The 115,343-nt window shown below is 68.1% G+C and carries 70 protein-coding genes and 1 pseudogene (2 of these 71 cut by a window edge); 46 read left to right on the top strand and 25 right to left on the bottom strand.

Going from position 1 to position 115,343, the window contains the following annotated elements:
* From EV192_RS36485 to EV192_RS36440, 10 genes are all read left to right on the top strand, one after another.
* On the top strand, positions 1–604 hold the 3' portion of the coding sequence (locus EV192_RS36485; protein ID WP_132123188.1) for a TauD/TfdA dioxygenase family protein. Its footprint begins 314 nt before the window's first position; 604 of the gene's 918 nt are visible here — the last part of the coding sequence; its start codon lies beyond the left edge, outside the window; it ends in the stop codon at positions 602–604.
* 467 nt (positions 605–1,071) lie between these two features.
* Positions 1,072–2,745: an ATP-binding protein gene (locus tag EV192_RS36480; RefSeq protein WP_132123187.1), complete on the top strand. Its 1,674-nt coding sequence runs from the start codon at positions 1,072–1,074 to the stop codon at positions 2,743–2,745.
* Between the two features lie 153 nt (positions 2,746–2,898).
* On the top strand, positions 2,899–4,257 hold the full coding sequence (locus EV192_RS36475) for a serine hydrolase domain-containing protein (protein ID WP_132123186.1): 1,359 nt from the start codon (positions 2,899–2,901) through the stop codon (positions 4,255–4,257).
* Positions 4,250–16,588 carry a non-ribosomal peptide synthase/polyketide synthase gene (locus EV192_RS36470; protein WP_481730151.1) on the top strand — a complete coding sequence of 4,113 codons (12,339 nt, stop codon included), beginning with the start codon at positions 4,250–4,252 and terminating at the stop codon, positions 16,586–16,588. Before EV192_RS36475 ends, EV192_RS36470 begins: the two co-directional genes overlap by 8 nt.
* Before the next feature lie 10 nt (positions 16,589–16,598).
* Positions 16,599–36,254, top strand: a complete 19,656-nt coding sequence (locus EV192_RS36465) for a non-ribosomal peptide synthase/polyketide synthase (protein ID WP_132123184.1) — start codon at positions 16,599–16,601, stop codon at positions 36,252–36,254.
* Positions 36,251–37,501 carry an MFS transporter gene (locus EV192_RS36460; RefSeq protein ID WP_132123183.1) on the top strand — a complete coding sequence of 417 codons (1,251 nt, stop codon included), beginning with the start codon at positions 36,251–36,253 and terminating at the stop codon, positions 37,499–37,501. Before EV192_RS36465 ends, EV192_RS36460 begins: the two co-directional genes overlap by 4 nt.
* On the top strand, positions 37,494–37,697 hold the full coding sequence (locus tag EV192_RS36455; RefSeq protein WP_132123182.1) for an MbtH family protein: 204 nt from the start codon (positions 37,494–37,496) through the stop codon (positions 37,695–37,697). The genes EV192_RS36460 and EV192_RS36455 overlap by 8 nt, the downstream gene beginning before the upstream one ends.
* A gap of 15 nt (positions 37,698–37,712) precedes the next feature.
* On the top strand, positions 37,713–38,741 hold the full coding sequence (gntD, locus tag EV192_RS36450; protein WP_132123181.1) for a guanitoxin biosynthesis L-enduracididine beta-hydroxylase GntD: 1,029 nt from the start codon (positions 37,713–37,715) through the stop codon (positions 38,739–38,741).
* A gap of 57 nt (positions 38,742–38,798) precedes the next feature.
* Positions 38,799–39,827 carry a hypothetical protein gene (locus EV192_RS36445; RefSeq protein WP_132123180.1) on the top strand — a complete coding sequence of 343 codons (1,029 nt, stop codon included), beginning with the start codon at positions 38,799–38,801 and terminating at the stop codon, positions 39,825–39,827.
* 97 nt (positions 39,828–39,924) lie between these two features.
* A complete protein-coding gene (locus EV192_RS36440; RefSeq protein WP_132123179.1) occupies positions 39,925–41,769 on the top strand; it encodes a primary-amine oxidase in 1,845 nt (614 codons plus the stop codon).
* A gap of 1 nt (position 41,770) precedes the next feature.
* Here the strand turns inward: EV192_RS36440 and EV192_RS36435 are convergent, their stop codons facing one another.
* A complete protein-coding gene (locus EV192_RS36435) occupies positions 41,771–42,946 on the bottom strand; it encodes a hypothetical protein (protein WP_132123178.1) in 1,176 nt (391 codons plus the stop codon).
* Positions 42,947–43,077: 131 nt separating this feature from the next.
* On the opposite strand from EV192_RS36435, the gene EV192_RS36430 reads away from it, so the two are divergent.
* Together EV192_RS36430 and EV192_RS36425 are read left to right on the top strand one after the other, a co-directional pair.
* Complete coding sequence (locus EV192_RS36430; protein ID WP_207926441.1) at positions 43,078–44,118, top strand: dipeptidase; 1,041 nt, start codon at positions 43,078–43,080, stop codon at positions 44,116–44,118.
* Between the two features lie 22 nt (positions 44,119–44,140).
* Positions 44,141–45,358 (top strand): PucR family transcriptional regulator, encoded by a 1,218-nt coding sequence (locus EV192_RS36425; RefSeq protein WP_132123177.1) that lies wholly within the window; start codon positions 44,141–44,143, stop codon positions 45,356–45,358.
* Here EV192_RS36425 and EV192_RS36420 read toward each other — a convergent pair.
* The gene (locus tag EV192_RS36420) at positions 45,345–47,411 is read right to left on the bottom strand and encodes a prolyl oligopeptidase family serine peptidase (protein WP_132123176.1); all 2,067 of its coding nucleotides are present in this window, start codon (positions 47,409–47,411) and stop codon (positions 45,345–45,347) included. The genes EV192_RS36425 and EV192_RS36420 overlap by 14 nt on opposite strands.
* A 154-nt stretch (positions 47,412–47,565) precedes the next feature.
* Here EV192_RS36420 and EV192_RS36415 point away from each other — a divergent pair, with 154 nt between their 5' ends.
* From EV192_RS36415 to EV192_RS36380, 8 genes are all read left to right on the top strand, one after another.
* Positions 47,566–49,053: an amidohydrolase family protein gene (locus EV192_RS36415; RefSeq protein WP_165960822.1), complete on the top strand. Its 1,488-nt coding sequence runs from the start codon at positions 47,566–47,568 to the stop codon at positions 49,051–49,053.
* Positions 49,050–51,029: a sensor histidine kinase gene (locus EV192_RS36410; RefSeq protein ID WP_132123174.1), complete on the top strand. Its 1,980-nt coding sequence runs from the start codon at positions 49,050–49,052 to the stop codon at positions 51,027–51,029. The genes EV192_RS36415 and EV192_RS36410 overlap by 4 nt, the downstream gene beginning before the upstream one ends.
* The gene (locus EV192_RS36405) at positions 51,005–51,649 is read left to right on the top strand and encodes a response regulator (RefSeq protein ID WP_132123173.1); all 645 of its coding nucleotides are present in this window, start codon (positions 51,005–51,007) and stop codon (positions 51,647–51,649) included. The genes EV192_RS36410 and EV192_RS36405 overlap by 25 nt, the downstream gene beginning before the upstream one ends.
* Positions 51,650–52,650: 1,001 nt before the next feature.
* On the top strand, positions 52,651–53,889 hold the full coding sequence (locus EV192_RS36400; protein ID WP_165960821.1) for an alpha/beta fold hydrolase: 1,239 nt from the start codon (positions 52,651–52,653) through the stop codon (positions 53,887–53,889).
* 63 nt (positions 53,890–53,952) lie between these two features.
* Positions 53,953–55,602 carry a CocE/NonD family hydrolase gene (locus EV192_RS36395; RefSeq protein WP_165960820.1) on the top strand — a complete coding sequence of 550 codons (1,650 nt, stop codon included), beginning with the start codon at positions 53,953–53,955 and terminating at the stop codon, positions 55,600–55,602.
* Positions 55,599–57,212, top strand: a complete 1,614-nt coding sequence (locus EV192_RS36390) for an ABC transporter substrate-binding protein (protein WP_165960819.1) — start codon at positions 55,599–55,601, stop codon at positions 57,210–57,212. The genes EV192_RS36395 and EV192_RS36390 overlap by 4 nt, the downstream gene beginning before the upstream one ends.
* A complete protein-coding gene (locus EV192_RS36385; RefSeq protein ID WP_132123169.1) occupies positions 57,209–59,347 on the top strand; it encodes a S9 family peptidase in 2,139 nt (712 codons plus the stop codon). Before EV192_RS36390 ends, EV192_RS36385 begins: the two co-directional genes overlap by 4 nt.
* Positions 59,320–60,612, top strand: coding sequence for an NAD(P)/FAD-dependent oxidoreductase (locus tag EV192_RS36380; RefSeq protein WP_132123168.1), 1,293 nt, complete (start codon positions 59,320–59,322; stop codon positions 60,610–60,612). The genes EV192_RS36385 and EV192_RS36380 overlap by 28 nt, the downstream gene beginning before the upstream one ends.
* Here the strand turns inward: EV192_RS36380 and EV192_RS36375 are convergent.
* From EV192_RS36375 to EV192_RS36365, 3 genes are read right to left on the bottom strand one after another with little or no spacing between them, the layout of a single operon-like run.
* Entirely contained in the window at positions 60,578–62,194 is a 1,617-nt protein-coding gene (locus EV192_RS36375; protein WP_132123167.1) for an ATP-binding cassette domain-containing protein, read from the bottom strand. The genes EV192_RS36380 and EV192_RS36375 overlap by 35 nt on opposite strands.
* Entirely contained in the window at positions 62,187–63,011 is an 825-nt protein-coding gene (locus EV192_RS36370; RefSeq protein ID WP_132123166.1) for an ABC transporter permease, read from the bottom strand. The genes EV192_RS36375 and EV192_RS36370 overlap by 8 nt, the downstream gene beginning before the upstream one ends.
* On the bottom strand, positions 63,008–63,961 hold the full coding sequence (locus tag EV192_RS36365; RefSeq protein ID WP_132123165.1) for an ABC transporter permease: 954 nt from the start codon (positions 63,959–63,961) through the stop codon (positions 63,008–63,010). Before EV192_RS36365 ends, EV192_RS36370 begins: the two co-directional genes overlap by 4 nt.
* 143 nt (positions 63,962–64,104) lie before the next feature.
* On the opposite strand from EV192_RS36365, the gene EV192_RS36360 reads away from it, so the two are divergent.
* A complete protein-coding gene (locus EV192_RS36360; RefSeq protein ID WP_132123164.1) occupies positions 64,105–65,298 on the top strand; it encodes a PucR family transcriptional regulator in 1,194 nt (397 codons plus the stop codon).
* A gap of 107 nt (positions 65,299–65,405) precedes the next feature.
* Here EV192_RS36360 and EV192_RS36355 read toward each other — a convergent pair whose 3' ends face one another.
* On the bottom strand, positions 65,406–66,119 hold the full coding sequence (locus EV192_RS36355) for a GntR family transcriptional regulator (protein ID WP_165960818.1): 714 nt from the start codon (positions 66,117–66,119) through the stop codon (positions 65,406–65,408).
* Between the two features lie 40 nt (positions 66,120–66,159).
* Between EV192_RS36355 and EV192_RS36350 the strand changes: the two genes are divergently transcribed.
* The 3 genes from EV192_RS36350 to EV192_RS36340 all read left to right on the top strand — a co-directional run bounded on the left by EV192_RS36350 (position 66,160) and on the right by EV192_RS36340 (position 71,093).
* Positions 66,160–67,785: a PucR family transcriptional regulator gene (locus EV192_RS36350; protein ID WP_132123162.1), complete on the top strand. Its 1,626-nt coding sequence runs from the start codon at positions 66,160–66,162 to the stop codon at positions 67,783–67,785.
* A gap of 115 nt (positions 67,786–67,900) precedes the next feature.
* Entirely contained in the window at positions 67,901–69,478 is a 1,578-nt protein-coding gene (locus EV192_RS36345; RefSeq protein ID WP_132123161.1) for an ABC transporter substrate-binding protein, read from the top strand.
* Between the two features lie 13 nt (positions 69,479–69,491).
* Positions 69,492–71,093, top strand: a complete 1,602-nt coding sequence (locus EV192_RS36340; RefSeq protein ID WP_132123160.1) for an N-acyl-D-amino-acid deacylase family protein — start codon at positions 69,492–69,494, stop codon at positions 71,091–71,093.
* A 46-nt stretch (positions 71,094–71,139) separates the two neighbouring features.
* Here EV192_RS36340 and EV192_RS36335 read toward each other — a convergent pair whose 3' ends face one another.
* Entirely contained in the window at positions 71,140–72,726 is a 1,587-nt protein-coding gene (locus EV192_RS36335; RefSeq protein WP_243727302.1) for a M1 family metallopeptidase, read from the bottom strand.
* Between EV192_RS36335 and EV192_RS36330 the strand changes: the two genes are divergently transcribed.
* Positions 72,669–75,161, top strand: a complete 2,493-nt coding sequence (locus EV192_RS36330) for a diaminopropionate ammonia-lyase (protein WP_165960817.1) — start codon at positions 72,669–72,671, stop codon at positions 75,159–75,161. The genes EV192_RS36335 and EV192_RS36330 overlap by 58 nt on opposite strands.
* The gene (locus EV192_RS36325; RefSeq protein ID WP_165960816.1) at positions 75,161–78,328 is read left to right on the top strand and encodes a serine hydrolase; all 3,168 of its coding nucleotides are present in this window, start codon (positions 75,161–75,163) and stop codon (positions 78,326–78,328) included. The genes EV192_RS36330 and EV192_RS36325 overlap by 1 nt, the downstream gene beginning before the upstream one ends.
* Before the next feature lie 8 nt (positions 78,329–78,336).
* Here EV192_RS36325 and EV192_RS36320 read toward each other — a convergent pair.
* The 9 genes and pseudogenes from EV192_RS36320 to EV192_RS36280 form a co-directional block, all read right to left on the bottom strand.
* Positions 78,337–79,053 (bottom strand): annotated as a pseudogene (locus tag EV192_RS36320) (ATP-binding cassette domain-containing protein); the annotation flags it as partial.
* A complete protein-coding gene (locus tag EV192_RS36315; protein ID WP_132123155.1) occupies positions 79,046–80,920 on the bottom strand; it encodes a dipeptide/oligopeptide/nickel ABC transporter permease/ATP-binding protein in 1,875 nt (624 codons plus the stop codon). The pseudogene EV192_RS36320 and the gene EV192_RS36315, both read right to left, overlap by 8 nt.
* Before the next feature lie 3 nt (positions 80,921–80,923).
* Positions 80,924–81,907, bottom strand: coding sequence for an ABC transporter permease (locus tag EV192_RS36310; protein WP_132123154.1), 984 nt, complete (start codon positions 81,905–81,907; stop codon positions 80,924–80,926).
* 107 nt (positions 81,908–82,014) lie between these two features.
* On the bottom strand, positions 82,015–82,992 hold the full coding sequence (locus EV192_RS36305; protein ID WP_132123153.1) for a methyltransferase domain-containing protein: 978 nt from the start codon (positions 82,990–82,992) through the stop codon (positions 82,015–82,017).
* A gap of 136 nt (positions 82,993–83,128) precedes the next feature.
* On the bottom strand, positions 83,129–84,385 hold the full coding sequence (locus EV192_RS36300) for an alpha/beta fold hydrolase (protein WP_132123152.1): 1,257 nt from the start codon (positions 84,383–84,385) through the stop codon (positions 83,129–83,131).
* A gap of 58 nt (positions 84,386–84,443) precedes the next feature.
* Positions 84,444–86,636: a M9 family metallopeptidase gene (locus EV192_RS36295; RefSeq protein ID WP_132123151.1), complete on the bottom strand. Its 2,193-nt coding sequence runs from the start codon at positions 86,634–86,636 to the stop codon at positions 84,444–84,446.
* Between the two features lie 135 nt (positions 86,637–86,771).
* Complete coding sequence (locus EV192_RS36290) at positions 86,772–87,722, bottom strand: LysR family transcriptional regulator (protein ID WP_132123150.1); 951 nt, start codon at positions 87,720–87,722, stop codon at positions 86,772–86,774.
* Positions 87,723–87,791: 69 nt separating this feature from the next.
* Complete coding sequence (ligA, locus tag EV192_RS36285) at positions 87,792–89,786, bottom strand: NAD-dependent DNA ligase LigA (RefSeq protein ID WP_132123149.1); 1,995 nt, start codon at positions 89,784–89,786, stop codon at positions 87,792–87,794.
* A 1,106-nt stretch (positions 89,787–90,892) separates the two neighbouring features.
* Complete coding sequence (locus tag EV192_RS36280) at positions 90,893–91,570, bottom strand: pentapeptide repeat-containing protein (protein ID WP_165960815.1); 678 nt, start codon at positions 91,568–91,570, stop codon at positions 90,893–90,895.
* Between the two features lie 264 nt (positions 91,571–91,834).
* Here EV192_RS36280 and EV192_RS36275 point away from each other — a divergent pair, with 264 nt between their 5' ends.
* From EV192_RS36275 to EV192_RS36230, 11 genes are all read left to right on the top strand, one after another.
* Positions 91,835–92,233, top strand: a complete 399-nt coding sequence (locus tag EV192_RS36275; RefSeq protein WP_132123147.1) for a phage terminase small subunit — start codon at positions 91,835–91,837, stop codon at positions 92,231–92,233.
* 392 nt (positions 92,234–92,625) lie between these two features.
* Positions 92,626–93,369, top strand: coding sequence for a hypothetical protein (locus EV192_RS36270; protein ID WP_132123146.1), 744 nt, complete (start codon positions 92,626–92,628; stop codon positions 93,367–93,369).
* Positions 93,342–93,854 carry a hypothetical protein gene (locus tag EV192_RS36265; RefSeq protein ID WP_132123145.1) on the top strand — a complete coding sequence of 171 codons (513 nt, stop codon included), beginning with the start codon at positions 93,342–93,344 and terminating at the stop codon, positions 93,852–93,854. The genes EV192_RS36270 and EV192_RS36265 overlap by 28 nt, the downstream gene beginning before the upstream one ends.
* Positions 93,855–93,864: 10 nt before the next feature.
* Positions 93,865–94,020: a hypothetical protein gene (locus tag EV192_RS54300; protein WP_165960814.1), complete on the top strand. Its 156-nt coding sequence runs from the start codon at positions 93,865–93,867 to the stop codon at positions 94,018–94,020.
* Positions 94,017–94,478, top strand: a complete 462-nt coding sequence (locus tag EV192_RS36260) for a hypothetical protein (RefSeq protein WP_132123144.1) — start codon at positions 94,017–94,019, stop codon at positions 94,476–94,478. Before EV192_RS54300 ends, EV192_RS36260 begins: the two co-directional genes overlap by 4 nt.
* The gene (locus EV192_RS36255; RefSeq protein WP_165960813.1) at positions 94,426–95,253 is read left to right on the top strand and encodes a phage portal protein; all 828 of its coding nucleotides are present in this window, start codon (positions 94,426–94,428) and stop codon (positions 95,251–95,253) included. Before EV192_RS36260 ends, EV192_RS36255 begins: the two co-directional genes overlap by 53 nt.
* On the top strand, positions 95,250–96,980 hold the full coding sequence (locus tag EV192_RS55065) for a phage major capsid protein (protein ID WP_207926439.1): 1,731 nt from the start codon (positions 95,250–95,252) through the stop codon (positions 96,978–96,980). Before EV192_RS36255 ends, EV192_RS55065 begins: the two co-directional genes overlap by 4 nt.
* Positions 96,911–97,240 (top strand): hypothetical protein, encoded by a 330-nt coding sequence (locus tag EV192_RS36245; RefSeq protein WP_207926437.1) that lies wholly within the window; start codon positions 96,911–96,913, stop codon positions 97,238–97,240. Before EV192_RS55065 ends, EV192_RS36245 begins: the two co-directional genes overlap by 70 nt.
* A gap of 878 nt (positions 97,241–98,118) precedes the next feature.
* Entirely contained in the window at positions 98,119–98,376 is a 258-nt protein-coding gene (locus EV192_RS36240) for a hypothetical protein (RefSeq protein ID WP_132123141.1), read from the top strand.
* Between the two features lie 2 nt (positions 98,377–98,378).
* On the top strand, positions 98,379–99,203 hold the full coding sequence (locus EV192_RS36235; protein WP_132123140.1) for a head-tail connector protein: 825 nt from the start codon (positions 98,379–98,381) through the stop codon (positions 99,201–99,203).
* Between the two features lies 1 nt (position 99,204).
* Positions 99,205–99,675 (top strand): hypothetical protein, encoded by a 471-nt coding sequence (locus tag EV192_RS36230; protein ID WP_132123139.1) that lies wholly within the window; start codon positions 99,205–99,207, stop codon positions 99,673–99,675.
* Here EV192_RS36230 and EV192_RS36225 read toward each other — a convergent pair.
* The gene (locus tag EV192_RS36225) at positions 99,672–100,580 is read right to left on the bottom strand and encodes a hypothetical protein (protein WP_132123138.1); all 909 of its coding nucleotides are present in this window, start codon (positions 100,578–100,580) and stop codon (positions 99,672–99,674) included. The genes EV192_RS36230 and EV192_RS36225 overlap by 4 nt on opposite strands.
* 267 nt (positions 100,581–100,847) lie before the next feature.
* On the opposite strand from EV192_RS36225, the gene EV192_RS36220 reads away from it, so the two are divergent.
* The 3 genes from EV192_RS36220 (at position 100,848) to EV192_RS36210 (ending at position 101,948) form a co-directional block, all read left to right on the top strand.
* Positions 100,848–101,060 (top strand): hypothetical protein, encoded by a 213-nt coding sequence (locus EV192_RS36220; protein ID WP_132123137.1) that lies wholly within the window; start codon positions 100,848–100,850, stop codon positions 101,058–101,060.
* Positions 101,061–101,157: 97 nt separating this feature from the next.
* Complete coding sequence (locus EV192_RS36215; RefSeq protein ID WP_132123136.1) at positions 101,158–101,367, top strand: hypothetical protein; 210 nt, start codon at positions 101,158–101,160, stop codon at positions 101,365–101,367.
* Positions 101,364–101,948: a phage tail tube protein gene (locus EV192_RS36210; protein ID WP_132123135.1), complete on the top strand. Its 585-nt coding sequence runs from the start codon at positions 101,364–101,366 to the stop codon at positions 101,946–101,948. The genes EV192_RS36215 and EV192_RS36210 overlap by 4 nt, the downstream gene beginning before the upstream one ends.
* Positions 101,949–101,986: 38 nt before the next feature.
* Here EV192_RS36210 and EV192_RS57520 read toward each other — a convergent pair whose 3' ends face one another.
* Positions 101,987–102,586, bottom strand: coding sequence for a GNAT family N-acetyltransferase (locus EV192_RS57520; RefSeq protein WP_424923419.1), 600 nt, complete (start codon positions 102,584–102,586; stop codon positions 101,987–101,989).
* Positions 102,587–102,785: 199 nt separating this feature from the next.
* On the opposite strand from EV192_RS57520, the gene EV192_RS36200 reads away from it, so the two are divergent.
* From EV192_RS36200 to EV192_RS36190, 3 genes are all read left to right on the top strand, one after another.
* Positions 102,786–103,205, top strand: a complete 420-nt coding sequence (locus EV192_RS36200) for a hypothetical protein (RefSeq protein WP_132123133.1) — start codon at positions 102,786–102,788, stop codon at positions 103,203–103,205.
* Between the two features lie 156 nt (positions 103,206–103,361).
* A complete protein-coding gene (locus EV192_RS36195; RefSeq protein WP_132123132.1) occupies positions 103,362–103,706 on the top strand; it encodes a hypothetical protein in 345 nt (114 codons plus the stop codon).
* A 156-nt stretch (positions 103,707–103,862) separates the two neighbouring features.
* Positions 103,863–104,576 (top strand): hypothetical protein, encoded by a 714-nt coding sequence (locus EV192_RS36190; RefSeq protein ID WP_132123131.1) that lies wholly within the window; start codon positions 103,863–103,865, stop codon positions 104,574–104,576.
* A gap of 771 nt (positions 104,577–105,347) precedes the next feature.
* Here EV192_RS36190 and EV192_RS36185 read toward each other — a convergent pair.
* On the bottom strand, positions 105,348–108,044 hold the full coding sequence (locus EV192_RS36185) for an AfsR/SARP family transcriptional regulator (protein ID WP_132123130.1): 2,697 nt from the start codon (positions 108,042–108,044) through the stop codon (positions 105,348–105,350).
* A gap of 119 nt (positions 108,045–108,163) precedes the next feature.
* On the opposite strand from EV192_RS36185, the gene EV192_RS36180 reads away from it, so the two are divergent.
* Together EV192_RS36180 and EV192_RS36175 are read left to right on the top strand one after the other, a co-directional pair.
* Positions 108,164–108,601: a gluzincin family metallopeptidase gene (locus tag EV192_RS36180; protein ID WP_132123129.1), complete on the top strand. Its 438-nt coding sequence runs from the start codon at positions 108,164–108,166 to the stop codon at positions 108,599–108,601.
* 77 nt (positions 108,602–108,678) lie between these two features.
* On the top strand, positions 108,679–109,644 hold the full coding sequence (locus tag EV192_RS36175) for a threonine ammonia-lyase (RefSeq protein ID WP_132123128.1): 966 nt from the start codon (positions 108,679–108,681) through the stop codon (positions 109,642–109,644).
* On the opposite strand, the gene EV192_RS36170 is transcribed toward EV192_RS36175, so the two are convergent.
* The gene (locus EV192_RS36170) at positions 109,631–110,215 is read right to left on the bottom strand and encodes a TetR/AcrR family transcriptional regulator (protein ID WP_132123127.1); all 585 of its coding nucleotides are present in this window, start codon (positions 110,213–110,215) and stop codon (positions 109,631–109,633) included. The two genes, EV192_RS36175 and EV192_RS36170, sit on opposite strands and share 14 nt — an antisense overlap.
* A 107-nt stretch (positions 110,216–110,322) precedes the next feature.
* Between EV192_RS36170 and EV192_RS36165 the strand changes: the two genes are divergently transcribed.
* Positions 110,323–111,534, top strand: coding sequence for an FAD-dependent monooxygenase (locus EV192_RS36165; RefSeq protein ID WP_132123126.1), 1,212 nt, complete (start codon positions 110,323–110,325; stop codon positions 111,532–111,534).
* Positions 111,535–111,545: 11 nt separating this feature from the next.
* On the opposite strand, the gene EV192_RS36160 is transcribed toward EV192_RS36165, so the two are convergent.
* The 5 genes from EV192_RS36160 to EV192_RS36140 all read right to left on the bottom strand — a co-directional run.
* Entirely contained in the window at positions 111,546–113,216 is a 1,671-nt protein-coding gene (locus tag EV192_RS36160; protein ID WP_132123125.1) for a DUF6461 domain-containing protein, read from the bottom strand.
* 64 nt (positions 113,217–113,280) lie between these two features.
* Positions 113,281–113,901, bottom strand: coding sequence for a dihydrofolate reductase family protein (locus EV192_RS36155; protein ID WP_132123124.1), 621 nt, complete (start codon positions 113,899–113,901; stop codon positions 113,281–113,283).
* Positions 113,901–114,377, bottom strand: coding sequence for an SRPBCC family protein (locus tag EV192_RS36150; RefSeq protein ID WP_132123123.1), 477 nt, complete (start codon positions 114,375–114,377; stop codon positions 113,901–113,903). The genes EV192_RS36155 and EV192_RS36150 overlap by 1 nt, the downstream gene beginning before the upstream one ends.
* A gap of 3 nt (positions 114,378–114,380) precedes the next feature.
* The gene (locus EV192_RS36145; protein ID WP_132123122.1) at positions 114,381–114,722 is read right to left on the bottom strand and encodes an ArsR/SmtB family transcription factor; all 342 of its coding nucleotides are present in this window, start codon (positions 114,720–114,722) and stop codon (positions 114,381–114,383) included.
* 102 nt (positions 114,723–114,824) lie between these two features.
* Positions 114,825–115,343, bottom strand: the 3' portion of a protein-coding gene (locus tag EV192_RS36140) for a response regulator transcription factor (RefSeq protein ID WP_207926435.1). It continues 84 nt past the right edge of the window; only the last 519 of its 603 coding nucleotides appear in the window; its start codon lies beyond the right edge, outside the window; the stop codon is at positions 114,825–114,827.

The raw sequence follows: 115,343 nt of genomic DNA, 5'->3' as shown, positions 1-115,343 counted from the left end.
GTTCGTCGACCGGGTGCCGGCGATCAGCATCCTGCGGGCCGTCGACCTGCCGCCCTACGGCGGAAACACCGTGTGGGCCAACACCGCGCTCGCGTACGACAACCTGCCCGAGGCGCTGAAAGCGCTGGTGGACCGGTTGTGGGCGGTGCACACCAACGTCTACGACTACGCCGGGCACGTCGACTCGACCCGGATCGGCGGGGTGGACGTGCAGGAGAAGGCCTACCGGGACGAGTTCGTGTCGCAGCGGTACGAGACCGAACACCCGCTGGTCCGCGTGCACCCGGAGACCGGTGAACGGGCATTGCTCCTGGGCCATTTCGTCAAGCGGATCGTCGGCCTGACTCCTACCGAGTCACACGCGATCTTCGAGCTGCTGCAGAACCGCGTGACGCGGCTGGAGAACACCGTGCGGTGGCAGTGGGCCGACGGCGACGTGGCCATCTGGGACAACCGGGCCACCCAGCACTACGGCGTCGCCGACTACGACGACGCCCACCGCCGCCTGCACCGGATCACCATCGCGGGTGACGTCCCGGTGAGTGTCGACGGCGTCGCCAGCACCACGGTCACCGGCGACGCGACCCACTTCTCCAGCGTCTGACCCGGTTGGCGGGAGAGCGGGCCGGTTGGCCAGTGCCGTCGTGGCCGGCCGGCTACCGCGCCGATGGCATGTGACCTGGGCCGTGCGAGATCATCAGTGTCATTGTGAGCCAACGATTTCCGGTTTGGAGGTGGTTGTCCGACGACAGTTGGTGTGTCCGTTTTCACCGAGCGAGGTAGGATGATCCTGGCCGGTGAGCCCGCGACAAATGAGGGGCGCGCTCCGCGGTGTTACGCCGGTCGGCCTAGTTGCTGTGTCGTCTGGAGGCTACGGTCCAGTATGTGGTTCGGTCGGGCCGAGTCTGGGTAAGTGTGGTGTCGTTGGTGGCGTTGTGTAACGACTTGCTTACCGGCATGAGCGGAGAGGAAGCTGATGTCAGGAGCGTGCCCGGCCAGGTGGTGTTCGTCCACAGTTGACAGTTCGGTTCGTTGTACGCGCGCTGGAGTCCAGGTGCGCAGGAGATAGGCATGAAGGCCCAGGAGCCTGGCACCCCCGTGCCGGATCCGTTGAACAGCAAAGGTGTCGTCGAGTTCGTCGGGCTGCTGAACCGGTTGCGGCTGTGGGCCGGGCAGCCGTCGCTGCGGCGGTTGAGGGCACTGGGTGGCCAGATCAGGGCCCCGAGCGGTTCGCTGGTGGACGTCCTGCCGTCGAGTACGACGTCCGCGGTGCTCAACGGTGAGGGCCTGCCACGGATGGAGTTCGTCGAAGCGTTCGTGGGGGCGTGCCTGAAGGCCGGCGGCAGGCCGGTCAGCGAGATCCACGACGAGGTCGAACGGTGGCGGGAGGCCTGGCGGCGGATCGCCATCGTGGCACGGCACGCTGAACCGGTTACCGTACCGCTGAGATCGCCGGACGGCCCGTGCGGTGTCGGCCGTAACGACCTGCCCAGTGACGTCGTGGACTTCACCGGCCGGGTGGAAGAACTGCAGTGGCTGTCGTCGGTGTTGTCGAACAACGACAATCACGGCGCCGCGGCAGTGGTCTTGACCATTGACGGGATGGCCGGGGTGGGCAAGACCGCGTTGGCGGTGCACCTCGCGCACCAGCTCGCCGCGCGGTATCCGGACGGCCAGCTGTTCATCGACCTGCACGCGCACACCGCCGGCCGGGAGCCGCTGCGGCCGGCGGCCGCGCTGGCGACGTTGTTGCGGGCGTGGGGTGTCGGGGCGGACCGGATCCCGGACGAGGTGGATCCGCAGGCCGCGTTGTGGCGTTCCCTGCTTGCCCGTCGCAGGATGCTGATCGTGCTGGACGACGCGGCTGACGCGAACCAGGTCCGGCACCTACTGCCAGGTACGGCAGGTTGTCTGACGGTGGTGACCAGTCGGCGGCGGCTGGTCGGCCTCGACGCCGCCTACACGTTGTCGCTGGATGTGTTGCCCCGCAACGACGCTGTCGCGTTGTTCGGCCGGGCTCTTGGCGACGACCGGGCCCGGCGTGATCCCGTCGCGGTGGCGGACGTCGTGCGAATGTGCGGACATTTGCCGTTGGCGGTCCGGTTGACGACTTCGCGGCTGCGTACCCGCCCGGTCTGGACGGTCGCCGATCTCGCCGACCGGATGCGGAACGGCCGGCGGCTGAGTGAGATGGCCGCTGAGGACCGTGGTGTCGCGGCCGCGTTCACCGTGTCATACCAGCATCTTTCGCCCGATCTGCGCAGGGTGTTCCGGCTCGTCGGCATGCTTCCCGGCGAGGAGTTCGGCGCCGACGTGGTCGCCGCGTTGGCCGGCTGCGGTCGGGACGAAGCCGAACGCTCCTTGGAGGAGTTGCTGGACGTGCACCTGCTGCGGCAGCCGACGGCCGGGAGATACCGGCTGCACGAGCTGCTGCGCCACCACGCCTACTTGTTGGCACACGAGACCGAGACGGCCGACGAACGGCGGGCCGCGGTGGCTCGGGTGTTTCAGTACTATCTGAAATCCGCGAAGAATACCGCCGACAGCACTGGTCCGGACACCATCGCGTCGAGCGACGAAGCCACAACCAGGCTGTGCGCCCTGGGCAAGCATATGCGGGGAATAGTCCAAGTGGACGGTATTGGCGACCGCTATCGGCAGGCGCCCGAAAATTTGATCAGAACGACGGACGGCTCGCTGCGTTGTGACCAGCGGATAGCGCCGGTCTGTCCTTTCTCCTCGTGACAAGAACTCCGGCACTTCAAGCGCGTCCAACGCTGTCCGGTGTCGTCCAGAACTGTCCACGGCATTGCGGGTGAAACGTTTCTGTGATGCTCTTGTTCTGCTGTCTGCGACTTGGATAGGCGATAAGTTGATCTCGCTCCACGGAGAGGCAGAATGGACGTCAGTCGTATTTTCGGGGGTCTGCGTCGTTTAGTGGACGAGTACCGAATCCCGGGTACCCAGCTCGCCATCTTCGCCGACGGGAAGCTGACCGCGGCCGAGTTCGGCGAAGAGGAGCGGGGCGCCGGCCGCGCCTTGACCCTGACCTCCAAGTTCCCTGTCGGTTCGATCACCAAGGCGTTCACCGCGACGGTGGCCATGGTCCTGGTCGCGGACGGGGAGCTCGACCTGGACAGCCCGGTGGTGGCGGACGTCCCCGAGTTACGGGGCCTGCCCGGTCATTTCCAGGCCGGGCTGACGTTGCGTCGCCTGCTCAGCCACACCGGCGGCCTGCCCGACGACGAGGTGCCGGCGGTGACGCCCCGCAGCTACGTGCTCGACTGCTGCCACGGCCTGTCGGAGGTGCAGCGGCCGGGTGCCGGCTTCTCGTACTCGAGTGTCGGCTACGTCCTGGTCGGCTACCTGATCGAGCGCGTGACCGGGATGACCTGGTGGGAGGCGGTCGACGCGGTTCTGTTGCGCCCGCTGGGTATTCCGGCCGCGTTCGTCGCGGGGCCGCGGCCGGCGGAGCCGATCGTCAGCGGACATTCGGTGAACCTGGTGCTCGACCGGACGCGGGCGGTGGAGCAGACCATGACGGCGGCCGAGGCGCCGGCCGGCGGCCTGGCGATGAGCGCGACGGACCTGGTGTCGTTCGGCCGGATGCACCTAGGCGGCGGGTCGTCGCCCACCTTGCCCGACCCGGCCGGGCTCGCCGAGATGCGGGCCGCGGTGCCGGAGGCCGAGCCGTTCGGCCTGGCCGACGGGTGGGGCCTGGGCCTGGCGTTGTTCCGTGGCGAGGGCGGCGACTGGTGGGGCCACGACGGCAATACCGAGGGCACGTCGAGCCACCTGCGCATTGACCCGGCCAATGCCACGGTGGTCGCGTTGACGACGAACGCGAATACGGGATTCGCCATGTGGCGGGATCTCGTCGCGGATTTGCGCGAGGCCGGCGTCGATGTCGGGGACTACGTCGCGACCGAGGACGTGCGGCCGTCGACGGCGCTCCCGATCGACTGTCTGGGCGATTATGTCAACGGGGACACCAACTACTCGATAATTGCTGGTAAAGACGACACGCTGCGCCTCGTCGTCGATGGTGAGCCATTCGCGGAGCTGACGCTTTACGACGATCTCCGTTTTGTCATGCGAGAGTTGGTCACCGGCGTCTCCGTTCATGTGGGACGGTTCCTGTGCGAGCCGGGTGGGGGACGGGTGGATCGAATTCAGGTCGGCGGTCGCTTGGCCTGGCGAACGGACGCGCATTACCCGGCATGGGGTCCTGAAAGGTCTGTGTCCAATGGTGTCTGACGGTGGGAACTCATTCGCGCCGAGCACGGCCGACACGGTCGCGGTGTTGTTCCGCGAACAGGCACGGCGAACGCCGGCGGCGCCGGCAGTGATCTCCGACGACGTGGTGCTGACGTACGCACAGCTGGAAGCGCAGGCCAACCAGGTGGCCCATCACCTGGTCCGGCTCGGTGTCCGTGCCGAGGACCGGGTGGGCGTGCTGATGGACCGGTCGACCGATGCCGTCGTGGCCGAGCTCGCCTGCCTCAAGGCGGGCGCGGCGTACGTTCCGCTCGACGTGCGCGCGCCCGCCGAGCGGATGTGGATGGTGCTGGCCGAGGCCGAAGTGGCGGTGCTGCTGACGGACCAGGCGTGGCGCACGGCGGCCGAGGCGATCCACGGCGGGGTGACGGTCACTGTGGACGGTGTGGCGCTTCCGCCCGAGCCGCCGGCGGCGCCGGACGTTCACACCTATCCAGACCAGTTGGCATACGTTATGTACACGTCGGGCTCGACTGGCATACCGAAAGGTGTCGCCGCCCGGCACAAGGACGTCGTGGCCCTGGTGTGCGACCGTCGATTCCGCAGCGGCGCGCACGAGCGGGTGTTGCTGCATTCTCCGTTGGCGTTCGACGCGTCGACCTACGAGCTGTGGGTTCCGCTGCTGAGCGGTGGCCAGGTCGTCATCGCCCCGCCCGGTCACCTGGGCGCCGACGTGCTGCGCCGGGTCATCCGCGACCACGGCGTGACAGCGGTTTTCCTGACCACAGGGCTGTTCCGGCTGATCGCCGAGGAGGCACCGGAGTCATTCGGTGGGGCGCACGAGTTATGGACCGGTGGTGAGGTCGTGCCCGCCGCCGCCGTCCGCCGGGTGATGAACGCCTGCCCGGGGCTGGTGGCGGTGGACGTGTACGGACCGACCGAGACCACTACGTTCGCGACCTGCCATCCCATGCCGTCGGTTGAGCAGGTGCCGGACGTGCTGCCGATCGGCAAGCCGCTGGACGGCACCCGGGCGTACGTCTTCGACCACGACCTGCGACCGGTGCCCACGGGTGCCGACGGTGAGCTGTACATCGCGGGCGCGGGCGTGGCCAGGGGATATCTGAACCGGCCGGGCATGACGGCCGAGCGGTTTCTGGCCGATCCGTCGGGGCCGCCGGGCTCTCGGATGTACCGCACCGGCGACCTGGTGCGGTGGACCGCGGACGGCGACCTGCAGTTCAGTGGCCGGGCGGACAACCAGGTGAAGATCCGGGGTTTCCGGGTCGAGCCGAGCGAGATCGAGGCGACGCTGGCGACGCATCCGAAGGTCACCCATGCCGCCGTCGTCGCCCGCGAGGACCCGAGTGGCCGCAAGCGGCTGGTGGCTTACGTGGTGCCGGCGGACGGCGACCCGATGCCGAAGCCCGGCGAGCTGCGGGCGCGGCTGGGCCAGTCGCTGCCGGACTACATGGTGCCGTCCGCGTTCGGTGAACTGGCCACGCTTCCCTTGGACCGTAACGGAAAGCTGGACCAGCGGGCGTTGCCCGAACCGGACTGGACGCAGCTGTCGAACGGGCATTCCGTGGCGCCACGCACCGAGTCCGAGCGGCTGGTCGCGCAGATCTGGGCCGACGTGCTCGGCGTCGACCGGGTCGGTGTGGCGGACGACTTCGTCGAACTGGGTGGCGACTCGATCGTCGGGATCCGGATCGTTTCACGGATCCGTGCGTTGTTCGGTACGGATCTGTCGGTGCGCGCGGTGTTCGACACTGGGACTGTGGCCGGGCTGGCTGCACTCCTACCGGAGCCGACCGGTGGGAACGCCGACCGGATCCCGGTTACCGCGCGGGGAAACGTCGTCCCGATGTCGTTCGCCCAGCGGCGACTGTGGTTCCTGGACGACTTCGCGCCCGGCGGGATCGAGTTCCACACCGGGGTGGGCATCCGGATGTCCGGGGAACTGAACCTGAGCGCACTGGGGACCGCACTGAACACCCTGGTCGCCCGGCACGAATCGCTGCGCACTACGTTCGAGTCGGTGGACGGCCAGGGAACGCAGGTGATCCACGCGACGGGCTCGCTGCCTCTCCGGGTGGTCGACGTCTCTCATCTGTCCGACAAGGATCGAGCTTTGGACGAGGCGGCACGTGCGGACGCGGCCACTCCGTTCGACCTCGAACACGGCCCGTTGGTCCGGGCGACCCTGGTCAGGCTGGCCGAGACCGAGCATGTCCTGGTGGTCAGCCAGCACCACATCATCACCGACGGCTGGTCGGTCCAGATACTGGTCGACGAGTTGATCACCCTGTACACGGCCGCACTGAGCGGCGAGGAACCACAGTTGCCGCTTCCACCTGTCCAGTATGCGGATTTCGCTTTGTGGGAGCGAAACCGTGCGGTGGGCGAACAACTGGAGTACTGGACTGAGTGCCTGGCGGGCCTGGTTCCGCTGGAAATGCCGACCGACCGGCCCCGGCCACCGGTACGTACCTCGTCGGGCGCCGTTCACCGCCGTCAGCTACCGTCCACAGTGGTCGCTGAGCTGGCGAAGGTGGGACAGGCCAACGGTGCTACTCCGTTCATGACGTTGACGGCCGCGGTGAAGCTACTGCTGTCCCGGTACGCCGACCAACGTGACATCGCGCTCGGCACAGTCACCTCCGGCCGCGGTCACCACGATCTGGAGTCTGTCGCCGGGTTCTTCGTCAACACCTTGGTCCTGCGGTCACAGGTGGACCCGGCGTTGCGCTTCCCGGATTTCCTCGCCCGGGTGCGGGAAACGGTCCTGGAGGCGTTCGCCAACGACGAGGTGCCGTTCGACCGGGTGGTCGACGCCCTGCGACTCGACCGCGACCCCAGCCGGGCACCGCTGGTCCAGGCCGTGGTGGTGATGCAGAACGCCCTGGTCGCTCCGCGTGTCGTCGAAGGACTGCGGATCGACGAGTACGACGTGCCTCGCCTGGCCGCGCGGTTCGACCTACTCGTGGAGTTCTGGCCGTACGACGACTCGTTCACCGTGTCGTTCGAGTACAACACCGACCTGTTCGAGCGGACCACGATCGAGCGGCTGGGGGAGCACCTGGAGGTGCTGCTGGCCAGCATCGCGGCGGATCCGGACCAGGTCGTGGGCGGGCTTCCGCTGTTGACCGAGCCGGAGCGGCGGCAGGTGCTGACGGAGTGGAACGGCACCGCGTCCAACGTGCCGGACAAGGCGCTGCCGGACTTGTTCACCGAGCAGGTGCGTCGGACACCGCGGGCGACGGCCGTGGTCTTCGGCGACTCGTCCATGAGTTACGCGGAGCTGGACGCCCGTACCAACAGCTTGGCCCAGCGACTGATCCAGGTCGGCGTCTGTACTGAGTGGACTGTCGGTGTTCTGATGGAACGGTCGGCCGACCTCGTCGTCGCGGAACTGGCTGTGGTGAAGGCGGGCGGGGCTTACGTCCCCCTGGATGTCCGGATGCCGCCCGAACGCCTCCGGATGCTGCTGGTGGATGCGGGCGTGTCGGTGCTGTTGACCGACCTCTCGCTCGAACCAATCGCCCGCATGGTCCACGGTGGTCATTGCGTTGTCGTGGATTCGACGACACAGGAGGAACCTGTCAGGCTTGGCGTGCGTCCGGACGCCCTCGCGTACGTCATGTTCACGTCGGGGTCGACCGGTGTGCCGAAGGCCGTGGCGGTCAGCCATCGCGATGTCGCCGCGTTGGCGTTGGATCCTGTCTTCCGTGACGGTGGGCACGAACGGGTGCTGTTCCACTCGCCGCAGGCGTTCGACGCGTCGACGTACGAGTTGTGGGTTCCGCTCCTGAACGGCGGCCAGGTGATCGTGGCTCCGCCTGGTGACGTGGACGCCGACGTGGTCCGGCGGATGGTCGTCGACCACGGCCTGACCGGATTGTGGTTGACCGCCGGGCTGTTCCGGATGATCGCGGGAGAATCGCCTGAGAGCCTGGCCGGGTTGCGCGAAATATGGACTGGCGGGGAGGCTGTGCCGGCCGGCGCGGTCCGGCGGGTGCTTGCGGCGTGCCCCGGCGTGGTCGTGGTCGACGGCTACGGCCCGACGGAGACCACCACGTTCGCCACCCGACACGCTATGTCCGCGCCCGCCGATGTACCCGATGTCGTCCCGATCGGACGTCCACTGAGCGGTGTGCGGGTCTATGTGGTGGACGGGTGCCTGCAGCCGGTCCCGGTGGGGGTGGCCGGCGAGTTGTTCATCGCGGGGGCTGGGGTGGCCCGTGGTTACCTGAACCGGCCTGGGTTGACCGCCGAACGGTTCGTGGCCGACCCGTTCGGGCCGGCCGGGGAACGGATGTACCGCACAGGTGACGTGGTGCGCTGGACCGCCGCGGGGGAGTTGGTCTTTGTCGGCCGGGCCGACGACCAGGTGAAGATCCGCGGCTTCCGGGTCGAACCCGGCGAGGTCGAAGCGACGCTGCTCCGGCACCACGACGTCACACAAGCCGTGGTGGTCGCTCGTGGAAGCGGTCTCGTGGCGTACATTCTACCATATACTGTAGACACAAGTGCATTGCATAACTTCGTCGCGCGGACGTTGCCCGACTACATGGTGCCTTCTCGGTTCGTCGCGGTCGACGCGTTGCCGTTGAGCCCCAACGGAAAGATCGACGTGAGCGCCTTGCCGGCGCCCGAGGTGAATACTGTCTACCATGTACCGGCCAGGACGGACCTCGAACGGACACTGGTCCGGATCTGGGGCGAGGTGCTCGATACCGAGGTTGGAATCGAGGACAACTTCTTCGCGCTGGGCGGGGACTCCATCGTCTGCCTGCAGATGGTGGCCAGAGCCCGCCGGGCCGGCCTGCACACGACGTCCAAGGACGTGTTCCTACACCAGACGATCGCGTCGCTCGCCCCGTATGTGACTGCGGCGCAGGCGACTGACCAGGGACCTGTCAGCGGTCCGGTGCCGTTGACCCCGATCCAGCACTGGTTCTTCGAGACCCAGACCGTGCGGCCCGAGCGGTTCACCCAGTCCATCGTCGTGGGCCTGGCCGACGGCGTCGACGAGACGACCCTGCTCGCTGCTCTGGCGGCCGTGGTCGAGCACCACGATGCCTTGCGGATGCGGTTCGAACATACTGAAGACGGTTGGCGACAGTACAACGACCCGGTAGACGCGGTACACGGCGACGGGTTGGGCCACGGGCCGTTGATCGAGGCGGTCCGGGATGGCCAACGCCTGCGGTTGTCCGTGCACCACCTGGTGGTCGACGGGGTGTCGTGGCGGATCCTGCTGGAAGATCTCGACCGGGCGTACCGGCAACTGACCCGAGGCGAGAGCAATGCTCTCGGTTCCAAGTCGACCTCGTTCCGGGACTGGGCCCGTCGGTTGGTCGACCATGCCCGGTCCGGCGGGTTCGACGACGAGCTCGACTACTGGACGACCAGGCCGGACGACCATTCGACGCTCCCCGAGGACAGCGCCGGCCCCAACACGGTGGCCTCAACGCGTTCGGTCACCGTCCAGCTCGGCCGCGACGAGACCACGGCACTGTTGCGGGACGTCCCCGGGGTCTACCGCACGCAGGTGAACGACGTGCTCCTGGCCGCACTGGGCCGGGCGCTCGGCCGAGTGCCGATCGACGTGGAAGGTCACGGCAGGGAAGAACTCCTTGACGGCGTGGACATCTCCCGCGCAGTCGGCTGGTTCACCGCGAAGTTCCCGGTCGTGCTGGACGTTCCGGACGGGGACTGGGACGTGGTGTTGAAGTCGGTCAAGGAACAGCTGCACGCGGTGCCGCGCAAAGGCGTCGGCTACGGCGCCCTGCGCTACCTGACGGGATCGACGCTCGCCGGCGAACCACCGGTTGCCTTCAACTATCTTGGGCAGTTCGACTGGCCGTCCGGCGACGGCCTGATCCAGGCGGTATCCGGCGGTTTGGAGTTGACCGCGGACCCCGAGGCGACGCGGCCACACCTGCTGGAAGTGGTCGGCCGGGTGGACGGCGACTGCCTGGAGTTCACGTGGTTCTACTCCGACCAGAGACACCGCCCGGACACCGTTCGACGACTGGCCGACGAGATGCTCGCGGCCCTGCACGCGATCATTCGACACTGCCGTCAGCCCGGCGTCGGTGGCCGTACTCCTTCGGACTTCCCGCTCGCCCGGCTTGACCAGACCACTGTGGACAGACTGGTGGGCGACGGCCGGTCGGTGGCGGACATCTATCCGCTCACGCCGATGCAGGCCGGGATGGTGTTCCACGGGCTGTCCCAAGGCGATCAGGGCGTGTACCTGGAGCAGGTCGCGTTCGTCCTGGACGGGGTCGCCGACCTCGCCGCGCTCGGCCGAGCCTGGCAGGAAGTGGTGGATCGGACACCCGTGCTGCGTAGCCAGGTGATCTGGGAAGGCGTTGACGAGCCGCTCCAGGTCGTATGCGAAAGCGTGCCGCTGCCGGTCGCGTACCTGGACTGGAGTGGGCTGTCCAGAGAGGACGAACTTCGGCAGTTGCTCGCCGCCGACCGGGCCCGGGGGATCGACCTCACCACCGCGCCGCTGTCACGGGTCACGCTGGCGCGGCTGTCCGGTGATGCCGTGCAGTTGCTGTGGACGTTCCACCACCTGCTGTTGGACGGGTGGAGTGTATTCCAGATCCTGGCCGATGTGTATGCTGTATACACGAGACAGGAGCCGCCGAACCGCCGTCCTTTCCGGGACTACGTCGAATGGCTGGCCGCACAGGACGACCAGGCAGCCGAGGAGTACTGGCGGGCGATGCTCGCCGACCTGGTTCCCACCCCGCTGCTCTACGACCGCGCGCCGACGCGGGCACACACGGCAAGCTCGTCCCAACGGATCGTAGTCGACCTGGAGGTCGAACAGCTCCGCACGTGGGCCAGGCAGAACGGCCTGACCACGAACACGGTTCTGCAAGGGGCTTGGGCCTTGCTGCTGTCGCGTTACAGCGGCCACCGGGATGTCTGTTTCGGCGTGACGGTGTCCGGTCGGCCCGCTGACTTGTCCGGAGTGGACGCCATCACCGGCGTGTTCATCAACACCGTACCGTTGCGGGTGTCCGTGGACGACGAGTCGACCATTGTGGACTGGTTGCGGCGGCTGCAAGCCGTCCAGTCGGACTCGCGGCGGTTCGAACACCTGCCGCTGGCCCGCCTTCAGGCGGGGACCGGGTTGTTCGACAGCATCCTGGTGTTCGAGAACTACCCCGTCGCTGTCGCGCGACAGCTGCCTGTCCGTGACCTGACCGCAGTGGAAACGACGAACTACCCGCTCGCCGTCGTGGCCAGCCCGGGACAGCGATTGTCGATTGAGTTCGGCTACGACCCGGCCCTGTTCGACACGTCCACTGTGGAGCGTATGGCCGGTCATCTGCGGACGCTGCTGGCCGGGATCGTCGCCCGTCCGGACCGAAGCCTGCGTGAGCTCGTGCCACTGAACGACCAGGAACGCGACCAGATTCTGGTCGCTTGGAACGACACCAAGCGCGAAACGCCGTCGGGCACCTTGCCGGAGTTGTTCGCCGAGCAGGCGCGCCGGACACCCGAAGCCACCGCCGTCGCGGCCGACGGGATGTCACTCAGCTACGCGGACCTGGACGGCCAGTCGAACCGCCTGGCCTGTCGGTTGACGCGGTTGGGCGTCCGGGCCGAGCAGCCGGTGGGGCTGCTGATGGACCGTTCGGTGGAGCTCGTCGTGGCCGAACTCGCCGTGGTCAAAGCCGGCGGGGCGTACGTTCCTGTGGACAGTCGCGCGCCGGCCGATCGGATGCGGCTGATTCTCGCCGGAACACAGGTGCTGGTCACGGATCGGGCCTGGGTGGACACGGCCTGCGAGATCCACAGTGGACCGATTGTGGTCGTGGACATCGACGAGCCACTGGATGAGGCGCCCGCTGTCGACGTCCATCCGGACAACCTGGCGTACGTGATGTACACGTCCGGGTCGACCGGGACGCCGAAGGGAGTCGCGGTCCGCCATCGTGACGTCGTCGCACTGGCCTTCGACCAGGGTTTCCGGTCGCACGAGCGCGTCCTGTTGCACTCTCCCTCGGCGTTCGACGCTTCGACGTACGAGATGTGGATGCCGCTGCTGACCGGCGGGCAGGTTGTCGTGGCCCCGCCAGGTGACGTGGACGCCGATGTCCTGCGCCGGATGATCCGCGAGTACGGCGTGACGGCCATGTTCCTGACAACAGGCCTGTTCCGGGCCATCGCCCAGGAAGCGCCCGATGCGTTCGCCGGTATGCGCGAGGTCTGGACCGGCGGGGAGATCGTTCCGGCGGCTGCGTTGCGGCAGGTGCTGCACGCGTGTCCAGGCCTGGTGGCGGTCGACGTCTACGGCCCCACGGAGACGACCACCTTCGCGACCAGGTACCCGATGGCCGACACGATTCCTGACGTGGTTCCCATCGGTCGACCGTTGGACAACATACGCGCTTACGTTGTCGACTCGGCGCTGCGGCCCGTGCCGGTCGGAGTGCCCGGGGAACTGTGCCTCGCGGGTGCCGGCCTGGCTCGGGGGTACCTGAACCGCCCGGGGTTGACCGCCGAGCGATTCCTGGCCGACCCGTTCGGGCCGCCCGGTGACCGGATGTACCGCACCGGGGACACCGTGCGGTGGCGCTCGGACGGGGTACTCGAGTTCGTGGGCCGGAGCGACGACCAAGTCAAGATCCGCGGCTTCCGGATCGAGCTGGGTGAGGTCGAATCCGTGGTGGCGACGCATCCTGACGTCGCCTCGGTCGTGGTGCAGGCCCGCACGGAACACTCCGGTTCGAAGCGGTTGGTGGCCTACGCGGTAGCAGTTCCGGGCCGGAGTTTGAGTCCCGCGGACGTGCACCGACACACCGCGGTGGTGCTGCCGGAGTACATGGTGCCGTCGGCCGTGGTCGTCCTGGACGAGCTGCCGCTGGACCCCAACGGCAAGGTGGACCGGCGGGCCTTGCCCGCACCGGCGGCCGAACCGACGTCGGGCCACGTGCCGCCACAGACGGCTACCGAACGCGTGCTGGCGGACATCTGGGCGGAAGTGCTTGGGGTGGACCGGATCGGTGTCGACGACGACTTCTTCGGGCTGGGTGGCGACTCGATCGTGGCGATCCGGGTGGCGTCCCGCGCTCGCCGGGCCGGTCTCGGGCTGATGCCCCGTGACCTGTTCCACCACTCGACCATCGCGTCGCTGGCGGCCACCGCCACCGCGACGGCGCCCACCGTGACCAGCGACGACATCGTCCTCGTCGATCAGACCATTGTGGACAGACTTTCCAGCGCAGAGGACGTCTACCCGCTGACGCCGATGCAGGCGGGCATGGTGTTCCACGCCTTGTCCCAAGGCGACCAGGGCGTGTACCACGAGCAGGTCACGTTCGTGCTGGACGGCGTGCCCGATCTCGGGACGTTCGGGGCGGCCTGGCAGTACGTGGTCGACCGGACACCAGTGCTCCGCAGCCGGGTGGTCTGGGAAAGCGCGCCGTTGCAGGCCGTGGAACGTCAAGCGACCTTGCCGATCCGCGAGCTGGACTGGACGGGCCTGGCCGAGTCGCGGCGCCGAGCGGAGTTGGACACGCTACTCGAGACCGACCGCGCGAACGCCCTGGACCTGACCACCGCGCCGCTGGCGCGACTCGTTCTGGCGCGGCTGTCGGCGAACGAAGTACGCGTGATCTGGACGTTCCACCACCTGTTGTTGGACGGGTGGAGCGTGTTCCAGGTCCTGTCCGACGTCTTCGCCGCGCACTCCGCGCTGGCCGCCGGCCGGCAGCCGGACCTGCCGGCTCGACGGCCGTTCCGGGACTACCTCGCGTGGCTCGCCGGGCGGGACGAGCGGGATGCTGAACAGTACTGGCGGTCCGTCCTCGCTGGCATGGACTCGCCCACACCTCTGCCTTACGACCGGCAACCGGAGCCGTCGCATGCCGCGCGCTCGGCCGCGTGGCTGACCGTGAAGGTGGCGTCCGACCGGCTGGACGAGGTCGCCCGGCGACACGGGCTCACCATGAACACGATTCTGCAGGGTGCGTGGGCGCTGGTGCTGTCCCTGCACAGCGGTCGGCGGGACGTCTGTTTCGGATCGACGGTCTCCGGCCGCCCGGTCGAACTGTCCGGTGTGGACGACATCACCGGCATCTTCATCAACACCCTGCCGGTCCGGACCGAAGTGGACAGTGCCGCGACGGTATCCGAATGGCTACGAGCGTTGCAGACCGCTCAGGCGGAGGCGCGACGGTACGACTTCCTGCCGCTGACGAAACTTCAGGCGTTGAGTGACGTGCCGGCGGGGGCGGGTTTGTTCGACAGCATCGTGGTCTTCGAGAAGTTCCCGATCGATGACGAGTCCGCCCGGACGTACGGTCTGACCCTCCGTGACCTCGCCGCGGCCGGCATGCCCAACTATCCGTTGAGCATCGCGGCGAGCCCAGGCGACCGGTTGTCCGTCGACATCGGCTACGACCCCACGCTGTTCGACGAGTCCACGATCCAGCAGCTCGTCGGACACCTCGTCCGCGCGCTCGACCTCATCGGCGAGCACCCGACTGTGCCACTGGCGCGGATCGACCTGGTGTCCGATGTGGAACTCCATCAAGTGCTGCGGGCGTGGAACGACACGGACACGGACCTCCCGCTTGGCACGGTTCCGGAGATGTTCGCCAGGCAGGTGCGGCGGACACCGGACGCCACCGCTGTCGTGTCCGACGAGGAGAAGCTGACCTACGCGGAGTTGGACGCGCGAGCGAACCAGTTGGCCCATCGGCTGGTCCGGCTCGGCGTGACCGTCGAACAGCCGGTCGGGATGCTGATGGACCGTTCGGTCGCCGTCGCGGTGGCCGAACTCGCGGTCGCCAAGTCCGGCGGGACTTACGTGCCGCTGGACGTGCGCGCCCCGCTGGAGCGGCTGCGGCAGCTGACGGCCGACGTGTCGGTCATACTCACGGACCAGGCGTGGCAGCGGATGGGGTCGCTGATCCACAGTGGCCCGATCGTGGTCGTCGACACAGATTCAACGGACAATGAGTCCGCCGAACCGCCGGGCATCACGGTACATCCCGACAACGTGGCCTATATCGTCTACACCTCCGGGTCGACCGGCGCCCCGAAGGGTGTCGCGGCGCGGCACCGGGACGTGGTCGCGCTGGCGTTCGACCGGTCGTTCCAGGCGCACGAGCGCGTGATGCTGCACTCGCCGCTGGCGTTCGACGCCTCGACGTACGAGTTGTGGATGCCGTTGTTGACCGGCGGTCAAGTTGTGGTGGCGCCACCCGGGGACGTGGACGCGGACCTGGTCCGGCGGATGATCCGGGAGCGCGGCGTGACCGCGATCTTCCTGACGACCGGTCTCTTCCGGGCCGTCGCCCAGGCCGCGCCGGACAGCTTCGCCGGCGCCCGAGAGGTCTGGACCGGCGGGGAGATGGTCCCCGCGGCGGCGTTGCGGCAGGTCCTGAGCGCGTGCCCGGGTCTGGTCGTGGTCGACGTCTACGGCCCCACGGAGACCACCACGTTCGCCACCACGTTCCCCATGGTCGACGCGGTGCCGGATGTAGTACCCATCGGCCGACCGTTGGACAACATGCGCACCTATGTGCTCGACGCGGCGCTGCGGCCGGTTCCGCGGGGAGTGACAGGGGAGCTGTTCATCGCCGGCGCCGGGCTGGCCCGTGGGTACGTCGGCAGTCCGGGACTGACCGCGGCACGGTTCGTCGCCAATCCGTTCGGGGAGGGGCGGATGTACCGCACCGGCGACCTGGTCAGATGGCGGTCCGACGGCGCGCTGGAGATCCTCGGCCGGATCGACGACCAGGTCAAGATCCGCGGCTTCCGGATCGAGCCGAGTGAGATCGAGGCGGTCCTGGAGGACCACACCGACGTCCGGGCCGCGTCGGTGCTGGCCAGGGAGGACAAACCGGGACACAAGCGCTTGGTGGCCTACGTCGTGCCAGTCGACAAGGCTCTCGTGGCTGACGAGTTGCGTGCCTGGGTCACGCGCTGGTTGCCGGACTACATGGTGCCGGCGGCGTTCGTGACCATCGACGAGGTGCCGTTGAACGCCAACGGGAAAGTGGACCGCAACGCGCTGCCGGATCCCGACGCCGGGTACGACGCCGAGTACGTCGCACCCCGGACGGACACCGAACGGGCGTTGGCGGGCATCTGGGCCGAGGTGCTCGAACTGGAGCAGGTCGGCGCCGAGGACAACTTCTTCGCGCTCGGCGGCGACTCGGTACGCAGCCTGCTGGTCGCGTCCCAGGCCAAGGCGGCCTTCGACGTCGTCATCTCGCCGCGGGAAGTGCTGACCCGGCAGACGGTCGCCGCGCTGGCGGATCTCGTCGAGCAGAAGGTCCTGCTGGAGATCGAGCAGGTCGCGTTCGGCGCCCAGGGCGAGCGGTGAGGAGACGGCGATGACCTTGTCAAACGAGAGCCGGATCTCAGCCCTGCCCGCCCATCTGCGGGAACAGGTACGCAAGCGGCTCGCCGGCCACGCCGTGCAATCGGACGTCATACCCGCTGCGCCGCGCGGCGGCCCGTCGCCGCTGTCGTTCCCACAGCAGCGGCTGTGGTTCCTCAACGAGCTGCACCCTGACTCGTCGGGGTACAACAGTGGCCTGTTCCTGCGGTTGTCCGGTGACCTCGATGTGCCGGCCCTCGGCAGGGCGCTGCGCGAGCTGGTGAACCGGCACGAGTCGCTGCGCACCACATTCGCAGAGGTGGACGGTAGCGGAGTCCAGATCGTTCGTTCGGCTGCGGATATACCGCTGCCGGTGGTCGACTGTATGCAGGATGCATTGGACGAGGCGTTGCTCGCCGAGTACTCGCGTCCGTTTGACCTCCGGGTCGGTCCGGTGTTCCGGGCTTTGCTGCTGCGACTCGGTGACCGGGAGCATGTGTTGTCGCTGACCGCGCATCACATGGTGATCGACGGCTGGTCCCTGGGCGTCCTGATCGACGACCTCGGGGTGCTTTACGGCTCGACCGAGGTTCTGCCACAACTTCCGTTGCGGTATACGGATTTCGCGGTGTGGCAGCGCGAGCGGCTGGCACCCGGGTCGATGGCCGGGCACTTGGACTACTGGCGGCGGCAGCTGTCCGACCTGACCCCGATGGACCTGCCCACCGACCGGCCCAGGCCGGTTCCGCGGACGTCCGCGGGCGCGGTGCACGAGTTCGCCGTGCCCGCGGACGTCGGCGCGAAGCTCCGGGAACTCGCCCGCGACGAGGGTGTCACGGTGTTCAGCGTCCTGGTCGCCGCGTGCCAGATCCTGCTCGCCCGCTGGTCCGGTCACGACGACGTGGTCGTGGGTACCCCGGTGTCCGGCCGCGACCGGCCGGAGGTGAACCGGCTCGTCGGGTTCTTCGTCAACACCCTGGTACTCAGGTCGACTGTAGACAGTTCCAGTACGTTCCGCGAGTTCGTGTCGTCAGTCAACGGCACGGTTCTGGACGCCCTCGACCACGGCGAGGTGCCGTTCGACCGGCTGGTCGAGTCACTGCGGACCGAACGGGACGCCAGCCGCAACCCGTTGTTCGACGTGATGGTCGTCCTGCAGAACGCGCACCGGAAACGCCCCCAGCTGGCCGGACTGCGGGTCGAGGAGGTCGAACTGATCCGGCGGGTCACCAACTTCGACATCACCCTGGAGGTCCGGGAGGGTGACGAAGGCTTGGCCGCGGCCCTGGAGTACAACACGGACCTGTTCGACGCGGACACGATCCGGCGGATGGCCACCCATCTGGTGACCCTGCTGAGCGGCGCGGTGGACACCCCGGACGTGCCGGTGGCGCGGCTGCCGATGCTCACCGACGCCGAACGCCACCAAGTGCTGGTGGAGTGGAACGGCACGGACCACTCGACCGTCTCCGTGACGCTGCCGGAGTTGTTCGAGGCGCAGGTGGCCCGTACGCCTGAGGCGACCGCGGTGACCTTCGGCGGCGAGCACTTGACATACGCCGAGCTGGACAAGCGAGCGAATCGCTTGGCACACAAGCTGATCGCCCAGGGCGCCGGGCCGGAACGGTTCGTGGCACTGGCTCTGCCGCGGTCGGCGGACCTCGTCGTCGCGATTCTCGCAGTACTCAAGACCGGCGCCGCGTACGTGCCGATCGACCCGGATTATCCACCGGAACGGATCGCCGGGATCCTCCAGGACGCCGATCCTATCCTGTTATTGCATACTGTAGACGCTGATGGGCCTGACATGCCGGTTGCCCGGACTGGGCTGTCCCCGGCCAGTCCCGCGTACGTGATCTACACGTCCGGCTCGACCGGCCGCCCGAAGGGTGTGGTCGTTCCGCACGCGAACGTGGTCCGGTTGTTCAGCGCCACCCGACAGTGGTTCAGTTTCGACTCGCGAGACGTGTGGACGTTGTTCCATTCGTACGCTTTCGACTTCTCCGTGTGGGAACTGTGGGGCGCGCTGCTGCACGGCGGCCGGCTTGTCGTTGTACCCCATGACGTCGCGCGGTCGCCCGAGGACTTCCGCCAGCTGCTGGCGACTGAGCGGGTGACCGTCCTGAATCAGACTCCGTCGGCGTTCTACCAGTTGACGGCCACTGGCCTCAGTGGACTGCGGTACGTGATCTTCGGCGGTGAGGCGCTGGACGTCCGGCGACTGGCCGACTGGTACACCCGGTCCGACGACGCGCCAACCTTGGTGAACATGTACGGGATCACCGAAACCACCGTACATGTCACCCATATCGCGCTCTCCCCGGATGTAGTCGCCAGAACCGCCGCGAGCGTGATCGGCGTCGCCATCCCGGACCTGCGGGCCTACGTGCTGGACGCGTCGCTGAACCCGGTGCCTCCCGGTGTGACGGGTGAGCTGTACATCGCGGGTGCGGGGTTGGCCCGTGGGTACTTGAATCTGCCTGGGCTCACCGCAGAGCGCTTCATGGCGTGTCCCTTCAGCGGGCCTGGTGAGCGGATGTACCGCACCGGTGACCTGGCCAGGTGGACCGTCCACGGGCAGTTGGAGTACCTGGGTCGAGCCGATCACCAGGTGAAGATCCGTGGGTTCCGGATCGAGCCCGGTGAGATCGAGGCGGCCCTGCTGCGGCATCCGTCGGTCGCCGAGACCGCGGTCGTCGCGCGGGACGACGATGGGCACAAGCGCTTGGTGGCCTACGTCGTGCCGGGTTCGGTCCCTCCGAGCCCGGCTGATCTTCGCGACGCGTTGCAGCGAAGCCTGCCGGACCATATGGTGCCGTCGGCGTTCGTGATGCTGGAGACGTTGCCGCTGACGCGCAACGGAAAGCTGGACCGTCGGGCATTGCCGGCGCCCCAGGCGGCGCCGCAGTCCGGTTACGTGCCACCACGAACTCCCACCGAGCGGACGCTGGCCAAAGTGTGGGCGGACGTGCTCGGCGTCTCCCAGGTCGGCACCGAGGACACGTTCTTCGGCCTGGGCGGCGACTCGATCCTGGCGATCCAGATGGTGTCCCGCGCCCGGCAAGCCGGCCTGCGACCGACCGCCGGGGACGTGTTCCAGCATCAGACGATCGCGCAACTCGCCGCCGTCGTCGACACACGAGCTGCGGCCGAGCCGGTCGCGGACGTGCCGGTCGTCGGGCCCGCACCGCTGAGTCCGATCCAGCACTGGTTCTTCGACCACTACGGCGAGCTTGGACACTTCACGATGTCCACGTTGCTGGAGCTGGCCGAGGACGTTGACGCGGACATGCTGCACCAGGCGTTCGACTCCGTTGTGCGGCACCACCCGGCGCTGTGCACGCGGTTCGTCCAGCGGATGCAGGAAGTGGCGACAGTCCCGGCTACTTTCTCAGTGGTAAATCCTGTTGAGATCGACTCTTCGGCGTTGGCCGCCCAGACCAGTCTGGATCCGGGCACCGGCCAGGTGATCAAGTGCCTGCTGGTCAACGGTTCGCCGCCGCTCATGTTTGTCACCGTCCACCATCTGGTGATGGATGGCGTGTCGTGGCGGATCCTGTTGGGCGACCTGGAGACCGCCTACCGTCAGATCCAGGCGGGTGAGCCGGTCCACTTGGAGCCCGTCGGAACCTCGTTCACGCAGTGGACTCACCGGTTGACTGAGTACACACGCTCAGGTGGTTTTGACGACGACCTCGCCTACTGGGCTCGGGCTACCGCGCCGGTCGATGTGCCACAGGACCGTGCGGGGTTGAACACCGAGGACAGCACACGTGTCGTCACCGTTCGACTGGACGCTGCGGACACTGATGCGTTGCTGCACAAGTTACCTGGCGTCTATCGCACGCGCGTCGATGATGTTCTGCTGAGTGCGCTGGGCCGGGTGTTGGCCTCGTGGACGGGGCGGGACCGTGTGCCGATCACCATGGAAGGGCACGGGCGTGAGGAGATCCTCGACGGTGTGGATCTCGCCCGGACAGTGGGCTGGTTCACCAGCCAGTTCCCGCTCACGTTGACGCTACCGTCCACTACGGACTGGGGAGAGGTCCTCAAGTCCGTCAAAGAACAAGTACGTGCCGTGCCCAGGCGGGGTCTCTCTTATGGGGCGTTGCGCCACCTTTCGGGAGCGTTGGCTGAAGGCGTGCTGCCGCAGGTCAGTTTCAACTACCACGGCCAGTGGGACGCGGCCACGGGTGCGCAGAGCCTCTACCGTGACAGGCGCCCTGGCATCGGCCAGGATCGTGCGCCCGGAAGCATCCGTCCGCACCTGTTGGACGTGGTCGGTGTGGTGGAGCACGGACAGCTGGTACTGAGCTGGCACTACTCGACGGCGATCCACCACTCGGATACGGTCAGGTGGCTGGCTGAACGGACTGTCGAGGCGCTGCGGGACATCGCGGCATATTGTATACAGCCTGGTGTCGGTGGATGTACACCGTCGGACTTCCCGCTGGCTCGGCTTGACCAGTCCAATGTGGATCGCATCGCGGGTGACGGTCGTTCGGTGGAGGATATCTACCCGTTGACCCCGCTGCAGGCTGGAATGTTGTTCCACAGTTTAGTGGATACGGGCACGACGGCGTACTTCGACCAGTTCAGGTTGCGTGTATACGGTGTACACAATCCTGCCGCCTTTGAGACGGCTTGGCAGCGCGTGGTGGACCGGACGCCAATCTTGCGTACCTCTGTGGTCTGGCAGAGCGTTGGCGAACCGTTGCAGATCGTACACAGGAACGTGGCTCTGCCCGTCGCTCATCACGACTGGCGTGGCATGTCCGATGTGGAGTCACGACTCCATCAGCTCCTGGACGACGACCGGGCCGCCGGTCTGGACCTGAGTACGCCTGGGATGATGCGGCTCGCGATCATCCAGTTGGCGGACGACGAGGTGTTGCTTGTCTGGACCACGCACCACGTGTTGCTTGACGGCTGGAGCACCGCGCGAGTGTTCGCCGAGGTGTGTGAGCAGTACGCGGCGATCGTTGAGAACCGTCCGGCGGCACTCGTGTCCCGGCGTCCGTTCCGTGACTACTTGCGGTGGTTGCGTGAGCAGGACGAGGACTCAGCTGCGACGCACTGGCGGCGGGTGCTCGCCGGCGTGACTGGGCCGACACCACTGCCGTACGACCGACCGCCGACCGAGGCTCACCGCGCCGAGTCACGTTCAACTGTCCGCATCGAGTTCACCGCCGACGAGTCGCGTCGGCTGCAGGATGTCGCTCGGCACAACGGTTTGACTGTCAACACGGTCGTGCAGGGCGCCTGGGCGCTGCTCCTGTCCCGTTGCGGCGGTGAGTCCGATGTCGTCTTCGGCACCACGGTCTCAGGACGCCCGGCCGAGCTGGCGGGCGTGGAATCCATGGTAGGGATGTTCATCAACACGGTCCCCACCCGAATCACTGTGAACACAGCTCACAACCTCTTGCCCTGGTTACGCAGTATCCAAGCACACCAAGCGGAATCGCGGCAATTCGAGTTCGTCTCGTTGGCGCAGTTGCAGTCCTGGAGCGACCTGCCCGCCGGCACAAACCTGTTCGACAGCGTGGTGGTGTTCGAGAACTACCCCCTCGACAACGCCACAGCCACCGGAGGCCTGCGGATCACAGACGTCCAGGCCTTGGATACCACCAACTTCCCCCTAGCGCTTACCGCCTACCTGACCGACCGCTTCGGCTTCGAACTCGGCTACGACCCAAGACTCTTCGAGCAAGCAACCGCCCACCAACTCACCGACATACTGACCGTGCTGCTCAAAGCGGTGATCGCCAACCCGAACCGCCCACTGGCCCGCCTGCCATGGCTGTCGGACAACGAATACCACCGGATCGTGGTGGAGTGGAACGACACCAAAGCCGAATATCCCGTCCACCACAACATCCTCGAGCTGTTCGACAAACAAGTCCGCCGCCAACCGAACGCTGTCGCGGTAGTCCACAAAGAGACCCAACTCACTTTCGCCGAACTGGACGCCCGCGCGAACGGGTTGGCGGATCGTTTGGTGGACGCGGGTGTGAGGCGCGGATGTGTTGTGGGGTTGGCGGTGCCGCGGTCAGTGGACGTCGTAGTGGGAATGCTGGCGGTGTGGAAAGCCGGAGCCGGCTATGTGCCGACCGATCCGGGTCTGCCAACGGACCGGTTGGCGGCGATGGTGGCGGACTGCGGCGCTCGCTGGGTGGTGGCCGGCTCCGAAAAGCTGCCCGACATCGGCGCCACACTGATCCCACTGGACAACGAGCCCGCGGGTAACCCTGCGGCTGGGCAGGCCGCAGCGAGTGACATCCCGACCAGAACCGGGCTGGCCACGTCGGATGGCATAGGCGCCGCAGTCGGGCTGTCCGCCGTGAGTGATGTCGGGACCAGGGCTGGCCAGGCCGCCGTGGGAGATATCGCGACCAGAACCGCACCGACCACCGGCGTCAGCGCGCACTTGACCGAACAGCCGGCTGTGCCGGCGACCTCGGGCACGCCGCGAGTCGAAACCAATCCTGGTGATCTGGCGTACATCGCCTACACCTCGGGTTCTACCGGTATGCCCAAGGGTGTGATGATCGAGCATGGTCACCTGAGTTACATCGTGGCGGCGTGGGACGAACGGTATGGGTTGTCGGAGCGGCCGTTGCGGTTTGTTTGTGTGACTGGGTTAACCGTCGATTTGTTCACCGCAGATGTGCTTCGTTCGGTGTTCTTCGGTGGGGTGTTGATTGTCGCGCCGGCGGATGTGGTGACTGATCCGCCTCGGTTGTTGGATTTGATCGATGAAATGGGTGGGACGGGGATCGAGTTGGTGCCGCCGTTGGCGGCGGCCGTGGTGGGGGAGGCGGTGCGGCAGGGGAGGCGGTTGCCGGCGTTGCGGTCGATGTCGGTTGGGTCTGAGGGGTGGCGGGTTGGTGACTGTGTCGACTTGTTGGACAACGTTGATCCCGGGACGTTGGTGGTGAACGCGTACGGGTCGACCGAGGTGACAGTCGACTCGTGTCTCTATGTGCCTACAGCGGAAGCCTTGGCGAGTGGGGCTTTTGTGCCGGTGGGACGGCCGATTGCGAACACTCGGGTCTATGTGGTGGACGCCGACTTGAATCCTGTGCCGGTGGGTGTGGTGGGCGAGTTGTGTGTGGGTGGCGACGGGGTGGGACGTGGGTATGCCAACCGGCCTGGGTTGACGGCCGAGCGGTTTGTGGCTGACCCGTTCGGTCCGCCCGGTGGTCGGCTGTACCGGACCGGCGATCGAATGCGGTATCTGCCCGATGGCGTGCTGGAGTTTGTCGGCCGGGCCGACGACCAGGTGAAGATCCGGGGATTCCGGGTCGAGCCCGGCGAGGTCGAAAGTGTGCTGCTCGATCACCCGGCAGTGGCCGCGGCCGCGGTCGTCGCCCGGAACGACGATGACCGGACCCGGTTAGTTGGCTACATCGTGCCCAAGAACACAGCGATTCCAGACCTGCGGTCGTGGCTGGCCAGCTCCCTTCCGGACTACATGGTGCCGTCCGCGTTCGTCACACTCGACGAACTGCCCTTGACGGCCAACAAAAAAGTAGATCGGCGGGCTTTGCCGGCGCCGGACTGGGGCGAAGTGGGGCGTCGCCAGTACGTGGCGCCCCGCACCGGCGCCGAGCATACGATGGCGGAGATCTGGGCCGACGTGCTCGGTGTGCCGCAGGTGGGCGTGGAGGACAACTTCTTCGAGCTCGGCGGCGACTCCATCCAGAGTATTCGCCTGATTTCCCGCGTGCGGACGGTCTTCGGAACCGACCTCTCACCCCGCGCGGTGTTCACCACGCCAACGGTGGCCGGCCTCGCGGCGACGATGGTCACCAGTGCCGTCACGGAGATCCCGCCGGCACCCAGGGATCGTCCACTGCCGTTGTCGTTCGCGCAACAGCGACTGTGGTTCCTCGACCAGTTCGAGCCGAACAGCGCGGAGTACATCACACCCCTGGCGTTGCGACTGCGCGGGCCACTGGATCGAGAAGCGCTTGACCGTGCGCTGACCATGCTGGTCGCCCGGCACGAGTCCCTGCGTACAACGTTCGACGAGGTGGCCGGAAAGGCTATCCAGGTCGTACACCCTCCGACCGAAGTGCACGTCCCCGTCGTCGTGGCTGAACTGTCCACTGTGCTTTGGGAAGAGGTGACTCAGCCGTTCGACCTGCGCCACGGGCCGTTGGTCCGGGCACGACTGGTCCGACTGGCCGATGACGAACACGTGCTGACACTGATGATGCACCACATCATCACCGACGGTTGGTCAGGCGGGGTGATCGCCCGCGAGCTGGGTGCGCTGTACTCAGGGGCGGACCTTCGACCGCTTCCGTTGCAGTACGCGGACTTCGCCTCGTGGCAACGAGAGCAGCTCACCGAGGAGACCCTCCGCGAGCAGTTGGCCTACTGGCGCCAGCAGCTGGACGAAGTGCCGAGGGTGGAACTGCCGATCGACCACCCACGGCCGGCGGTACGCACCACCGAAGGTGCGGTCGTCGACTTCCTGATCCCAGCCGACGTGACCAGGCGCCTCAAAGAACAGCAGGACAGCACGTTGTTCATGGTGCTCGTGGCGGCCTGCCAGGTCATGCTGGCCAAATGGTCCGGTCAGGACGACATCGCGCTGGGTACGGTGACATCCGGCCGGGAGCGCCCGGAGCTGCGGGACATCGTCGGGTTCTTCGTGAACACCGTTGTACTGAGATCCACTGTGGACGGAGAAGCGACGTTCCGGGACTTCCTGAAGGACGTCAAGGAAGTCGTGCTGGACGGGTTCGAGCACCAGGACGTGCCGTTCGAACGGGTGGTGGACGACCTTCAGCCCACCCGGGACACCAGCCGCACCCCGCTGTTCGACGTCATGCTGGTGCTCCAGAACATCCCCGACGACCTGCCGGATCTCCCCGGCATCGAGGTCGACGAGCTGCGGCTGCCGGTGGTGACCGCGAACTTCGACCTCACCATCCAGTTCACCGAGCTGGACACCGGACTGCACTGCGCCCTCAACTACCACCGCGGCCTGTTCGAACCCGCGACCGTCGACCGCATGGCCACGCATGTCCAGACGCTGCTCAACCGCATCGCGGACGACCCTGACCAGCGCATCGCCTCGCTCTCGCCACTGTCCGAGACCGAGCGCGACCAGGTCCTTGCGAAGGGGAACGACACCGAACTTCCGGACGTGACAGTACCGGAGTTGTTCGCGGCCCAGGTGGCCCGCACACCCAATGCCGGAGCGGTCGACGAGTTGTCGTACGCGGAACTTGACACACGGGCGAACCGGTTGGCGCACAAGCTGATCGCCCTCGGTGCGGGGCCGGAACGGTACGTCATGGTCAGCATGCCTCGCTCGGCCGAACTGGTCGTGGCGATGCTGGCCGTGCTCAAGGCAGGTGCGGCGTACGTCCCGGTGGAACCGGGTCATCCAGCGGACCGGCTGTCGGACATGATCGACGACATCCGCCCGGTCGCGATCCTGACCGAGGTACTAGCCGACTACTACCCGGACACTCTGCCCGCAAGAACGTGGACGTCCGCGAGTCCGATGTACGTGATCTACACGTCCGGCTCCACCGGTCGTCCGAAAGGTGTAGTAGTCACACATCGCTCGGCCGTGAACTACCTGCTGTGGGCTGTGCGGGCATACCCCGGTCTCGGGGAATCCGCGGTTCTGCACTCGCCGGTGTCGTTCGATCTGACAGTGACCACACTGTTCGGGACACTGCTCGCAGGTGGACACATCCGGACCGCGGAACTCGGTCTGGAGCCGTGCGCGTTCCTCAAGGCCACCCCCAGCCACCTGGCGTTGCTGAACACCTTGCCGAACGGACCCGGCAGCGAGCTGGTCCTCGGTGGCGAGCAACTGCTGGGTGAAGCGATCGACCAGTGGCGGCGGACGCACCCCACCGCGACCGTGGTCAACGAGTACGGCCCGACCGAGGCCACCGTCGGGTGCATGGAGTACCGGATCGAACCCGGCGACGAGCTGCCCGCAGGGCCGGTCCCCATCGGTCGGCCGTCCTGGAACACCCGGCTGTACGTCCTGGACAGGTACCTGTGCCCGGTGCCGATCGGGGTACCCGGCGAGTTGTACATCGCCGGTGCTGGCCTAGCTCGCGGGTATGTCGACCCCGGGCTGACCGCGACCCGGTTTGTCGCCTGCCCGTTCGGCGAGCCCGGTGAGCGGATGTACCGCACAGGCGACCTGGTACGCCGACGCGTCGACGGTGACCTGGAGTTCCTCGGTCGCGTCGACGACCAGGTGAAGGTCCGTGGCCACCGGATCGAACCCGGTGAGGTGGAGGCGGCGATCCGCCGCCATCCCGACGTGGCCGAGGCCGCCGTGATCGCCCGTGCGGACACGCCCGGAGTAGTGCGACTTGTGGCGTACGTGGTGACCCAAACCGAGAGCACTGCTCTCGACCTAGCCGGGTTCCTGGCACCACTACTACCGGAGTACATGGTGCCGGCGGCGGTGGTCGTGCTGGACGCGCTGCCGTTGAGCCGGCACGGCAAGCTGGACCGCGACGCCCTCCCGGCGCCGGACTACCGTGCGAGTGCCGTCCACGTGGCGCCACGGACGAAGACCGAGCGCGTGCTCGTCGACGTCTGGGCCGATGTCCTTGGCCTGCGACGGGTCGGGGTGGAGGACAACTTCTTCGGTCTCGGCGGCGACTCGATCCTGAGCATCCAGGTGGTGGCCAAGGCTCGGCAGGCGGGGCTGCGGATCACTCCCAAGGACATCTTCCTGCACCAGACCATCGCCGAGCTGGCCATCGTCGCCGGCACTGGCCCGGAGCGGGCCCCGGCCGTGCCGATCGCCGGGCCGGCGCCGTTGACCCCGATCCAGCACTGGTTCCTGGACGGCCACACCGATCCCCACGACTTCACCATGTCGATGGACCTGGAACTGGCCGACGACCTCGACGAAGACGCGTTCATCAAGGCAGTGGACGGTGTCACCGCCCACCACGAGGCGCTGCGCACGCGTTTCGAGTACACCGGCGGCACCTGGCTGCAACACGTCGACGACGAATCGACCACAGTGGACTTCCGCATCCACGACTCGCATACAGTCGACAATATTCCGCTAGACATCGTCACCGGTCCGCTGGTCAGGTTCCTGCTGTTCCGGCGTGGCGGAGGGCATCGGCCACGGCTGGTCGTCGTCGCGCATCACCTGGTGATCGACGGCGTGTCCTGGCGAATCCTGCTCGGCGACCTGGAGCAGGCGTACGACCAAGCCCGTGCGGGCTCACCGGTGCGGTTGGCGCAGGTGGGAACGCCCTTTGCCCAATGGGCACACCAATTGCGGGACCATGTGCGCGGCGGCGGTCTCGACGACGCCATCGGATACTGGACCGCCTTACCCGAAGCCGCCAGCCTTCCCGTCGACCGGACAAGCGGGCCTGTCCGCGTGGTGTCGGTGAAGCTGAGTCGGGACGACACCGACGCGTTGCTCCGACAAGTCCCGGCTGCCTACCGCACGCAGGTCAACGACGTCCTGCTGAGCGCACTCGGCCGGACACTGGCCGACTGGACAGGCCAGTCCACCGTCACCGTCGCGATGGAAGGCCACGGCCGGCAGGACGTGCTCGACAACGTCGACCTGTCTCGGACGATCGGCTGGTTCACCACCCAGTTCCCGGTGGCGCTCACCATGCCCGCCGAAGACTGGGGTGTGGCGCTCAAGTCCGTCAAGGAGCAGTTGCGGGCTGTGCCGCACCAAGGCCTGAGCTACGAGGCGTTGCGCTACCTCGGCGACGCAGCCCTGCCCGAACTGCCCGAGATCAGCTTCAACTACCACGGCCGGTTCGACGTGGCCGGTGGCGACGGCCTGTACCGCGCCCAACACACGGATGCCGGATCCGACGGCCCACGGCCGCACGTGATCGAAGTCATCGGCGGTGTCACGAACGGTGAGCTGGAGCTGGCGTGGTCGTGCACGGACGAGACGACCATTCGGCGACTGGCCACGGACATGATCCACCATCTACGGAAGATCATCGAGCACTGCACCCAGCCTGGCGTAGGCGGCCGGACACCGTCGGACTTCCCGCTGGCCCAACTCAACCAGGCGCAGGTGGACCGCCTCGTCAATGGACAGTCCATAGAGGACATTTACCGGCTCACGCCGTTGCAGGCGGGGATGTTGTTCCACAGCCTCGTCGACGACGGATCGGGCGCCTACCTCAACCAGGTGTGGCTGACATTGTCCGGCGTGGCCAACCCGGTGGCCCTGGCGGAGGCGTGGCAGCGAGTCGTGGACCGAACACCGATCCTGCGCAGCAGTGTGGTGTGGGAGGATGTCGACGAACCGCTCCAGGTCGTGCACAGTCATGTCGAGATCCCCACTACTGTTCACGACTGGCGCCAACTGTCTGATGTGGACGCCGAGTGGACGCGAATCGTCACAGCCGATCGCGCCGCGCCGATGAACCTCGCCACCGCGCCACTGATGCGGCTGGTCATCGCCCGGCGGTCCGATGACGATGTGTTCCTGCTGTGGACAGGACATCACCTGATCCTCGACGGCTGGAGCACCACTCAAGTGTTCGCCGAGGTCCTCCGGGAATACAGTATCCAGTACGCGGCGACAAGTGGGGCGTCGCGCGCTGACTCCTCCCGGAATGCCGAGAACCGCGCGCCCACACCTGTATCCCGCCGCCCCTTCCGCGACTACCTGCAATGGTTGGCGGCACAGGACATTCGACAGGCCGAGAACCACTGGCGCCAGGTCCTTGCGGGCTTCGTCGCCCCGACTCCGTTGCCGTACGACCGCCCACCGCGAGAGGCGCACCGTGCTGAGTCCACCGAATCGGTCCTGTTCGGACTGTCGGCCGACGTGTCCGGCCGGTTGCGCGCGACGGCGAAGCGGGAAGGCCTGACCGTCAACACGATGGTGCAGGGCGCGTGGGCGCTGTTGCTGTCCTGGTTCAGCGGTGAACGCGACATCGTGTTCGGCACGACCGTTTCCGGCCGTCCGGCGGAGTTGGCCGGTGCGGAGTCAATGGTCGGGATGTTCATTAACACTGTTCCCGCTCGAGTGTGTGTGAACACAGCTCACAATGTGTTGGCCTGGTTGCGCTGTATCCAAGCTGATCAGGCGGAAACGCGGCAGTTCGAATTCGTCTCGTTGGCGCAGTTGCAGTCCTGGAGCGACGTGAACGCCGGCACGAACTTGTTCGACAGCGCGGTCGTGTTCGAGAACTACCCCGTCGACACCTCGGCCGACGAGCAGGGCATCCAGGTGCGTTCGGTGGAGGCATGGGACAGCACCACCTTCCCGCTCTTGCTCAGTGCGTACGTGACCGAACGGCTCAGCCTCGACCTCAGTTACGACCCGAGGCTGTTCGACGCCGACACCGCGCAGCGACTCGCGGGTCACCTCGAAGCGTTGCTGGACAAGATGTCCGCGTATTCGGACCTGACTCTCGCCCGGCTGATGGACCTGCCCACGGACGACTACCAGCGGGTTGTGGTCAAGTGGAACGACACCGCTGTCGAGTATCCCGTTCGACGGAACGTACTCCAGTTGTTCGACGAACAGGTGCGGCGAGCGCCGGACGCTGTCGCGGTGATCCACGAAGAAACCCGACTCACTTTCGCCGAACTGAACAGTCGGGCGAACCGGTTGGCACATCACCTGGCGAGCCTGGGTGTCGAGCGTGGGTCGGTCGTGGGGTTGGCGTTGCCGCGGTCCGCGGACGTGGTGGTCGGGATGATCGGAGTGTGGAAGGCAGGCGCGGCGTATGTGCCGATGGATCCAGGCCTGCCGGCGGACCGGTTGGCGTTCATGGTCGCCGACTCCGGCGCGCGATGGGTGCTGACCCCGCAGACCTTGCAGGACGTCGGCGCTGAAGCGCCGGCTTTGAAGGTGGATATCGAACCTGGCGACCTCGCGTATACAGCGTATACATCGGGTTCGACGGGCGTGCCCAAGGGCGTGATGATCGAGCACGGCCAGCTGAACTACATCGTCAAGGCGTGGGACGACCGGTACGGATTGTCCCGGCAACCGTTGCGGTTCGTGTGTGTGACCGGGTTGACCGTGGATCTGTTCACCGCCGACGCCCTTCGGTCGCTGTTCTTCGGTGGTGTGTTGATCATCGCTCCGGACGAGGTCGTGGTCGATCCGCCGCGGTTGCTTGACCTGATCGACGAGACGCGCGGGACGGCGATCGAGCTGGTGCCACCGTTGGCGGCGGCATTGACGCAGGAGGCGGCCCGGCGAGGGAGAACACTGGCGTTGCGGTTGATGTCAGTGGGCTCGGAAGGCTGGCGGGTCCGCGACTGCGCCGAGCTGTTGGCCAACGTCGATCCGGAAACGCTGGTGGTGAACGCGTATGGCGCCACCGAAGTCACTGTGGATTCGTGCCTGTACGAACCGTCTGTGGAAGCTCTGCGAGACCGGGCCTTTGTCCCGTTGGGACGGCCGATCGCGAATACCCGGGTCTATGTGCTGGATGCCGACCTGAACCCGGTGCCGATGGGCGTGGTGGGGGAGTTGTGCGTCGGCGGAGACGGCGTGGGACGCGGGTATTCGGGTCGGCCAGGGTTGACCGCTGACCGGTTCGTGGCCGACCCGTTCGGCCCGCCGGGAACTCGCCTGTATCGGACCGGTGACCGGGCCCGGTACCTGCCCGACGGCGTACTGGAGTTCATGGGCCGCGTCGACGACCAGGTGAAGATCCGGGGCTTCCGCGTCGAGCCCGGTGAGGTGGAGCGCGCACTGGCCGAGCACCCGAAGGTGACTGACGCGATCGTGGTAGCTCGCGAGTGGGACGGCCGTCCCCGGTTGGTCGGTTACGTTGTCCCCACGGTACCGGTCGCGGAACTGCGCTCGTGGTTGCAGCGGTCGCTACCGGACTACATGGTGCCATCGACGTTCGTCACCCAGCACGGACCACTCGACCGGCGGGCCCTGCCCGCTCCGGATTGGGACTACACCGACTACGTCGAGCCTCGGAACGAAGTCGAACGAACCGTCGCCACGATCTGGGCCGAAGTGCTCGGCGTGCCCAAAGTGGGCGCGGAGGACAACTTCTTCGAGCTCGGCGGCGACTCCATCCTCAGCATCAAGGTGACGTCCCGACTGCGGGCAGCGCTCGACACGGACGTCTCCCCGCGAGCCGTGTTCACCACACCGACCGTGGCCGGGCTCGCGGCGACGATGGCCACCGGCACCGTCGAGCGGATTCCGCCGGCGCCTCGGGACCGCCCACTGCCGTTGTCGTTCGCGCAGCAGCGACTGTGGTTCCTTGACCAGTTCGAACCGGACAGCAGCGTGTACCTGTCGCCGTTCGCGCTACGACTGCGTGGCGCGCTCGACGTGGACGCTTTGGCGGACGCACTGGCCGCGCTCGTGGCCAGGCACGAGTCACTGCGTACAACGTTCGACGAAGTGGACGGCAGTGGACGGCAGGTCATCCATCCGCCCAGTGAGATTCTGGTACCTGTCGCCGATCTGTCCACAGAGGATCTGGCGGCGGTACTGGCCGCTGAAGGTGAAGCCGGCTTCGATCTGCGACGCGGACCACTCGTGCGGGTACGATTGTTCCGGTTGGCACGGGAAGAACACATCCTGACAGTGGTGATGCATCACATCGTGACTGACGGATGGTCCACTGCGGTGATGCTCAGCGAACTCAGCGAGCTGTACCGGGCGATCCGACGCGACGAGGAGCCGAACCTGCCCGCGTTGCCCGTGCACTACGCCGACTACGCGGTCTGGCAACGGGAATGCCTCGCGGCCGGCGTGCTGGATGAGCAGGTGGCGTACTGGCGCGCTCGGCTCGCCGGGGTTCAGCCGCTGGAGCTACCAACCGACCGGCCCAGGCCTGCGGTCCGGACCACGAACGGCGCGGTGCTCAGCTTCGGCGTTCAGCGAGAGACGGTTAACAGCCTGAAAGCATTGGCGCACAAGCAGGATGGCACGTTGTTCATGACGCTGATCGCGTGCTGCCAGATCGTGCTTGCCAGGTGGTCCGGGCAGGATGACGTCACGGTCGGCACGGTTACCTCGGGACGTGACCATCCCGAGTTGGAGCGGCTGATCGGGTTCTTTGTCAACACTGTGGTGCTGCGTGGCGCGGTCCGGGAAGACCGGACGTTCCGTGAGTGCCTGGCCGACGTGAAGGACACGGTGCTGGGTGCGTTCGCCCACCAGGACGTCCCGTTCGAACGGATCGTGGACGACCTCGAACCCGTGCGTGACACCAGCCGCAGCCCGCTTTTCGACGTCATGGTGGTCCTGCAGAACGTCTTGGACGAGGCCACCGTTTTTCCCGGTCTGGACGTCACGGATGTGGAACTTCCGGTGGTGACCGCCGGGTTCGACCTCACGATCGAATTCCGGGAGCTGACCGAAGGCGGCTTGCACGGCACGGTGACGTACAACGCGGACCTGTTCGAGCCGGCCACAGTCGAGCGGCTGGCCAACTGCCTGACAATTCTGCTGGACGCCGTCGGCGCCGATCCGGACGGGCCGGTCGCGGCGATTCCGCTGTTGCCGGAGAGTCCTGAGTGGAACGACACGGATCACGCCGCGCCGGACGTGCCAGTACCGGACTTGTTCGAGGCTCAAGTGGCCCGCACCCCGAACGCGGTCGCGATCGTGGACCGCAATGGGTCGATGTCCTATGCCCAGCTCAACGCGCGGGCCAATCAGTTGGCGCACAAGCTGATCGCTGAGGGAGCCGGCCCGGAACGGTACGTCCTGGTTTCGTTGCCGCGTTCGGCCGACCTGCTAATCGCTCTACTGGCGGTCGTGAAGGCGGGAGCGGCATACGTGCCCGTCGAGCCCGGACATCCACGTGACCGCACAGCGTTCGTGGTGTCGGACGCGTCCCCAGTGGCGATACTGGACTCGCCGGAGGCGGCCGACGACTATCCGGACACCAACCCAACGCGGTCGCTGACCCTCACCCATCCGATGTACACCATCTACACCTCAGGTTCCACCGGCGTGCCGAAAGGTGTCGTGGTCACCCACCGGTCGGTGGTCAACTACCTGCGGTGGGCCGCGTGGGCGTATCCCGGCCTGGGCGAGTCGGCGGTGTTGCATTCGCCGGTGTCGTTCGACCTGACGGTGACCACGCTGTACGGTCCGTTGCTGACCGGCGGACGGATCGTGGTCGCGGACCTGACCGACGGGCCGATGGAGCCGTACTCGTTCCTCAAGGCCACGCCCAGCCATCTGGCGTTGCTGAACACGTTGCCCGACGAGTGTTCGCCGACCCGTCAACTCGTTGTCGGCGGCGAACAGCTGCAGAGTGAGCCGGTTGCCGAGTGGCGGCGCGCACATCCTGGCGTGACGGTCGTCAACGAGTACGGACCGACCGAGGCCACGGTCGGCTGTATGCAGTATCGGATCGAACCGGATGACCAGCTGGACGCGAGTACCGTCGCCATTGGACGGCCGGCCTGGAACACTCGGCTCTACGTACTAGACCGTCGACTACGTCCGGCACCGATCGGGGTGGTCGGCGAGCTGTACATCGCGGGTGCCGGACTGGCCAGGGGATATCTGAACCGACCCGGCTTGACCGCGGACCGCTTCACGGCTTGTCCCTTCGGCGGACCGGGCGAACGGATGTACGCCACCGGCGACCGGGTCCGCCGGCGCGCCGGCGGCACCCTGGACTACCTCGGCCGGACCGATGACCAGGTGAAGATCCGCGGTCACCGAGTCGAACTCGGCGAGATCGAGTCAGCGCTGCTGCGCCACCCGGACATCACCGAAGCCACGGTCACAACCCGGGCTCACCAACCACACCCCGACGAGTTGGGGCGTCTTCAAGACCCACCAACCCGGGGGTCGGAGCGTCTTCAAGACGCACTAACCCGGGGGTTGGAGGGTCTTCAAGACGCACCAACTGGGGGGCTGGAGGGTCTTGAAGACCTACCAACTCACAAGGGGGCCGGGCACAAGCGGTTGGTCGGCTACATCGTCACCGCGTCGGCGGCGCTGGGCGACGCGACCCTGCGGGAGTTCCTCAGCCAGTCGCTGCCGGACTACATGGTGCCGTCGGCGTTCGTTCGGCTGGACGCCTTACCGCTGACACCCAACGGCAAGGTCGATCGCAAAGCGTTGCCTGAGTCCATTGTGGAAATGGCGGTCGAGTATGTGGAACCCCGGACTTCCCTCGAACGGGCACTGGCGGACCTGTGGGCCGGAGTGCTGGGCCTGGACCGGGTCGGGGTCGAGGACAACTTCTTCGCGCTCGGCGGCGACTCGATCCTCACCATCCAGGTGGTGGCCCGAGGACGCAAAGCGGGGCTGAGCCTGACCACGAAAGACCTGTTCCTGCACCAAACCATCGCCTCCCTCGCCCCGAACGTCACCACGCTGAACACCGCCGACACCGGCCGCGAACCCGTGCCCGGGCCGGTTCCGCTCACGCCGATCCAACACTGGTTCTTCCAGACCCAACGCACCAACCACCACCACTTCAACCAGTCCGTCCTGGTGGAACTGACCGAAGACCTCAACGAACAAGCCCTCCAACAAGCGTTCGAAGCCGTCCTGGCCCATCACGACGCGCTGCGCATGCGATTCGAACATGTCAACGGCCAGTGGCGGCAGGACAACGCGCCCGGCACTCCAACCGGCTTGCCGATCCGGCACGATCTGTCCGATGTGGAGGATCAAGACACAGCCATGGTGACCATCGCCGACGAACTCCAGCGCGGGTTCGACCTCAGCGCAGGCTTGCTGCTGAACGCGGCATTGTTCGTGCGCGGGGCCGGGCAACGGCCGTGTCTGTTCGTCGTCGCCCATCACCTGGTAATCGACGGCGTGTCGTGGCGAATCCTGCTCGACGATATCGACTCCGCCTACTCCCAGGCCGTCCGGGGTGACCCCGTCGACCTCGGCCCGAAGACCACGTCCTTCCAGGCCTGGTCCCGGCGGCTGACCAAGCACGTCGCCGACGGGGGACTGGCCGACGAAACCAACTACTGGGCAGGGGTGCTCGACGCCTGCGACAACCCCGAACCGCGCTATTCCGCCACCGCTGCCCAGGTTGTTCCGGCGGTGCTCAGTGCCCGGGACACCGAGGCGTTGCTGCGCACGGCACCGACCATCTACCGCACGAGTATCAACGATGTCCTGCTGACCGCACTGGCCTGGGCGTTGGCCCGGTGGACCGGCCGTGACCGGGTGTGTGTCGATCTGGAGGGCCACGGCCGGGAGGACGTGCTCGACAAGGTCGACCTGTCCCGCACGGTCGGCTGGTTCACCACGATGTTCCCGGTCGTGCTGGACGTGACCGTCACCGACGACCCCGACTGGCGCGGCCTGATCAAGGCGACCCGCCGGCAGCTGCGGGCGATCCCCAACAAGGGATTCGGGTTCTCCGCCCTGCGCTACCTCGGGTCCGGGCTGCCCGTCGGTACGCCCGCGATCGCGTTCAACTACCTGGGGCAGTGGGACGCTCGGTCGACCGAAGAAGGCCAAGGGCTCTACCGGGGTGTCCTGCCGTCGATCGGCGCGGACCACGACCCCGCCAACCGTGATCCGTACCTGCTGGAGATCGTGGGCGCGGCCGAGGACGGACACCTCCGGTTCGCCTGGCTCCACCATCCCGACCTGCTCGAAGGACCCGCAGTGGCGTCCATGGCGCACGCGTTCGTCGACGCTCTGGAACGCATCGCCGGGCAGTGCCGGGCCGCTGAGGAGGCTCGATGACCATCCCGTTGTCCCGTAACCGCGAATACCGGCTGCTGTGGACCAGCCAGGCGTTGTCCGAGTTCGGCATCAACAGCGCCATGATCGCGTTCCCGTTGCTGGTGCTGACCGTGACGGGTTCCCCGGCCGCGTCCGGTCTGGTGCTCGGCGCGGTCGCCGCCGCACGGCTCGTCGCCGGGATCCCGGCGGGCGCGCTGGTCGACCGGTGGAACCGTAAGACGATCATGCTCGCGTGTGAGGTGGCGCAGGCGACCGCCGCCGCCAGCCTGGTCGCGGCGCTCTGGTGGAACGTGGCGACGATCGCCCACATGGTGGTGGTCGCCATCGTCCTGGGGATCTGCGGGGCGCTGTTCGAACCCGCCGAGGACTCGATCCTGCCGAACCTGGTGCCGGAGAAGCAGTTGTCCACGGCGGTGTCGCTGAACGCGGCTCGAAGTTACCTCGGCCAACTCTCCGGTACGGGCGCGGGTGGGTTCCTGTTCGCGATCGGCAGGTTCGTGCCGTTCGTCGTTGAGACCGTGGCCCACGCGATCGCGTTCGTGGAGCTGCTGTTCCTCCGTGTTCCGCCGCGGGAGGTGCGCCGGGAGCCGATGAGCCATCTCCGGCACGAGATGGTGGCCGGCCTGCGGTGGGTCTGGGAACAGCGCTATATCAGGGTTTTCGCGCTGTGTGCGATCAGCATCAACGCGTTTTTCACCGCGTACTACATCGTCGTCATCGTGCTGGCGCAGACCAGGGGGATACCGCCGGGGGAGATCGGTGTGATGGCGGCCATGCTCGGCGTCGGCGGGATCCTCGGCGCGACGATCGCGCCCTACCTGTACCGGAAGCTGAGCCCGCACGTGCTGATCGTCATGGTGTTCTGGGTCCTCACCGTGCTCACCCCGGTCGCGATCGTGATCAACAGCGGTTACCTGATGGGGGTGCTGTTCGCCGCGATGGCCCTCCTCACCCCGAGCGCCAACACCGCGATCACCACCCGGCAGCTGCTGTTGACACCGGACGGGATGCGCGGCCGGCTCGCCGGTGTGATGGCCGTGGCGACCGGTGTGGCCGCGGCCGTCGGGCCGGCGCTGGGCGGGATGTTGATGGAAGAGGTGTCCGGCACGGTGGCCGTGCTGATCTGCACCGCCGGGATGGCGGTGGTGTCGGTGCTGGTCACGATCAGCCCGACCCTGCGCGACTTCCCCGAACTCGTGAACGTCGGTTCGGACACTCCGAACGAGAAAGGACCGTCGGATGGATGACGACTCGCAGTACCAGGTGCTCATCAACGACGAGGAACAGTACTCGCTCTGGCCGGTGACCCACGACGTGCCGGCCGGCTGGCGGGCGGTGGGCAAGGAGGGGAGCAAGCAGGACTGTATGTCCTATGTGGATGAAGTGTGGACGGACATGCGTCCACGGAGCCTGCGCGAGCAGATGGACGCACCACGACAATAAGGGAGGAAGCGCGCAATGCACGAGCTGACGATGTCAGGGTCGGAGATCGGCATTGTCCAACGTCTGCTGGGCGATCTCAGCGGGGCATACCATTCGGTTGAGGACCCGGAGTTCCTGCGTGACCTGCCGGTCGCGGCGCAGGAACTGCCGCGCCGGATCCGGATGTTCTTCAACGATTTCAGACTGTCCGAACCGGACGGCGCGTGCCTGATCGCCGGCTACCCGGTGGACCAGGACGGGATCGGGCCGACACCGCGGCACTGGAAGAACCAGGACACGCCGTCACCGACGTTACCCGAAGAGATGTTCTTCATGCTCTGCGGATCGTTGCTGGGCGACGTCTTCGGCTGGGCCACCCAGCAGGACGGCCATCTGGTGCACGACGTGATCCCGATCAAGGAGCACGAACGCGAGCAGATCGCGTCCGGCAGCCAACAGCTGATCTGGTGGCACACCGAGGACGCGTTCCACCCGTTCAAGGGCGACTATGTGGCGCTGATGTGCCTGCGCAACCCGGACCGGGTCGAGACCACAGTGGCCAGCGCCGAGCGGATCCCCTGGGACGAGCAGGACCTGGACACCCTGTTCGAGGCGAACTACTACATCCGCCCGGACGAGTCGCACCTGCCGAAGAACCGCGGGTCGGAACGGCTGGACGACGGGACCGCCCGGCTGCTGGACGCCGCCTACCAGCGAATCGCCGACATGAACGCCAACCCGCGCAAACGGCCGATCCTGTCCGGCGACCGCGAGTCACCGTACCTGTGCCTCGACCCGTACTTCATGGACATCGACCAGATCGACGGGCCGGCCCGGCAGGCACTGGACAGGTTGAGCAAAGCGATCGACGCGACCCTGGAACCCCTGGTCCTCGAACCCGGCGACTGCTGCTTCATCGACAACTACAAGGCCGTGCACGGCAGGAACCCGTTCAAAGCCCGCTACGACGGCACCGACCGGTGGCTCAAACGCCTCAACATCACCCGCAACCTGCGTGACTCCCGCCCGGCCCGCCGCTCCAGCGCGACCCGCGTGGTCTTCTGAACCGACACCCACACCCTGCGCCGGACCGGCCCGCGCAGGGTGTGGGAGGGTGGGCGAATGGACGCGGCGCAGGCGATCTCGCTCGTGGTGGAGTGGGTCCGATCCCGGGGCCTGGACTATCCCGTCCAGGAGTTGACGGCGGATCGTTTCGAAGGCGGCTGGTGCGTGTACGCGCCGGTGATGATCGCCGACAACGACTCGGATGAACCGGTGCGGCGGTCGGTCTTCCTGGTGGGCGAGTCCGGGCGCGTCGAGGAGGTGTCGTCCGAGGATCCGGTCGCGGAGGCACGCGAATGGTTCGAGGAGTCGTGCATCTGGTTCACCGCGAGTGAGCCCGCCACCGGCCGGGCGTTCGCGCCTGACGTGCCGTCCCACCCCGATCTCGGCGGGGCGTCCCGACCTCGTCGCAGTGCCGTCTATGACCGCCAAGCCGTCGACGCCCTGGCCCAGGCCCTGACCCACGAACGCGACTTCGCCGGCTGGCTGGCCGGCCGGCTGCGTGAGCTGAGTGACCTGGTGGGCGGCAGCAGCCGGTTGACCGTCCGGCACCCGACGGCCTGGGCGGCCCGGCACGTGAGCGAACTCGCCGAGCCCGACGCCGACGGCCCCACCGAGGTGTGGCGGACCTGGCCGGCGGTCGACCCGGCGAGCCTGCCCGATATCGACACCGCCGAATGGCTGCTCGTTCCGTGTGTCGCGGCGGGTGAGTTTCTGGAGGGTCTGGAATCCGAGACGGACGCGGCGACCCGACTGGCCGACACCCTCGCCGACCGGGTCCAGGAGGCGCCACCGTGGCGTGCTTGCAACGTGGCCGAGCTCATGCCTCAGTTCGTCGCGCTGCGGCGCGGCCCGCAGATCGACGCCGACCTGGACACGATCCGTCGGCTCGTCCCCGACGAGCTGCTGCCGACGCCGTCGTCTGGCGACCCGGATGTGGAGGCGTTGCTTCGGATCGCCGTTGACGCCGAGCAGCAGCGGCGGGAGGTCGTCGACCTCGACGTCGCCGCTACCGCCGCTTACCGCCGTGTTCTCGACCGTCTCGACCTCACCTTCGAGAACTACGCGTTCGAAGCCATGTTCGAGTGACCGAACGGTTGGTCAACAGCGCATCTTTCTTGACAGCAGCCGCATGTCCGCCCGTCGGGCGTTTTGCCCGGCCGATCCTTGGCTGATACTTGACGGCATGGACGCACATCCGCTTGACCCGCTCACCGCCGCCGAACTGGTCGCTGGACGTGACGTGCTGGTCGCGGAGGGCTTGGTGGGCGAGACGACCCGCTTCCCGGCGGTGCTGCCCGAGGAACCGGCCAAATCCGCGGTCGCCGTCGACCGGCGGATCCGGTTCACGCTGCTGGACACCGCCACCGGACGCGCGGGCGACGCGGTCGTGTCGGTCACCAAGCGCGAGCTGGTGTCGTGGGAGGAACTGGGCGAGGGGCAGCCCGCGTTCATGTTCGAGGAATACGACCTCGCCCAGCAGATCACCAAGGCGTCCGAGGGCTGGCAGGCCGCGATGGCCAGGCGCGGCCTCACCGACCGGATCGAGCACGCGTTCTGCGCACCCTTGGCCCCTGGCTACTTCCCGAGGGACGACGAACACGGCCGGGTGATCCGTTCGCTCACCTTCCTGCGTGACGACGAGCACGACAGCCCGTGGGCGCGTCCGGTCGAGGGCCTGATCGTGCACATCGACCTCACCGAGCGGCGGGTGCTGCGGATCGAGGACGAAGGCGACGTGCCCGTCCCCGCCGAACACGGCCGTTACTGGGACGTCCCGGCCCGCACCACGCTCAAACCGATCGAGATCACCCAGCCCGAGGGGCCGAGCTTCACCGTCAACGGCGCCGAGGTCGTGTGGGAGGGCTGGCGGCTGCGGGTCGGCTTCAACGCCCGGGAAGGCCTGACCCTGCACGAGGTGAGCTTCCAGGACCGGTCGGTGCTGTACCGGGCGTCCGTGCCGGAGATGGTGGTGCCCTACGGCGACATCGCGCCGGGCCGCTTCTGGATCAGCTACTTCGACGCCGGTGAGTACCTGCTCGGCAAGAACGCCAACAACCTGCGGCTGGGCTGCGACTGTCTCGGTGTGATCCACTACTTCCCCGCGTTCCTCGCCGACGACCACGGGCGGCCGGTGGAGATCCCGCAGGCGATCTGCCTGCACGAGGAGGACCACGGCATCTTCTGGAAGCACACCGACCTGGCCGGGCACCCCGAGGTCCGCCGCTCGCGCCGGCTGGTGATCTCGTCGATCGTCACCGTCGGCAACTACGACTACGGCTTCTACTGGTACCTCTACCTCGACGGAACCATAGAGCTGGAAGCGAAAGCGACCGGGGTGGTGTTCGCCGGCGGCGGGATCCCCGGCGAGCAGCAGCCACACGCCACCGAGATCGCGCCGGGCCTGTTCGCACCCGTGCACCAGCACTTGTTCTGCGCGCGCCTGGATGTGGCGATCGACGGCGAGCGCAACTCCGTGCACGAGGTCGACGTCGTGGGCGTGCCGACCGGTCCGGACAACCCGCACGGCAACGCCTTCACGTGGCAGAACACCTTGCTGAGTAAGGAAAGCGAAGCCATTCGACTGGCGGACCCGGCCAAGGCCCGGGTGTGGGAGATCCGCAGCGCGGACCGGACCAACCGGCTGGGGATACCGACGGCGTACCAACTCGTGCCGCGGCCGTCCGCGACCCTGATGGCCCAGCCCGAGTCGTCCGTGCACGCGCGGGCCACCTTCGCCACCAAGCACCTGTGGGCGACTCCGTACCGGGCGGACGAACGGTACCCCGCAGGTGACCGGCCGAACGCGCATTCCGGCGGTGCGGGCCTGCCCGCGTGGACAGCCGCCGACCGTGACCTCACCGACACCGATGTGGTGCTGTGGCACGTCTTCGGCCTGACCCACGTGCCGCGACCCGAGGACTGGCCGGTGATGCCGGTCGACCGGGCCGGCTTCATGCTGCGGCCGTACGGGTTCAGCGACCGGAACCCCGCTCTCGACCTGCCTTCCGGTGGCCACTGCCACACCTGAGTCACTCCTGCTTTCCGAAGCGGGACAGGTAGAGCGCGCGTCCCGCGAGGCTCACTTCGAGGTGTTCGAGCACGGGTTCGAAGTACGTCTTGCGGTGCGCGGCGTCGGTGACGATGGTGGCGACGAAGTACAGCGCCGAGAACCCGGCGATGAACATGCACACCTGGACGAGTTCGTTCGGTGCCGGAACCTGGATGTTGAACAGCGTTCCGGGAGTGGGATCGTGGCCCACCCACGACTTGATGGCGTCGTGGGGCACGGCCAGGCGACCGAGGATCGCGAACACCGCGAAGACCAGCACCCCGAACACCAGGGCCTGCAACATCTGGGTGAGCAGCAGGATGAGGACCATGTTCGCGCGTTCCAGCCGGGTGAGCGCAGGTGCGGTGTCCGCCGGCTCGGCGCCGGTCATGAGCGCGCGGAACGGCTGCTCGGGCAGGGCGCTGACACGTTCCGGCCAGTGGGCCGCGGCCGTGAGGGTCCGCAGTTCCGAGACGAACACCGAACCCAGGAACAGTCCACCCAGGACGGCGAAGAAACTGATCACCAGCCACATCCGGCCGCGGGACACCAGGCCGGCGATCTGCCAGATCTCGGTGGTGAAGAACCCGAACGTGGTCACCAGGAGCAGCAGCGGCATGGCCCGGCTGGTCATCGCCCCGACCGCCCGCAGCTGGCGCAGCGCGGCCCGAAGCGCCCACCCGAAGATCGATCCCATCCCGACCGCGGTCAGTCCAAGAAGGACCACCGCGAAGGCCAGGTACTCCACGACGGTGGGCAACACCGCCGAGCCGTCCGCCATGTGATCGGCAACGGGCAGGACCAGCACGTAGGTGGCGATGACGACGATGGCGGACACGGATCCACGGTCGTGTAGGACGCGGTCACGGGCCCATCGCGCCGCCAGCCAGGCGCCGAGGACCGGTGCACCTATCGATGCGACCAACGTCACGGTGTAAATCACCTCGAAAGCTTCGCTTTCCAGCCGTGTCTCGAAGGCATCGTCTCCGTCGATAGCGGACAGCACGTCGTACAACACGTCGAACAAAGCGAGCCAGACCACCGCCGGCACGATCCGGACCAGGAGATTCTTCTCCAGTCCCCGGACCACAGCGGGAAGTCCCCGGCGGCGGAACCACTGCTCGACGCCGCGCCGGTCCATTTCGGACATAACCATGCCCGGATTATCACCCGGCCGTTACGCCGTCCGGCCCAGCGGGCGTTTGGCCGATCGAACCCATGGTCGCGGGGTTTGTTTGTCGGTTCCGCCAAGGTGGGTCGCCCGTCCGCCACGGGATGATGGCGGGCATGTCGATGAGCTGGCGGGACCTGCACAGTACCGCGGTCGTGGCGGATGCCCACAATGACCTGTTGTGCGCCGTTGTGGCGCGTCCCACGACCGAGTGGAGCGACTACTTCCGCCGGGAGTGGCTGCCGCAACTGCGGGCCGGCGGGGTGACCCTCCAGGTGCTGCCGGTGTTCATCGACGAGACGTTCCAGCCCGAAGGCGCCCTTCGGCAGACCATCCGCATGATCGAATGCGCCCGGCAGATCACCGCGGACAACGCCGACGACGTGACCCTCTGCCTGACCGCCACGGACATCGACGAGGCCCTGTCCGTCGGCCGGATCGCCCTCGTGTTGGCGCTGGAGAGCGCGCCCGGCGTGGGGGAGGACATCGAGCTGTTCCGGATATTGCATACACTCGGCGTGCGTATTGTATCCATCGCGCATTTCGGGCGTACCGCGCTCGCCGACGGCAGCGGCGAGGACGCGACAGGCAGCTCCCTCACGTCCGTGGGGGTGGAGGCGGTCGCGCTGCTCGAAGAGCTCGGTGTCCTCTTCGACGTGAGCCACCTCGGGGCCGCCGGGGTGTCGCACGTGCTCAACATCGCCACCCGCCCGCTGATCGCCACCCACTCGTCCGCCCGGGCCCTCCGGGACCACCACCGCAACCTGACGGACGAGCACATCCTGGGCATCGCCGGCACCGGCGGCGTGGTCTGTGTGAACTTCTTCGCCCCCTTCCTCGCGGCCGACGGAGCCACGCTCGACCACGTGGTCGACCACATCGAGCACATCGTCGCGCTGGCCGGCGTCCGGGCCGTCGGCCTGGGCCCCGACTTCGTCAAGCAGGTCCTCGCCGAGACCCAGCCGGCCTGGTGCGAACACGCCCCGGTCCGGTTGCTCGGAACGTCCCTGACGTATCTGGAGGGCCTTGAGGGGCCCGCGGGCCTGCCGCTGGTCACGGAACGGCTCGTGGCCAGAGGGTGGGCCGAGGACGACATCCGCGCGGTTCTCGGCGGGAACGTGCTTCGACTGTTCCGCGACCACTTCGGACCCGCGTAACCATCGGTCTACTGTCGGGTCCATGGCCTCTGAACTGCAGCGGCTCGTCGACAGCCTGGGGAGCAGGCTGAACCGGTCGGTCGCCATCGACGACCCGGCCATCCGGCTGCTCGCGTACAACGCGCACTCCGGCGACGTCGACGACGTCCGGATCGGCTCGATCATGCGCCGGTCCGTGCCGCGCGAGGTCGTGGACTACATCTACGGACTGGGGATCCGCGAGTCCCGGGACCTGTTCACCCTCCCCGCCCAGCCCGAGCTGGGGATGTCCGTCAGCCGGGTGGTGATGCCGATCCGGCACGAGGACGCGTTGCTCGGGTTCCTGTGGCTGATGCTGTCGGACGGCCCGGTCACCAGTGAGCACGCCGAGACTGTGCGGCAGGCGGCGACCAGCGCGGCGGTGATCCTGCAGCGCGAGTACCTGCTCGGTGAGTTGGCTCGCGGCCGGGAGCGCGAGCTGGTCCGTGACCTGCTGGCCGGTGACGAGGCGTTACGGGTGGACGCGGCGGCGCGGCTGGTCGAGGAGGATTTGATCGTCGCCGGACCGGCGATCGCGCTGGTGGTGACCGTCGAGCCGCACGATGAGCGGCCGGTGGGGGACAAGGACAGACTCGCGGTCGCGGTCGGGCTCGACCATGGGCGGCGCAGGCTGCCCGCGCGGCAGGCGATCCAGTTGCAACGGCCCGACCACGGGCTGCTGGTGGTGGCCGACCCGGGCCGGTCCGCCGTCCGTGACCTGATCACCCTCGGCAGCGCTATCCACCGGCGGGTGCTCGCGGAAGGCGGGTACATCCCCACGGAGTGCCAGGTCGGCATCGGCGAGCCGCGTGGGGTGCTCGCGGACGTCCACGACTCGTACCGCGAGGCGTGCAAGGCCGCCGCCGTCGCGCGGGTCACCCGCGTTCTCGGCTCCGTGGTCTGCAGCTCCGAACTGGGTGTGTACGGCCTGCTCGCGGATTTGCCGCCGCAGAGCCTGGAGCAGGGCCTGCATCCCGGGTTACGCCGCCTGCTCGCCCTGTCGAACGACGGCAACGACGCCCTGGTGGCGACGCTGGAGGCGTTCCTGGACAACGCGGGCGACGTCAAGCAGACCGCCGCGCAGCTGTGCCTGCACCGCGCGAGCCTGTACTACCGGCTGCGGCGGATCGAGACCGTCGCCGAGATCGACCTGGCCAACGGCGACGACCGGTTGGTGCTGCACCTGGGCCTCAAGGTCGCGCGGCTGGTCAACCTGCGCTAGGAATGAGGCCGAGGTGCAGCATGACGAACGCGAGCCACTCGGTGTACTCGGTGACCATGGTCAGCGCCGGGGTCGCCCAGCCGTGCCCGACGTCGTCCCAGATCCTGATCAGGACCGGCGCGTCGCCCGCCTGCGCCGCCTGCATCCGTGCGGCCCACTTGCGGGCGTGCCACGGTGGGCACCTCGGGTCGGTCGCGCCCGCATCGACGTACACCGCTGGGTATTCGGTGCCGTCGCGGACGAGGTGGTACGGCGAGAACCGGGACAGCCGCCGTACCTCGTCCGCGTCGGTGGGGTCGCCGAACTCCATCGTCACGACGCCTTCGCCGTACGGGTCGCGCAGCGCGCCGAGCACGTCGAGGAACGGCACGCGCGGCACGCCGACCCGCCAGAGGTCGGGCCGCTGGGTGATCGCGACGCCGGCCATCAGGCCGCCGTTGGAGCCGCCGGTGACACCAAGCAGGTCCGTGGTGGTCACCCCACGGGTGATCAGGTCTTCGGCGACTGCATACAGGTCGGCGTAGCAGTTCTCCTTGTTGGCCATCCGGCCCGCGTCCCACCAGTCCTTGCCGTACTCAGCGCCGCCCCGCAGATGCGCGTGCACGAAAAGCCCGCCGGCGGCCGCGAAGGACGCCATCGCGCCGGGGAACATCGGCAGCCAGGGCACGTTGAAGCCGCCGTAGGCGTAGAGAAGCGTCGGATGTGGCATACTGTATACGGTAGACTTAAGACGAAGGATATGGTATGGAATGGCCGTCCCGTCCGGTGAGGTGGCGAAGTAGTCCTCCACGATCGCGCCTGGGACTGTGACCTCGGCCGGGCGCAGCAGCTCGACTTCGTTGTCGGCCAACCGATGCCGGTAGATCGCCCACGACGACGCCAGGGTGGAGAAGCCGAACAGGAACTCGTCCGGGTGCGGCGGAGACAGCACACTCATCAACGCGAAAGGCAGCTCGTACAGCGCGCCCGACCCGGGCAACGCCACCGTACCCAGGTCCGCGCCGGTCCGGTCCACGATCCTGACCTTCGCGTACGTGTCGACGAACTCGGTCACGTACAGCACGTCGCCGATGGCCGTGATCGACCGAAGCACCGCGTCCGACGCGGCCACGAGGTCGACCCACGCCGAGGTGTCGTTCGCGTCGGCGGAATCCAAGGGAATAGCCACTATTCGGCCACGCGGAGCGTCCACATCGGTCAGTGCGATGTAGGTGTCGCCGAACACGTGGCCCGCGACGGTGCCGGACACGTCGGTGACGAACGGACGCCACTCCGGCGCCGGATCGTGCGTGTCCAACACCGCGACCGGGGACGGTGTGGCCAGGCCGTGTACCGCCACGATCCACCGGCCGTCCCGGGATACCTGGATCGCCGTGTAGTCCGGCCCGCCCGCCGGCACCGGGATCGGCTCGGGCGCGGTCGGCGGCTCCTTGTCCAGGTCGTGCCGGAACACCGCCAGGTCCAGTTCGCGGACCGGGCCGGTGAGCGCGTAGAAGTAGAACCCGCTGGAGTCCGGCAGCCATGCGACGCCACCGGTCCAGGAGTCGTACAACACCTGTTCGGGCACGTGGTCGTGGTGTTGTCGACTGTCTACATCGATCAGCCGGATGGTGTTCTGTTCGCTGCCGTCGGTGCAGATCCCGATCGCCAGGGTCCGGCCGTCCGGGGCGGGCGACTGCCACGACAGGTAGGTGTCGACTGTATGCAGGTCGGCGAGATCCACCACGACCTCGCCCGCGCCGAACGGCTCGTCGGCGACGACGACCCGGGGCGCGCGCCCCTTGACGGGGGTGTCGGCGCGAAACCACCGGCCGCCCGCGTAGCGGGGCATGTTGGGGAAACGGTCTACTGAATACCGGTGAACAAGTTCCCGCAAAGTGTCGTAGTGCGGCCATTCCTTGACGTGATCTTCGGCCAGTCGCGCCTGCTGACGTTGCCAGTGCGTGACCTCGTCGGTCTCCTCCTCCAACCACCGGTACGGGTCCGGCAGCCGCACACCGGCGATGTCCTCGTACGCGTCGACCGTACGGGTGGGCGGATACGGCGGGACCATGAGCACCTCCTGGACGTTGACCGACCGTAACCACCTAGAGTCGCCCGACGGCATCGACAGGCGTCGAGAACGGCCGCGGGGATCTCCGGCAAACGTCACATGCCTGCGGCCGGCCAGTAGGGGACTGTCGACCGGACGTGAAACGGAGGTCGCAATGACGGCACAGCGTCGCCGTCGGGAGCCCTGTGACGTGGTGTTCACCGGGGCGCGGGTGATCGACCCGGAGACGGGACTGGACGCGGTGCGTGACGTCGGTATCACCGGCGGCACGATCACTGAGGTCGGGCCGGGACCGATCACCGCCGCGCGGACCGTGGACGCGACAGGGCTGGTGCTGGCGCCCGGGTTCATCGACCTGCACAGCCACGCGCAGTCCAGGGCGGGCTTGCTGATGCAGGCCCTGGACGGCGTCACCACCGCGTTGGACCTGGAAATGGGTTCGGCCTCGGTGGCGGGCACTCTGGCCAGGGCTTCCGCGGCGGGCAGGCCGATCAACTTCGGGTTCTCGGCGTCGTGGCTGCTGACCAGGATGCGCCTGTTCGACGACGTCCCGGCCGGGGAGCCGTTCCGGACGTTCACCGAGTACCAGGACCGGCCGAACTGGTCGTTGCCGGCTGCTGACCGGGATGTCGACCGGGTCCTGGACGCGGTGGAGGCCGAGGTCGCGGCGGGCGGGATCGGGATCGGCGTGCTCGTCGGGTACGCGCCCAGGACCGGCGCGGGCGAGTACCGGGCGCTCGCGGCCCGCGCCGCCCACCTTGGCGTGCCGACGTTCACGCACGCGCGGTTCGCGTCCGTCCAGGAACCGGACAGTTCGCTGGACGGCGCGATGGAGGTGATCGACGCGGCGGCCGGCACCGGCGCGCACATGCACCTGTGCCACATCAACAGCACGTCCAACCGGATGATCGACGAGATCGCGGTCGCCGTGGCGAAGGCCCAGCGCGAGGGCCACCGGGTGACCACCGAGGTGTATCCCTACGCGTCCGCGATGACCGTGGTGGGCGCGGCGTTCCTTGACCCGGGCAAGCTCGGCCGGCTGGGCATCACGCCGGACAGCCTGTACTACATCGCCACAGGGGAGTGGATCCGGGACGAGCGGCGCCTGACCGAGCTCCGCGCCACCGACCCGGGCGGACTGGTGATCGTGCGGTGGGCGGACGAACAGGTCGAAGCCGACCGGTCGGTGTTGCTGCGGTCGGTGCTGCTGCCGGACACCGCGATCGCGTCCGACTCCGTCCCGGCTCTGCTGCCTGGCGGCTCGATGACCGACGAATGGCCGCCACCGGAGCAGGCGATGACCCACCCCCGCAGCACCGGCTGCTACGCCCGCACGATGGGCTGGCTCGTCCGTGAACTCGGGGTGCTGTCCCTGCCCGAGGCGATCCGCCGCTGCACCCTCCTGCCGGCGCAGTTCTTGGAGGCAGCCGTCCCCGCGATGCGCGCGAAGGGTCGTGTCCAGCCCGGAACGGACGCGGACATCGTCGTGTTCGACCCGGACACCATCGCCGAACGCGGCGACTACCGAACCCTGGCCACGTCAACCGGTGTCCAGTACCTCATGGTGGGCGGCCGGTTCGTCGTCGACCAGGGCCGCGTCGACCCGCACGCCGACGCGGGCCGCGCGATCCGAAGCGAATGACTTGGGCATGGGCGTTGCTTCCGGCCGTCGCGGTTTACGTCGCGGCTTTACGTTGCACCGCGCGTCCAGTCCTCATCGCGGTCGCTCTGGCGCTGCTCGGCGGTGTCGGCATGGCCGTCGTTTACGGCGTGACTGCCCGTGCCGCCGTCGGTGGGGGATTGGTGGCGGCGGGTGCCGTGGCCTTGGTGTGGTCGGCCGGTCGGTGGCGTAGACGTCGACGGGCCATCCGATCAGCCGCGATCCCACGTCAGGCCGTGCTGAAGCTGGCCGCTGACACGGCGCGTAACCGACTCGCCGCCGAGCTACACGATGTCGCGGCGCACCGACTGACCTCGATCGTGGTGTCGACCGGCGCGGCGGTCCACCTCGCCGACCCCACAATGGCCGCTCAAGCCGCCCAGCAAGCCTTGACCGCGGGCCGGATCGCCGTCGCCGAACTGGACCGTCTCACCACCGCCGGCCCACTCCCTGACACCCTGGCCGAGGTGGACTTTCTGGTGTCGGAGTTCCCAGGCGTCGACTACCGGCGGGAGGTCGGCACCGCGCCGGCGGAGGTTGTGGCGACGGTGTACCGGGTGGTTCGGGAGGCGTTGACGAACGCCACCCGGTACGCCTCCGGCGCCAGGATCCAGGTCCGGATCGACGGTAACCATGACGAGGTCACGGTGGCGGTGGTGGACGGTGGTGGTTGTCGGGCCGAGGTGGATGGCGGTTCGACGGTGGTGGACGGTGGTGGTTGTCCGGTCGAGCTGGGTGGCGGTTCCGGCGGTGGGTCGGGTTCGTCGGTCGGGTTGAGGCTCGGTTCCGGTTGGGGGCTTGCCGGGCTGCGGGCGGCGGTGGCCGCTGTCGGTGGCACGTTCACCGCCGGGCCGGAAGGCTCCGGCTGGGCCGTGCGCGCCTGCCTTCCCGTGTCCGGGCCTTCCCCACCTCGAGATCGGGGTGTGCCGCTCGATGGTGTGGCTCCGGCGCTGGCGGTGGCCACGTCCATCGGGTTCTCCCTGATGTCCGACGAGGCGCCCGATTCGTTCGCCTCGATCGTGCCCGCCGCGTCCTTGCTGCTTGTGCTCGGCCTACATGCGGTGTCGCTGGTGTCTCGGCGCCGTGCGCCCGGCCGGAGTCTGGCGCTCGCGTTGGTCGCTTTCCTTCTGTGGCTGGGGTTCGACTCGTTGGAGTGGACTTGGGCGCCGGCCAATGACGCGTTTCTGGTGCTGTGGTGGGTGGAGTTGGTGCTGGTGTACACGGCAGGGGTGGCGCGGGCGGGTTGGCACGCTCCGGCGGCTGTGGCGGTCATCGGTGGGGCCGTGCTGGCGAGTGGGCGTGGGATTGTCGGTGACCGGGTTGGGGCGGCCGGGGTGTTGGCGGTCATGGTGGCGGGCCCGACGTTCGCGGTGTGGGCGATCGGGTTGTGGGTCGGTGCCGTTCGGCGACGGCGACAGGCGGCGGCAGCGTGCTCACGCGCGGCCTTGGACCGCAGTACGGCCGACGCGGCCCGCGCGGAGCACCAACGGGTGTCGGCTGGGCTCCACCGGTCCGCGCGGCGGCACGCCGAGGCCGTGGTCCAGGCCGCCGACGCGGGAAAGCTCGCATTGGCGCGGGTCAGGGCACGTGCCGGGCTGGTCGCGCTCCGGCGGCTGCTGATGGACCTGCGGGACGATCCGGCGTCCGACGACATCCCGCCGACACTGGCCGGGATCCCGGTGCTGGCGCGGCGTCGCCAGGCGGCCCATCGCCAGATTGGCGAGCCCCGCGCGGTGTCGTCCGTCGTCGAAGTGTCGGCGTACCAGGCGGCCGAGACGCTGGTGACGGACGGATCGGTGATCACCGTGGCGCACCTGGGTTCCGGCATCGAACTGGCCGTCTCAGCGCCGACGCGCCCCGACCGGCGGTTGCGTGGCATGGTGGACGCCATCGGCGGCCGGGTCACCGACGACCGGGATGGCACGATACGGGTATGGCTGCCCGACCCCGCCCGGTGATCACGGTGCTCGTCGCCGACGACGAACCGGTTGTCCGCGTCGGCATCTCCGCGATCCTGGACGCCGAACCGGACATCGAAGTGGCCGGTCAGGCAGCGGACGGCCGTGCGGCGGTGGAAGCGGTCCTGGCGCTGCGGCCCACAGTGGCCATTGTGGACATCCGGATGCCCGGAACCGACGGCCTCGCGGCAACCGCCCACATCACCGCGGCGGCTCCCGCGACCAAAGTCATCGTGCTGACCACCTTCGGCCAGGACGACCACGTGTTCGCCGCGCTGCGAGCCGGCGCCGAAGGATTCCTCCTGAAGGACGCCCCACCCACCCGGATCATCGACGCGGTCCGGGCAGTGGCCCGCGGCGACGCGATGATCGACCCCGGCGTCACAAGGCTGCTGATCGACCGCCGCGCCGCGCGCCCACCCGGCCTCACCCCGCGCGAGATCGACGTGCTCACTCACGTCGCAAGTGGACTGTCTAATGTGGAGATAGCCGGCGTGCTCGGACTGAGCCCCGCCACGGTGAAGGACCACGTGGCCGCGTTACTGGGCAAACTGGGAGTCCGCAACCGGGTACAGGCTGCCGTCGCCGCGTACGACCTCGGCTTTGTGCGGCCCAGGTAGGAACAGAATGCGCTCGCCGGGCGGGCTGATCGACCAGGAGACAGGGGAAGGGACTGCGTCCTGTCTCCCGCCCGACCTGCCAAAGGCAACCACAGGCGTCAAGAGGCCGGTTCCCGCTCGGGGTTGCTCTCCGCTTTTAGCCTCTTGACACCTGTGGTTGGGCTGCGCCCAGGTCGGCCGGGAGACAGAACGAAGCACCGGTCTGGGGCGCGGGCACGCGCAAGAGGTGGCGGGTGAGTCGGCGGGCGGGTCGCCAACCTCGCTGCGTTACGTCATTCGGGCGAACGGCGAGAGTGGTGAGTGGGGTTTGTAGTGGCTAGCGGCCAATTGGAACGGTTCAAAGGGTCCTCAAGACCCGCCAACCTTGGTGGGCGTCCGCTTGGTGGGACTCGGAGGTCGTATCGTGGGAGTTGGACGCCCTGGCCGGCCATTGTGGACAGACGGCTGCTCAAGAAGCCGACCGGACGACCCAGCCAGCCGCACTCCAGCCCTCGGCCTCCGACCTGACCTCAGTCCTCAGCCGCCCAGCCCGGGTCCTTATGCTCGGCGGCCCCAGTCCGGTCCTTGTGCTCAGGCACCCCAGTCCGGCTCCTTGTCCTCAGCCATCCAGCCCGGCCGTTGTGGTTGACCGCCCCTGCCCAGCCCTTGTGCTCGGCGGCCCAGCCCGGCCCTCAGCCACCGACCGCAGTCCCCAGCTCGCCGACCCCAGCCCTCAGGCCCCAGCCCTCAGCCCTCAGCCCTCAGGCCACCCGGCCCTCCGCGAGCTGGCGTCCCTCACCTCTTGCGCGTGCCCGCGCCCCAGACCGGTGCTTCGTTCTGTCTCTCGGCCGACCTGGACGCGGCCCTTCCCCTGTCTTCTGGTCGATCAGCCGCGCGGCGAGTGCATTCTGTATACAGACGCCGTCGTTCCAAGACCGGCGCACCCCCGCCGTTCGGCGGGGGTGCTGGGTACCACCGTGGACGGACGCCCGATTCGGGCGGTCGTTCCTACGGTGTGGGCCGTGCTTCCTATTCTGTTTCGCCGCATGGCCGGGTCCGTGCTCCTGTTGCTGTCCGTCGTTCTGGCGATCGGTGGTGGTGTGCTCGCGTTTCTCGTTGCCGCGTCGCTTACTTCCTCGATCACTGTCATCATCCTTGCCAGCCTTGTGGTGATCGCGGGAGTCGCGTTCCTGCTTTCTCGGCTGGGTTTCGCACTGCTGAGGGTTCGTCGGTCGTTGTCCGTTTGGCTGAGCGCGGTGGTGACGGTTCTGGTGGGTGTTCTGGCCGCGGTCACCGTGTTCTCCCCGGGGCCGGTCACTCAGGCTGGGGCGGTCCCGCCGGGTGTTCGGTACTGGGACCTGCCGACCGGGTCCCGGATCGCCTACCAGCACGCGCCGGCCACTGGCACCGGGCGGTCCACGCCGGTGATCTTCCTGCACGGCGGGCCCGGCACGCCCGGTGAGGGCATTCCGGCCGCCGGGCAGGTGCTGGCCGCCGATGGTTACCCGGTGTACGTCTACGACCAGGTTGGTGCCGGGCGGTCCAGCCGGCTCGCCGACGTCACCCAGTACACGGTGGCCCGGCAGGTGGCCGACCTGGAGGCGATCCGGGTCGCGATCGGCGCGGACCAGATCGTCCTGATCGGACAGTCGTGGGGTGGTTCGCTCACCGCGCAGTACCTCGCCGCCCATCCGGACCGGGTCGCCCGCGCGGTGATCACGTCACCCGGGCCGATCTGGCGTGGTGACGTCACCGAGGCGAACGAGGGCGATCCGTGGACCGAGGAACCGGACGTGTCCCTGCGTGATCTGGCCATGTTCGCGTTGGTGGACGTCAATCCGCGGGCGGCGCACGCGCTCGTGCCCGACGCCGAGGCTGACTCCTGGATGCACAAGCTGGCGCTCACCGGCAGGGATTCCACCGGCTGCCCCGGTTCGCCGACGGCGCCGGCCCACGGCAACATGCAGGGCTTCTACGTCAACCAGGTCACCAACGCCGACTTCGCCGAGATCCCCGATCCGCGGCCGGCGCTGCGTAAGGTCACCGTGCCGACGCTCATCATGCGCGGCGAGTGCGACTTCATCAAATGGGGGATCACCCGCGACTATCGTCGTACCCTGCCTAACTCGACCCTGGTGTACGTGCGTGGCGCCGGCCATGCGATCGCGGGCAACCAGCCCGAGGTGTACCTCGGCCTGCTCCGGGACTTCCTTGCCGGTAGGCCTATGCCGGACTACTCCTCCGACACTCCGCCGAACTAGGCCATGAGTATCTCCGACAAATGTCGGAATCCCCGGGTCGCCCGCGTGGATACGGTCGCAGCCATGGTCATCACCTCGTCGCACTACGTCCTGATGCGCGACACCACGCGGATCGCGGTCACTGTGCACCGTCCTGATCGGACCGGGCCGGTGCCGGTCGTGGTGCGGGCGACCCGGTACTGGCGGCTGCCCCGGCCGGGTGAGGTCGAGGGGTTCACCGGCGCCGGGCTCGCGCTCGCGGTCGTCGACGTCCGAGGTACCGGCGCGTCCTACGGGACGTGGGCGGTGGGGTGGTCCCGGCGGGAGATCGCGGACATCGCCGAGGTCGTCGACTGGCTGGTCGCGCAGCCGTGGTGCACCGGCGCGGTCGGCGCGTGGGGCAAGTCCTACGACGCGAACACCGCACTGCTGTTGGCCGCCGAATGCCATCCGGCTGTGCGGGCGGTGGTGCCGTTGTTCCCCGACTACGACCCGTTCACCCAGATCCACCATCCCGGGGGAGTGCTGGCCACGGCCATGATCAGCGACTGGTCGCGGATGGTGGCCGCGCTCGACCGGGGCGATCCGTCGGTCATCACCGAGCTCGCCGGGCTCTACGCCGACATCGACGTGACCGCGTTGCGGGTCGACGAGGACACCGACGGGGCACTGCTCACCGGGGCCATCGCCGACCACGCCGGAAACCCGAACCTGCTGGAAACGCTGACTGCCCAGGCATACCGCGAGGACTCCGACAGTGGTCCGCGGGCCAGGCGCGGGGAGATCGAGCGGTCGGACACCGCGATCTGGCTGTGGGCGAGCTGGTACGACGCGGGAACCGGGGCGGGCGCGGTCGAGCACTTCCGCGGCACCGCCCGCCCTGACCGAGTCACCATCTTGTCGTCGACCCACGGAAACCTGCATGTCAGCCCGTATGTTGACGAAGAGCCACGGCCGGTGTTGCCCGACATGCTCGACGAGACCGTCCGATACCTCCGTGAGCGGCTGACCGGCGATCCCGTCGAACCAAAGCGAACCCTGGAGTACTGGACGATCGGTACCGAGACCCTCCATCGGACGAGCACCTGGCCGGTGACCACGCCTCTGCGTGTGTATCCGAACCAGGATGGCAGCCTCACCGGCGAGCCCGGCACCGGGACGGTCACCTACAAGGTTGACCCGACTACAACCACCGGGCCGACGAACAACCCGTGGTACCAGTTCAACGGCAGCGCGGATCGGCCGATGGTATTCACCGACCGGGCGACAGAGGACACCAAGCTGTTGTGCCACACCGGAAAACCACTGTCGGTGCCGCTGGAGCTGACGGGTGAGGTAGTAGTCGGTCTCACCCTCGAGTCCACCCGCCCCGACGGGGTCGTGTTCGCGTACCTGGAGACCGTGGCCCCGGACGGCCGGGTCCGGTGTCTGACCGAGGGCTGTCTACGGCTCAGCCATCGGCAGCGAGGCGAGGCACCATCTGGCGTACTAGAGCTCTACCACAGCCATCGCGCCGAGGACGCCCGGCCGATGACACCCGGCAGCCCTGAGACGGTGAGCTTCGCGCTGCTGCCGATCTCCGTTGTCATCCCGGCCGGCGAGCGTCTTCGGCTCGCGGTCGCCGGTGCCGACCATGGCACCTTCGCCTCGGCAGGCACCGATGCCGAGTGGACCATCCACCTGGGCACGTCATGGCTCGACCTGCCCCAGTGTTGCCCAGGACAGGTGCGATGAGAACGCAACGAAAGACCGGTGTGCCGACCCTGGTCGCCGCCGTGGTGTTGTCGCTGGCGGCGTGTTCCTCGGGATCGGGCGGATCGGCCGCGCCGATCGCCAGCGAGGGGACGAACGAGAACATCCCGGTCCTGAAATGGGCGTTGGCCGAGGGGCCGCGCAGCCTAGATCCCGCACACGCGTACGACGGGTCGTCCGCAGCGGTCTACACCGAACTGCTGGAACCGTTGGTCGGGCTGGACGCCGACGGCCGGATCCAACCCAGGCTCGCCCGCGCGTGGTCCCAGCCGGACCCGACCACGCTCGTGTTCGACCTGCGCACGGACGTGAAGTTCTGGGACGGCAAGTCGTTGACCGCCGAGGACGCCGTGTTCTCGCTGCGGCGCCACATCGATCCCCAGGTCGCCTCCGAACTGATGGGCGCGTTCGCGCACCTCGCCGACGTGACTGCGACCTCGCCGTCCCAGGTCACTGTCAAACTGTCCACACCGGACCCGTCGATGGCGTACTCGATCAGCAAGGCCGGCGTGATGGAGAAGGACTATGCCCTCGCGCACGCGTCGAACCTCGGTGACGCGACCGGGCTGATCATGGGAACCGGCCCGTACACGGTCAAGTCGTTCTCCCCGGCGACCGGCGCCACTCTCGCGAGGTACGAGGGTTACTACGGGTCGAAGCCCACGGTCGCCCAAGTGGAGTTCACGGTGATCCCAGACCCGGACACCCGGCGGCTGGCCATGCAGTCCGGTGAGGTGGACGGGACGTTCTCGGTGCCGCTGCAGACCGCCCGCCAGTGGGACACCACGTCGTCGATCCGCGTCCAGTACTCGCCCTCGTCCACTACCGCCATGGTCATGCTCGACAACTCGCAGGCACCGTTCACGGACCCGCACGTGCGGCGGGCCCTGTCGTACGCACTCGACCGGGACGGCATCGTCAAGTCGCTGGCCGGTGGGCACGGCCGCCGGGCGGCGAGCATCATCGACCCGACACTGTGGACGAACCTGGCGCCACCCGAGGAGGTCGACGCTTTCTACCGGACGTTGCCGCCGTACGACTTCGACATGGCGAAGGCCAAGGCCGAACTGGCGCAGTCGGCGTCCCCCAACGGGTTCACCGCCGAGGCCGAGTTCCCGAACTCGACGCCGGGGCTGGGCAACGTGTTGCAGTCGTTGGCGGCGAACGTCAAGCCGCTGGGCATCACGATCAACGTCAGTGAGGTCCCGGCCGCCCAGTGGCTGGCGAACATCTTCGGCAAGAAGGGGCCGGCGGTGAAGATCGCGTCGCTGTCCGCGGACTACCCGACGCCGATGGGCCTCGCCGACGTCCTGCTGGCCCCGCTGGACGAGCCCACGAGCCAGAACGTGGCCAACTACGCGCCGGCCGACGTGCTCCAGCAGATCGCGACGTTCCGCAAGGGGGACAAGGCCGCCCAGGTCAGCTCGATGAAGACCATCACCGGCCGGTTGTCCGAGGACGTGCCCTACATCCCGGTCTACTACTCGGACGTCACCATCGCGCTGGCCAGGAAGTACGCCTACACCGGCAAGTTCGGGCAGTGGACGTTCTTCGCCCAGGAGTGGGTGGGCAACGTCAAGGTGGCCGCGTGAACCTGTCCGAGTTCGCCGAGCGGTTCGCCGCCGTGGTCCGGGGCGGTTCGGTCCGTCCGGTGTTCCGGCCGGACGGCGTGCGGTTCTGCTTCACCGACGGCGATTCCGTGGTCTGGGACGTCGACCCGGCCGCCGGGACGATGAAACAGTTGTTCGACGCCGAACGGCTACAGTATACAGTCGGCACGTTCGAGTTCGTCGCCGACACCACGATCCGGTTCGAAGCCCGGGACGGGACGGTACTGGACCTGGATCTCACGAGCTACCAGGTACGGCGGCTGTCACCCGCCGAGGCACTGCGCCGCCGTCTGGCCGTACCGCGCAATGTCCGAAAAGGACTCATCGCGTCCGATCCCGGTCCGGACGAGGTGCCGTCGCCGGACGGCCGGCATCTGCTCACCGAGCAGGCCACCAACCTCGCCCTACGCGGGCTGCTGGACGATCGCGTGACCCCGCTCACCGCCACTGGCGAACCCGGTTTTGCATGGGAAATCGAGGGAGCGGCGTGGTCGCCTGACAGCGAGCGGATCGTGGCCAACCGGGTCGACCGCAGGCACGTCAGCACCCGGTTGCCGATCGTGCACTGGCTCGGCCCGAACGAGGACGCGCACTGGATTCCCGTCACCAGGGCCGGCGGCGCCCTGCACACGTACCATCCGGCGGTGATCGACGTGCGGTCCGGCCGGATCGTCCCGATCGACCTGCCCGGCGAGCCCGACCAGACCATCACGCCGCACGGTTTCACCCTGGACAGCAGCGCGGTGTACCTCACCGCGACCGACCGGCGTCAGCGTTACCTCCGGCTCTATCTCGCCGACGCGACAACGGGTTCGGCCCGGCTGGTGTGCGAGGAGACCCAGGACACGTTCATCGTCGGCGACCAGGAGGACTTCGTCCGGTTTGGGCCGGAACATCTCGTCGGCGAAGACAGGGTGCTGTTCTTCTCCGAACGCGACGGCTGGCGGCACCTGTACCTCTATGGCTTGGACGGCAAGGAGATCGGCCAAGTCACCTCGGGCGCGTTCGAGGTCGTGCGGATTCTCGGTGTGGCGGCTGACACCGTGTTCTTCACCGCACACAGCGATCCCGATCGGCCCTACGACGTCCACCTGTGCCGAACAGGCTTGGACGGCAACGGATTCCGGCAACTCACCACCCAGCCAGGCCGGCACGAGCCGGTGCCGACCTGTGATCTCAAGTACTTCATCGACACGCACTCGTCAGTGCACCGCCCGCCTTCGGTCGACCTCGTCACCGCCGAGGGCGCGGTGACGATGACGTTGGCTACCGCGGATGTAACCGGGCTAGACGAACTCGTCCCGGAACCGCCGGAACCGTTTACTGTCACCGCCGCGGATGGCGTGACAGCTCTACAGGGGGTACTCTACCGGCCGCCCGGATTCGACCCGGCGCGCAAGTACCCGGTGATCGAGTACATCTACGGCGGGCCACAGGAAGTCATTCACCAGGTCGGGTTCGGTGACCCGATCGGGGTCCTGGCGATGGGCATGGCTGCGCACGGGTTCGTTGTGTACAGTGTAGACGGACGGGGAACTCCGCAGCGGGGCAAGGCTTTCCAAGATGTCGGCTACGGTCGTTTCCAGGATTTCCACGTGCAGGACCACGCGCATGTCCTGCGGCGACTGCTCGACCGGCACCCGTTCATGGACGCCGACCGGATCGGTGTGACCGGAGGGTCGTACGGCGGTTACAACACCGTCCGCACGATGCTCTTCGCGCCCGACCTCTACCACGTCGGTGTCGCGGTCTGCCCGGCTTACTCGCTGGAAGACGTGCACGCGCAGGCGATCGAGCCGTACATGGGTCTGCCGGTCGACCACCCCGAAGCCTACGCGGCCGCCCGCAGCTACGACGAGGTCGACCGGCTCGCCGGCAAGCTGTTGATGATCCACGGCACCGCGGACGTCAACGCGCCGTTCTCCGCCACCATGAAGATGTGCGACGCGCTGGTCCGGGCGGACAAGCCCTATGACCTCGTCGTCATTCCTGAGGCGGACCACCATTTCGACAACGTCGGCGCGCATCACCTGCGCTATTGCCACAGTGCGACGATGAGGTACTTCGGCACACATCTGATGGGGGTGGCATGTCGGCAACCGCGGACGCGGTCGTGATCGGCGCCGGGGTGATCGGATCCTCGGCGGCGTACGAACTGGCGCGGCTCGGGTTCAGGGTCGTCGTGGTGGACAAGGCGGGTGGGGAAGGGCACGGTTCGACGAGCGCGTCCAGCGCGATCGTGCGCTTCAACTACTCGACCAGGGACGCCGTGGCGACCGCGTGGGAGTCGAAGCACTGCTGGGACCGATGGGCGGATCACCTTGGTGCGCCGGCGGAATCCGGGCTTGCCGCGTTCCGGCGCACCGGGATGGCCTTGCTCGACGTGGACATCGCCCCGGCCGAACGGGTGCTGCCGTTGTTCGACAGCGTCGGCGTGCCCTACGAGAGATGGGACGCGGCCACGCTCCGGACCCGGATCCCGGGAATCGACACGGGCCGGTACTGGCCGCCGAAATCCGTTGACGACCCGGCGTTCTTCGCCGACGCCACCGAGGATCTCGGCGCGGTGTACACACCTGACGCCGGTTTCATCGACGATCCGCAGCTCGCGGCGCGGAACCTGGCTGACGCCGCACGACGGCGCGGCGCGCTCTTTCTGTTCAACCGTGGCGTTGTCGCCGTGTCGCAGCACGGCGGCCGGGTGTACGGCGTTGCCCTGTCCGACGGGTCACGGATCGACGCTCCTGTACTGGTCAACGCCGCCGGTCCGTGGTCAGGGGCGATCAACCGGCTCGCGGGTGTGGGCACGGAGTTCACCATCGGCGTCCGGCCGATGCGCCAGGAGGTGCACCAGATCCCGGCCCCCGAGGGCTACGCGGGGCCGTGCATCGCGGACATGGACCTCGGCACGTACCTGCGTCCCGCCCCGGGTGGGCAGCTCCTGGTCGGCGGCACCGAACCGGAGTGCGACCCGTTCGAGTGGATCGACGACCCGGACCAGGCGAGCCCGTACCCGACGGCGGCCCGGTTCGAGGCCCAGGTCCTGCGCGCGGCCCGCCGGCTCACCGACGTCCGGGTCCCGAACGCGGCCAAGGGAATCGCCGGCGTGTACGACGTGGCCGACGACTGGACGCCCATCTACGACCGGACCGACCTGCCCGGCTTCTACGTCGCCATGGGCACCAGCGGCAACCAGTTCAAGAACGCGCCGCTGGCGGGCCGGTTCGTCGCCACGCTCGTCCAGCAGGTGGAGGCCGGGCACGACCACGACAACAACCCCGTTCGCTACGAGTGCGAGCACACCGGGCACGTGGTGAGTCTCGGCGCGTTCTCCCGGAAACGCCCGTTCAACAAGGATTCGTCGGGGACGGTGATGGGTTGAGCCAGTCGGCGGTGCCACTGGGCACCGCCGCCAGCAACCGCTGGGTGTAGTCGTGCCGCGGGTCGCCGAGCACCTTCTCGGTGGGCCCGCTTTCGACGACCTCGCCCCGGTACAGCACCACCAGTTCGTCCGTCATCTGCCGGACCACCGACAGGTCGTGGGTGATGAACAACAACGTCAGCCCCTGGTCCTGCAGATCTCGCAGCAGTTGCAGGACCTGCGCCTGCACCGACACGTCCAGCGCGGCCACCGGTTCGTCGCAGACCAGGATCTTCGGCCGCATCGCCAGGGCGCGGGCGATGGCGACCCGCTGGCGCTGCCCGCCGGACAGGGCGACCGGCCGGCGACGCGCGTAGTCGGCCGGGAGACCCACCGAGGCGAGCAGCCCGGCCACCTCGTCGGCCTCCCCGGGCGTCCCCCGGCGGCGGATCACCTCACCGAGCGTGAAACCGATGCTGTGCGCGGGATTCAGCGACGAGTACGGGTCCTGGAACACGCACTGGACCATGCCGCGGACGCGGCCCAGGTCGGCCGGGCTCAGCGGGGTTCCGTCGAGTTCGATGCTGCCCGAGGTCGGCGTCTCCAGGCCGAGCACGCAGCGGGCCAGAGTGGTCTTGCCCGACCCGGACTCGCCGACGACACCGACACTGCACCCAGCGATCACCTCCACATCGACACCTTTGAGCGCTTGGTGGCCGTCGAACCGCTTGACCAGGTCACGGACCCGCAGCAGCGGACGGCCTGGTGACGGGTTGACAACCCGGGCAGCGATCGGAGTGGTGGTCGCGGGCTGGATGCGGTCGAGCCGGCGGTCCAGCGGCAGGTCGGCCGCGAGGAGCCGCGCGGTGTACTCGGTGGCCGGGTGCGCGCGCAGCTGGTCCGGCGTGGCCTCCTCCAGGATGACGCCGGAGTGCATCACCAGCACCCGGTCGCACAGGGAGAACGCCACGTTCAGGTCATGGGTGATCAGCAACAGGCTCATGCCGCGGTCCCGCTGGATGTCGCGGAGCAGCCGGAGCACCTCGCGCTGGGTCGTGCTGTCCAGTGCGGTGGTCGGCTCGTCGGCGATGAGCAGGTCCGGGTTCTTGGCGATCGCCGCCGCCAGGCCCACTCGCTGCCGCATCCCCCCGGACAGTTCGACCGGGTACCGGGCCGTCGCCTGGCGGACGCCGACCTCGTCGAGCCGCCGGGCGACTTCCCGGCGCAGGTCGGCGCGGGAGAACCGGCCGGCCGAGCGGAGCGTCTCGCCGATGTGCGTTCCGGTGCGGATCAACGGGTTGAGCAACGTGAACGGGTCCTGCAACAGCATGCCGATGCCGCTGCCCCGGATCCGCCGCATCCGGCGTTCCGGCGCGGTGATCAGGTTGTCCGGCCCGAACATCGCGGTGCCTGACGCGCGGACACCTTGGGGGAGCAGGCCCATCAGCGCGCGGGCGGTCATCGACTTGCCGCTGCCCGACTCGCCCACGATCGCCACGGTCTCGCCGCGGGCGACGTCGAACCCTATGCCGTCGACGATCCGCGCGCCGCTGTCCACATCGGACACAACCAGGTCCCGGACGCTCACCAACGGGTCAGCCACGCCCGCGCTCCTTTCCAGTGAGCCGGGCGAACACCCAGTCACCGAGTACGGTCACCGACGACGCGGCGATGACGATGAGCAACGCCGGGGCCAGCGCGGCCCACGCGTTCTGTTCCAGCAGGCCACGGTTCTCCGTCAGCATCCGGCCCCAGTCGAACGACCCGGGCGGGCTGCCCATCCCCAGGAACGACAACGCGGACAACGCGACCAACCCGCCGACGAAGTCCAGCAACAACCCCGCCACCACGGTCGGCAGCACGTTCGGCAGTACGTGCACGAACATCAGCCGGCGATCGCTGAGGCCCACCACCCGGCCGGCCTCCACGTACGGCAGGGTTCGTTGGGCCAGGACCACTGAACGCACCATCCGCACCCCGCCGGGCGCGGACAGCAGGATCAGCACCCCGACCGCGCCCCAGTACCCGCTGCCGAGCAGACCCACCAGCACGACCACGACGAGGATGGACGGCAACGCGTACAGCAGATCCACCACCCGCATCACCACCGTGTCGAGCAGACCGCCGCGGAAACCGGCGAGCAGCCCGAACACCACCGCGACGATGCCGGCTCCGATCGCCACGACGACCGGCCCGACCAGCGCGGACTGCGTCCCGGCGAGCACCCGGGACAGCACGTCGCGGCCGAGTTGGTCGGTGCCCAGCGGGTGGCCGCCACCCGGCGGGGCCGCGGCGGCCAGGATGTCCTGTTTGGTGGGATCCATGGGCGCCAGCCATTGCCCGACAACCGCAGCCACGGCGAGCAGCGACGTCAGAACCATGGACAGCACCACGGTGATTCCAGGTCTGCGCCGGGTCATCCGAACACCGACTTTCGCACCCGGGGGTCGAGAACCGGGTACAGGAGGTCCGCGACCAGGTTGAGGACCAGTACGACCACGGCTGCCAGCAACGCCAGCGCCTGTACCACCGGAATGTCCTTGGTGGACACCGAGCCGACCAGGAGCTCGCCGATCCCGGGCAGCGCGAAGGTCTGTTCGACGATCACCGAGCCGGTGAGGAAGTACGCGAACACCATGCCCATCGAGGTGGCCACCGGCAACGAGCTGTTGCGCAGCGCGTACCGTCCCCAGATCAGGCGCCTGGGCAGCCCCCGTCCCCGCGCGAACGTGACGAAGTCCTCGTTGTAGACCGTCAGCGCCGCGGCTCTGGTCTGCCGGGACACCACCGCGATGACGCTCAGCGACAGGGTGATCGCGGGCAGCGTCAAGTGCCACAGTCGGTCGGTGAAGCCCGTTCCCGGGCCGTACACCGGGAACCAGCCGAGCGCCACGCCGAACACGTACAGCAGCAGGATGCCGACCGCGAACGCCGGCGCGCTCACCCCGAAGGTGCTGATCAGCGTCGCCGCTCGGTCGATCATGGTGCCGTTGCGGATCCCGGACACCAGCCCCAACGGGATCGCGATCACGGCGACGAGCAGGAAGGCGTACAGCGAGAGGAACAACGTGATCGGCAGCCGTTCGGCGAGTACGTCGGCCACCGGCTGGCCGGTCCGGATGGAACGGCCGAAGTCCAGGTGCAGCGCGCCGGTCAGCCAGCGCCAGTACTGCGCGAGAAACGACTCGTCCAGGTGGAAGTCGGCGCGGACCGCGGCCAGCGCCTGCGGCGAGGTCGGCCGGGCGCCCAGCAGGATCTGTTCCGGGCTGCCGGGGGTCAGTTGGAGCAGCCCGAACACCAGCACCGAGACGCCAACCAGCAGGACGGCGATCATCAGCAGCCGGCGCCCCAGCCACCGCGATACTTTCATCCGTGCTCTCCCGGGGGACGTCGTCGGCCGGCGGTCAGCAGTGAGTCTCGTGGACGGCTCGTTCGGGGCAGTACCGACGAGTGTCGAGTCCTTGTCCGTCTACTTCAGACATGTGTCGGACGGCCGGTCGATACGCTCGGAGCATGGCGTCCGAACTGCAACGGCTGGTCGACAGCGTGGGCAGCCGGCTGGGCCGGTCCGTGGCGATCGACGACGCCGGAATCCGGTTGCTGGCTTACAACGCGCACGTCCGTGAGGTGGACGAGGTACGTACGGGCTCGATCCTGCGGCGCGGCGTCCCGCGTGCGGTCGTCGACCACGTCCGCCGGCACTGCGGCGGGGCGGAGGGGCTGTTCACCGTGCCGGCGGACGCCGTCCTGGGGCTGCGGATCGACCGGATCGGGATGCCGGTGCGGCACAACGAGGACCTGCTGGGCTTCCTGTGGCTGTTGGCGTCGGACGGCCCGGTCACCGCCGAGGACGAAGCGGTCCTGCGGCGGACGGCGGAAACGGCCGCGTTGATCATGCACCGCGAGTACCTGATCGGCGAGCTGACCAGGGGCCGCGAGCGGGAACTCGCCCGGGATGTGGTGTCCGGCGACGAGGTGCTCAGGGACCAGGCAGCGGGCCAATTGGTCGAGGAAGGCCTGTTCGTCGTCGGCCCGGTTGCCGCGATGGTGGTCCGCCTCGCGCGTACCCCGGTGGCCGAACAGGACCGGCTCGCGCTCGCCGCCGGGTTGGAACTGGCCCGGCATCGCAGCCCGCAACGCCACTTGGTCCAGTTGGAACGCCCCGACCACGGGATTCTGCTGCTCGCCCGGCCCACCGGCGACGACCTGCGTCAATTGGGCACCATGATCCGTGACCGCGTGCTGCGTGAAGCCGTAGCCCCGGCGGCGTGCTGGGTCGGCATCGGCGGTCGGCGCGACGACCTGAGCACGGTGTATCAGTCCTATGTGGAAGCCCGCGCGGCCGCCGACATCGCCCGGGACGTCCGCGTGCTCGGTCCAGTGGTGTGCCACAGCGAACTCGGCGTGTACGGCATGCTGGCCGAACTACCGGCCGAACGCCTGGCCGGCAGCATCCCGGCCGGCCTGCGCACGTTGCTCACCAGCCACGCCGCCGCGGACGACGCGTTGATCACCACGATCGAGACGTTCCTGGACAACGCCGGCCACATCAAACGCACCGCCGAGCAACTCGGTCTGCACCGGACCAGCCTGTACTACCGGCTGCAACGGGTGGAGCAGGAGACCGGTCTCGACCTCCGCAGCGGCGACGACCGGCTGATCCTCCATTTGGGACTGAAGATCGCCCGGCTGATCGAGCCACGTTGAGCTGGGTCGACCGGCGGGCCGGCCAAGGTCATCCCTGGTGCCGATGCGCGATCACCTCGGGTCGTACTTGACTCGTCCGGGAAAGGGCACAGGAGGTGAACCGTATGTCAGGTGTTGTGCCGGCGGATCCGGTCCAGGCTGCGTTGCCAGTTCTCGGTGATCGCGCTCTCGGCCGCGCCCAGATCCCCCTTCGCCAACGCGGATATCGCGCGTTTGTGCTCGTGCACGGACTGGTTCGCGGTGGTGCCGCCGGCGAAGTACGCGACCTCAAGGCGACGCAGGTGCACCGTCAGGTCACCGACGATCGACGTCAACCATGTGTTGTCCGCGATGGCGATGATGACGTCATGGAAGTCGCTGTCGGCTTTGGCCGCCGCGGCGGCGTCGCCCGCGCGCACGGCCTTCGCGAGTCGCTTGTTGGCGGCCTTGAGTTCGGCGATCCGGTCGGCCGGCCACGGGCCGCCCAGGCTGATCGCGAGACCTTCCAGGGTCCAGCGGATCGGGTAGATCTGTTCGGCCGCGGCGACGTTCAACTCGGCCACCCGGGTCCACCTGCTCGCCTCGGTGGTGACCAGGCCTTCGTCCTCCAGCCGGCGGATCGCCTCACGCACCGGCGTCCTGCTCACCTCCAGCAGGTCGGCGATGTCCTTGTCGCGCATCCGGGTGCCCGGCGGCAGCCGGCCGTCGACGATCCACTCCAGGACGCGCGCGTAGACATGGTCTCGAAGCAGTCTGGAGCCTGAGGACGGCCTGGTGGGTGCGTCGCGTGCGGCAGCGGCCACCAGGAGTTGATAAGAGCTGTCCGGGGGCTCATGATCCATGAATACCAATATATCGGAATATCGCAGCCTGGAGGCGCAGATGTTGTCCGTCGCCACCCTGAGCAACCGCCCGAGACTGACCGTCACGAGAGTGCTGTCCAGCCAGCACGAGGCGTTGCTGACCATGGGGTACGGAGATCCCGACGCGCTGGTCGACGTCGGCGGGGTGGCCATCTACGACGGGGTGGACCAGCCCGACTGGTCACGCGGCGCGATCCTGCTGGGCGTCGGTCTGCGTGGCGCCGACCAGATCGCCCAGGCCCTGCATGACCTCGGCGTCCGAGGCGCCGCCGCGCTCGTCGTTCGCGACCCGGTACCACGCTGCTCCACCATCTCCGCGGCCGCCGCGAGTAGCGGTGTCGCGGTGCTCGTCCTGGCCGAAGGCAGATCGTGGTTGCAGGTCAACTCGATGCTCGAAGCGCTGGTTTCCGCCGACGAGAACAGCGAAACACTGTCCGGCATCCCCACCGGAGACCTCTTCACGCTGGCGAACGCGGTGGCGGCGTTGCTGGACGCGCCGATCACCATCGAAGACCGCGACGGCCGGGTGCTCGCCTTCTCCGACAGGCAGGACGAGGCGGACCCGTCCCGGGCGGCCGCCATCGTGGAACGCAGGGTGTCGGCCGAGAACCTGCGGGCACTCGAGTCACACGGCGTGTTCGACCGCCTTTACCGCACGGACGAGCCGGTCTACGTCAGCCCGCGCGGCATCCAGATCGACGGCTTGTCCGTTCCTCGGGTGGCCATCGCCGTCCGGGCCGGCAACGAGATCCTCGGCTCGTTGTGGGCGGCCGGGCCGGTCGACCTCGGCCCCGACCGGGTTCAGGCGTTTCGGGACGTAGCCAGGTTGGTCGCGCCGCACATGCTGAGCCAGCGGGCCGGCGCGGACATCCAACGCCGGCTGCGGGCGGAGCGGCTGGAGGCGGTGCTCGACGGCGGCCGCGACGCCGCCCACCGGCTGGGGCTGCTCGACCAGCCCGCGATAGTGCTCGCGCTCGCCGTTCCCGACTCGGCCAACGGCCTGGACGCCTCACGGACCGCCGAACGGCAGTTGCTCTCCGACGCGTTCGCCATGCACCTGACGGCCGCGCACCCCCGCGCCATCGTCGCGCTGATCGGCGACACGACCTACGGGATCCTGCCGGTCAAGGCCACGAACGGCGCGGCCCAGCAGCGAGCGACCCGGTTGTCGGCGAACTTCCTCGACCGGGCCGGCGGCAAGGTCCGGGCGTTCATCGGGATCGGATCGGTGGCGTCCGGGTCCGCTGGCCTCCCTGGCTCCCGGCTGTCGGCCGACCGTGCCCTGCGTGTGCTGCGGCTGTCGAACGGCCACGTTCGGGTGGCGAACATCAGTGAGGTGTACGTCGAGGCGCTGTTGCTGGAGTTACGGGAACAGATCGACGTCCGCGGCGACGTGGTGCGCGGTCCGGTGACCCGGCTCGCCGAATACGACCGCAAACACGGAACGTGTCTGGTGCGAACCCTCTCGGCGTGGCTCGACTGCTTCGGCGACGTCGCCGACGCGGCAGCCGCGGTCGGTGTGCACGCGAACACGTTCCGGTACCGGCTGCGTCGGCTGGCCGAGGTGGCCGGGATCGACCTGGGTGACGCCAACACCCGGTTCGCGGCCATGCTCGTGCTGCGCCTGATGGCCGACGATCTCTGACTGCCGCATTGTCGAGTGCGATCAATCCAGGCGCCGCATTTGGTCGGTTCGCTCATTGAGTCGCCAGGGTGTCGCGGCCGAAGCTGGCACGACGAAATCCCGCCTTGGAGGATGAATGAAGCGCACCACGTGGATCGCCACGGCAGTTACCGTGGGCCTGGTCGTGTCCGGGTGCACTTCGCCAGGCAACGGCGCCTCGGACGGCGGCAAGCTGGTCAACGGGGGCACGTTCACCCTGGCCGTCGACACCGACCTGGGCAACCTGAACCCGTTCACGACGACCCTGGGCGCCACCAACCAGTTCGACCAGTTCCTCTACCAGGGCCTGGTCGACCAGGACGCCGCGGGCAACGTCGTCGCCTCGCTGGCCGAGACCTTCGACGCCACCCTGACCACGGCACATTTCACGATCCGCAAGGGCATCACGTGTTCCGACGGCCAGCCGTTCAGCGCCGCCGACGCCGCCGCGACCATCAACTGGGTCGCGGACCCCGCCAACAAGGCCGCGATCCTGGGCCAGACCGTCCAGGTCGGGACCACGGCGACGGCGGACGAGGCAGCCGGGACCGTCACCGTGACCAGCGGCGAGCCGGACGCCTTCCTATTGCTCGATCTCGGCAGCGTCGCCATGGTCTGCCGGAACGCGCTGCGGGATCCGACCCTGCTCGCGGCCGGCAAGGGCGGCACCGGGTTGTTCACGCTCGCCGACAGCGTGCCCGGCGACCACTACACCGCGAAACGCCGCACCGACTACGCGTGGGGCCCCGGCGACTGGCAGAACAACCAACCCGGGCTGCCGGACCAGGTGGTCGCGAAGGTCGTGGAGAACCCGACCACGGCGGCCAACCTGCTGCTGTCCGGCCAGCTGAACTCCGCGGACATCACCGGACCGGACGAGCAGCGGCTGCGCTCAGCGAACTTGTTCCGGATCGACAGCTGGAGTGTCGAAGGGGAGATCTGGTTCAACGAACAGGCGGGACATCCCGGTGCGGACGAGTCGGTGCGGCGGGCCATCATCCAGGCCCTGACCCTGCCCGAGATCGGCAAGGTGCTCACCGGCGACGCCGGCAAACCCGCCGACCAGATGCTCGCGGGCACCACTCCGCAACCGTGTCCCGGCAACACGATCGACGGCAACCTGCCGCCAACCGACGTGTCCGCCGCGAAGACGGCGTTGGACGCCGCCGGCTGGTTGCCGGGAGCCGAAGGCTACCGGCACAAGGAGGGATCGCCGCTGACCTTCGTGCTGGCCCACTTCACGTCACCGGGCCGGCAGACCGAGGCGGTCGAACTCGTTCAGCAGCAACTGAAACAGGTCGGTGTCAAGGTCGAGGCCAAGGCGGGCGACGGCGTCTCGTTCAACAACGTGGTTGTCTCGGGGGCCTTCGACATGGCGTTGGTCGGTGTCGGCGAACACCTGCCGAGCCAGCTGGCCCCGCTGTTCTCCGGGCCGGGCTTCGCCGACGGCGGCAAGAACCTGGGCAGCGTCCACAATCCCACGTACGACGCCCTGGTGCGGAAGGCGTCCTCGATGTCGGGCAAGGACGGCTGTGCGACGTGGAACCAGGCCGAGTCGGAGCTGATCAAACGCGTCGACATCGTGCCGTTCTACCTGTTGCCCACACCCAACTTCGGTCGCGGAGCGACCTACAGCAGCGTTCAGTTCCCGTGGTCGATCCGGATGACGGCATAGGAGAGCAGGCGGAATGTCAGACACCACACTGATCCAGGGCGGCACGGTCTACGACGGTCTGGGTGGTCCCGGCCAGCGAGCGGACCTGTTGGTCGACGGCGACCGAATCGGCGCCGTCGTCCCGCCGACCGACGAGCCCGCAGCGGTCGACGTGCTCGACGCCACCGGATGCGCTGTCGCGCCAGGATTCATCAACATCCTCAGCCACGCCTACGGCACCCTCCAGCAGGACGGGCGAGGCCTGTCCGACCTGCGCCAGGGGGTCACCACCGAGGTCTTCGGCGAGGGCCTCTCGCTCGGCCCGCTCACCGAGGAGCTCGCCGAACTGGTCCTGGGCCAGCTGGTCGAGCACAGTGGCGTCCGGCACTGGTGGCCCCGGCTGGCCGACTTCCTCACCAGCCTGCAGTCCCGCGGGGTCGCGCCGAACGTCGCGAGCTTCGTCGGCGCGCACAACCTGCGGATGTCGCAGGCCGGAGCGGACAACCGTCCGTTGACCGGTCAGGAACTGGCGCGGGCCAAGGCTTTGCTGAACGAGGAGCTCGCCGACGGCGCGTTGGGGGTGGGCTCGGCACTGATCTACCCGCCGGGCAGCTACGCGTCCACTGAGGAACTTGTCGAGTACGCGCGGGTCATCGCCGAGCACGACGGTCTCTACATCTCGCACATTCGCAGCGAAGGTGACCGCCTGCTGGAAGGGGTACGGGAGGTCCTCACCATCGCCGAGCGGAGTGGGGTCAGGTCGGAGATCTATCACCTCAAAGCCGTCGGCAAGGCGAACTGGCCCCAGCTGTCGGACGCCATCCACGAGATCAACGAGGCGCGAGCCAAGGGACTGGCCGTCACGGCGGACGTGTACCCGTACACCGCGGGTATGACCGCGTTGCACGCGGTCATACCACCCGTGCTGCACGACGGCGGGGCCCCCGCGCTGCTGGGCCGGTTGCGTGACCACGGGTTCCGGGCCGAGGTCAAACGGCAGATCCGCACGCACGAGGGCGACTGGGAGAACCTGTACCAGGCCGCCGGCGGCGGCACCGGCATCCTGCTGCTGGCCGACCTCGCCGACGGCCGCCCGTACGGCGGTATGACGCTCACCCAGATCGCGGCGGCGCAGGGACAGGCGGACGAACTCGACACCCTGATCGACCTGGTCCTCGCCGAACCCGATCTGGAGGCCGCGTACTTCATGGGACACACCGACAACATTCGGATGGCGCTGCGGCAACCATGGGTGTCGGTCGGATCGGACTCCGAGGCGATCTCGGTCGAACTGGCCGAGCATGTCCCGGTGCACCCCAGGGCGTACGGCGCCTTCGCCCGCATTCTCGGCCGGTACGTGCGGGAGGAGGGCGTCCTCAGTCTGGCCGAGGCGATCCGCCGGATGACGTCCCTGCCGGCCGACGTCCTTCGGTTGCGTGGTCGCGGCCAGTTGACGGTCGGCTCGTACGCGGACGTGGTGGTGTTCGATCCGCAGACCATCAACGACCACGCGACTTACGCGCAGCCACACCAGTACGCCACGGGAGTACGCCACGTCGTCGTGAACGGAGTTGTGGCGTTGCGGGACGGCGAACCCACAGGCGCATTGCCAGGGCGTGCTCTTCGTCGCGGCTGACCAGGCCGCTGTCCCGGACTGCGGTGGTCCGGGACAGCGGTCCGCGTCACGGTTTCAGGTTCCCGGGCCAAAGGTACCGGTCGGCCGGAATCGTGGTGCTGTCCAGCCAGGCGCGGGTGAATGCGGACAGGTCCTGCGCGGAATAGCATTCCATTGACGCGATGAACTGTTGCAGCGTCGCATTCGAGTCGCGGTGCGCCTGCGGAAATGCTTTCAGTGCCGCGAAGAACGCACGGTCGCCGACCTGACGCCGTAACGCGTGCATGAACAGCGGGCCGCGATAGTAGACGGCGTTGGCCATCTCGCTGTCCGGGCCGCCGTCGTGGAGCTTCGCACTCCAGAACGTCGGGTTGGTCAGGTTCTTCGACACGGTCTCGCGGTAGTTGCGGTCCAGGTCCAGTCCTTCTTTCTGGGCGCTCCACAGGTCCTCTGTGTACGCCGCCACGCACTCCTTGAGACAGAGATCGGACCAGTTCCACAGCGAAACCGAATCGCCCCACCACTGATGGGCGTTCTCGTGCACCAAGTTCCGGGCGTTGGCGACGGTTCCGCTGCCCTGGGCGATGATGTACACCGATCGGCCCTGCGCTTCGAGCGCCCCGGTAAAGGGGCCGAATTCGTAGACTCCGCCGCCGGTGTCGATCGGATATGCGCCGAACAGCGACTCTTCGAAGTCCAGGATCTCGGGGAGGCGTTTCTCGACCGGGATGTTCCCCTCTGTTCCCGGTGCGAACGCGCTGACCAATGGCATCCCGTTCGAGCGCCGCTGGGTCAGTAACGTGAAGCGGTCAATGGCGATCGTCGTGAGATACCCCGTGATCGGGGTGCGCTCCCGCCAGGTGTACGTCGTCTTGCCGGCGGTGTTCAAAACGTTCTCTCTAACACCGTTAGAGAGAACTGACCACCCTGCCGGAACGGTGGCGCGCAGGGTGAACGTCGCCTTGTCCCGCGGCGTCTCGTTGACCGGGAACCAGCTGGACGCGGCCTGGCGTTCCCCCACCGCGTACGCGCCGCCGCTGGGGCGGAGGAACCAGGCGCCCGCGGGGTCGGGTACGCCGTGGTAGGCGACCTCGACGGTGAACTTCTGTCCTTTTCGGAGCGACCCGGCCGGTCGAACCACTAGTTCGTGCGCACTTTCCCGGCGGTGCGAAGCGTCCCTCGAATCGACTCGGACCGAATCGACGGTGAAGCCGAGCAGGTCGAGATTGAAACCCTTGAGCGCCTGGGTCGTCGTGGCGGAGATCTTCGCCACGCCCTTGAGCTGATGACTCGCGGGATCGTAGTCGATACTGATGTCGTAGTCGTCGACCTGATAGCCGCCGTTGCCGTCCTCCGGATAGTATGCGTCACCCGCCCCGGCCGAACCGTAAACCGGTGCGGCCGTGGCGATTCCGTTGGTCGTGCCGAGCAGAAGCGCCACAATCGCTGTTGTGCCGAGCACTTTTCTCGTCATCATGGCGCGACTGTAGCCACCGGAACCCGCTCGAACTCTACTGTTCGGAACCAGTTCGAGGCGGTGCTTTGGTTCGAAGCGACGAAGCGGTGGCGGCTGTTTCGGGCTTAGGGTCGGGCCCTGTGATTCAGGAATTGTGGCTGCGACCCGATATCGCGCGGCCGTCCGTCCCCACGGCACCGGCGGCCGACCCGCGGTGGTACCACCGGCGGCTGCCTGGCTACGCGGCGACACCCCTGTACGACCTGCCCGAGCTCGCGAACGAAATGGGTGTCGGACGGCTGTGGGTGAAACACGAATCAACCCGGTTCGGCCTGCCGTCCTTCAAGGCGCTGGGCGCCTCGTGGGCCGCCTATCGGCTGGTCGAACAACGCGTCGGGCGAAGCCTCCGGGACGAATGGTCGACCGTCGAGGACCTCCGTGCACTGCTGTCGAACCACGCCGACCTCACCCTCGTCACGGCGACCGACGGGAATCACGGCCGTGCGGTCGCCCGCGTCGCGGCGCTGTTCGGCATGTCCGCGCACATCTACGTGCCCGAAGGAACGGCAGCCGCTCGGATCCAGGCCATCCGCGCCGAAGGCGCCCGGGTCGACCAGACGGACGTCAACTACGACGAGACCGTGCGGATCGCCGCCGCGACCGCGAGCGGCGACCGGCTCATCGTGTCGGACACCTCGTGGCCCGGCTACGAAGAGGTCCCCGGGTGGATCTCGGACGGCTACTCGACGATGTTCCGCGAGATCCAGGCGGCACTGACTGAAAGCGGATCGTCCTTTCCGGACTTCGTGGTCGTCCCGGTGGGTGTCGGCGCGCTGGCGGCGGCCGCGGTCCGACATTTCGCCCATGGGCCGACGCGGGTGATCGCGGTCGAACCGGTGGGTGCCGAATGCGTCACCAGATCGCTTCGGGTGGCGGAGCGAACCACCGTTCCGGGCCCGCAGGTGTCCGAGATGGTGGGCCTGAACTGCGGCACGCCGTCCTTCACGACCTGGCCGTTGTTGAAGGCCGGACTGAGCGCCAGTCTCGTGATCGACGACAGCCCGATGCACGACGCGATGCGACGCCTGGCGCGACACGGAATCGCCGCCGGTGAGACGGGTGCCGCCGCGCTCGGCGGGCTGATCGCGTCCGATCACGATGTGCGGGAACTGCTTGGGGTGTCAGCGAAATCGTCCGTCCTGCTGCTGTGCACCGAAGGAGTGACCGATCCCGCGAACTACCTGGCTGTGGTGGGCACAACCAAGACGAAAGGAACCGACATGGTCGTCGACATCGAACACTGGCAGCGGCGGTTGCGAGACCTCACCGAGGAATACGCTGTTCCCGGTGCGTCGTTCGCGGCATTGGTGGACGGAACCGTGCACACGGCCGCTTCCGGAGTGCTCAACGTGAAAACCGGCGTGGAGACCACTGTGGACAGTGTGTTCCAGATCGGGTCGATCAGCAAGATCTACACCGCGACGATGGTGCTGCAACTGGTCGACGAGGGGCTGCTCGACCTGGACGCGCCGATCCTGCGATACGTGCCCGAACTCCAGCTGTCGAGCCCAGGGCTAGTCGACGGCGTCACGGTCCGGCATCTGCTCACCCACACGAGCGGCATCGACGGCGACTACTTCTTCGACGGTGGCCGCGGCGACGACTCCCTGAAACGATTTGTCGCGTCCTGCCTGATGATCGGGTTGACCCATCCGGTCGGAGCGACGATGTCGTACTGCAACGCCGGCTTCAGCCTCCTCGGCGCGATCGTCGAGCGGGCGACGTTCACCACCTGGGACACCGCTCTGCGGAACAGGATCATCGACAGGTTGGGTCTGGACAGCACCGCCACCCTGGCCGAGGACGTGATGCGGTTCCGCGTCGCCCACGGTCACGGCCTGACCGACGGCAAGCCGGTGTTGGCACCGACTTGGGCGTTGGCACGGTCCGTCGGGCCGGCGGGCGGAATCTGCGCGACAGCGTCGGACGTCGTGGCGTTCGCGCGTACCCACCTGCCCGGTTGCGACGCGATCCTGCCCGAGACCCGCGCCGCCCAAATGCTCGAACCTCAGACGCGGATCGCCAACGGAACCGGGCTCGACCAGCGATCGATCGGCCTGGGCTGGGCGATCAGCGAATGGGGCGGCCGGCTCGTGCACGGCCACGACGGGGGAACGATCGGCCAGAAGTCGTTCCTGCGGATTGTTCCCGACGCGGGTGTCGTGGTCTGCCTGCTCACCAACGGCGGCCGTACCGAGGAGCTGTACCGCCGGTTCCTCGGCGAGTTCCTGGCCGACGTCTGTGACCTGTCGATCCCACCGGCAGTGGAACCGCCGGCGACACCGGTCACAGTGGACGAGCAGGTCCACGTCGGCGTGTACGAACGATGGGGCGAGCGCCTGGAACTGACCGCCACCGAGGACGGGCTGCGGGCCAAGGTCACGATCACCACCGCGCTGTCCGAGACCCTGCCGGACGAAGTCGTCGAAGCCGTCTTGGTTCCGGTGCGGGAGAACGTGTTCCTCACCAGGGTCGACGATTCCGGCCCATGGACCGCGTTGACGTTCTACACCCTCGCCGATGGCAGCAGGTACGTCCATGTGGACGGCCGGGCGGCCCGCAAGATCTCCTGATGCGCAGGCGACTTCGGGGCAGCGACGTCGGACGGCTGGTGGTGCCGGAGGACGTCGCGATCGACCCGGCCGGACAACGAATCTGCTTTGTCCGGCGCCATGCTCAGGAAAGCACCGACCGGGACGTCCGCGGCCTCTGGCTGATCGACCCGTCGATGTCCGCGCCGGTCGAACTGACCGACGGCCACGAGCCGGCCTGGTCGCCTGACGGGACTCGACTGGCGTTTCTGCGTGCGAACCAGATCTGGTGCCTGGACATCGCGAGTCGCACTCCCACGCGACTCACGGATCTTCCCGCAGGACGTCCGGTGTGGAGTCCGGACGGCACCCGGATCGCGTTCCGGGCCCGGCCTGCCGACACCGGCTCACCGATCGTCACCAAGCGACTGGACTACCTGGAGGGTTGCTGGCACCTGCACGTCCTGGATGTCCTGACCGGTGAGACGCGTCGGCTCACCGACGGCGACTGGGACGCGTCGGACCCGGTGTGGTCGCCGGACGGCCGGACGCTCGCCTTCACCGCCGCGGCCGAGCCCAACGCCGACGTCGACCTGACGGTCGCCGCATACCTGATCGACATCGACGCTGATGCCGAGCCACGGCTGCTGGGGCCGGCCGACGGGCGGCTGAGTGGACTTCGCTGGCATCCAGATGGCCGTTCGCTGCTGGCGGTGGGACGGTTGGATACCAAGGTCGGCTTGTCGCAGTTGTTCCGTATTCGAACCAAGGACGGCGCCACCGAACAGATCACCGACGCCGACAGGTCGGTCGCCGCACCGCAGTTCGTGGCCGAGGGGCGCGGCGTGGTGTTCTGTGTCCGTGACGGCGGGGACACGTCGTTGAGCGTCCTCGATGTCGAATCAGGACAGGTCGAACGGCTGACCGACAGTGGGGTATCCGTCCTGGCGTTGTCGGTGTCGGACGGACGTGCCGCGGTCATCCTCGCGACACCGGACCTTTTCGGTGAGGTGGCCGTGGTCGACGTCGGCACGGGCCACGTCACCGTGCAGACTTCGTTGCAGCATGATTCGTTGCCTGATGTCGAACTGTTCACCCGCACACCCCGGTCCTTCACCGTCTCCGACGGCTCGACCGTGGCCGGCTGGCTGCTCACTGATCCGTCCGTGCCTGGTCCGAAGCCGCTGTTGGTGGACGTCCACGGTGGACCGCACAACGCGTGGGACGCCTGCGCGGACCGCGTGAACCTCCACCACCAGGTGCTGGCCGCACGCGGTTGGGCCGTGCTCACGGTCAACCCTCGGGGCAGCGACGGGTACGGCGAATCGTTCCTGACGGCCGCGATCGGCCGGTGGGGCGAAGCCGACATCGGCGACCTGCTGGAGCCGGTGGACGCCCTGGTGGCAGCGGGAATCGCGGATCCGGGCCGGCTGGCCGTCGCCGGCCACAGCTACGGCGGTTATCTGGCGTGCTACCTGATCTCGCACGACACCCGGTTCGCCGCGGCGGTGGTCAGCGCACCCGCCACCGACCTGGACAGCCTGGTCGGTACGTCGGATCAGGGCAACCATCTGGCCGTGCGGGAGTTAGGCGGGGCCGGCCCGGCTCTCGGCCGGTTCTCGCCGCTCGACCAGGTGGACCGGGTGACCACACCGACCTTGCTCCTGCACGGCACGGACGACGTCCGGTGCCCGATCGGCCAGTCCCAGCAATGGTTCGCGGCGCTGCGCCGGCTCGGCGTGCCGGTCGAGTTCGTCCGCTATCCGGGCGGCGACCACGACCTCGCCGAGTCCGGACGGCCGTCGCATCGCGTCGACGTGCTTGACCGCACGGTCACCTGGCTGTGCGAACACACCGCACGTCCAAGAGTGGTGGAGCGCGGCCGTGCGGAAGCTGATCAGTGGCAACGATTGCTGCGGCGGCTGGTCGACGTGAACGGGGTTCCAGGTGCTGTCCTCGGCGTTTTGCGAGAGGACGAGGTCAATGTCGTGGCGGCCGGCGTCCTGAACATCGACACCGGCGCGCCGGTCACCCCCGACTCGGTGTTCCAGATCGGATCGATCACGAAGGTCTGGACCGCCGCGATGCTGCTTCAGTTGTGCGACGAAGGAGTTCTCGACCTCGATCGCGGCCTGGCCGAGGTGCTGCCCGATCTGGTGCTGGCCGAACCGGACCTGGCCGGTCGGATCACTCCACGCGACCTGCTGCGGCACACCAGCGGACTGGACGGCGACCTGTACTTCGACACCGGGCGCGGCGCGGAAAGCGTGGCCCGACTCGTCGACAGGCTGCGCGACGTGCCGCCCTTGTTCGCCCCAGGGGAGACCTGGTCCTACAGCAACACCGGCTACGTCGTCGCCGCGCATCTGATCGAGCGGCTGACCGGGGAATCCTGGGACGCCGCGATTCGTCGACGCCTGATCGACCCGTTGGGACTCCGGTCGACGGTCACCTTCCCCGAAGACGCGCTGTTGCTGCCGACCGCGGTCGGCCACCTGGACCTGCCGGGTGCAGGCATCACCAGGACGCCGGTCTGGGGTCTACCCAGGTCGCTCGCCCCAGCGGGTGTCATCAACTCGACCGCGGGCGACGTCCTCACGTTCGCCCGGACGCTGATGTCGGACGGCGACCAGGTGCTGAGCCCGGCCAGCGTGGCCGCCATGCGGACCGAGCAGGCCCGGCTGCCCGATCTGTTCCCGGCCGCGGACTCGTGGGGCCTGGGCCTGACCCTCAGCCACGGCTACGACCGGCCCGTGGTGGGGCACGACGGCGGGATGATCGGCCAGGCCGCGTTCCTCCGGATGATCCCGGACAGCGGGATCGCGGTGGTCCTGTTGACCAACGGAGGCCACGCGAGCGAGCTGTTCGACCAACTCTTCGAGACGATCGGCGGACAGCTGGCCGGCCTCAGCCGGACAGTGCCACCCCAGCCGGAACCGACCGAGGACGACACCGCCCACTATGTCGGAACCTACCGCCGGGAAGGCAAGATCTTCGAGGTCACGCCCAGTGACCGAGGACTGCACGTGCACGTCACCTCGACCGTCGACCTCATCAGGCAGATCGGCCGCGGTGAAGACGAGTTCGACCTCGTCCCAGCCGGTGCGGGGCTGTTCCTGACCCAGGACGGCGGGCAGGCGGCGTTCTACCGGACCGCCGCCGGCCGGATGATCATGCACATGGGTCTGCGCGCCACCCCACGCGTCTAAAAGGCGGTGGCCGCGAGCAACAACTCCTGGGTGTAGGGATGTTGCGGACTGGCGAGCAGCTGCTCGGCGGGGCCGGCCTCCACGATGTGGCCCAGGTACATGACCGCGATGAAGTCGCTGACATACCGGACGACAGCCAGGTTGTGGGAGATGAACAACATGCTGAGCGCGAGTTCGCGTTGCAGCGCGCGGATCGTGTTGAGCACAGTGCCCTGAACCGAGACGTCCAACGCCGAGGTGATCTCGTCGGCGACGATGACCTCGGGTTGTCCGGCGAGAGCCCGCGCCAACGCGACACGTTGCCGCTGACCGCCGGACAACCGGCCGGGCAGCGCGGTCGCGGTCGCCGGATCGAGGTTGACCAGTTCGAGCAGCCGGCAGGCCTCCGCTCGACGCGCCGCCCGGCTGGCCCGCGGCATGGTCTCGGCGACGCACTCGCCGATGGTCATCCGCGGGTTCAGCGACCCGTACGGGTCCTGGAAGATCATCTGCAGGGGATGTTTTCCTTGCCGGCGCAGTGCGCCGAGATCGGTGCCGGCCAAGGTGACCCGGCCCGCGCTGACCGGCGCCAGCCCGACCGCCGTTCGGGCCAAAGTGGACTTTCCCGAGCCGGATTCGCCCACCAGGCCGACGACCTTGCCGGCCGGGACGAGCAGGCTGACGTCCCGGACCGCGGTCAACGCTCCATAGTGGACAGAGACGTTCTCGAACCGCAGATCACTCACCTGTGCGCTCCAGAGTTCGTGGGTGCCAGCACGCCACCCTGTGTCGTTCGCCGAGGTGGACGAGGGCGGGGTCGTCGGTTCGACATCGTTCGTCGGCGGCCGGACACCGCGGCGCGAAAGCACAGCCGGGCGGCAGTTCGTCCGGGTGCGGCGGCCGACCCGGGATGGACGCGAGCGGCTGGGTGCGGTCGGTGCTCATGTCGGGGACACTGGCGAGCAGCGCGCGGGTGTACGGGTGGCTGGCCTCGGTGACGAGATCCCGGACGCGGATGTCCTCGACGATCCGCCCGGCGTACATCACCAGGACCCGGTCGCAGAAGCGTCGAACCACCGCGATGTCGTGCGAGATCAGCAACACCGCCGTGGCCGCCGTCTCCCGCACGTCCGCGAGCAGTCGAAGGACTTGGCTCTGCACGGTGACGTCGAGTGCCGTGGTGGGTTCGTCGGCGATGATCAGCTTGGGCGTCCCCATCAGTCCCATCGCGATCATCGCGCGCTGCCGCATTCCACCGGAGAACTCGTGCGGGTACTGGTGGGCCCGACGGGCGGCGGACGGGATCCGGACCGACTGGAGCCGGTCGACCGCCTTGGCCAGGGCTCTGGTCCGGCTCATGCCCTGGTGGTGTTCGGCGACCTCGGCCAGCTGCCGGCCCACCTTCATGGTCGGGTTCATCGACGTCATCGGGTCCTGGAAGACCATGGCGAGCGACGTCCCCAGCACCCGGCCGGGCGCCTGCGCCAGCGGCAGGCCGCCGAACGTGAGCGCCTCGGCGGTGACCAGTCCGGGACGCTCGATCAACTGGGCGATCGCCAACGCGGTCTGGCTCTTCCCGGAGCCGGACTCGCCGACGATCGCGGCCGCCTCACCCCGCCGGAGGCTGAAGCTCACCCCGCGGACCGGACTCGTCCACCCACCGCGCACCGGATGGGAGACCCGCAGATCCCGCACGTGCAGAATCGGCTCGACGGTGTCGTCGTGCTCGTCGTCGCGTGCAGTGGGCGACGGTCGACCGACACCGCGCCGCGAAGACGTCCGCTCGCCACTGATGACCTGCGCCGCGGCCTCACCGAACAGGTTGAACGAAAGCCCGGCCAGCACCACCAGCATCGCGGGCCCGAGCGCCGCGGCCGGGTTGACGTAGATGCTGGCGACGCCCTCGTTCAGGATGCGACCCCAGTCGTAGTCCGGCGGTTGGATGCCGATCCCCAGGAACGACAGGCCGGCGAACGTCAACAGGGTGCCGCCGACCCCGATCATGGCGTTGACGACCAGCTGTTCGCCGATGTTCGGCAGGATGTGCCGGGTGAGGATCCGGATGCGGGACACGCCCGACGCCAGCGCGGCGGCGACGAAGTCCTTTCCCGCCACCGCCGCCGCCAGCGTCTGGGTCAGCCGGGCGTAGAAAGGCGCCATCGCGACCGCGAGAGCGAGCACGGCGCCCTGGGTGGTGACCCCGAAGACGACGGCGAAGAACAGAATCAGCAACAGACCGGGAAAGGCCACGGCGATGTTGACGATCGCGGTGACGACGGTCCCCGCTCGTCGCCCCAGCACCGAAGGGGCCGTTCCGAGTGCGATGCCGAGCGCCGTGCCGACAAGCGTTGCCAGCACAGCGAGTTCGACTGTCAGACGAGTGGCGACGAGCAGGCGGTAGAGGATGTCCCGGCCCAGGCCGTCGGTGCCCAGCAGGTGTTTCGCGCTGGGCGCCCGCTGGATCGCCGCCGTGTCGACCGCCGCCGCCTGGTCGCTCCACAGTATCGGCGCGACGATCGCGGTGATCAGGACGACCACGAGCAGGATCGCGGCGGACGCGCCGACCGGACTGCGAAAGACTGGGAGCCACACCGCTCCACGTCGGCTGACCACGGATCAGGTCTCCTTCAGGGTCGTTCGCGGGTTGAGCAGCGCCAGCAGCAGGTCCACGACCAGGTTGACGACCAGGACCAGGCCGCCGTAGACCAGGACCATCGCCTGTGCGGTCGGGTAGTCCTTCTGCTGGATCGACTGGACGATCGTGGTCCCCAGGCCCGGCCACGCGAACACGTTCTCCACCAGCACGGTTCCGGCCATCAGACCGGTGAGCAGGATGCCGCCGAAGGTCAGGGTCGCGGTCAGCGCGTTCGGCATGGCGTGGCGGAGATAGATCAGCCGCGCGGGCAACCGCTTCGAACGCGCCGTCCGGATGAAGTCCTCACCGAGCACCGACAGTGTCTCGATGCGCACGATGCGTGCGAGCACACCGATCGGACTGGCGGCCAGCGCTGTCACCGGCAGGATGTACGACGAAAGATCGCCGCGGCCGGCCACCGGCAACCAGCCGAACTGCACCGCGAACAGGTAGACCAGGACGACCGCGAACAGGAAGTCGGGGATCGCGGCGATGATCATCGTGCCGCCGGCGAACCCCAGTTGCAGGACCGGTCGCCGACCGCCCCGGGTCAGCACCGCCGCCACCAGCCCGAGCGGCACGGCGATCAGCGCGACCACGAGGAACGCCAACACCGAGATCTCGACCGTCGCCGGCAGCCGTTGCGCGATGGTCTGCGACACGTCGACGTTGGTGACGATGGACGTCCCGAACCGCCCGGTCACCGTGTTCCCCAGGTAGTGCAGGTACTGCGACCAGATCGGATCGTCCAGGCCCAGCGCGGCCCGCCGGGCGGCGACGGCCTCGGGGGAGGCCCGCATCCCCATCGCCGCCCGCACCGGGTCGCCCGGAATGAGGTAGATCATGAAGAAGGAGGCGGTCACCAGCACCCAGATCGAGACGACCAGCCGGGTCAGCCGGCGCAGCAGATAGCCGGGCCACCGGCCGCCGACCGTCCGTTCGCCCAGCGCCGTCATGGTCGCCATGCTGATCCTCCGCCCGTCAGGTCGGTTGATCCTGCTCGTTTCAGCCATCGCGTGGTTCATCGCAACGAACGGAACTCACCGCCCCCTGTTGTGCGAACCTCCCAAGTTCAGTCGAACACCACAATGGACGGTGACGCGCCGTGCAACCGAACGGGCAGCGCTGACCTGGCGCGCAAGCCGGCGCGTTCCGCGTCGGGCAGCCACCGTTCCGGCTCGGGCATCAGCACGACGGCCCGCCCCTCAGGGGTGAGCACCCGCCGCACCTCCGCCCAGAACCGGTGCAGCGGCAACCCGCCCGCCGAGACCTGGCCGCCCCACGGCGGGTTCGTCACGACCGCCGCCACGCCGCCGTCCGTGAGTGGTAGCCGGCCTGCGTCCGCCACCGACCAGTGCAGCCGGGGTTCGTTCGTCGCGGCCGCACGGATCGCCGCCGGTTCGACATCGGTGCCCATGGCTTGGACGCCAAGAGCGCGGGCCTCGATCGGGATCGTCCCGACACCGCAGCACGGATCCAGCAAGCTGCGCGGGTTGTCCGCGAGCCGGCACATCGCGGCGGCCAACGGCGGATGTGACGCGCCAGGGCGGGACACCGTGCGGTAGTCACGTTGGTGCAGCGGCCGGTCCAGAACACGCAGGCCGATCATGGCGCGCTTGTCCTCGATCGTGACGCGCACGGTCGCGCCGCACCGCGGCCGATGCCGACCGGCCCGACGCGGGTGATAACGCAGCCGAAGCCGCTGTTCGAGCGCCCGGCCGACGGTGTCCTCAATGTCGTAACGGTTGTAGTTGCGGCGTCCGAGGAACGACGCCGTGACGTCAACTTCCTTATCCGGCAACGAAACCAGCTCGGCGGCCGCGTCGGCCAACGTGGTCAGGGCGGCCTTCGTGGGCCCGATGTCGTCGACGACGGCCAGGACCCGGACCAGATCGTCGGCGGTCCGCAGCCGGACGGCGTCCGGAAACCCCCGGAACCACACTTCACGGTGCCGAACGGCGTCCACCGAGCCGAACCGGCGGTCGGTGATCTCGGCGGCGACGACATGTTCGATCCCCCGCACAGTGCGGGCGACATAGTGGTGACGCAAGAAAACTCCACGCGCGAGAGCCCGGAGCGGGACAACCCCACCCCGCCTCGCCAACGCGGCGTACGAACGGAGGCGCTGGCGGCGGCCTAGCGCAGGTGGAAGAAGAACGTCGTCACACCACCATCGTATCCGGTCGTCAGAGGCGGCCCGCAGTCATGTCCATGAGGCGCGAGAGCACAGTGTCCCCAGCGGCGTTGACGCCGTCGTGCTGCCATTCGTTGGTCACCCAGGCGCAGGCCGCGCCCACTTGTCGCAGCGTGCGCAGCGAGAGTTCCGCGTCGACGTACATGTCGTCGTGGTAGACGATCGCGGCGACGGGGACCTGGTTGGCGGCCAGTTGCCGTGGGTCGTACAGCGGTGGCCAGTCGGTCCAGGACGCGAGCAGTTCGGCCGCGTCGGCGAACGGCCGCAGGGCCCTGATGTCCTCGAACATCCAGGGGTAGATCATCTCGCCGGTGAACAGCAGCGGGTCCGCCTCGGCGCTGAACCGGGGGTGTTCGGCCGCGATCCGGTGTGCGGCCCACGCCGTCGGCCGCGCGTCCTGGGCGAAGCACGCCTCCTGCAGGACGGTGAACAGTGGGTTGTCCACGAATCCTGTCTGCTGCGTGACCTGGAGCAGGAACGTGTCGGTGAGGTCCCCGGCGGTGTCGAACGCGTCGTCGAGGATCCAGTGGACCCGCTCGTAGCCATCGCCCATGCCGAACGCCAGGCCGAGGGTGCGCAGCCGACGCGTGGTGAGCAGGTCGCCGTCGGGGAGGAGGATCCGGCCGGTGTCGGCGAGGTCCGCGATCCGGCGCACGATGGCGGCGTCGTCGGGGTAGTACGTGTAGTACTCGGTGTTCTTGGCGTCGACCCGGGGGTAGGTGCGTCGGTAGACGTCCTGGGCGGTGGCGTCTAGTCCAGGTACCCCGCCGGTGATGTGGCACGCCCGCAGACCTTCCGGCGCGTACGACAGGTAGGTCAAGGTGATGAACCCACCGAAGCTCTGGCCGAGCGTCTCCCACGGTTCGTCGCCGCACAGCTGACGACGGATCAGCTCCGCGTCGCGCACGATGGCGTCGGCGCGGTGCAGCGACAAGTAGCGGGCAAGGTCCTTGTCGGACGGGAACCTGGCCGCCACGACCGGTGTGCTTCGGCCGGTTCCGCGTTGATCGAGCAGCAGCACCCGGTGGGTGCGGAGGGCACGCGCGAGCCAGCCCGGATACCGGCCTTGCGGGCGGGGTGCCTTGCCCCCCGGCCCGCCCTGCAGGAACAGCAGCCAGGGCAACGTGTCGGTGGCTCGGGCCGGGTCGACCACCTCGCGGGCGAACACCTCGATCGTGGGCCCGGTGGGGTCGTCGTGGTCGAGCGGGACGGTGAAGACGTGGTCGGTCACCGCGTGCCGTTGGTTCATTCGGGGTGTTCACCTCTGTGGGGGCGGGTCCCCGGGCAGGGACCCGCCGGTTAGGGGACTAGTACTGGGTGGTGACAGTGACTCCGCTGAACGCCGTGACGGCGTACAGGCTGACGTACCGGTAGCCGGACGTGGTGTTGGTGACGGTGATGGTTTCGTTGTTCCCCGCGTTGGTCGAGCGGGCGGTGTACGCGGTGCTTGTGGCCCAGGTGTCGGGGTTGTAGTAGAGGTCAGCGTTGCCGGTGCCGCCACTGGTGGTGATCTTCAGGGCGACCGTGCCGGCCGGCAGCCAGATGTACAGGTAGTCCAGGTTGCCCGCGGTGGCGGACCGGTTGGCGCGGGCGCAGTTGCGGTCCATCACGCGCGGATCCGGGTTCGTGCACGTGCTGGCCGATCCGCCCGCGATCGCGGTGAGCCAGGCGTCGAAGTCCGCGTCGTACCGGGTGCCGACGCCGTTCTGGTAGACCGCGATCCCGCCGGCGTAGTCACCGACCCGGAACCTGGCCAGCATGGCGTAGACGTCGGTGGGGTGTTTCTCCATCATGTACCGCACCGCCAGGTAGCCCCAGTTGTAGATCCGGGTCGAGTCGGCGTTGGCGTAGGTGGTCTGCCACAGGGTGCTCAACCGGTAGGTGTGCCTGCCCGCCTCGGCGATCGCCTCGGGGTAGCTGATCCCCCGGTAGGTGTACGAGATGTACTCGGCCACGCCTTCGATCCACCAGATGTCCGGCAGCGAACCGTCGAAGCCGCCCTGGGTGTCGAACCGGCCGTCCAGCACATGGGTGTACTCGTGGTTGAGGTTCCAGACCCGGGCGACGAACCCGTCGTCGAACGGCTTCTGGTACATGACCGTCACGACCATGTTGTTGGGATCGCTGGGGTCGCCGACGAGGGTCTCGCCGCCGTTGTCCGTGTCGTTGCCGTAGATCACCCAGGAGTAGACGGAGTAGTCCCACTTGCCGGCCCAGATCCCGAACGTGACCTTCGCTTCGTACTGGCCGGGGATCGGCCCGTTGTCCTTGACCTGGCTGTGGAAGTACGGGTCCTGGCCGCGCAGGCTCGCGCAGACCGCGGCGACTTCGCTCGCGGTCAACGCCTGCGCGCGGATTGTGCGGTTGTCACAGGCGTAGTTGACCGGCAACGACGCGGCGGTGAGCTGGGCGGGCAGGTCGCAGTTGCCGTAGTACGAGCACTGTGCCGCGTCATACTGGCCGGTCTGGAAGGCGACGTGGACCCACAGGTTCGCGGTGGGCCCGGTGATCGACGAGGCGGTCAGCAGCCCCTTGACCAGTGGGCGGATCTTGGCCCGCAACGCCGTGTGCTCAACCATCCGGGCCAGGTCGTTGCCGGCGTTGGAAGCCAGGACGTCGTTGGCGCCGCCGAGCAGGTCGCGGTGGTTGATCGCGAAGCTGTACAACGCGTCGACAATGCTTGGGTCCGCGGTGACCGCCGTGACGAACGCCGGGTTCTGGTTGCCCCGCCACAGGGGTGTGTAGACCGCGTTGAGGGCCCTGTCCATGCTCGGGTACGCGTCCCACGCGCTGGCGTAGGCGTTGAGGATCCGCTTGTACACGTTCAGGTAGGCCCCTTGCACGTTCGCGCTGTCGGTGACGATCACCGCCTGGGACAGCACATCGCCGTTGCCCGCGCTGACGTCGTTGGACCGAGGGTGGTTGAACAGCCTCGTCAACCCGGACTTCACGGCGTCGGTCAGCGCGTCGTACGGGCCGACGTCGGACGGGTGGTTGGACTGCACGTAGTAGCCGGCGCGCAGGAAGTACAGCAGCTCGTAGATGCCCGTGGAATCGTCGCCAGGGTAGGACGACGCGGTGTTCGTGACGCCGTTGGCCACGGAGAGCATCTGGGACTGTTTGAACACGGCCCGCGCGTCCGAGCCGGTCAAGTCGAACAGTGGGTTGATGCAGGTGAACCAGTCGATCGATTTGATGTAGGACACCAACGTGTCACCGGTCCGGCCGGCGAAATCGGCGGTGGTGCAGGACGCCAGGACCGCCGCGGTCCTTGGCCGCGGCTTGGCTTGGCTCAGCTCGACTGGCGCGCCCCGCAAGGTGGCAGGCAGCGGAGCGGACCGCAAAGCAGGGCGTTCGGAATCGCGGCTGGCGGACTGATCCGCCGACGCCGTTTGGCGGGCCGGGGACGCCGTGGCGGGCGCGGTCAGCAGACCGGCTGCCGTAATGGACGTTGCTATGCCGACGGCCAGGATTCTGGGCAGGGTAAATCGATGGCGCATCGCTACTCCCTCAAGGATTCGGATACCTGAAGAACCGCTCAGCGAGGAACGATGCGAAACGTCTCATCCGCGTCGGCCGGAGACAATGCCTTGAGGGACAGCACAATCAGCGAACTCGCCACAACATGCCGGGCTTCAGGGGCGATACGTTCGCGACGCCCACGTCTGGAAATGGGGAGCCTGCGCGATGAGATCCCGATAGGTCGCGGCGGCGGAACTGAAAACCGTCTCGACGACATCGTCGGTGACGCTCTCCCGGCGCCAGGCGAGCACGTACCGGCACCACAGCGGCGTGCCGGTCAGCGGTTTCACCACCACCCCGGGAATGGGCCTGATCGTCGCCTGCACCATGGACACCCCGAGCCCGTCAGCGATCATGTTCTGCAGCTGGAGCTGGTCGCCGAGGAACTCGTGGATCGTCGCCGGGGTGAAGCCGGCCGCCGTGCACGCCGCGTAGAACACGCCGGGCCAGCCGGCCCCGTCGTCCGGGGTCAGGAACCACGCGTCGTCGGCCAGGTCGGCGAGCGCGACCTCGGTGCCGTGCCGGAGCCGATGCTGAGCCGGCAACGCCACGAACGACGGCTCGGTGACGATACCCCGATGCGACACGGCGTCGGAATGCCGCAGCTCCAGGCCGGGATAGTCGGCGCCGATCGCGGTGTCCAGCTCGCCCCGCTCCAACAGGTCGATCATGTCGGAGGAGGCGTAGACGCTGGTGACGGTCAACGCCAGCGCCGGCAGGCGGCTGCGGATCCGGCCGACCATCCCGGCCAGCACCGGCGAGTTGGTCGCGGCCAGCCTGAGGACCTGCCGCTGTTCCGTGCCGTCCGCGGCCCGTCGCCGCCCGATGGCATCGGCCCTGGCCACGACGTCACGCGCCTGCGCAAGGACTTCCGCGCCGTACCCTGTCGGCTCCACCCCCACGGTGTTGCGCTCGAACAGCGGCTCGCCGAAGTACCGTTCGATCCGCTGGAGCTGGGTACTCAGCCCTTGCTGGGAGTACCCGAGCAGGCCCGCGGCCCGGCCGACGCTCCCGGCGTCGGCGATCGCGCACAGGACCCGCAGGTGGCGAAGTTCCAGATCCATCCGCGCACTCCTCGCCCCATCGCGCACACCCGAACAGGTGACCCCGCACGATAGTCACCGCGACCGGGGTTACGCGATGTTGGCGGCGATGAGTTGATCCCAGATCTGGCTTTGGTCGACGACTTCGACCCCCAGTTTCTCGGCCTTGGTGAGTTTGGCGGCGCCGACGTCACCACCGGTGATGAGCAGGTCGGTGCTCGCCGAGACCGAGGACGCGGTAGTCGCGCCGGCTTTCTCGCACAGCCGCTGGAACGTCGGCCGGGGGACTTTCTCGCCGGTGCGTGGGTCGCTGATCGCGCCGGTGATCACCACCGTCTTGCCGGCCAGCGGCGCGTCGGACGCGACGACCGGCGGGAGGTCCTCGTCGCGTACGTCCAGGGACACACCACGCTCCCGGAGCCGTTCCAGTTCCGGCCGCAGCCGCGCGAGGTGCATGCTCAGTGACGCGGCGACCTTCGGTCCGATGTCCTCGACGGCCACGAGTTGGTCCTCAGTGGCGTCCGCGACCTCCTCCAGCGAGCTGAATCCCGCGCGGCACAAGCGGGTGGCGGTGCCCTCGGAGGCCATCGGGATCGCCAGCCCGATCAGCGCCCGGCGCAACCCGACCCGACGGCTCGCGTCGATCGACTCGATCATCCGTGCGGCCGACACGTCACCGATCCGGTCGAACTCCAGCAGCGTCTCCGCGGTCAGCCGGTAGAAGTCCGACGGGTGCTCCAAGATCCCGACTTCGGCCAGCCGTTCGATCCACACCGGACCGACAGCCTCGATGTCCGCGGCGGCCCGCGAGGCCCAGTGGATCAACCGCCGCACCGTCTGCGCGGGGCAGGAAACGTTGGTACAGAACAGTTCGCGACTGTTACCCTGCTCGGTCAGCGGCTGCCCGCACGACGGGCAGCCGGTGGGCGGCACGATATCCCGCTCGGCGCCGGTGCGTTTCGAGGCGTCCAGCACCCCCGCGACGAACGGGATCACGTCGCCCGCCCGGCGCACCAGCACCGTGTCGCCGATCTTGATGCCCCGGGCGCGGATCACCTCCTGGTTCGCCAGGGTGGCGCGGGTGACCGTGGTACCGCCCACGAACACCGGTTCCAAGTGGGCGACCGGGGCGATCTTGCCGGTCTTGCCGACGTCCCACACCACATCGGACAGCACAGTGGTCTTCTCCTCGGCGGCGAACTTGAACGCCAGCGCGCCGCGGGGCGAGTTCGACCGGGTCCCGGCGGCGGCGTAGGCGTCGCGGTTGGCCAGTCGCAGCACGGCACCATCGAGGTCGTAGTCCAGGTCGTTGCGCCCCTGCTCGATCGCCTCGATCACCGCCTGCGCGGCGTCCGCGTCGGCACAATGACGCATCTCGGCGGCGGTGAACCCGAGCGTGCCCAACGCCTCCTGCAGGTCCACCCGCACATCACCGGGGTTCGTGGTGTCCAGGTCGAACGCGAAGAACCGCAACCGTCTCTCCGCGACCGTCGCCGGATCCTTGGCCCGCAACGTGCCGGCCGCGGCGCCGCGCGGGTTGATCAGCGGCTGGTCCGGATGCGCGGCGTTGTAGGCGGCGAACGTGGACCGCAGCATCACCGCCTCACCCCGCACCTCCACCCGACCCGACGCCGCGACCCGCTCAGGGATCCCGTCGACCAGCGCCCGCACCAGCAGGGTGACATCATCGCCGGTGGTCCCGTCACCGCGAGTGATCGCCCGCACCCACCGCCCGTCCTGGAAGACCAACGCCAGCGACAACCCATCCAACTTCGGCATCACCACCACCGGCTGACCGGGGAACCGGTCGAAGAACGCCGCGACCTGCTCAGGCCGAGTCGCCTTCTCCAGCGACAGCATCGGCCGTGAATGCCGAACCGGCGCGTGCAGCACCGTCGGCGCACCCACCAGCTCCAGCGGATTCGGCACAGGCGCCCACTGCGGGTTCTCGTCGATCAACCGCCGAAGCTCGTCCTCGATCGCGTCGTACTCGGCGTCCGCCACCAACGGCGCACCCTGGTAGTACGCGTCACGCAGCGCCGTCACCTGGTCGGCGAGTTGTCGGATCCGTCCCCGAGCGTCCATAGTGCCCCACGCTACCGCCGCCCACTGACAGTGTTGTCTGTCCTCGCTCCGCTCGGACGGCTTGAGTCAAGTCCTGTCTTAGGTACATATGTCTGCCGGAGAGTTTCCGCAGGTCAGGATAGACGGCAGGGACGGGTGGCCAGTCCTGGCCGGTCGCCCACCTGCTCCTACGACTACATCAACAGCACTAACGGTGACCAGTACGGTTACGCAAGGTTACTACGCGAGACATGGCAGGCGACCCTGAAATGCGTGGTCACTGCCGCTCAGGGCAGGGCCTGTTCTCGGCAGACTTGCTGCCTGTATTCCCAGCCACTGTTGGTCGTTCGTTGGGCGGGGGCCGGTGTGGGTGTGCGGGTACACCGACCTCCGCCGCTGCCGCCCTTCCAGTGGGCGTGTGCGTGTCGGCACCGCCTTCCGGTGCAGCGCGCAGGCAGCATTGCACGTCGGCCGTGGACAAGGCATGGACGTCGTAGCTGTTACAGGAACACGGCGACGAGCTGATAGCCGCCGTAGGTGACGACCACTGTTACGGCGAAGATCATGGTTGGCGGTGAGCTGAGATGCCACACCGCCCATGCCTGGACTGCGGTACCCCCACCCTCGGTTCGCGTTGCGCCTCATGCCGCCGGGGGCGCGAACGTGCCCGATCGGAACAACGAGGAACGACCACCCAACGTGGATACGGTGCCGACTACCGGCGACGCCGCGAGGCCGTGATCGCAACCGCAACTCACTGCTGTCTCTGTGGTGCCCCGTTCGGACCCGAGGACCCGAGGACCGCTGAACATCTGATTCCGATTCGCCACGGCGGCCGGCACGGACCACTCGGCGCCGCACACGCTGCGTGTAACTACGGGTGGAGGGGGCGGGACGGTAGGGGGACCCCGGTCGCGCGAGGCTGACCAGGGGTTACGTGACCCATCTCTTACCCCTTCACGATTGTGTACGGGTCTGGGGGCTGGACAGCGCCCGCATCATTCGTTTCCGTGCGAACTTGACGAAGGACCTGTAGTTCACCGGGTGGCCGGACTGGCTGGTCTGCCCGCCGTAATGCTGGTCCGGGTGAGTGAACTTGATCCGTGTGGCAATGGCATCGACCTGAATCACCACCACTGACCTGTCGTCTTGGAACTCGTTACTACGTTGTCGATGCGAGTAGCTGAATTGTGGCTCGCGTGGGTCAGGTTCGCGTCGTGCAAGTTCGCGCCGGTCAGAAGCGCGCCGTTGAGGTACGCGCCGGTCAGGTCCGCGCCATGCAGGTCCGCGCCGGCCAGAAGCGCGCCGTCCAGGTGCGCGATGGCCAGGTCTGCGTTGCGCAGGTTCGCGCCGATCAGGCCCGCGCCGGCCAGGTTCGTGCAGAACAGGTGCGCGCCGGCCAGGTTCGCACCGGTCAGGTCCGTGACCGAGAGACACGCGTAGTGGAGGTCGACACGGGTCCCGTTGTCGTTCGCGCTGTTTCGGCGGCCGAGGACCGTCAGCGCTGCTTGGATGTCTGTTGGCGGTTCGCATAGTCGGATGCCAGTGCTGAAGGGGGCGTTGGTGTTGGTGCGCACGAACGCGGTGAGGACTTCGATGATGGTGGGCTGGTCGGATGGGGAGTCATGGGCGAGTCGTTCGAGCGCGTGGATCCCTCCGAGGCGGATCTGTAGCCGGTCGTCTCCCTTCTGGCCGAGTTGGTCGATGGCCTTGGTGTAGCGGTCGGTGTACTGCCCTTGCGCGGTTAGCGCGTTCTGCTCCGCGTTTTGCTCTTGGGTCGCCTTCAGTGACAACGTAGTAAGCACGAGGGCGCCGATTGTGGCTAACCCGGTAATGGCTTGGGTGATGGGACCTATCCATTGGCCCCAGCCACGCAGTCGCCGTGTCCTGCGTCGGGCTGGGGGCCGCAGAGCGACACGTTTACTAGACCTGTGGGGACCGTCGGAAGTACGAAGGCGCGGACGAGGCTGCTCCATTTGTGTGCAGTCGGCGCCTACCTCGCCTTCATAAAGACCCTACTCGTCAGTAGATTGGGTGAAGGACTCCTGCCCAGTCTGTGAGGTGTTCACGTGGCTGGTCGTGGCCCGACTCCGAAAGACCCTGCGAAGCGCCGCCGCCGCAACGCGGACCCGACTCCGCCCACCGTGGTCGCCCCGGACGGGCAGGTACGCGGCCCGGAACTGCCGGACACGGTGGACTGGCCCGAACAGACCCGCCAATGGTGGAACACCTGGCGGACCTCGCCACAAGCCCAGTCCATGACCGCTACTGACTGGGACTTCCTGCTGGACACGGCCCTGTTGCACGCCGAGTTGTGGTCCGGGGTGGCCTCGGTCGCGCCCAAGTTGCGGTTGCGGGTGGGCAAGTTGGGCGCAACCCCGAGGATCGGCAGCGGCTGCGGATGCAGATCACCGAACCGGGCGCCGAGCCGCCCTCGTCCACACGGCCGGGCCGGTACTCGCATCTGACGGTGGTGTCCGAACAGGACGACTGACCACCCACCGGGGGTGCCGATGCCCTGGCGTGGTCCTGAGTACCTGGGTGAGTTCCCGTCGTTGGGGTGGGCTCTGTTGGAGTGGTGGGCGGACTACTTGCCCGCCCCGAACAACCCCGACGCGCCGTTGCTGCTAACCGATGAGCAAGCCCGACTGGTGGTGCGCTGGTTCGCACTGGACCCTGTCACCGGGGCGTTCGTGTACCGGCGTGGCTGTTCGCGCCGGTCGAAAGGGTGGGGCAAGTCCCCGCTGGGGGCCGTGAAGGCGGTCGCGGAGTTCGCTGGCCCGGTCCGGTTCGCCGGCTGGGACGCGGCAGGTGACCCGGTCCCCGGCCGTGGGGCACGGCCGGGGACCCGCCGCCGTGGGTGCAGATCGCCGCCTGTTCGGAAGACCAGACCGACAACACCTATGGCGCGCTGTACGAGCTGCTCACCGCGAACGACGGCCGCGCGGCCGACGATCTGCGGATCGATGTCGGGTTGACCCGGTGTTTCCTGACTGATCGGCCGGGCCGGTTGGAGCCGGTCACCGCGTCGGCCGGCTCCCGGGAGGGCCAGCGGGTCACCTACGCCGTGTTGGACGAGACCCACCTGTGGACACTGTCCAACGGAGGCCGGGCGTTGGCGAAGACGTTGCGCCGCAACGTGGCCAAGATGCGCGGCCGGTCGTACGAGACCACCAACAGCTTCACCCCGGGTGAAGGGTCGATGGCTGAGGACACCCACAAGGCCGCGACCACGGCCACGGCGGGCGTGTTCTACGACGCGGTGCAGGCCCCCGAGGTCAGCCAAGACGCCCCGGACGGCGAGCTGCGCGTCGCGCTGGCGGTCGCCTACGGGGACGCGCGATGGGTGGACCTGGATCGGTTGGTGGCCGAGATCCGCGACCCGGACACCGCATGGGAGGACGCGTTGCGGTTCTTGTTCAACCAGCCGACCGACAACCGGTTGAAGGCCGTGCACGCGGCCCGGTGGGGCTCGCTGGTCCGGCCTGATGTCCAGGTCGAGCGCGGTGCCCGGGTCGGGCTCGGTTCGACGGTTCCATCTCGGACGACGCGACCGCGTTGCGTGCCTGCACGTTGGTGGACGGTCGGCCGCACACGTTCGTGATCCGCGTGTGGACCCGCCCGGCGAAGGCGCCGCCCGGGTGGCGCATCCCGCGGGCAGAGGTACATGAAGCGGTGGCGTGGGCGTTCGACCACTACCGGGTGGGGTTGATGCTGTGTGACCCGGCGAAGTGGCACACCGAGATCGAGGGCTGGGCGCAGTCCTACGGCGACGACCGGGTGATCTTCTTCGACACCAACAGTTTGGTTCGGATGGCGCGGGCGTGTGACCGATGGCTGACTGCCCTCGCTGAGGGCGCGTACTCGCACGACGGGGATGCGGTCACCACGGATCACGTGTTGGCCATGCACAGAACGAAAGTGCACGTGCGGGACGCGGATGACGACGGCGGCACGAAGTACGTGTTCGTGAAAGGTCCGGACCGGCGCAAGATCGACGCCGGGATCGCGGACGTGTTGGCGCTCCAAGCCGCTGCAACGATGCCCGATGAGGACCAGGCCGCCGACCCGTGGGCGGTGTACGCCTGAAGGAGACCCCATGTCGCGTCCCGAAATCGCTCTCGCCGTGCTGTTGCTGCTGGCCGCTGGGCTGGTCGTGACCGGTGTCGCCTTGCTGTCCGTCCCGATCGGGCTGATGGTCGCGGGCGTGTTGGTCGCGGCGTTGGCCGTGCTGTTCCTGGTGGCGGTCTCGTGAGACTCTCCCGCAAGATCACCGCCCCGTCCGGTCGGGGGCGTAAGCAGTGGACCGAACCGCCGTTCTGGCAGCTCGACGTGTTCCGGGAGTCCTGGGCGGCGACCAGCACCACTAACCGGGAACGGGTCGAGAACGACTTCGCCGGCTATGTCCAGGCCGCGTACAAGACCAACGGCGTGGTGTTCGCCTGTGTCCTGGCCCAGCAACTGGTGTTCGCCGAAGCCTGGTTCGCCTCGCGGGAGCTCACCGACGCCGGCCGACCCGGCGACCTGTTCGGGTTCGACTCGCCCGACCTAGCGCTCCTGGCGAAACCGTGGCCGTCGGGCACCACGGGCGAACTGCTGGCCCGGATGGAATCCGACGTGTCGCTGGCGGGGAACTTCTACGCCACCACCGCCGGGAACGTTGGGCGGGCTGCGACCGGGCCAGGGCGGGGACCCGGACGCGTTGCTGGCTGACGAGATGTGTCACTACTCGCCGATTCCCGACCCGGCCGCCCGATGGCGGGGCATGTCCTGGCTGAGTCCGGTTCTGGAAGAGATCGGGTCGGACAAGGCCGCGACGGTGCACAAGCGGCGGTTCTTCGACAACGGCGCGGTGCCCTCGATGGTGGTGACGTTCGACAAGGACGTGCAGCCCGAGCGGTTCCGGGCCGCGATGGACGCCCGCCACAAGGGTGCGCACAACGCCTATCGGACGCTCTACCTGGGCGGTGGCGCGGACGTCAAGACCGTGTGCACCAATCTCCAACAGGTCGACCTCACAGGCGTGCAGGGCCACGGAGAGACCCGGATCGCTGCCGCTGCGGGGGTTCCGCCGGTGATCGTGGGCCTGTCCGAGGGGCTCGCGGCGGCGACCTACCGCAACTACGCACAGGCCCGCCGGAGGTTCGCGGACGGCACGATCCGCCCACTGTGGAGGATGGCCGCCGCCAGCTTGCAGAACCTGGTGACACCGCCCACTGTGGGCGCCGCGTTGTGGTACGACGACCGCGACATCCCGTTCCTGCGCGAAGACCGCCGCGACGTCGCGGAGATCCAGTTCCGGCAGGCGTCCACCATCCGCCAACTCGTCGACGCCGGGTTCGAAGCCGCGGCGGTCACGGCCGCTGTGGCCGCTGAGGGCTTCACCCTGCTACGGCACACCGGGCTGTTCAGTGTCCAGCTCCAACGCCCCAACACCACCACCCCGTCGCCTACCGGCGTCCCGACTCCACCGGAGGAGCAATCGTGAACACCAAACGCCTCCGTGTGGAGGTCAAGGACCCCGATCGGGGCGAGGTGACCGCCGTGTTCGCCACCCTGAACGCGATCGACTCCGACGGGGACGTGGCCATACCTGGGGCGTTCACCGACGGCGCCCCGGTCCGCATCTCCGCCTACGGACACACCACCTGGCAGGGCGCGCTTCCGGTCGGCAAAGGTGTCATCCGGACCACTGAGCGGGAAGCCATCCTGGACGGACAGTTCTTCCTGGACACCACCGCCGGGCGGGACACGTTCGCGGTGGTCAAGCAGATGGGCGAGCTTCGGGAGTGGCCCTACGGGTACGACCCGGTCACCTTCTCCTACGGTGAGCAGGACGACCGCCCGGTCCGGTTCCTGGAAGCCATCCGGGTGTATGAGGTGTCCCCGGTCCTGCGTGGCGCTGGTGTGGACACGCGCACCCTGGCCGTGAAAAGCGGCCCCCTGACACTGGTTGATGAGGCGCGGGCGGTCCTGGCCGCCGTGACCGACCTCAATGATCGGGCCGCTGACGTCGTGGCGAAGCGGCGCCCCAAGGGCAAGGGCCTCGGCCTCGTGTCCGCCGAGCTGTTGACCGATCTGGACACCGAGCTGGCCCGGCTGGCGTCCCTGCTCACCGAGCCCGGTGCAGACTCCGGTGCACCGTCGGCCGAGCCGACCGGGACCAAGTCGTTCGGTGACCTGTTCACCGAATCCGTTGCCTACAAAGGCGTTCAGGGACAGGTCGGGCCGGAAGCCCACCTGGACGTGGAGCTGAAGACCCTGTTCTCGACCACGGCCGGCTGGCTGCCGGAAACGTTCCGGACCGGCAAGGTGGTCGAGTTCGCCACCCGCCCGGTCCAGATCATCGACATCATCCCGGCGACCACCACCAGCCAGGCCGCCGTGGTCTACATGGAAGAGACGGTGTTCACCAACACCGCAGCGGAAACAGCGGAAGCCGGGGCATATCCGGAGGCCGGGTTGCAGCTCACCGAACAGACCTCCCCGGTGCGCAAGGTCTCGGTGTGGTTGCCGGTCACCGACGAGCAGCTCGACGACGAGCCCCAGGCACGCGGGTACGTCGACAACCGGATGCCGTTCATGCTGCGCCAGCGGCTGGACGCACAGATCCTGATCGGCAAGGGACCGCGCCGAACCTGCGCGGCATCCTCAACACCCCCGGTATCCAGACCCAGGCCAAGGGCGGCGACCCCGGTCCCGGACGCGATCTACAAGGGCATGGTGAAAGTGCCGGGTGACCGGCCGTGCCCTGCCGAACGCGGCGATCATCCACCCGAACGACTGGCAGGACATCCGGCTGCTGCGCACGGCGGACGGCCTGTACATCTGGGGCAGCCCGAGCGAGGCCGGACCGGAAAACACCGCCGTGGTCGGGGACTTCGTGAACTTCTCGGAGCTCTCGACCCGGCGGGGCGTGGACGTGCAGGTGTCCAACAGCCACGCGGACTTCTTCATCAACGGCAAGCAGGCCATCCGCGCCGACGCGCGCGCGGCCCTGCTGGTCTACCGGCCCACCGCGTTCTGCACGGTCACCGGAATCTGACAGGAGCCCAGGTATGCCGATCCTCGAGAACACCGGCAAGGTCCTCGGCGGGCTCGGCCTCGGCCGCGTCAAACCCGTCACGGCCGTGTACGACTTCACTGTGGACGGAGGCGCGGTCGGGGACATCGTGCTGCGCGGCGACACCGTCCCGTCCGGCGCGATCGTGGTAGACGCGTTACTGCACGTGGACACCGCGCTGGCCTCGGCCACCGGGACCGCCGCGTTGCAGGTCGAGACCGCCGGGGACCTGCAACCCGCTGTGGCCGCGACCGCCGCCCCCTGGTCGACCACCGGCCCGAAACGGGCCGGTCTGACCGCGACCAGCCCGCCCGTGAAGACCACCGCCCGCCGACCCATCGTGCTCACCATCGGCACGGCCGCGCTGACCGCTGGTCGGGTCACGGGCGTGGTGTGGATCGTCGAACTCTAGCCAGGAAGCGGGTCCAGTGATTGATGCGTCTACGTCTTACGGTGCAACAACGCGTCAACAAGGGCAGCCAATTGGTTTACAGGCACGAGGTACAGGACGGCCCCAACGACAAACAAGATCAGGCAGAGTCGTAGAGTCCATGACCAGCTGCCTAGCACATCCCTGGCAAGCCTCAAATAGCTGCGTTCCGGGAACACCGATGGGACAAGTCGGTTGATGTCCGCCGGCAGATGGTTCAGGTCGGGCCGCTTGGGAGCTTCGCCTCCTGCCCGTGCAGCGTCCGCTGCTTGCCTAGGTAGCTGTAGCCTGTCGCGCTTTGTCATGAAGACGCCCCTCTGTTTTGTGAGAGTGACAACTGGGCATGAACGGCTTCCTGTTGCCAACAGGGACGTTCGCGCACCCGTAGACGTCCATACATGGGATCTATCTTGACGCCTACTCAACCAGTTCCAGGGCTGGCGGAGTGCGCACGTCAAGTACCGTCCTTTTGGGACACCTTGTGATCACATCTGCCAGTCGAACTACCACACACCTTCCCGCGTCCCCGCCGAGATCGCATTGTTCGGGCGACACAAGGCAAGGGGACCAGCGTTGGCACGAGAGACCAATGCCAAGATCTGCATATGACCCCATCCTGCGCGGACGTATCGGGTGTGTTCCTGACGGCCAACCTCTATCGCCCCAAGCCGGTGTCAACTTGGCAGAACACAGGGTCGGATCACAAGCCTGGCCGCTACGCCGTCCGGGTCCGAAGGCCGAAAATCAATAACAGTTATGTTTCGGATTCGGGTAGCTCGCTACAGGGTGCGGATGTCACTCCCAGCTTTCGACACACCAGAAATCGAGCGCAAAAGCAGGAACCTAGGGAGGCAAAGACGGTGCCCACCAATACCAACATCCCCAATGCCGCCGCCACTGTCGTGTCCGGTGGGCAAGTGGAGATCACCGCCCGGTTGTACCGCACCGCCAACGACCGAATTGTCCGCGAAGGCCACCCCGACGCCGCGTTCTTCTACGGAACCCCGGGTACCTACATCTCGGTCACTGAGGCCGAACGGTACGGACTGCTGCCCGCGTCGAACGCCACGGCCGGGCCGGGCAAGGCCCGCCGCAAGCCGGACTCGCGCGGGGTGTGACCGTGGCGTTCGACCTCGGGGACACCGTCGCGTTGACAGCGGACTGCCACGCCACAGGCGGGCAGCTCGTCAACGCGGCCACGGTCACCCTCACCATCACCGCCCTGGACGGCACGACCAGCACCCCCATAGTCCCCACCCCTCCCACAGTGGTCGGTCGGTACCGGTACGACGTCGTGCCGGTACCGACCGGACGCCACCTCGTCCGCTGGGTGTTCACCGGCCCGGCCGACGCCTACACGGACGCGTTCGACGTCGACCCGGCCGACATACCGCTGGTGTTGTCCCTGGAGGGTGGTAAGCGGCAGCTCAACATCACCACCACGGATCACGATGAGGAGATCCGGGACTACCTCACGGCCGTGACCGACGTGATCGAGGCGTTGTGCGGCCCGGTCGTGACCCGCACGATCGTGGAAGTCCACGAGTTCCGGTGCGCCCTCGTGCTGGTCCTGCGGCAACCGCCCATCTTGTCTGTGCGGTCGGTGACCCCGATCCGTACTGCCGGCACCGCGCCGGCCGTGTCTGATCTGGACGTCGACAGCGACACCGGAACGCTGCGTCGCAAGGACTGCCGGTGGCTGCTCGGTGGCCCGTGGCGCGTCACCTACACCGCCGGTCGGCCGGTCGTTCCCGCGGGCATCCGACTGGCCGCACGGATCATCCTCGATCATCTGTGGCGCACCCAGAACGGCGCGGACGGACTGCCCGCGCTGGCGCACGACGACTACGCCGTCACCCAACCGATTGCCGGCCTGGGGTTCGCGGTCCCCAACCGTGCCCTGGAACTGGTCGACCGCAACCGCCGGACCCCCGAGGTGGGCTGACATGACTGATGTGTCCCGGATCCCCGCAGCCATTGACGGCCTGGTGGCGTTGTGCACCACCGCAGCGGCTCCCGCCGAGCCGCTTCACGGGGTGCACGTCTACGACGGGCCACCCGTCACCGACCTGTCCGACCCGCTCATGCTGTTCCTCGGCGACACCCCCGACACCCTGGAATCCGTGACCGGGACCCAAACATTCGCCGAGCTGGGCGGCGGGCACCGGGACGAAACGTTCGCCATCTCCTGTACCGCCGTGGCCCGAGCCGGCGACACCGACATGAAAGCCCGCCGCGACTCCGCGCACGCCATCATGGCCGCCGTGGAACGCCTGCTGCGCCCCGGCGAACCAGGTGCGGACATCACTCTGGGCGGGGCGGTGTTGTGGGCACAGGTCTCCGGGGACATCGCGCTGTCCAAAGGATCACTCGCCAAACTCACCTTCGCGGTGACCTGCCGAGCGCGCCTTACCTAGGCGCATGTCCAGGTCGCCGGCACCCAGGTCACGCCGTCTGCCGCCTTGCGCTGCCCGGCGAGCTCGTCGGTCTCGGTCACCGCCCAGACCCGTTGTCCGGCGGGGAGGTCACCGAGGAACGTGGCCGCACGCCATATACCCAGCTTTGCCTCGGTGCCGCCGATGGGGGTGTACCAGGCAGCCAGCAGCCCGTGGGAGTTGATGCCTTCCGGGTAGGGGCGGTCCTGCGCCTCGTACCGGTACACCACGCTCCCCGTGGTGTCCCACTTCGGCATGCCGGTGTAGTCGCCGAACGCGTTGCCGAGAGCGTAACCGCGTTGGAACACCTGGATGAGGAGGTTGGGGGAACCCGCCAGCTTGCGGGTGGTTCCGTCCGGTGACCACAGCAGCCCCTTCTCGGTCACCACGTGGCCCGCGTTGTCGATGCCGATCGCCACGTCGTTGGCGATGATCTGGGAGGTGCCCGGCTGGCTTCGCTTCCACACCACGGTGCGATAGACCGGCGAGATCTCAGCGTAGGCGGTGCCGACGATGTCGCCCGTGTCGTTGATGGCCTTGGCAGATGCGCTGTCGCTGCCGGCGGGGGTGGGAAGCGTCTGGAACGTGCCGTCGCGGTACACGAAGGCAGTGCGTGACCGCCCGTCCCAGCCGACGATCTCGCCGCTGCCGTTGACTCCGGCGACCGAGATGGATGTGCTGACCGGAGCGTTCACGTTGACAAGCTCGCCGTTGTGCCAGAGCAACAACGTTCCGTCGGTCGCCTGTCCGGCCAGATAGCCGTTCGAGCCCGCAGCCCGCATCGTTCCGCTCGTCACACCCGCCGGCAACGGCAGGTACGACGGTGTCGAGGTGCACAGGTCCTGAGCCTGTGCCTGGGTCGGCACGGCCAGCGAAAACAACGTCAAGAGCGCAGCAGAAAAGGCGATCATGCGACGCATTTGTCCCCCCGAGTGTGTTGCCGCGATGTGTGGTCGTCGGTACCACGCACCAGTGTGCCGCACCAAGGATTGACGTGCATCAAGAAACTCTCGGGGACATTTCACACGTGAGACAACTTGTTTGACGGCAACGAAGGTTCTGGTAGGTCCAATTGGCAGGTGACTCGTTCTCTCATGGATCTTCCTTCCTGCCTTCGTATGAGCCTTCCTCTCTGTCTACTTCCTAGGAGCCCCATGCCCGAACAAACCCCGGACGCCACTGAAGACACCGACGGGGCCAAAGTGCGCAACATGACCGGTGAGCCCCGCGACCTCCCGGTCGCCAGCCGGATTGTCCAGCCCAACGACCTAATCACCCTGCCCCGCCTGGTGGCCGAACGGCTGGCCGAACAACCCGGCTGGGACCTCGTCGTACCCCACAAGCCCACCAGTCGGAGAGAGGAGTAGCTACCCGTGGCCGCAACAGGTTCAGGACACCTCTCAAGATGTCCGCACCACCCGCACCGCCAAAGGCGGCGTGGAACTCCCGGTCACTGACCGGTCCATGAGCCTGTTGTGGAAACACATGCTCGGCGGAACCCCGGTCATCACCGACACCGCACCGACCGGCGGCAAGATCCACCGCATCCAACCCGGACCGCTCGCCGGGAAGTCTCTCACTATCCAGAAAGGCGTCCCCGAGCCGGTCACCGGAAACCCGGTGTCCGCGTTGAACTACATCGGCGCCCGCGTCACTGAGTGGACCCTGGGGTGAAAGTCAACGACCTGTTGCGGCTCAAGCTCGACCTGGACGCCTTCGACGAGGTCGCCGACACACCCCCGCTCGCGGTCGCCAACTACCCGATCACCCGCCCGTTCCACTTCGCACAATGCACCATCAAGACCGGCGGGACCGCGACCACCACCAACGGCATCGTGTCCGTGGCCGGCGGCACCCGACTCAACCGAGTGACCGGGTTCGAACTCAAAGGCGCCAACCCCATGGACACCAGCAGGTTCTTCCTCGGCGCGTCCGGGCTGAAAGACGAGCAGATCGAAAACGACTTCCGCGACCTAGCCCTAAGTGTCGACGCGGAGTTCAACCGCGCCCAGGTCTACGACACCTACCGAGCCGGCGCATTCCTCCCAGTCCAGATCACCTTCACCGCCGGCCTGATCGCCACCGGCGTAAACGCCGTGTTGGACATCGTGTTACCGGCCGCCCGGTTCGAATCCAACCCGGTCACCGTCGACGGCCCCGACATCGTGCAAGCCAAAGCCGAACTCGTCATCGAGAGCGACGAGACCAACCCACCGATCCAGATCACTTACATCACGCCGGACACTAATCCCTAGCCTGGCCAGCGTCTCATGGCTGATGGGACATGGACGGGTCATCGACAGGTCGTCGGGTACTCGGCGTCGTGACGGAACCATCGCGCGGATACCGTGCGCCCGTTCGGCAGTTGGTGATGATCGGGACCCGTATCCTCGATGAACCCTGCCGATGTGAGCGCACCGACACACGCTGTGTTTGCCACTTCAGTGCCGGCACGGACCGTGGCGACACCTAAGTGGTGATGAGCAAAGATCGCCGCCCCCTCAAACAGTTCACGCCCCAGACCGCGCGCCCGGAATGCCGGCGCCAACCAGCCACCGACCTCGTGCCGCACTTTGTCCAGTACGACGCCACCGGCGATTCGGTCGCTGGCATGGTGGATCGCGACAAGTAACCATTGGCCAGGGGAGTTGCTCCACCGTCGTGAGCCCTGGCCTGGCCGTTGGGCAAGGTACGCGGCACGATGTTGTTCACGAACGATGTCACGGGGTAACCATCCGAGCCACCGCTGTGCGGCATCGTCGCTGGCCCCGGTAACAGCAATGGTGGCGTCGTCGGCGGTGGGATGACGTAATATCAACTGTTTCGTGCACAGGTGGTGTTGACCGCGCCGACACCGCGATGCGGTGCTTGTGCGCGTCCTTCCGCCAAACATTGGGTTCGTCGCCTCCAGTCGGACAACCGTGTCACCAGGACGGGTCCGTATGTGCTTCAAGGAGCATAGTGCAGCCAAGACGGACTTGACGATCAAGGCCGACGAGCCAACCCGCACTCACGTCACGCCAGATACCACTCGTAGTCAGGGGGAGCCACCAAGGCCCGCGGGCTGGGTCGTCGACGTGAAGGGGGTGCGCATGGCGACCAGCGTTACCGTGACCGGGACCGAACAGTTCCGGGATATCGCTGTCCGGCTGAAGGAAGCCGGTCACGGCGAGTTGCGGCGCGAGCTGGCCCGCGCGATGCGGGACGCAGCGGCCCCGGTCGTACAGGACGCACAAGAACGGGTCCGGTCCCTGCCCGTAGTCGGTGTGGGCGGGGGCGCCTCGGCGCGAGCCGCCCGATCCCGGCACGCGTTGCGGGGTCGGCGCGTGTTGAGCGACCGGGTCAAGATGCGCGCCCACCTGCGGTCGGGCCTGCGGGACACCATCGCTCGCGCAGTCCGCGCCCAGGTCAGCACCTCCGGCGAGTCCGCTCGGGTCCGTGTCCAGGTGCACAAGACCGTCCTGCCGCCCCGTCAACGGACCTTGCCCGGCCATCTCAACACCGGCCGCTAGCGACACCCGGTGTTCGGCAACCGGGACGTGTGGGCCACCCAGACGGCGCCCCCCGGTTGGTTCGACGACACCATGCGGGACGGCGGCCCCCGAGTACGGCAAGCAGCCCTGGACGTGGTCGAACAGTTCCTTGACAGATCGGAGTAACAGTCCACAATGGCCAAATTCGTCTTAGACGGTATCGACTATCCGTTCGACACAGACCACCTGACCAACCGCGAAGTCATCCAGTTGGAGAAGGCGACCGGGGCGAGCATCGGGTATCTGGTGGATTCCTTCAACGCCAACGGCGGCACCGGCCGTGACGCGTTCTTCTGGCTCGCCTGCCGCCGCCTGGGCGAACACATCGAGTACGCCGAACTGGAGTACAACTACGCCGCGCTCCGGTTCATCCCGGACACGACGCCCACCCCCGAGCCCGGCGAGGGAACCGCCCCGGAGCAGCCGGAGCCTACCGGAGCGCCCCACAGTGGCGCGCTCCGGAACACCGGCAACGCGTAGCCGAGTACAAGCCGTACCTGTTGCTGTTGTGGAACATCACACCCGCTGACGTCGACGACATGTCCTATGCGGACTTCATGATGTGTGTCGGCCTTGTCCAGCAACGCCTAGCGGACCTCAACACCAGATAACCCAGTCGGCAAGGGGTGATCCCCCTTGCGCGATCTGGTCTTCACCATCCTCGGCATTGACAAGGCGTCCCCCGCGTTCAATGAGGTCGGGGCCTCTGCTGACAAAGCACACGACAAGTTGGACGCGTTCGGCTCGTTGTCGATCAAGAGCCTTGCCGGCGTCACGGGTGGAGCGGTCGCGGCCGGTGCCGCTGTCGGCGGTGCCTTGGCTGGCGTCACGCTGGCGTTCGGCGGGATGGGCGCCGCCGCGCTGAAGAACAACGCACCGTGCCCGGACTCAAGGACGCGGTCGCCTCCTCCGGGCCGATGTTCGACGGGCTACGGTCGCTGGCCGAGCAGACCGGGTAGCGGACTGTCGGAGTTCTTCCGCAACATCAGCACGGCCGCGCCCGCCGCCGGTCAAGCACTGTCCGGCCTGGGCGGGATCGTCCGCGACGCGCTCGGGTTCGCCGGCACACTGTTCGCGCAACTGGCCACCTCGGGCGCCCCCGTCCTAGCCAGTCTGCGCGAGCTGTTCGCCGCGCTCACGTCCACAATGTCCACTTTGGCCGCTGGGGCGCTGCCGGTGTTGTCGGCCACCGCCAGTAGCTTGATCACGATCTTTACCGGCGTGCTCAACGTGGTCCGCCCGTTGGCGGGTGTGCTCGGTCCGTTGGCCGGGATCGCCTTGAGCACCGCGGGCGCCTTCAAAGTGTTCTCCGGCATCGGAAGCGGGTCACCGCCGCAGCGTCGGCGTTGACCGGGTTCGCCAGCCGGGCCAAGGAAGCCGCAGCCGCCGGCGGTACGCTCGGTGGCGGGGCCGGAGTGGCCACCAGTGCCCTCGGCAAGGTCGGCGGGGTCCTGGGCAAGGTCGGCGGCGCTATCCCGGTCGTCGGCGCCGCCCTGACCGGCCTGGGCGCCATCTTCGAACTGATCGGGAACGACTCCGACAAGGCCAGCCAACAAGCCGACCACCACACCACCGCCCTCGGCGAGACCGAACGCGCCACTCAGAAGGTCAAGCAGGCCCAGCAAGCCTACGACGAAGCTGTGTCCCGCTCCAGTCCCGGCTCGCACGCCGCGATCGAGGCACAGAAACAACTCGCCGACGCGGTGGAGAACGAAGCCCGCGCACAGAAACAAGCCTCGGACGCGACCAAGAACCACACCCAACGAATCACCGAACAGACCCTTGCCGTGTTCGGATCGCAACAGCAGTACCGCGAATCCGTCCTCGCCGAACAGCAGGCCCACCAGAACGTGATCACCGGGTTGAAGCAGCACACCGCCGCGTCGCTGGAAGGCAAGCAGGCACAGGAAAGTTGGAACTCTGCGATCCTGCAATCGATCACCCAGGCTGGCAACTACAAGGCTAGCTTGGTGACCACAGGGGTGGAAGCCGACGTCAACGCCGCGAAGCTGCAAGGGATGAACGCCGAAGTCCTCAGGCTGGCCCAGTTGTACGGCAACGACGCGCCACTCGCGTTGCGGCAGGCCATTGCGGCGATGGATCAGACCGCGCTGTTCTGCCCTATCCGCCCTCGCCGAGCAGTCGCTGAGTCTCGAGCGCGTTCGCCGCCCGGCCCTGTTGCTCGTACATGGCGAGCGCGTTCTGCCAGGAGGCACGTGCCTGCTGGGGTTGCCCGAGTGCGGCGTAGGCGTGGCCCAGGCGGTTGAGGGTGTCCGCCTCTTCCGCCGCGGAGCTGATTGTGCGCAGGAGCGTGAGGGCCGTCCGGTAGTGGTCGATCGAGTCGGCGTGACTGCCGGTGTGGTGCGCTATGTAGCCCAGACTGTCCAAAGTGGTTGCCTGGCCTTCGATGTTCCCGTGGCGCAGGAAGATCTCGTACGCCGCGTGGCAGTGGTCGCGGCCTGCGGCGAAGTCGCCGGATTTGGCGGCGTACCAGCCGACCGCGTTGAGCGCACCGGCCTCCCACACTGGGTCGTCGAGGGTGCGGGAGATGCGCAGCGCTCGCTCGGCGTGCTCGCGGGCCTGCTGGCTGTCACCCCTGGACATCGCGGCGGCGGCGAGCGTCCGGTGGGTGTGGGCCTGGTTGAGGGTGTCGTCGTGGTGTTCGGCCAGCGCCAGCGCGTTGCGCAGACAACAGTCGGCTTCGTCGTGCTGGCCGAGGTCGGCGTGTGCGCGGCCGAGCAGCCGGTGGGCGACTATGTGTGCGGTCGGGTCGGACAGGTGCGCCACGGCCTCCACTCCGGCCGTCCACACGGCGAGCCGGTCGCGGAGGTGGCCGCGGCGGCGGAGGTAGGTCTCCAGCGTGCCCGCCAGGCCCCAGGTGACGCGGTGCAGTTTCCTGGTCGCCGCCGCCTGCTGGATGGCGAGGAGGTTGTCGCGTTCGGTGTCGAACCAGCGCATGGCGTCTGCCGGAGTGAGCGGGACGCAGCCCGCGACCGGCGGCGCCAGCCCCAGCGACGGGCGTGTGGGGTTGAGGACACCGTGGGCGTTGCTCGCGGTTTGCAGGTAGAAGTCGATCACGCGGTCCAACGCGGCGGTGCTGACCTCGTCGGGGAGGTCGCGGGCGGTGTCGCTGGCGTGGCGTCGGATCAGGTCGTGCATCCGGTGGCGGCCGGTGTCCGGGTTGCCGAGCAGCGACGCCTGTGTCAGGCCGCGCAGGATGTCCGCAGCGGCGGTCTTGGGCTGGCCGAGCAGGCTCGCGGCCGCGTCCACGCCGATGTCGCGGCCTGGCGCGATGCCCAGCAACGCGTACGCGGTGGCCTGTTCGGGGGTGAGGCCCTTGAGCGACAAGGAAAGCACTGCGGGCAGGCTGGCGGACGGGTCGGTGTCGGCGAGTGCGTCGAGCCCGAAGTCGCGGAGTTCGGCGGCCAGCCCGGCGAGCGTGAGCTGTGGCCGCGTCTGCGTCTGGGCGGCGGCGAGGCACAGCGCCAGCGGGAATCCGCCGCACAGCTCCACGAGGTGGGTGAGCGCCTCGGGTTCGGCGGCCGCGCGGCCGGCGCCGATCCGGTCGGTCAGGAGGGCGCGTGCCTCGGTGGGGGAGAGCACATCCAGCCGCAGGTGGCTCGCGCCGTGCCGAGCGACCAGGCCGGTCAGGTTGGCGCGGCTGGTGATGAGGACCGTGCAGTTTTCGCTGTCCGGCAGCAGGGGTGTGACCTGGGCGCTGTCCGCCGCGTTGTCGAGCACCATCAGGATTCGCTTGCCCGCTAACAGTTTCCGGAACAGTGCGGCGGCGGCGTGCGGGTCCGTCGGGACACGCTCGACGCCGAGTGCGTCGAGAAAGCCGCGGACAGCGGTCGCCGCTGTCATAGGCGGGCTGTCGGGGCTGAAGCCGCAGAGGTCGACGAACAACTGGCCGTCGGGGAAGCGTTCGGCGTTGCGGTGGGCCCAGTGCAACGCGAGCCACGTCTTGCCGATCCCGCCCGCGCCGGCGATCACCACCGGCGCATCGCCAAGCTTGGCCAGGTCCTGGTGACGGCCGACGAACCGCTGGGGTGCGCGTGGCAACTGGCGGCACAGCGCCGCCGCCGCGATCGTCGGCGCTTCCCGTGTGGCCAGCAGGGTTCTGTGGAGGTGCCGGAGTTGGCCGTCCGGCTCGGTGCCGAGTTCCTCGACGAGCCGCTCGCGGATCCGGAGGTAGTGCGCCAGCGCGTCCCCGGTGCGCCCGGCCTGGTGCAGGGCGAGCATGTACTGACCGGCGACGCGTTCGTCGAGCGGCCGGTGGGCGGCCTGGGTGGCCAGCTCGGCCACCAGGTGCTCGCCGGCTCCTGCTCGCAGCCGCGCGTCGGCCAGGTCGCGCTGGGCGGCGATTCGCTCTTCGTCGAGTCCGGCGCGTTCGACAGCGGCCCATGTGCCGGTGAGGCCGGTCAACGCTTCGCCGTGCCACAGATCCAGGGCTTCGGTGAGCATCCGCGTGGCTTCGGCGGCGTCGGGTTCGGAACGAGCGCACGTACAAAGGTCGCGGAAGGCGAGCACGTCAATGGTGCCCGTCGTGGTGAGCGCGTAGCCGCCGGGCCGCCGGTCGATCTCGAGTGACTCGACGTCCGCGAGTGCCTGCCGCAGCCTGGAGATGTAGCTGTAGAGCGTCGCCCGACCGCGCCGGGGCACGTCCTCGCCCCAGACCCGGTCGACCAACCGGTCCACCGGCACCACCCGGCCCGCGTCCAGGGCGAGCGCGGCCAGCACGCACCGCTGTCTGGCCGGCCCCAGATCGACCCGGTTCCCGTCGGCACGCACCGTCACTTCGCCGAGCAGACGCAACATAACGCCACCCTCATCCTGCCCTGACCTGCGGAATGCAGAAGCGCCGCAAGCTGTCCGCGATGCCCGCTGCCCAGTATGTCCAGGTAACCGACGGACACCGGACCAGGGGAGTGGGAACTTTGATCGGAAACAGGATGGCGAAACTGGCCGGTGTGGCGCTGGTCGCCGGCGCGGGGCTGGTGGTGGGGCCGGTGGGCCTGCCGGCGGCGTCGGCCCAGGTACTGGCCTGCCAAACCGTCGGGCACGTGGCCGGCACGGTCCCGGAGTTCACCCTGTACGACAACACGATCTACTCGGGCGCCTGCATCACCTTCTACCGGCACGGCAACTGCTCGGCGTCGACCGGGGACATCGACGGTCTCTACAACCTGGCCGGCTGGAACTGGGACAACAAAGCCAGTTCGGTGCACACCGCCAGCCAGTGCGACGTGTCGCTCTACGACGCACGGGACTGCCCGCACACAGGCGCCCACACCACGTGGATCGACCAGAGCGCGGACCTGCGGCTCGGCGGGGTGAACTGGCAGGACCGCGCCACCTGCGTGATCGTCAGCTGATTCGGAGTTCCCACCGACAGGACACGGCCCCGGCACGATGACACGGTGCCGGGGCCGGCTGACTACGCTGCTCCATTGTGGCGGGGACGCGGCTTGACATCACTCGGATCGAGGCGGCGCGGCGGGCCATCGATCCGACCTTTCTGGACACTCCGCTGTACCGCTGCGAGGCGCTGGAGCCCGTCCTCGGATGCGCGGTGAGCGTCAAGCTCGAAACGGCGAACCCGGTCCGCAGTTTCAAGGGCCGAGGCACCGAGCTTGTCGCCAGCCAACTCGCCGGCGGCGCCGCGGTGTGCGCCAGCGCGGGCAACCTCGGCCAGGCCCTGGCTTGGTCCGGTCGCGGTCGGGGGCTCGACGTCACCGTTGTGGCGTCCCGCTTCGCGCCGGCGGCCAAGCTTGATCGGATCCGCGCGTTGGGCGCCACTTTGGAGTTGGTGGACGGCGACTTCGACATGGCTCGCGAGCGGACCGTGGCCATCGCCCGTGATCGCGGCATCCGGCTGGTCGAGGACAGCCTGGACATCGAAACCTGTGAGGGCGCGGCGACCATCGGCCTGGAACTGGTGGACGCGGCGCAGCCGTTCGACACGGTATTGATCGCCCTAGGCGGTGGGGCGCTCGCGACCGGGGTGGGGCACGTTCTGAAGACCCGCGCGCCGGGAGTCGAGGTGGTCTGCGTGCAACCGTTGGGCGCGCCGGCGATGACGCGCTCGTGGCGGGAACGGCGGGTCGTCACCACCGACTCGACCGACACCATCGCCGACGGGGTCGCCGGGCGGCTGCCCATCCAGGAGGTCCTGGACGACCTTCTGCTGGTCGCCGACGACGCCGTGCTGGTCCGCGAGGAGTCGATCATCGCCGGAATGCGGCTGCTTCTGGAGCATGCCGGCCTCGTCGTCGAACCGTCTGCCGCGCTTGGGATCGCGGCGATCCTCGAAGACCGTGACCGCTTCGCCGGCCGGCACGTGGTCACCATCGTGTGCGGCAGCAATGTCGACGTGGACGCCTACCACCGCTGGGTCGGAACCGCTACTCGCCGGTGATCATGGTGGTCAACGCGATGAGGCCGTCGGTGATGTCGTGTTCGTCGGGCGCTTGGTCGGGGTCGAGGGTCCACTGCATCAGCAGGCCGCTCATCAGGCCCAGTTGTAGCGAGCCGACCGTGCGCGTTGCCCGGCTGTCCAGGCTGTCCTCGGCGACGCCGAACAGGCCGGCGGCGAGGCCGCTGCGGCCTTCCCGCATCCCCCGGACCATCACTTCGCGGATGACGGGGCTGTGTTCGGCCTGGACCGCGGCTTCGACGGAGGCGAGCCAGAGGCGCCGGTTGGCGGTGTAGGAGGCGATCGCCTGCCGCCAGAACGCCTCGTACCGTTCGCGGGGCGACGCCTCGGGGGACAGGGCGGCCTGCACGGCGGCCCCGATCTCGGCCCCCCACTCGTCCATGGCCTGCATGAACGCCTCGGTGAGCAGGGCCTCCCGGGAGCCGAAGTGGTAGCCGATGGCGGCGTGGTTGACCCCCGCGGCCACGGCGATGTCGCGGACCGTGGTGCGGGCCCACCCCTTGTCCTTGAGGCAGGCCAGCGCCCCGGCCAGGAGGTCTTCGCGGTTTCCCATGGCGACCATGCTATCCGCCTGGTCTAGCCAAGCGGTTTATCCATATGGATTGACCAAGCGGATAAGAGTTCGGTACGGTCGGTCCACCACGAGCTGGAGGAGCAGAGATGACCAGGACCGTTCTGATTTCCGGAGCCGGCATCGCCGGACCGTCATTGGCTTTCTGGCTGGGCCGCGGCGGCTACGACGTCACCGTGGTGGAGCGGTCGTCCGGCCTGCGCGCCAGCGGCGCGGCCGTCGACTTCCGTGGTGACCAGATGGCGTTGCTGCGCCGGATGGACGTGCTCGCCGACATCCAGGCCCGCCAGACCGGCATGGGCGACCAGCTGGTGGTCGACGCCACCGGTCGCCGGCTGGCGACGTTCCCGGCGGCGCTGTTCAGCGGTGAGGTCGAGATCGACCGCGGCGACCTCGCGTTGATCCTGCACGAGCGCACCAAGCACCACGTCGACTACGTCTTCGGCGACCACATCACCGCGATCGCCGAACACGCCGACGGGGTGGACGTCACCTTCGCGAACGGCCCCGCCCGTACCTTCGACCTCGTCGTCGGCGCGGACGGCCTGAACTCGGCGGTGCGTCGCCTGACCGTCGGCCCGGACGACCCGTTCCGGCACGACCTGGGCTTCTACGCCGTCGGCTTCACCACGGCCAACACCTTCGGCCTGGACCACAGCGGCCTCACCTACAACGAACCCAACCGCTACATCTCGATCAGCAGCGCCAGGAACACGTCCCGGGCGAGCGTGAGCATGGTGTTCACCGCGCCCGCCCTGGACTACGACCGGCAGGACACCGAACAGCAGAAGCGCGTGGTGGCCCAGCACTTCGCGGGCGTCGGCTGGAAAACCCCCGAGGTGCTCGCCGCCCTGCGTGCCGCGACCGACCTGTACGTCACCCCGCTCAGCCAGATCCGGCTCGACCGGTGGTCCACCGGACGGGTGACACTGCTCGGCGACGCCGCCTGGTGCGCCGGGCCCGGCGGCAACGGCACCGGCCACGCCATGCTCGGCGCGTACACCCTCGCTGGCGAACTGGCAGCAGCCAACGGCGACCACGGGCCCGCGTTTGCCCGCTACGAGCAGATCATGCGCCCCACCGTGGAGAAATCCCAGAAGTTCGCCGCCAAGGCCGGCGGCTTCCTCGCCCCGCCCACCCAACGAAAGATCAACCGCCGCAACCGCACCTACCGGATCCTGTCCTCGTCCCTCTTGACCAGCGTCTTCACCAGGCTGAGCAAGAAGAACACCAGCACAGGCAAGCTCACGGACTACCCGTTGCCGTCGACGTCACGCGTCAGCGGGTCACCCAGGCCGTGACCGTCCGTTCACTACTCCAGGATGTAGGCCTGGTCGGCGGCGTAGATCGCGGACAGGTCGTCGGCTGTCATGCCACGGCCGACGAACCGGGCGATCGCGGTCAGTCCTTTCGCGTTGTAGTGGCGGAAATCGTCGAAGTCCAGGTCGTCGATGTGCGGTGCGCCGGGATCACGGCCCGGGTGGCCCGCGAACACGAGTTCGCCGCGCTCGGCGAGGCTGAGCTGGAAGTTGGCGTTGACGTTCCAGTACAGGCTCGCGGCTTTACCGTTGCGGGACAACGCTGTGAGCGTGTCACGGTCAGCGCCTTGGAAGCCGTTCTCCTCGACGGCCAGCACCACGTCGTCCACGGTGAGCAGGGTCAGTAACGCCACGTAGCCGTAGTGCGGAGGTCCGTGTCGCTCCAACGCGGCCCGCTGGACCGTTGCCCTGATCGGCACGGGCGCGGTCGGGTCGCCCCCGAAGGTGCTGACCACTTCGTCCTGGGTGAGCCCTCGGACAACGGTGATCGTGGCGGCCTCGCACAGCGAGCTTTTCTCGATCCACCGGTACTCGGCCTCGGGCCGGACCATCCGGGACGGCTCCTGTTCACCACGTAACCGATGGCCGAGCCGGTCGGTCTTCTTGTGCACGACCTCGGGCGCGGCCGGTGCCTGCCACATGACCAAGTGGTAGGAGTCTTCGGCGTCGTCGCGGCCGGTCACGTGCACACGGAGGCGATAGTCACCCGGCCACGGCGGCGACGTCCAGCGCTGGCGGTGGCCGTAGTTCGGCGTGTCGGCGTGCAGAACCGCGCCGCCTTCTGGCGCCGTCCAGCTGATCTCGACGACCTCGTCCCAGATCGTCAGGTCGATCTCGTCAGGTGGCCCGGTCAGCACGTGCACCGACAGTTGGACATGACCTTCGGCGACGCCGGTACGGATCACCACGCCGTCCTCAACTGCGGCCACCAGGCCATTGCCGGCGAAGTCGACGTTCGCGGGCGTCGAACCCTCGGTGATCCAGAACCGGTGGTCCGTCACCGTGGCGGACATCGACGCCGTCCGCGGCAGCAGGTACTCGGCGCGCCGCTTGGCCAGCACAGCCGCCGCGTAGCCAAGAGGCTTGGGCACTGTGGGCACCACGATCGCGGTGGCACCCAACGCCACCCCGATGATCGCAGGTGTCTCGGCGGCCACCGCGGTGCCGAACGAGCGCAGCACCGCGGTCGACACGACGACGGCCAATGCGAAGTGCGCAGCTCCGTGTTGTGCGGCGATCTCCGCCTCGTCACCGACCGCGTCCGGCACGGCGGCCTTGTCCAACAGCGCTTCCACCAGACTCACCACCAGGTCGGACGCGCCGACGTGCACCTGCTCGACGATGGCCACAGCCTGCTTCGTGGCTGACTGCTCGACGCCGGTCGTCAGGAGGCCGAACCGCGTCACGGTCGGCCGGGCGACGCCGGTGACAAGGTCGTGCGGGATGTCCACGGCCAGCCGGTCAACGGTCAGCTCCAACGCACCCAACAGACGTTCGGCCAGCACATCGCCGATCTCGTCCAGTGCCGCCTGGACTCTCGTGCCATGGTGCTGATGCCCCTTCGGCTCCCACCGACCCAACCGAGCAGCCGGTTCTTTCGGCACCAGCGCGACGACGTCAGCCAACACAGCGGACACAAACGGTTCGAAATCCGTGATCCCCATCGCGCCATCCTGTCAGCGCCGCGAAAGCACAGCCCGTCCTGGGGCGCTACCGACCTCGGGCCAGTTACCGCTCCCGGACGGTGTAGGTCAGGTGTGTCACTCTCGGGGAGGGCTCCGCGCGGACCGGCTCCAGGGCCACCCGACCCGCGTCCACGCCTTCGAACAGGCGGATTCCGGTGCCGAACAGCACGGGTGAGAGCGCGATCGTGAACTCGTCGATCAGGCCGGCGTTCACGTACTGCAGGATCGTCGCGCCGCCGCCCGCGACGCGGACGTCCCGGTCGCCGGCGGCCTCGCGGGCCTGCTTGAGCGCGGTCTCGATGCCGTCGTTGACGAAGTGGAAAGTGGTTCCGCCCGGCCGTTCCCAGGGGTCACGCTGCTCGTGCGTCACGACGAAGACCGGCGTGTGGAACGGCGCCTCCTCCGGCCACGCCTGCTCGCCGGCGTCGAACATGCGCTTGCCCATCACGCTCGCGCCGGTGCGCTCGAACGTCTCCCGCGCGATGTCGTTGTCGCGCCCTTCCTCGCCGCCCTCGCCGAGCTTCAGGTTCTCCCGGAAGAACCGCAGGGGGAAAGCCCACCGCTGCAGTTCCATCCACTGCTGCCCCATCAAGTCCTCGGTGGACTCAGGCGCGATGAACCCGTCCAGCGACATCGAAACGCTGAAGAACACTTTTCCGGCCATCAGTCCTCAACTCCTGTCCGAACGATTTCGGTGATGTAGGCGGCCAGGTTGTTCAGGGTCTGCTGGCCGCCCTCGATCGCGTGGTATTTCTCGACTGCCTCGTCGCGCAGTTCCTTGGTGGGGAACAGCGTGCGCATCTGGATCCGGGTGGCCGCGCCGTCGGGTGCGAACGTCAGGACCGACTCGAAGGTGTTCGGGTCGTCGCGGGACTCACCGTGCCGCAGCGCGATCCGTTCCGGCGGGGCGATCTCGGTCCAGGAGATCCACTCCTGGTAGGCCGTCCCGTCCGGTCCGTGCATCACGAAGTCCCACTGCCCGCCGACGCGGAACTCGAACGCCCGCGTGGTGGTGGTGAACCCCTCCGGTCCCCACCACCGCGACAGGTGCCGGACCTCGGTGAACGCCTCGAACACCAGCTCCCGTGGGGCATCGATGACTCGGGAGACGACGATCTCGCGGTCGGCCGTCGCGCTCATCAGCTAGTCCTCCTGCCTTGCCTGCTTGAGGTCCTGCACGTACGCGTCCAGCCGGGCGAAGCTCTCGTTCCAGAACCGCTCGAACCCGCCGGTCCACTCGTGCACCGGCCGCAGCCCGCGGGCGTCAAGGCCGTACACGCGCTGCTTGCCTGCCCTGCGGTCGCGCACCAGCCCGACCTCCCGCAGCACCCGCAGGTGTTTGGACGCCCCCGGCTGGGTCATCCCCAACTCCTGGGCCAACTCGGTCACCGGCCGCTCACCCGCCCGCAGCAGCACCAGGATCTCCCGGCGCTGCGGCTCGGCGATCGCGTTGAAGACGTCCGACGTCGTCGCTGCTCGTGCCATGACGGTGATCATATACCCATATCGGCATGCGTCAAGCCGGGCGGAATCAGGCGACCAGTTGGCCGTCGCGTTCGGACGCGGTCCAGGATGGACAGGCCGTTGTCAGATCCAGCCTTCGGACCAGGCGAGCCGGGCCGCTTCGTGGCGGGTGCGGGCGCCGAGCTTGGTCATGGCCGAGGACAGGTAGTTGCGGACGGTGCCTGGGGCCAGGCCGACCGTGCCGGCGATCGTCAGGATGGGATCGCCCGTGCGGGCCTGGCGGAGGACGTCCAGCTCTCGCGCGGTCAACGGGCACGCGCCCTCGGTGAGCGCGTTCGCGGCGATGTCCGGGTCGACGTACCGGCCTCCACTGTGGACATCGCGGAGGATGTCGGCGAGCCGGGCGGCCGGGGTGGTCTTGGGGACGAATCCCCGGACGCCGGCGGCCAGGGCGCGTTTCAGGATCCCCGGCCGGGCGTGTCGGGTGACCAGCACGATCGGCACGTCGAGGTGGGCCTTGATGGCCACGGCGGCCTGGATGCCGTCCAGGCCGGGCATTTCCAGGTCCAGCAACACGATGTCGGGCCGGTGCCGGACCGCGGCGGCCACCGCGGCGTGGCCGTCGCCGGCCTGGGCGACCAC

The sequence above is a fragment of the Actinocrispum wychmicini genome (genome assembly GCF_004345645.1).
GTDB lineage: Bacteria > Actinomycetota > Actinomycetes > Mycobacteriales > Pseudonocardiaceae > Kibdelosporangium > Kibdelosporangium wychmicini.
Note: the sequence above shows the minus strand (reverse complement) of the source record. Positions and strands in the feature narration are given on the sequence as shown.

Bases quoted from the DNA above. Each gene is read 5' to 3' on its own strand.
- EV192_RS36355 (WP_165960818.1), bottom strand. From the start codon at position 66,119: ATGGATCATGAGCCCCCGGACAGCTCTTATCAACTCCTGGTGGCCGCT.
- EV192_RS36455 (WP_132123182.1), top strand. From the start codon at position 37,494: ATGGATGACGACTCGCAGTACCAGGTGCTCATCAACGACGAGGAACAG.
- EV192_RS36465 (WP_132123184.1), top strand. From the start codon at position 16,599: ATGACCTTGTCAAACGAGAGCCGGATCTCAGCCCTGCCCGCCCATCTG.
- EV192_RS36325 (WP_165960816.1), top strand. From the start codon at position 75,161: ATGCGCAGGCGACTTCGGGGCAGCGACGTCGGACGGCTGGTGGTGCCG.
- EV192_RS36410 (WP_132123174.1), top strand. From the start codon at position 49,050: ATGACTTGGGCATGGGCGTTGCTTCCGGCCGTCGCGGTTTACGTCGCG.
- EV192_RS36390 (WP_165960819.1), top strand. From the start codon at position 55,599: ATGAGAACGCAACGAAAGACCGGTGTGCCGACCCTGGTCGCCGCCGTG.
- EV192_RS36200 (WP_132123133.1), top strand. From the start codon at position 102,786: ATGGCGACCAGCGTTACCGTGACCGGGACCGAACAGTTCCGGGATATC.
- EV192_RS36415 (WP_165960822.1), top strand. From the start codon at position 47,566: ATGACGGCACAGCGTCGCCGTCGGGAGCCCTGTGACGTGGTGTTCACC.
- EV192_RS36230 (WP_132123139.1), top strand. From the start codon at position 99,205: ATGACTGATGTGTCCCGGATCCCCGCAGCCATTGACGGCCTGGTGGCG.
- EV192_RS36435 (WP_132123178.1), bottom strand. From the start codon at position 42,946: ATGGTTATGTCCGAAATGGACCGGCGCGGCGTCGAGCAGTGGTTCCGC.
- EV192_RS36160 (WP_132123125.1), bottom strand. From the start codon at position 113,216: ATGGGGATCACGGATTTCGAACCGTTTGTGTCCGCTGTGTTGGCTGAC.
- EV192_RS36420 (WP_132123176.1), bottom strand. From the start codon at position 47,411: ATGGTCCCGCCGTATCCGCCCACCCGTACGGTCGACGCGTACGAGGAC.
- EV192_RS36195 (WP_132123132.1), top strand. From the start codon at position 103,362: ATGGCCAAATTCGTCTTAGACGGTATCGACTATCCGTTCGACACAGAC.
- EV192_RS36165 (WP_132123126.1), top strand. From the start codon at position 110,323: ATGACCAGGACCGTTCTGATTTCCGGAGCCGGCATCGCCGGACCGTCA.
- EV192_RS57520 (WP_424923419.1), bottom strand. From the start codon at position 102,586: ATGTTTGGCGGAAGGACGCGCACAAGCACCGCATCGCGGTGTCGGCGC.
- EV192_RS36295 (WP_132123151.1), bottom strand. From the start codon at position 86,636: ATGCGCCATCGATTTACCCTGCCCAGAATCCTGGCCGTCGGCATAGCA.
- EV192_RS36155 (WP_132123124.1), bottom strand. From the start codon at position 113,901: ATGGCCGGAAAAGTGTTCTTCAGCGTTTCGATGTCGCTGGACGGGTTC.
- EV192_RS36460 (WP_132123183.1), top strand. From the start codon at position 36,251: ATGACCATCCCGTTGTCCCGTAACCGCGAATACCGGCTGCTGTGGACC.
- EV192_RS36370 (WP_132123166.1), bottom strand. From the start codon at position 63,011: ATGACCCGGCGCAGACCTGGAATCACCGTGGTGCTGTCCATGGTTCTG.
- EV192_RS36395 (WP_165960820.1), top strand. From the start codon at position 53,953: ATGGTCATCACCTCGTCGCACTACGTCCTGATGCGCGACACCACGCGG.
- gntD (WP_132123181.1), top strand. From the start codon at position 37,713: ATGCACGAGCTGACGATGTCAGGGTCGGAGATCGGCATTGTCCAACGT.
- EV192_RS36430 (WP_207926441.1), top strand. From the start codon at position 43,078: ATGTCGATGAGCTGGCGGGACCTGCACAGTACCGCGGTCGTGGCGGAT.
- EV192_RS36365 (WP_132123165.1), bottom strand. From the start codon at position 63,961: ATGAAAGTATCGCGGTGGCTGGGGCGCCGGCTGCTGATGATCGCCGTC.
- EV192_RS36445 (WP_132123180.1), top strand. From the start codon at position 38,799: ATGGACGCGGCGCAGGCGATCTCGCTCGTGGTGGAGTGGGTCCGATCC.
- EV192_RS36145 (WP_132123122.1), bottom strand. From the start codon at position 114,722: ATGGCACGAGCAGCGACGACGTCGGACGTCTTCAACGCGATCGCCGAG.
- EV192_RS36345 (WP_132123161.1), top strand. From the start codon at position 67,901: ATGAAGCGCACCACGTGGATCGCCACGGCAGTTACCGTGGGCCTGGTC.
- EV192_RS36170 (WP_132123127.1), bottom strand. From the start codon at position 110,215: ATGGGAAACCGCGAAGACCTCCTGGCCGGGGCGCTGGCCTGCCTCAAG.
- EV192_RS36350 (WP_132123162.1), top strand. From the start codon at position 66,160: ATGTTGTCCGTCGCCACCCTGAGCAACCGCCCGAGACTGACCGTCACG.
- EV192_RS36185 (WP_132123130.1), bottom strand. From the start codon at position 108,044: ATGTTGCGTCTGCTCGGCGAAGTGACGGTGCGTGCCGACGGGAACCGG.
- EV192_RS36300 (WP_132123152.1), bottom strand. From the start codon at position 84,385: ATGAACCAACGGCACGCGGTGACCGACCACGTCTTCACCGTCCCGCTC.
- EV192_RS36340 (WP_132123160.1), top strand. From the start codon at position 69,492: ATGTCAGACACCACACTGATCCAGGGCGGCACGGTCTACGACGGTCTG.
- EV192_RS36405 (WP_132123173.1), top strand. From the start codon at position 51,005: ATGGCTGCCCGACCCCGCCCGGTGATCACGGTGCTCGTCGCCGACGAC.
- EV192_RS36150 (WP_132123123.1), bottom strand. From the start codon at position 114,377: ATGAGCGCGACGGCCGACCGCGAGATCGTCGTCTCCCGAGTCATCGAT.
- EV192_RS36310 (WP_132123154.1), bottom strand. From the start codon at position 81,907: ATGGCGACCATGACGGCGCTGGGCGAACGGACGGTCGGCGGCCGGTGG.
- EV192_RS36475 (WP_132123186.1), top strand. From the start codon at position 2,899: ATGGACGTCAGTCGTATTTTCGGGGGTCTGCGTCGTTTAGTGGACGAG.
- EV192_RS36480 (WP_132123187.1), top strand. From the start codon at position 1,072: ATGAAGGCCCAGGAGCCTGGCACCCCCGTGCCGGATCCGTTGAACAGC.
- EV192_RS36360 (WP_132123164.1), top strand. From the start codon at position 64,105: ATGGCGTCCGAACTGCAACGGCTGGTCGACAGCGTGGGCAGCCGGCTG.
- EV192_RS36380 (WP_132123168.1), top strand. From the start codon at position 59,320: ATGTCGGCAACCGCGGACGCGGTCGTGATCGGCGCCGGGGTGATCGGA.
- EV192_RS54300 (WP_165960814.1), top strand. From the start codon at position 93,865: ATGTCGCGTCCCGAAATCGCTCTCGCCGTGCTGTTGCTGCTGGCCGCT.
- EV192_RS36440 (WP_132123179.1), top strand. From the start codon at position 39,925: ATGGACGCACATCCGCTTGACCCGCTCACCGCCGCCGAACTGGTCGCT.
- EV192_RS36215 (WP_132123136.1), top strand. From the start codon at position 101,158: ATGAGCCTGTTGTGGAAACACATGCTCGGCGGAACCCCGGTCATCACC.
- EV192_RS36290 (WP_132123150.1), bottom strand. From the start codon at position 87,722: ATGGATCTGGAACTTCGCCACCTGCGGGTCCTGTGCGCGATCGCCGAC.
- EV192_RS36425 (WP_132123177.1), top strand. From the start codon at position 44,141: ATGGCCTCTGAACTGCAGCGGCTCGTCGACAGCCTGGGGAGCAGGCTG.
- EV192_RS36220 (WP_132123137.1), top strand. From the start codon at position 100,848: ATGCCCGAACAAACCCCGGACGCCACTGAAGACACCGACGGGGCCAAA.
- ligA (WP_132123149.1), bottom strand. From the start codon at position 89,786: ATGGACGCTCGGGGACGGATCCGACAACTCGCCGACCAGGTGACGGCG.